The following is a 115,343-nucleotide window of genomic DNA, read 5'->3' on the forward strand; positions in this document are numbered from 1 at the left end:
TTGCTAGGTTTATAAGATAAGCTGCGACCACTGGTATCAAATTTGATCGTGTCTCTTTGACCTTCTAACACCTTAATACCTTCTAAGCCAAGATCATAACCAGGTCCAATCATGGCTACATCCGTTAGCTCTTTCTCATTACTTTTACTGTTGCCTTGTAAGTTAATTGTGAAGGGAACACCCACGGGAATATTGTAGAGCGGCTCTTCATCATCTTTCCAGAGATCACTGCTCCTGATCGGAATAAACGTTGCTCCAGAAAAGTTATTTACAAATTTCCCATTCTCATAGCCAATTTTTTGATTGCCATTGGTAATCAGGAGATCGGCATCACCTTCAAGAAAAATTTGATTGAATGCCTCTGTTGCGATCGCATTGCCCTTAGTGGCTGATGTCTTATCAGCAGCAGTTTCCTTGGATTGATCTTCTTGATCGCAGAAACTACAGGCTTGACGTTCGTAACGGGGTGGAGTGGGGGTTAAAGTGAGGGTTTTGGTCTCAGCGTCACCAATATAAGTTGATTCAGGCTCATCAGGATTAGTGGAAGCATTATATTTCCAAGTATTCGCATTGCGATCAATTTCGAGTTTTCTCTCTATTTTGGGATAGTTATTGTCATAGACCAGCACCGTATATTTGCCATCGCCTAAATCTTCCACTCCATACGGGGTAATTGCATGACCACCTTTAAAACCAGCTTGGTAAATCCCCATTGTATAGGTTTCATCAATACGAGCATTCAGTTTCATCGTAGATAAAAGGATATCTAGCAATTCTGAAGGGGTTTTGTCTTTGATTTCGCTTTTTGCCGTTGGTTGAGCATACTGAGTGGCAAACCAGTAGGCAATTTCGCGCTGTAACTTCTCATTCCCCTGTAAGGCTAGATCTGGGGTATTCCCAAATCCACTTACCTTGTCTTTATCAGCATAGAGAATCATACTGAGAGCCGCCATTCCTTCGCAATGTCCACCATTCATGGATTTATTGACTTCTTCCATCCATTGCTGGGCGGGAGGTGTCAGGATACAATTTTCCCCACTGGTAGCACAAACTTGATTCCCAAACATCCGTTGCATTTCTACAGGTGAGAGATTTTTAATGCTACTATCCTTGCCGTAATTCTCAAAACTGAACCCATTGGCGGCTGGACGGAAACCTAAATCTGCGGTAAGAGCGCTGGAGGTAGCTGATGTTGCTTTGGTCTTGTCTAAGGAGATTGCCCCCTTATTGCTGGAGGGAAGGGCAGAATTAGATTGACATCCTACCAAAATTATGATCAAGGAGATCGCGGAGACTAATAGAAACTTAAACCAACGATTAAATAATCTAACAATGCTGATCTTTTTGTGTTCACGCATTTGATTTCAAATATTTTGAGCAATCCTGATAGGTTAAGTTACTCAAACTGTTAAAATTTTTGTAAGGTTTAATAAAATTCTTTACAGTTTTAGTTATAAAACGCAGACAGGATCGCAAAACGTGAGAATTGCAGTAGATGCGATGGGTGGGGACTTTGCCCCACGCGAAGTGGTTGAAGGAGCAATATTAGCTCAGACTCAATTAGGTGTAGATATAGCGCTGGTTGGCGATCGCGATATTCTCGCGAACTACCTCAAGCAACATAACTATAAGGAAAGCGATCGCCTAGAGATCGTGCCATCGGAAGGCATTATCGAAATGGATGACGAACCCCTCGAAGGGCTACGCCGCAAGCCCAACTCCTCGATCGCCGTTGCCATGAATTTAGTCAAGCGCAAGCAAGCAGATGCTGTGGTTTCGGCTGGACATTCTGGTGCAGCAATGGCAGCCGCCCTGCTCCGATTGGGTCGTTTACCAGGTGTAGATCGACCTGCGATCGGCGCATTATTTCCCACACAGGTTCCCCATAAGCCTGTATTGCTACTTGATGTTGGGGCAAACGTTGATTGTCGCCCCAAATTTTTAGAACAATTTGCAATCATGGGTTCGCTTTACAGTAAATATGCGATCGGTATTCAAGAGCCTAAGGTCGGGTTGCTAAATATTGGTGAAGAAGCCTGTAAAGGTAATGAGCTAGCGATTCGCGTGCACCAGTCCTTGCAGGATAATCAGCAAATTTTATTTGCTGGCAATGCCGAAGGTCGGGACATTCTGAAAGGTCAGTTTGATGTCATTGTTTGTGATGGCTTTGCGGGTAATATCGTCCTCAAATTTGCTGAGGGTGTCGGTAATGCCGTCATGCAAATCCTCAAGGAAGAATTGCCCAAAGGCTGGCGCGGCAAACTTGGGGCATTACTCTTAAAACCTAATCTCAAGAAGGTCAAAGAACGCATTGATGCCGACGAGTATGGTGGTGCTTTATTGCTGGGTGTTGCAGGTGTCTGTGTAATTGGTCACGGTAGTTCTAACGCTGTTAGCATTCGCAATGCCATCCGTGTAGCTAAGGATGCAGTAGATAACGAAGTCCTAGAGCGCATCCGTGGTCAAATTAAGCCCAAAGTAGCGGTTCCTGCGGATGATACCCCCGACGATCCGCCCACTTAATACTCATATTGTTGTCGCGAGGCGGCAGCAATATAGCTTTTTATTTATCCAGATCAAATACAGCCCATGACTAATACTGAATCTTCTCTCCTTGGAGTACGTTTTATTGGTAGCGGTTCCGCCGTTCCCGATCGCGTATTGACCAATCAAGACCTTGCCCAGATGGTAGATACCAATGACGAGTGGATCTCCTCGCGCACAGGTATTAGAGAGCGTCATATTGCCGATGGTGAGAATGATTCAGTAGCTAACTTAGCGGCTAAAGCTGCCCAACAGGCGATCGCAACCGCAGGTTTGCAGCCCGAAGATATTGATCTGATTATTTTATCTACCTCTACCTCTGACGATCTATTTGGTACAGCAGGACGAGTACAAAAAATTCTAGGGGCAGAGAGGGCTGTGGCTTTCGATCTTGTGGCAGCCTGTTCAGGATTTGTGTTTGGCCTAGTTACTGCGTCCCAATATATTCGTACAGGTGTTTACAAAAACGTTTTGCTGATTGGGGCAGATGTCCTCTCGCGTTGGGTCGATTGGCAAGATCGGCGGACTTGTATTTTGTTTGGTGATGGGGCAGGAGCGCTAGTTTTGCAAGCTAGTAGCCCAGAGCATCCCCAGAACAATCTATTGGGCTTTGAGATGCGGAGCGATGGTAAAGGTAACGAGTTCTTAAATATCAATTATTTAGGACGCAATACCTTTCATCCGATTACGATGAATGGGCAAGAGGTTTATCGTTTTGCGGTGCGGCGCGTGCCAGAGGTAATCGAAAAGTCGTTGCACTATGCCAGCTTGGAAGTTAATGATCTTGACTGGTTGATTATGCACCAAGCTAATCAGCGCATTATCGATGCGGTCGTCAATCGTTTTGGGATTGATCCTGCTAAGGCGGTGAGCAATATGGGCAAATATGGCAATACCTCGGCGGCTTCAATTCCGATCGCGCTGGATGAATGGGTAAAAGCAGACAAAATTCAAAAAGATCATTTAATTGCGATCGCAGGTTTTGGAGCAGGCTTAAGTTGGGGTTCAGCAGTATTCCGTTGGGGTTAGACCTTCAAGCGGTTTTTAGGAATCCATTTACCCAGACCCTTTAAGTGATCGCGCCAAGTCACGCAATCCCTAACTTCTGCGGGTAATAGGCTTGCCATATATCGTAGTTGTGTTTGAGACAATGGCGATCGTCCGCAAAAAAATGGATGTCTGGGTTGGCGACTGCAATAACCAAAAAAGATCGCTGAGCGGTCAGCTTTAGTCGGTGGTTTACCCCGATGGTAATACTTAGCCGTATCTACAAAAATTACTGTTCCCGCTTTGCCAATACAGGTTTTACGCCAGTTATGCCGCATATGTTCGGGCAAGATTGCCTCAAGTTCATGCTGATAGGCGGTTTTGTACTTCTGGATTGATTGAGAGTTTAAAGCCCTATTGATGACTTCATTGGCGGCTGGCGTGACACACTCAAAAGGTCCTCCATCCTCATCAACATAGTTGATATAGATGCCAATTTTGATCATTTGCCAGTCTTCTTTGTCCCGATGCCATTTACGGGGGCCCGCTTCTCTACTATCAGCAGGACTGTAGTAGTAGGACAGTCCATCATAGGCAACGGGTAGCTTGAGATAGTTTTCAATTATGCGTAAAAGTTTGGCATCTGCGCCCCACAAAAACAATTCGGGATAACGCATGATCTGCTCTGCGCTTGCCGTCAGCGTATGTTTGCCCATGTAGAGGGGAAGCTTAGCATTGTCCCTTAGTTCTTGGGATATTTTTTTTGCCGCAAGCAAAAAGCGATCGCTCAGGGGAATTGCTAAATCATTGAGATGTGTAACTGCGACTCCATACTGCTCTAATTCTTGGACAATTTTGACTTCATCAGGAGTCAGACTACTGAGCAACACTTGATACTCTTGCTGAAATTGTTGATAGCGAGGATAAAGAAGCTTTTGCTCAATAATTTCTAAATTACTAATAAATAGTGCAATATCTGAGGGAATACTAAGTAATCTTTGCCATAGCTTATCAATAGTCTGAGATGTTTGAGATATGACGATTTGAATCATACAAATAAACCCTGAGCAGTATTTTTAGGTCTGTAGTCATGTCTCGGATTGTCTCAAAGACCTGTGATCCTCTAAAAAGTTGCCAGCATATATACTTAGCTATCTCTTCTCGGTGTATTCTTCCCCAGTATGCAACAAATATTTCTTGTTGGTGAATTTATTTAGCAATTTTTGTGCCGCCTGCGTAGTGGGCGACACAAAAATCTGGGTTTGAGCTACTTAGTTGCTCAAGCCAGCCAAGTTAAGATTTCATGGTTGACGCGCTCAGGCTTGTCATCATGGGCGCAATGTCCTGCATTTTCTAAATAAACTAGAGAGGCATTGGGAGCATATTGGACTAAGCGTTTACCTTCGGATGGAGGGATGAGGCGATCGCGACTTCCCCACAAAATCAATAATGGAACCTGTAACTGTGAAAGGGCTTGCGTCAGGCTTGGTGAATAATTGGGCTGATTGAGACTGCGATTGAGGCGCACAAAGGCTTCGGCAGCTTGGCGATCGCGTGCTGGTTTGGCAATAATTTCTACTAGCTGATCATCAACGCGATCGCGATCGCAATAGACAATTCCTTTTAACACGAAGCGAATCATACAAGGTTGACGGAATAGATAAAAGAGTGGTTTTACGAAAATGGCATTAACGATCGCTTTGACTGCACGTTCTAAGGGCTGTAGCCATTTCGGAACTAAGGCTTTAAAAGCTTCGATATCAGGCAGACTGATAGTGACGACTCCTGCGGCGATTTCGGGATGATGACTGGCGGCAATTGCGGCGACGAGAGCGCCAATTGAGTTACCAATAATGATCATGGGTACGCCTACAAATTTTTGCCAAAAGCTCAACACCTGCTCTACCCACAAATAGATAGAATAGTCAGTCGGTGGTTTCTCGGATGCGCCAAATCCCAATAGGTCAATGGCATAGACGGTATGCTCTGCCGCGAGAGCGGGAATGTTATCGCGCCATTGATCCATCGCTGCCCCAAATCCATGAATTAAGAGAATTGGGGGCTTGTTAGCATCGGCATTCTGCGATCGCCTTACGCCATAATGCGATCGCCATCCTCTAAATTCCCAATCGCCATATTCTAGACCTGTAGTTCTGTTCATTATTACCAATAATTCCTAATCAAATCCACAATAAAGGCTCGCTTAGCGAGCCTTTATTGTTTAAACATCCTTGGCGCGAACTAGGCGACCGTCACTGGTAACGTGCAATCCACATTCTTGATTGCTCATTTCCCACCACCAACGACCAGCACGTAGATCTTCACCTGCTTGAATGGCTCTGGTACAGGGCGCACAGCCAATACTTGGGAAGTTCTGATCGTGGAGGGCGTTGTAGGGAACATCATTGGCGCGAATGTAGTCCCAAACCTGTTCATTTGTCCAATCGATCAATGGATTGATTTTGGCAATATTGCGATCGCCATCTAGTTCAACGGTTTCCATTGTGGAACGGTTCGCAGTTTGGTCACGACGTAGCCCTGTAATCCAAGCATCTAGACCTTGGGTGGCACGACCAAGGGGTTCTACCTTGCGGATATAACAACATTGCTTGCGATTTTCCACACTGTCATAAAACAGATTAATGCCCTTAGCGCTTACCATTTGCTCCACTGCTTCCGCTTGAGGGAACATGATGCGAAGTTGCAATTGTGGATATTTTTGTTGGACTTTGGCGATTACGTCATAGGTTTCGCTATTGAGGCGACCTGTATCGAGGGTGAAGACATGGGCATCGGGCTTGATTTTGGCGATCATGTCAATCAAGGTGACATCTTCGGCTCCGAAGCTAGATGCGAGGGAGATATTTTTGTAGTTGCCGAGTGCCCATGTGAGGACTTCTTGAGGAGTTTTGCCCTTGAGCTGTGCGGCGGCGGTGTCAATGTCTGTTTGTAGGGTCATTGTTGGCTGAGTGAATCTTGTCTTCAAAATATAATGTTATTATGGCTTGTACTCAAGTTGGGAAATTACGACTATTACGGATAACTAAAGGGTTTTATGCTGAGTTGAAACCCAGAGAAATTTTTGAAGGCTCGGCAATACCGCGCTTTCAAAATTCAGGTAATTCTAAAGTTTGTGAATTCTAGGGCGTAATTGATGTAGTGCCTAGCAATACAGGTTTTAAAAATCAAGCAAACTAAATCTGGGTCGGTGCAGCTGGAGAATAGTTATGGAAGAGTTATTAGAACTGAGGGAATTGCTGGTAGGTGGCAACATCTCTGATGCGTTGCTGTTGGTGGAGGAGATGACGGAGATGAGCAAGGATGACAAGCTGAATAAGATTTATAGCTTTGCCAAAATCCTGCTGCTCCATTTGATTAAACAACGTGCCGAAAATCGCACCACGCGATCATGGGATCTTTCAATTAAAAACTCGGTGCGAGAAATTCAGCGTACTAATCAACGACGTAAGTCTAAAGAAAATTATTGTGAACCTTCAGAACTACGCGAGACCATAGAAGAAGCCTATGAGATTGCCCTAGATGCTGCTGCGGTTGAGGTTTTTGAGGGTAGATATGAGGCAGATGAGTTGGGCGCAATGGTCGATCGCGAAGCAATTATCAATCAAGCGATCGCTTTAGTTTCTAGTAGTAATGCGTAAGTGATCGCCCAATTCCTTAGATTTCCTATAGCTGAGATAAAATCAAAATATTGGTAAATGATTGGTGTAAATATGGAACCAGTTTCTCTGCTTGTGGGGTTGTTAGTAATTGTAGGAACAGGCTCATTAACTAAGGTTGGTGAAAATATTACCGATGAGACGGTGAAATTGGCGCGATCTCTTTGGTCAGTTCTCAGTCGTAAAGCTCCCAATACGCAGACAGTAAAAGCGATTAGTGCGGGGGAGAATTTTGATGCGGGACAAGCGGTAATCGATGTGGAGGCGATCGCGGATGATCCTGAAGTGACAAAGTTATTGGATCAGGTGCGATCGCTTTTATCCAGCAATCAAGAACTAGCGGCTAAGGTTGAGACTTTGCAAGCACAACTGAGTCAGTCAAAATCTCAGAATCCTAATAAGTTAGCCGAAAAAATTGGTATTGTGGTTCAGAGTGGCGGCAAGGCAGATATTACAACGTTCAATATGTAGGTGATCGCTATGCTCGAAGCTCAAGATTTACGACCTTTGCTCAAGGAGTTGCTGCGGGAAATGTTTACGCAGGAGCGCGATATGTTAGCTGAGTTGATTTATGCGGTAATGGAGGATGTGGCGATGGCTAGGGCAATCGCTGAAGGTAAGAACAGTGAAAATGTGGGACGGGATGAAATTTTTGCCTTACTAGAAGGCTAACTATGACCAATAAACAAACAGGGCTGGAGCATGTGAATGTTGGAGGAGACGCTGATATCAATGTTTCCCAAGAGATTCATCATGAGCCGAATAAGCTGGCGGAGAAAATTGGGATTGCGGTATCTGGTGGTGTTGTAAATGTCGAAAAGTTAATTATTGCCGATCGCCTAAATGATCTGCAATCGGAAAAATTCACCCATGACCAAGGCTTTTATAACAATCTGGACGATCGCGAGTTTTATGGCGAGAGCATTTTTGTGGGGCGTGAGGCGGATTTAGATAAGTTGCATAGGTTGTTGCAAGCGCAATCTCAGCAAGTGAAAGAATTGCCGATGGTGCTAATTACTGGCATGGCGGGGATGGGTAAAAGCGAACTGGCTTGGCAATATGCCAAATTGCATTTGGATGATTTTACTGGCGGCGTGGGGATTGTGGAGGCGGCACATTTTGGGGAAGAGATCAGGGATTTTATGCAGCCGAGGTTTTGTGAGGATCGGGATTTACGGTATGAGCGAACTTTAAAGGCGCAAGTGGCGGAAGGTTGGCAAGCATGGCAAAAATTTTGTGGTGCAGAGCGATTAGCTCTCATCGTGATTGATGATGTGACGGACTATCAAACTCAGGTTGCGCCCTATTTACCAAATTTACCAAAAAATTTAGGCGTTCGCTGTCCGTTTCGGTTTGTGCTGACTTCGCGCTCGCAGTTGCGTAATAACTTGACTGTACTAGAAATTGAGGAATTGACGACTGATGCGGCGGTGCAGGTGTTGAGACAATGGGCAGATCCCGATGAAGACGATGATGAAGATGACGATCAAGACTTGCAACCAGTGATTGACGATCCTGAGCTTGCGGCGAGTCTGTGCGATCGCTTGGGATGTTTACCCTTGGCGCTGATTTTGGTGGGGAGTTGGTTGAGTAGTCCCGATCGCACATTATCAAAGGCGATCGCGGCTTTGGAAGAGCATGGGTTAGCCAGTGATGCACTGAAACCCGATCGCCTTGATACTCGTCAGAAAGCCAAACTGGGCTTGCAGGCTTCCCTGTCGATGAGTTGGCAAAATTTGTCTCCCGATGCCCAGCAGCTTGGGCGGGTTTTAAGTTTGTTTGAGCCGATAACCTTGCCTTGGGAGTTGGTGGAGGCGGTGGTGGAAGCCTATCCGCAACAGTCCGTAGCGCCGCCCGTTCGCAAAGGTTGGTGGCAAAGGTTTTGCGATTCATTCGGTCAGTTGGTGGGATTACTATTTCCTTTTTGGAAAAAAGCGGCGATCGCTGCTCCCGTTACTTTTGCCCCAATTCGCAATCTCAGCGATGGCAGGATTGCGTTGCGAGTGAGGAGTTTGTTACAAGTTGTCGAACGCGGGAGGGTTTTCCGTTTGCATCGGTTGGTGCATGAGTTTTTGAGTGAGCAATGGCAAGATGGCGATCGCGATGGTTGGCAGGATGCATGGTTGCGGGGGCTGAGCGATCGCGCTGATGAGATTCCTGCTTTTGCGAGTTGGGAACTGGTGACAGAATGGCAATCCTTACGCCCACATTTTGCATCGGCTCAAAAATTTGTCGAAGATCAGCTCAAATCCGCTACGAATCTCGCTTTAGTCAGTATTTATAAACTCCAAAAAAATAATCTCATTGCTGGTAGTTGTCGGTTAAACCAAGCGCCAATTTTTGAGGCAACCTATCGCCAAGCGCAAAGTACTCACGATCAGGCTAAGGCGGCTTTGGCTAAGGGTGAAACTGCGGCGGCTCAAAGTTATTTTGGTGAGGCGCTTAAGGGGTATCAGAAGGCGATCGAGCAAGCGCGGGTAGCTCTGCCTGAGAACAGTATGATTTTGGCTAGTTATCTCCATACAATCTCCCAAGTATTTGATAAATTGAATAAATATCAAGATGGAATTATCACTGCCAAAGAAGCCGTTAAGATTGCTACGACTAAAGGTAGTTCTCTCACCCTGTCAGATTATTTACATTCATTAGCAAGACTATATCGACTACAAGGAATGTACGTTGAAGCAGAACAAATATTTCTTCGAGCGATCGCCATTAAAGAGGATCGACTTGGTAAAAACCATATTGATGTCGCAAATAGTGTGAATAGTTTAGCTGTGGTCTACCAATCGCAAGGGAAGTACAGCGAAGCTGAACCTCTCCATCTGCGATCACTCGAAATCAGGGAACGCCAACTAGGAAAAGAAAATCCTCATGTCGCCAACAGTATCAACGGTCTTGCACAACTTTATCGAGCGCAAGGGAAATATAGCGAAGCTGAACCTCTCTATCTGCGATCACTCGAAATTAGGGAACGCCAACTGGGATCAACCCATCCCGATGTCGCCAACAGTCTCAACAATCTTGCAGAACTTTATCAAGTGCAAGGGAAGTACAGCGAAGCCGAACCACTTTTAGTGCGATCACTCTCGATCAACGAGCGTCAACTAGGATCAGACCATCCCGATGTCGCCAACAGTCTAAACAATCTCGCACAACTTTATCGAGCGCAAGGGAGGTACAGCGAAGCCGAACCACTTTTAGTGCGATCACTCTCGATCAACGAGCGCCAACTAGGATCAGACCATCCTTCTGTTGCCAGCATTCTAAATAATCTCGCATTATTTTACGAATCGCAAGGGAAATATAGCGAAGTCGAACCTCTCTATTTGCGATCGCTCTCGATCAGAGAACGGCAACTAGGATCAGACCATCCCGATGTTGCTATCAGTCTAAACAATCTCGCAAATCTTTACGAATCGCAAGGGAAATATAGCGAAGCCAAACCTCTCTATTTGCGATCTCTAGAAATCGGGGAACAAAAACTAGGATCAGACCATCCCGATGTTGCCCAAAGCCTCAACAATCTGGCATCACTTTACAGAGTACAAGGGAAGTACAGCGAAGCTGAATCACTCTATGTGCGATCACTCTCGATATGGGAACGCCAACTAGGAGAAGACCATCCCTATGTTGCTGCTGGTCTCAACAATCTAGCATTACTTTACCAATTGCAAGGGAAGTACAGCGAAGCCGAACCGCTTTATAAGCGATCTCTAGAAATCGGGGAACGAAAACTAGGAGAAGACCATCCCGATGTCGCCACAAGTCTCAACAATCTAGCATTACTTTACCAATTGCAAGGGAAGTACAGCGAAGCCGAACCTCTTTATAAGCGATCTCTAGAAATTAGGGAACGTCAACTAAGAGCAGATCATCCCTCCGTTGCCACCAGCCTCCACAATCTAGCATTACTTTACCAATTGCAAGGGAAGTACAGCGAAGCCGAACCTCTTTATAAGCGATCACTCAAAATTGGGGAACTCCAACTAGGAGCAGACCACCCTTCTGTCGCCACCAGTTTATTCAACTTAGCGGCTCTCTATTACAATACTAAATGTCATCCCGAAGCCCTGCAATCTATCCAACGCGCTATCCACATTTACAAACAAAAACTTGGTACAGAGCATCCCTATACTCAAAATGCACTCAGATGGCTTCAGACAATCCGTGATGCCATGTAAAATAAAGAGATAAACAGATCACCTAAGAACAATGACTACCAAAGAAAAGCTAATTCAAGAAGTCGAAAACATTTCTGAATCACTATTAGCAGAAACCCTTGACTTTGTATTGTTTCTCAAATCACGCTATGCAGAAGAGGAAATAACTACAGAAGAAAAAGAAAACATTCTCGCTTCACAAACAGCCTATCTCTCAGGTGATTACTTAACCCTCGACCAGTACGAGGCAAGTCAAGCATGAGCTATCAGATCGTTATCCCTAAACCAGCCCAAAATCAGCTAGATAACATCACAAAAATTGAACGCGATCGCTTGATTGTAACATTACGCTCTCTAGCTGATGATCCTCGTCCTAACGGAGTCAAAAAGCTCAAAGGTTATGACAATACCTATCGTGTCAGAGTTGGAGACTATCGCATTATCTACGAAATTAAAGACAGAGAGTTAATAGTATTATTGCTAAGTGTCAGTCATCGTAAAGATGCCTACTAGCAAGAAAAAAGAAGGACTCTATTCTGAATCTGGGAATGGCAACTAGAAGTAGACCAGTCCTCTATCGCTACTAGTCATCGCATTATCTATATAAAAAAGCACCCAACCCGCAATCGAGTAAGGTGCTAATAACTTTTAGAGGAGAACAACTTAAAAACTGTTGGCAGCATTCGCTAGGACTAAAAATGCGATCGTGCTGATAAAAAACTTAGCTGAGAAAACTAGAACATCAAATATAGTCATTGCTCTGTAGGGATTAGAGGGTAGAAAGCGCATTTGCCAAAACTAAAACAGCGATCGAACCAGCGTAGAACTTGAGAATGAATCTACCAAAATGAAATACTGACATTGCCTTGCTCCTCACTTCTTTAACTCTTGATGTACTTAGTATCGGACTTTTCTTGAAGCTAGGACGTGATGCAAGCCTTAATTGTTGCGTAATTGTGATTACTAAATATGTGTGATCGCGATCACCGATATTCATTCCAGCAAAATGTTACATCGCAATACTTTGCTGGATGTAGTTAAAACGAGCTATATCTTTCTTCCGCAAAGGGTTCACCTCGATGGTGATAGCCGTTGCGTTCCCAGAAACCAAGCTGCATTTTATCGAGAAATTCTAGACCATTAATCCATTTGGCACTTTTCCAAGCATAAAGATGGGGAACAACTAGGCGCATTGGCCCCCCATTATCGATGGGCAATTGTTGATCGAAGAGCGTATGGGCAAAGAAATTCTCTTCTCTTACAAAGTCTTCCATCGCAATATTGGTAGTATATCCACCGTAGCAATGTTCCATGAGATGTACCGCTTGAGGAGCAACTTCAATATATTTCAAGAAGTCAGTGACTTTGACTCCTTTCCATTTTACATCTAGCTTTGACCATGTGGTGACACAATGGAAATCCGCTGTAAATTCAGTCTGCGGCATCGCCATAAAGTCATCCCATGTGAAGGTTTTCTCAGTGGCGAGTCCCCAGACCCGAAATTGCCAATCTTGACGTTTGATTTCTGGCGTATCTCCATAGGTCATGATCGGAAAGCCATTGGTTAGCCTCTGTCCTCTGGGTACACGATCGCTATTTGGCGATCGCGATTTAAATAAGCCTCCAAACATAGAAAATCCTCATATAATGTTCTGCCTAAATATTAGCGCTGTTTTCCAGCCACCAGACTGTTTTTGTTCCGCATCGCTATTTATAAAAGTGCTAATCTTAAGACTGGTGATGCTTATACCAATTCACAGAAGTGTTAGCACGATTTTGTGAGTTAAAACCCAAATCCAGTAAGGTTTTTAAAACTAAATATGGCTATGCCATTTTTAGTTTTAGTATTTAGTGATGCTTCATCTACAGCAAAAATTGTGTTTGGTTGCCGATCATGCCCCTAACAGGATTACCCAATATTTTGCATGACATTCAGTCGCGCACAAGTTGGCAGCAGCGCTGTCAATATTTGCTGATTGTTGAGAAATGGGCAGAAATCGTCGGCGAGTCAGTAGCCAAGCAAACCTGTCCGATTGGGGTCTATCAAAAGTCTTTGCAGGTAGCGGTATCTAGTCCTGTATGGTCGCAAGCGCTTACTTTTGAGCGAGTACGCCTTTTAGCGAAAATTAATGCTTTGTTAGGTAGTAGCAATAGTTTGGCGATCGCGGATATACATTTCTCGACGGCAAAATGGGCAACACAGCAGCAAACCTTGAAAGAGCAAAGGGTAGTAGCAGCAGATCATCCCAGTTATTTGCCTGCGATCGCGCCAGAACTAGTTACCAAAAAGCTAAAAGGTCAGAAGCTAGAAAACATCCCCAAACCTCCTGAAACTGCTAGTGAAGCTTTTCAGCGTTGGCAGGAAGTGATGAAACTGAGAACCAATCAGATGCCTAAATGTCCGCGATGCGATCGCCCTGCATTGACAGGTGAAATATCGCGTTGGCAAATGTGTCGCGTTTGTGCGATCGAATATTTGTTTAAGTAGATCGGTAACATCGAAGTTGATGCACTCACTTTGCGAGTGCATCAACTTCGATGTTACCGATGGCAGCCTGATACTTTAATTTTGTGTTACGAAAAACAAGATACTTAAATGCTTTAATGCTTTGTTTTCCACTATTATTTCTGCATCATGTCAAATCTCGAATCTCTGCCTGCTTGTAATCCTAGCTTTGCCCTCTTTTCCCAAGACGAGGTGTATTACGTGGATTTGGCGGAGGGACGGGGTGAAGATGTCGTGAAACGCTTGCGGCGAACGATTATCTTGTCGCCCAACAAACCTACCTTTCAGTTACTATCAGGACATGTTGGTAGTGGCAAAACTACAGAATTACTGCGCTTAAAAGCAGGATTAGAGCAGCAGGGCTTTGCCGTCATTTACTGTGCGGCGGATGAATATCTCCAAATTGATGATGTGGGGCTAACGGAAATTTGGCTATTTATATTGACTTTGATTTTGCAACAGTTGGAAAAAAAAGGGGATTCCCTATCGGTTGCCTATTTGCCCAATGCGATCGTTGAGATTGAACAATGGCTGAGAATGCCTGAACCCATTGGGATTTCTACCTATGCGCCACGCTTACAAAGAATTTTGCAAACCCTGCAAGATAATGATCAACATCGTCGTCAACTGCGACATCACTTAGAAGCAAGGCTAAAAAATTCACTTCTTGCCGCAGGAGAGGAGGTAACGGCGATAGAGATAGATCGCTTGAAGCAGCTTGGGAAAAAAGGACTGGTAATTTTGATTGATAATCTCGATCGCTTGACCCTTGAGCAGATTGAAATAATTTTTGGGGACGGTGGCAAATATTTACGGCAATTTCAATGTCATACCATTTACACCTTGCCGTTACTTGCAAATCCCCCCGAAGAGGATCAGTTACAACGCTTTCAGCAAAGACTGAAGGGTAATATGCCGATTGTTTTACCAAATTTAACGCTGTGCGATCGCCAAGGTGCGGTTAAACCTCAAAGTTTAAATCTGTTGCGCCAAGTTGTTTTAATAAGGATGTTCCCCCATCTTTCGCCTGAAAAAAGATTAGAGCAAGTGAACGAAATTTTTGAGAACATCGAAACCCTTGATCGCTTATGTATTGCTAGTTATGGTCATCTTCCCTACTTGTTCTCGCTGTTGTACGGCTGTTTACAATGGCAAGATCCACCCATACAAATGGAAACTCTCAATCATGTCTTACAAGTAGATCTCCAGATGCGTTTAGCAACTCTCCGCGATCGCGATCGACAAGCAATACAGAAATATCTCACTAGCCCCTATGTCCTTACCTCAGAAGCAATCAATTTATGTCGGCGACTTGTCCTATTTGAGCATCACGATGATCAAGGAAGTTGGTTTAGTAGCCCCTTTGTTAAGTAATAAAAAACAGACCCAAAAGCCTGTGGCGCACGCGCAGCGTGCGCCACAGGCTTTTGGGTTTTATATTCACCCACCTACTTAGCAAATTAGAGAGAACGCAAAGCGTCCTCTCTAATTTGCGAAATGCCGAATTTAGGCAGCAACGAGATGCTGTTCAGTTTGTTGGGTGAGACGTTCAAAGGTTGCTCGCATCTTCAAGCCGACGATGACCTGCAAGAGTCCAGTACCATTATTAGAACCGGGATAGTCAGGATGTTTGCGTAGAAGCTCTGTCAACTCACCGTAGTACTTGGTATCCAAGCTGCTGAGATGATTTTCGATATATACCACTTCCTCAAGGCGATCGAATTGTCCATCGATTTCCAAGACACTTGCGGGTTGACCGAGCCAACTATCGGGTCCCGAAAATAGCTTGATGCCGGGGTAGGAACAAGTCAGTTTTGTGCCGCAAGGAATCCAAGAAATGGTCGAGCCTTCATCAAATAAATAGGCTGGTTGCAAACCTTCCACATCGTTACGCTGGATCAGACGTACCCGCAACACTTTGCGATCGCTATCATTGGCAATCAGATTGGTAGGCAGTATCTGGATCACCACATCGGCATGAGCTTTTTGGGGATCGATATAGGCATCAAAATCTGGACGACGAGCTGCGATCGCCTGTGTCACATCGGCAAGGGTATGACCACGCTCCGCCATGTCCCGTTGAATTTTCCAAGCAACTTTGACTTCATCGCTGAGATCTAGATAGATACTGAAATCGATTAAATCGCGAACACGCTTGTCATAGAGCGGATGCAAACCTTCGATTACCACGACTTTGTTTGGTGCAATCAACTCAGGTGGATCGATTAGTCCTGTCTCATGGTTGTAAATGGGTTTCCATACCGATTTCCCCTCTTTGAGCGCTTTCACCTGTTCATACATCAAGTCAAAATTGTTAGCTCGCGGATCAAGGGCAGTAATCCCTGTTTCCTTGCGTTGTTTGCGATCGAGGCTGTGATAGTCATCTAGACAGATCACAGTCATAAATTCTTCGCCAAACAGATCCTTGAGTCTTCCTAAAAATGTGGATTTTCCACAACCAGAATCACCTGCAACTCCGATCACAACAACACGGCTGGGATTATTGCTCATAACTATGAACCGCTCCTATATGTAAATTATTTAAAGGGGTTTGCTATAAAAAATATAAAAATGTATTTATTAATACTTCTGTTGCAACATCAAATCTACCAAACATAGATGTCTGCAAAGGTTTAATTTTGATTTAACTTTAATAATTACTATTGTTTGTGAATTTAAGGTAAAAACAAAAGGTGTATTCTCACGTTTAGCTTCTTAAATATAAATCTCGCGATCGCCGTTATGAAAGTCATTCCATCAAAACTGAAATTGCCCTATTCTCAAAAACTGATCAATTTTGGGAAATACTTTCTGATTTCCTTGGTACTCCTGCTAGGTTTACATCTTGCAGCCAATGCCAATAACTCTGAAGTCATCATTCAGCCTGAATGGACTGCTAATAATTTACAAGCAAGTGCGAAACCCATTGCTACTGATAAGCAATTATTTATCATCAATCAACTGAAGTTCAATGAGCTGAAGATTGGTGAGGGGATTCCCTCAGAACTGGTTGCCCTTGATATTACTTCAGGAAAAATTCTATGGAAGCAAAAACTCCCCCCATCTCAGGCAATTGCTCGTCACCAGTTAATTCTAGACAATGGAACTATTTATGCTAGTCATGCTAATGGCATTGTAGGCTTTGATCTTGAGACTGGTTCTCCGAAAATATCGCTCAAGTATCCAGAAGATGATCGCGACGGTATCCGCGATCGCACGCTGGGAATATCACAAGATATCGCCGTATATGGTGATTCTATCCCAATTGATCGGAATAATTCTGGGCGCACCAGCTATCAAACAAAAATATTTGCTATCAATAAAGAGAAGCCGCTTTGGTCATATCAGCTTCCTAAGACTAACGGATTAATTGGCATTTCGGCAATTCAGCCAGTGATGCAGAATGGAACTTTATTTTTGCCTTCCTTTCATGACACGTCCAAAGGTCGTCTTGAACAATTTACAGTGATGGATGTGCGATCAGGGAAAGTTTTATGGGCTTGGGAAACTTCATCGCGAGATCCTAATGCCTTATGGGATGCCGATGTTTTGGGAGATACAATCTATACTTCGGTCTTCGGTTTTTCTAAGACGCAGCCATTAGGTCGTATCCGTGCGATCGATCTGCAAACTGGTAAAGAGAAATGGTCATACACCATCACTGGTAAAGTTAAAGCCGTTAGTGATCGCGAAGTATTGGTCTGGCAATCAAAAGGTAACTCTGGTGGTAATTTTGTGGTGTTAGACAAGGAAACGGGCAGATTCTTACGCAGATTTACAGTGACCCGTACCTATGAGAAAGAACCTCAACATTTAACTTGGGCAGATGGACGGGTTTATATAGATGATATGGAAATCAAAAATGTGACCTTGGGCTTTTATGGTTCTGCTGATAACAATAGTTGGATCAGTGCCTTTGACGATAAAACTGGCAAATTAGTCTGGCGAACTCCTACTTTGATGAATAGCCATATTTATTATCCACCCGTAGTGAGTGCTGTAGCCGATAACCCTGAGAAAAAGCGTTTGATTTTTGCTAGCAATTTCCTGAGAACAGAAGGCAGTAGTAAAGTTCAATCTTTTCTTATTCCCTAAAACAACAAAGACATTGACTTCTAAACTTTACTCTTGAAATTGCTTGAAAAATATAGCGATCGCCCTTATGAACTTAATACTCACAAAATCCAAACTAACTGATTTGCGAAAGTTAATCAACTTTGGGAAATACTTTCTAATTTCCTTATTACTGCTGCTAGGCTTGCATCTTGCCGCCCATGCAAATAATCCTGAAGTAATCATTCAGCCTGAATGGACGGCTGATTTAAAAGCGAGCACCCAACTGATTACGAATGGTGAGCAGGTATTTGTGATTGAGGATGTGAAGGATAGTGTAGAGCCAAAAGATCGTTCAGCAACTTTATTTGCAATTAATACTGCGTCAGGAAAAGTGCAATGGCAGCAGAAATTGCCATTTCGTCAGGATCTTGGTAGTCGCCAGTTAATTTTAGAGAATGAAACTATTTATGTCAGTCATGACGATGGCGTTACGGGATTTAATCTTAAAACTGGTTCTCTTAAAACGTCTTTTAATTATGCAAATATCAATAGTAGTGGTAGTCGCGATCGCTTGATGGGGCTACATCAGGATATCTTAGTATATGGTGATTCTATACCACTCGATAAAAGTGACCTTAGTCGCACAGAATATCAAACAAAAGTATTTGGCATCACTAAAGATAAAACTATTTGGTCATATCAACTTCCTAAAAATGGATTGATTGGTGGTATTTCATCAATCGAGCCAGTGGTACAGAATGGAATTCTTTTTTTACCTTCTCGTCACAAAACAAACACAGGCTTGATGGAACAATTTACAGGGATGGATGTTACATCAGGTAAAGTGATGTGGACTTGGGAAGCTCCGAGAAAATCTGATAGCTCAGACTTACGATCAGCCGATGTTTTAGGAGATACACTTTTCTACTATACCTCGGGTTTCGATCATAGCAAGATGCAATCTTCAGGAAGACTCCGTGCAATCGATCTCAAAACTGGCAAAGAAAAATGGTCGTATGTCATGACTGACGAAACTAATGGTCAAACTAAAGCTGTTAGCGATCGCGAAGTTTTGGTCTGGGAGTCAAAAAATAACGTTGGTGGTAATTTTTTGGTGTTAGACAAAGAAACTGGCAAATTCTTACGCAGATTTTCAGCACCACTTGGCTATTATGCGGCGTTTCAACCTTTAATTTGGGCAGATGGTCGGATTTATATAGAGGCGCTAGAACCCAAAGATGAGACGCTAGACTTTTCTGATTCTGCTAGAAATAGCTGGTTAGGAGCCTTTGACGATAAAACTGGCAAATTAGTATGGCGAACTCCCTCTTTGATAAATAGCAGTAATGACTATCCACCTGTTATTAGTGCTGTAGCCGATAAATCTGAAAAGAAACGTTTGATTTTTGCTAGCAATTTCTTTGGTATAGAAGGCGGTAGTAAAATTCAATCTTTTCTTATTCCCTAAACTAACAAAGGCATCGCTTCGCGATGCCTTTGTTATATTCTTAAACCTTACTGCGGAGAATATCTCGATTGAGCGCATTCTGGAAATCTTCTAAATGTGACTGATGCTGCGGTAGCCAAACATCTCCTGTAGCGATGTGCATTGGCGGCAAAACATCATAAATAGGCTCTTGCAAAAAGTAAGTGTCCTTTAGCTGTACTAACCATGCTTCCTGTCCTTGGTCTTGTACCCTTGATTGGATATCGATAAGACTTGTGGGGGCAATGTCCAGATGGCGATCGAGTTCAAAATCTACTGCCAAGTTATCGCGATCGCAGGGAAATATCGAATCGATTGTCGCTAGTCCTTGAATTGCACAAGCAGGGAAAGTATCAGTATCGAAGCCAAACTCATCCATCAGTTGCCGACAGGTATGGGCTGAGTCGGGATGGTCAGGAAATCCAAGGGAATGAATCAAGACTCTACTTTCCATAGAAGTTTTGAGAAATTCAGGCGGATTGAAAATAACTAAGGTAGTGTACACCCTTGCTAAATAACAAACTGCCTCTTCAGGGCATAGAGAAATGGCTACGGTTATCGTTGCTCGATCAAGCATGATGCAGAGATGCAAGTACTTTTGATGTTTAAGCTGACAGCATACAACGATTGTTGAGTTTGTGCTTTGCTGCAAATGACTTAATCTTGCACCAAAATCGTTAATTTAGGGCGAAGACTGGCTATTTTGCTTAGCATTAAACTTCAGCAAGAAAATCGTTGTACTGACTGACTAGTTCCTTGACGGAAAGTTCAAAAAGTTGTTGCCCATGTTCCACAGTAGCGAGGGCAGGATTTGAACCCATCCGTCCATCGGGATAACGTTTGCGAAATTCTTCGGGGCTATAGATGCGACTATCTTTATTGACTGATGCACTCAGTGGGGCTGTTTTAATCGCGTCGGGATAGAGATACATTGTCACTGCAATTTCACTAGGTGTAGCGTGGTAGCCTTCCTGATTGCCATAAAGCTCTTTGACGAGTTTATAAATTTCACCACTTGCCCACCAGTTGCCAAGGCGACAGCGCACATCAGGCAGTTCGTTATAAATCTCAGTGAAAGCAGTTTTAAGAATGGCGATATTGCCACCATGCCCATTGAGAAAGAAGAAGCGTTTGAATCCATGCTTGGCAAGCGATCGCACCACATCATGAATGACTAAGGTCAGCGTCGAAGGCTTAAGGCTAATCGTCCCTGCAAAACCTGTGTGATGCTCCGCCATGCCTAAAGTCAGGGTCGAAGTCACCAGAGCATCGGCTTTTTCACCAACGGCACGGGCGATCGCTTCGGCACAAATAAAATCCGTGCCAATTAATCCCGTGGGACCATGCTGCTCCGTGGAACCGATGGGAATAATTACCGCCTGCGATCGCTGCAAGTAGGCTTCAACTTCTTGCCATGTGGATAAATGTAGGAGCATAGAATTTACTTAGAAAACTGGTAGAAAACTGGGCAAGGCTTACTTTACGCTAACAGAGATTTAAAGCGATCGGGTTTGTATTAACTTTGACTTCTTGAGAAATGCTTTAGCAACATACTTATGAGTATCTGATGTTACGTGGAACCCTCATCCCCCAACCCCTTCTCCCGCAGGAGAAGAGGAGCAAAACCATAATTTTCTTGTTCCCCTCTCCTGCGGGAGAGGGGCTAGGGGTGAGGGCTGTAGAAACTTCTGCGTAGCACCAGTGAATACATAAAGCCAAGCGCCAAACCATCAGCAAATATTAAGTTTTTAGTCATGTTTTCAAGCGATCTTAAACCCACACAAATTCTCTCTCCTCAAGAATTAAGCGTTTTAAATGCCAAGTCAAATTTAAAAGGAACCTTGCAATTATTAGGACATTTAGCGGTGATGGCGATTAGCGGCTATCTCTGGGGTGCAAATATGGGAAATCTTAGCGATCGCTGGTACATTGCTTTACCTGCGTTAATTCTTTACGGATTTAGCTTTGCGATTATGTTTGCGCCATTGCATGAGGCTTCCCACCGTACCGTGTTTACAAATAATCAAGCCAATGATGTTCTTTGTTGGTTTGCAGGACTTCTCTCTTTTTATAACAGTACCTTCTATCGGCTCTATCACAAGTGGCATCATCGCTATACCCAAATCTTGGATAAAGATCCTGAATTAAGTGATCGCAAACCGACCAATCTCAAAGAATACATCATCGAAATTAGCGGGATTACTTGGTGGATTGGTAAGTTTAAGAGACATTTCCTAACAGCGATCGGAAACTTAGAGAACTGTCCATTTATCCCTGAAAGCTCCCACGCCGAAGTGATTCGCTCTAACCGTTTACAGCTATTGGTTTATGCGGTGGCGATCGCTATTTCTGTATATTTCCAACAGCCTTGGTTTATCACCTATTGGCTGCTACCCCTCGCAGTCGGTCAGCCAATTTTGCGATTTTTGCTACTAGCGGAGCATACCGATCGCCCCAATACCGACAATATGCTTGCTAATACCCGCACCACCCTTACCCTTGCACCCTTACGCTTCATAATTTGGAATATCTCCTACCATGCCGAGCATCATCTCTATGCTTCCATTCCCTTCCATCAATTAGGCGCAGCCCATGCAAAACTAAGTTCTCATTTTGAATGTGTCGAAAATGGCTACATCAACGTCCATCGCCAAATCATCGCTAATTTTGACGCGAAGCCTGAGAATTCAGTAGCATGAATACTTTTACGATTAAGAACTTTCAGCTTCAGTGTGGTGCAACTTTGCCACAAGCGCAACTGGTTTACCAGACCTACGGCGAACTAAATGGCGATCTCTCGAATGTGATTCTCTATCCCACCTCCTACGGAGCGCAACATCCTGATATTGAATGGTTAGTGAAACCTGATGGCATTCTCGATCCGACAAAATGGTTCGTAATTATCATCAATATGTTTGGGAATGGGCTATCGAGTTCGCCGAGCAATTGTGCAGAATGTGGATTAGCTGAACAGGGTTTCTGGTTTACACATCTAGATAATGTCACGGCTCAAGAGCTATTACTACGTGAAGTCTTTGGGATTGAACGCTTAGCCCTAGTTTACGGCTGGTCGATGGGCGCTCAGCAAGCCTATCATTGGGGTGCATTGTGTAGCGATCGCGTGGAACGTATCGCCGCAATTTGCGGCACTGCGAAAACCACCGATCACAATCGCATTTTCTTAGAGAGTTTGCGCTACTCTCTCACTGGTGATCCAACTTGGAATGGAACTAGTTTTGATGGTATTCCCGATCGCGGATTTCGCACCTTTGCCAGAATTTACGCTAGTTGGGCAGCATCCCAAGCCTTTTATCGTGAAGGTTTGTATTATCAATTCGGTTATGAATCTCTCGAAGATTATCTCTTGCGTGGTTGGGAAGCGGGCTATCGTAAGCGCGATCCGCGAAATTTGATGGCGATGCTTGATACTTGGCTCAGGTGCGATGTCAGCAATAATCCTGTTTATCAAAATGATTATGAACTTGCCATGCGATCGATTCAAGCGAAAACTCTAGTCATGCCCAGCACTACGGATTTGTATTTTACCCCCGAAGATTGCGATCGCGAGGCGGCTCTAATCAGCCATAGTTCATACCTTCCCATCCCTTCAATTTGGGGACATCGTGCTGGCAATCCCTATCAAAATCCTGAAGATGAAAAGTTTATTCGTCAAGCAGTTGGGGAATTGCTAAGTCGCTAAGAATCTATTTGGATAAGTTCTCTTGCATCCATAACCGAAAAGCCTTCATCGCTTTACTGCGTCCTTGGCTAAGACTCATCTCTAAAAACTGTAGTATGACATCGCGGATCGGAATATCTCCAAAAATAGGGCTTAATTCCGATTCGACATATTCACCATCTCGCAAAATATAAATTTTCAAGCTCTGATCGTATAGCCAGAGTTCAGGTACGCCAAGGATGCGGTAAACATCAAACTTAGTTTTGGAAGTTACATCCACCTCGATCGCTAGATCGGGTGGCGGATCGATGGTCATGTCTAGTTTGCGAATACCACGCATAGCAACATTGTTTTGAATGTAGAAACAGTCATCTGGTTCTAGTCCTGCAAGTTTGTCAACACGCTTGAAGGTCGTGGAGCCAAACCCTTCAAAATCGATTTCCATTTCGTCCATCAGGACTTGTACAAAATCTCTAATCAAAACTTTAATTCTTTCGCTTTCAGGTAGTGGCAAAGCAATTTCTAATACACCGTTTAAATAAGCAATTCTGGATCTGCGCTTGTTACCGAGTTCTTGGAGAATAGATTCAAATTGTTGCCAACCGATTTCATTGAGGACTGTGCTTTGTCGCGCTAAGGTTTCAATCTGTGAGATTCGTAATAGGTTGGTCATCTGCATATCTCCTAGCTTTACTCATCCAGCGATCGCTATTTACAGTTTACGCTATTAGAAAAGATGAGTGGCAGCACTGCTCATCTTTTGAGTTTTGGAAGAGTTTATAATCATTATTAACATCTAATGTGATCGCTAAAAACTATGTCTCAACGCCCTGTAACTATAAATGATATTTTCGAGTTATTTCGTGAAAGTGAGCGCCAACGTAAAGAACAGCAACAAGCTTTACAAGAATCTTTACAAGAATACAGACAAACTTCTGCTCAAGAAATGGCTGAACTCAAAAAAATTGTCGCGCAGACAAATAAGCAAGTCGGTGGGATTACGAGTCGCTGGGGTGAGTTTGTCGAAAATTTAGTTAGACCTGCGGCAGTGCGGATGTTTCGCGAGAAGGGGATTGAAGTGCATTTTACAGCCTTGCGAGTGGAAGCTCAGGATGAAAATGGTTCTATCGAAATTGATGTTCTCGCCGAAAATACGAATGAAGTGGTAGCGATTGAGGTCAAGTCTCATTTAGAAGTTCGTGATGTGAAGCGATTTTTAATCACTTTAGATCGTTTTAAACAGGCTCTGCCTAAGTATCAAAGTTATAAACTCTATGGCGCGATCGCTGGTATTAAGGTGGATGAGAGAGCCGATGAATATGCTACACAGGAAGGTCTATTTCTGATTAAACCTTCAGGAGATACGGTAGCGATCGTCAACGATCAGAGTTTTGTGGCAAAGACTTGGTAAATAAAGGTTTGGTAAATATTGACAAGATTGATACGAGACTGCATTTTAATTTGCGCGATAATCCCGTTTGCTGAGAGATAAACATTGTGATTACGGGATTATGACTAAGGCTCTATCGGAAATTGCTCAAGAAAAAGGGATTCGCTACTTTCTCATTTCCTTCACTGACCTCTTTGGCGTGCAACGGGCTAAATTAGTGCCAACCGCAGCGATCGACTCGATGGAAGCCAATGGCGCAGGATTTGCAGGATTCGCCACATGGCTCGACATGACACCCGCCGATCCTGACCTCTTCGCTATTCCCGATCGCCATAGTCTTTTTCCTTTACCTTGGCAACCCGAAATTGGCTGGATGCCCGCCGACCTCTACATGAATGGTGAACCCGTCAAACAAGCCCCACGTTATGTTCTCAAGCAAGCCCTGAGACAAGCTGAATCCCTCGGCTATCGCGTCAAAACTGGTGTGGAATGCGAATATTTTCTGCTCTCTGCGGATGGTACGGATATTTCTGATTTAAGCGATCGCGCTAGCAAGCCCTGCTACGACCAACAAGCCCTGATGCGCCGCTTCGATATCATTGCGGAAATCTGCGATGCGATGTTAGCGATGGGATGGGGAGCCTATCAGAACGATCATGAAGATGCAAATGGTCAATTCGAGATGAACTGGACTTATGCCGATGCTCTGGTCACAGCCGATCGCCATGCCTTTTTTAAATATATGGTCAAAGCGATCGCCGAAAAGCACGGCTTCCGCGCCACCTTTATGCCCAAACCATTCCCTCACCTAACAGGCAACGGCTGTCATACCCATCTCTCCATTTGGGATTTAGAAGGAAATACAAATCTCTTTGATGACGCAAAAGGAGAACTCGGTCTATCGAGCTTAGCCTATCAATTTATCGGTGGCGTATTGCATTCCGCAGAAGCAGTTTGTGCTTTGACTAACCCCACCGTCAATTCCTACAAGCGGATTAATGCGCCCGTTACTAATTCTGGCGCAACATGGTCGCCCAATACGATCAGCTACACAGGTAACAATCGCACCCACATGATCCGCATTCCCGAAGCAGGTCGCTTTGAGTTCCGCCTCGCCGATGGAGCCGCTAATCCCTATCTCCTCCCTGCGGCAATTATCGCCAGTGGTCTCGATGGTATCAAACACCAACGCGAAGCAGGTCAACGCTATGACAATAATTCCTACACCGATCCACTTCCCTTTGGCACAGTGAAACAGTTGCCAGCAAATCTTTTAGATGCGCTGCGATGTTTGCAAGCAAATACGATTTTGCCCGATGCGTTAGGCTCAGAATTCGTGCAATCCTATATCAAGTTAAAGCAACGCGAATGGAATGATTACAGCACTCGCATTAGTTCTTGGGAATTAGAACATACTTTAGATTGTTAAAACCCAAAAAGCTGTAGCGCACGCATCGCGTGCGCTACAGCTTTTTGGGTTTTAATATGCTCATCTACTTATTTCTAATGTTCCTTGAAGGTGAGTTAGATGGAGGAAAGCAGGACATAACTTTCTTGCTGCTAGCACAGCAGGACAACAACGGGATTACCCTTATCTCAAAATTTAAAGGTTACTGTAGAGGCTGCTCCCTATTGCTAGCCTCAAACATAGGCCATGGCAATAAATCCTTCCACGTAACATCAGATCCTAATTCGGGAAAAGGAGTATATGGATAAATTTGCTACGATATAAGTCTGAAGTTGTAAGTATTTCGTCCTTGTTGCTTGGATTGATAAAGAAGCTCATCTGCAATTTGTAATGACATTTCTGGTGAATTACTTGAATTAGGAATTACCGTAACGGTTCCCATGCTCATAGTGACGAAGCTCATTATTTCAGAAGAAGCATGGGGGATTTGCAGACTTTGAACTTGTGTAAGAATATTTTTAGATACCCTTTCAGCCCCGTCACTATCGGTATTGGGTAGAACCACAGCAAACTCTTCGCCGCCATAACGAGCTACTAAATCTGAAGTTTGTCTAGTTGCGGCTCTAATAGCCTTCGCAATTTTGATTAAGCATTCATCTCCAGCCACATGACCATATGTATCGTTGTAGCGCTTAAAATAATCCACATCGCACAAAATTAGAGATAAGGGTTTGACGAGATATGAGAGACGTTGCCATTCATGGGCAAGAAATTCATTAAATCGGCGACGGTTATCAATTTGCGTAAGTTCATCTATCGTTGACAACTTTTCCAGTTCGCCATTTACAATTTTTAATCTCTGATTGAGTTGATGTAATTCCTTCGTCTGTTGCTCGATGATCTCCTGCATTTGCACCATAACATGATACATTTCGGTCGGATCAAGTATTTTTAGCATTTGAGTTTGAGTCACAATTCCAGCTAATTCACCAGTTGATTGCTGAATGACTAATCTACGGACATTTAAAGCCTGCATTCGTTGATGAACGCTCCAAAGGGAGTCTTCTGGACACATGGTCGACAAAGGTGTACTCATCACTTCTTGAGCAGAAACTTGAGTAAAATCTAAGTTCATGTGATGAAACTTGACAACATCTCTCTCAGTGAGAATACCTATGGGGTATAAGGTTTGAGGATCGACAATGACAATACAACTGACTCGATGGATTGCCATTTGTTGAGCAATAATAAGGATAGAGTCGGAGGGCAATCCATGGATTACCTGTTTGCTCATTACTTCCATTACGCGAACATAACGCAGTAAATATTCTGGCTTGAGGATATTGCGGACGCTGTGCGGAGTAACAACTCCCACAACCTGATTTTGCTCATCTATAACAGGAAGATGCCGAATTCTATTTTTGCTAAAGAGTCGTGATAGCGAAAAGATATCGCTGGCTTCAGAAATTTTCAATGTGACAACATCTTTGGTCATTAACTCAGATAACGCCAGAGTGTCAACGAAAGTAGAATTTGTAGTGATTCGGACAACATCTCGTTCAGTAAAAATACCCAATAGCTTTTGTTCCTCAATGACGATTGCACAGCTTGCTTGCGCTTCTGCCATCATCTTGATCGCTGTCTTAACCGATGTAGAGGGTGGTAAGGAAAGAAAGTTAGTTTGAATCGGGATATCAGGGGTTTTTTGTAATATCATTATTTTAAATTCACCATGCTGCTTTTTATATTAATCCACGAAAGTGTAGTAACATTTTTATGAGTAAAACCTAAGTACAGGACAAAAATTTAATTGAGTTAAAGAAGGCAACAGAATTGAGATGAAGGTCAAAGATGATATGACGAAGGAAATCAAAGCCAAGCCGAAAAATACTCTTAGGCAAGCGACCATGCTTTTTAGGTTTGAGAGAATTGAGTAAGAATTGCCATAACCCCGAAGAAAAACACCAACACAAAGCCAGAGTAAGCAAGGCAATGAGCTTAGAAAGCCTTTCTGAGTCCTGAAGATGAGAGGATTCTAAACAAAAGCCACGGGATTTAAAACAACCAAACAAAGTCTCAATAGCCCAACGCTTAGCATAGTCAGTAATAGCAGTATAAGGAGCATGATCAGTTGCCAAGAGCAACAAATCACCATCCTCTAGACGCATGGCTGCAATATAAAGCCAATGTCCCCAAATTTGCCTACGTTTGCCCAACACCCTAAATTCACCAATCTGGAGGTCTTGAAAACAAACTTCAGCACGCAGTTGCTTCTGCCCATCGTCAAGCAAGGTGTTTTTACGAATGCGGATTCTAAATGGGGTGCGTGGCTCACACAGCAAATAGTCAAACCACTCTTCCCCCACAAACTCTCGGTCTGCGGTCAAAAAGGCGATTTTGCGACTGCCAAATATTTCTAAAAATCGATTCCACAATTCACATCGTTCACGGGTTTTAGAGTTGCCTTTTTTATCCAGCATTATCCATACTAACGGGAAAGCAATTCCATGATGCACTACTCCTAGAGTCAGCACATTGAAAACTGTCTTGCCAAACTGCCAATCGGTGCGGTCGATTGAGATTACCCATGGTTCGGGTATCTGCATTACTTTGACGACGGTTACGGCAATGCTTTCATAGTCTACTTCAAAGTCTCGGAAGAATCTTTGTAGTCTTTTGTAATGTGATGCAACTTTGGCTTTGCCGCTAAATCCTGTCGCGATTTCGGCTAGGTTTACTGTCCTTACTCGTATTAGTGCGATCAGGAATGTGCACACAAATGCGAGTCTTGCTGCATTCCATTGCAGATGCTGCTGCAACATTTCTCGGAATAGGTTAATCTCTTTGATAGGGGTTTTATGGTTGATGTGGTTATCTTTTATAAAACCCCTTTCTCCTTACTTTGGCAACTTTTTGTCCTGTACTTAGGAGTAAAAAACAAACTCAGTAATGGTTTTAAAAATACAAAATAGCGTAGAAATTTTGTGTTTTGGTATTATTCCAAATGAATAGCATATTTTTCTAAATTATATAGGACTTACGCAATACTAAAGAATTTACGTTTTTTGAGTGGATGTAGCGTGGGCTTTGCCCGTAAGTAGGTAGACAAAGAAAAGTTAAGATACAAAAGTTAAGTTAAGCACAAAAAGATACCAGTCTCTCTCACAGTAAAACTGAGTATAGAAGAAGACAAAAGACTGCTCGAAATCAGCCAAATAATAGACGGACAACAATCTTGTAATCAGTGTTTTCAGCATTTCATGCTCTGGCGAAAGCGTCACGATTTCTACTGCGCCTTTGAGATAGGTGAGATGGAAGTTTTGATGTCCAGAAAATAGCTCAATGAAAGCTCAATGAAAGTTTGATATTGCTGCCAAGTTATGTCATGGAGAGCAATACGTGGTTCAGCGATCGCGTTTAAACTATTCCCATTCATAAAAACTATCTATTCTAATCCACCAACAAGAGAGCTTTTGGAGACCGCATAGCTAACTAGTCTACTAGGATTTTAGGAGATCACAAGAATCGCAAGAAACGGTTAGCTTAAATATCAAATCATTGCTAAATTGAGTGTAAATCCTCGTATTGCTGAGCATGAACTCCCCGATGGACAAATTTCTAGATGAGAATATGGGCGATCGCGCAACCTATGAACTGATGGCAAAAGCGATCGCCTTTATTCGGCAGAACCATCGACAACAGCCAGACCTCGCGGCGATCGCGCAGCAGGTACATTTGAGCGAATATCACTTTCAGCGCTTGTTTACCAAATGGGCGGGAATTAGTCCCAAGCGATTTTTGCAATACCTGACGGTGGAATATGCTAAGTCCAAAATTGCGGAAACAAAGAACTTATTGGAACTGACAGGAGATATCGGTTTATCTAGTTCAGGACGCTTGCACGACCTATTTGTGAACCTCGAAGCAATGTCACCACAAGAGTTTAAGACTGGCGGTGCGGGTTTACAGATTTGCTATGGCATCCATGAAACGATGTTTGGTGATTGCCTGATTGCTACGACAGAGCGAGGTATTTGTAATTTGTACTTTCTCGATGGAATGGACGATCAAGCTGTCGCATTAATGTTGCGAGAGGAATGGGCAAACGCCGAGATTATTGGCGATCGCCAAATTACTCAACCAATTAGCGATTGCCTATTTAGCCATCTTCCTAATTTGAATACCACCAAGCAACCACCCCTCACACTCTATGTCAAAGGTACTAACTTCCAAATTCAAGTATGGCGAGCGCTTCTGCGAATACCCTTTGGCGGAATTACCACTTATCAGGGCTTAGGGCGATCACTTGGTCGTCCCAATGCTGCTAGAGCGATCGGTAATGCTGTTGGCAGCAATCCCGTTAGTTTTCTGATTCCCTGTCATCGTGTGATTAGAGAATCAGGTGAATTAGGTGGCTATCGCTGGGGATTAGAACGTAAGACAGCTATATTGGGCTGGGAAGCTAGTCATCACTAGCGCTGCAACATTGCCCAAACAAAACCTGCACCTTTACCTTGAACTCTTGCCATCTGAATCCATAGCAAAGTCATATGTTCTAAATGTAAGCTCATGGATAATTTACCTGTATCTACTGGTTCCCATCCTAATTGGGAACAGAGAGAACTTACTGTCTCTTTAGCTGATTGATCGTTACCAGCAATCAACATTGCAGGTTTGAGATCACCATAGCCAGCATAGGTACTATCTTCAAAGTTCTCAAAACCATAAATAGTAAATGCTTTCACCACATGGGCATTAGGGATAAATTCTTGAACAGTTTCACTGCCAGAGGTTTGACTTTGCAAACCATGCGATAAATTTGCACCAACGGGATTAGTGCAATCCACTAAAATCTTGCCATCCAGCAATGATTTCACAGGAGCAAGTGCCGTCTCGATCGCATTAAAAGGAGTTGCTAAAAATACAATTTCTGCTTCTTGGACAGCTTCTAACGGAGATTTGACGATCAGTTCAGAATTACGGTTAGTAGCTTCTAAAACTGACTTAGATTGTGGATCACGGGCAGCGATAAAGACTTGATGACCGAGTTTTTGTAAGCGATCGGCTAGGGGTGCGCCGACATTGCCAGTGCCAATAAACGCAATTTTCATACGGTTACTCCTAATATCTACTTACATCAAGTGTGGATCGAGTATCATTCATTTGTCCAATGGATAATTTGTATAAAAATCATTCATGGTATGAATTTTAATTTGAGTCAGATTGACCTCAATCTATTGGTAGTGTTTGATGCGCTGATGCGCGATCGCCATGTCACCCGTGCGGGAGAACGAATTGGCTTGAGCCAACCAGCGATGAGTAACGCTCTAGCTCGATTGCGGCATTTGACCAAGGATAGATTGTTTATCAGGGCAAAATCAGGACTACAACCCACACCTGTCGCGATCACCTTAGCAAACCAAATTCAACCTGCTTTGCAACAGATTCAGATAGCGCTGTCATCGGAAGCAGGATTTGAGCCAATGACTAGCAATCGCGTATTTGCGATCGGCATGACTGACTATGTGGAATTTGTGCTATTACCGTCACTGTTAGAGCAATTAGAACAGGTTGCTCCCAATCTTAAAATTCAAGTGCGAACAGGCGATCGGCAGCAGCTTTTTGATTTGTTAGATAATGGCAAAGTCGATCTGATCTGTGGTGTATTTCCTGAACAGATCCCTTGGCATCAAGAACAGTTACTTTTTCAAGAGCGATTTGTTTGTGTCTGTCGTCAAGACCATTTCTTAATTCAAGATTCTCTATCGTTAGAAGAATATCTCACAACTTCCCATCTCCTCATTTCGATTAAAGAAGATATGGTTGGGAGAGTTGATGATACCCTTGCCATCCAAGGACTCAGCCGTAATATCAGACTTTCTATTCCTCATTTTCTGGTTGCACCCTCTATCATTGCGCGTACAGACTTGATTACTACGCTCGCAGAACGAGTTGCGATCGCTTTTGCTAAGGACTTGAACTTAAAGGTTTTTCCTTGCCCCTTAGAAATTGATGGCTTTTCCGTAGTCATGCGCTGGCATCAAAGCACAACCAATCAAAGCACCCATAAATGGCTACGCCAGATTTTTAGCGAAATTGCTGTTCTGACAAATACAATTAGTGAAAACCTATAGCTGCAAGAATGCGTGATGTAAGTAGGCGATCGCTACTTGCAAATTTTGAAGCGATCGCACCGAATTAATTTGATGGCAATCGCAAAGATCTTACTGCTTCATTAAAAATAGGCAAATAGAAATCTTGATCCTCAGTCTTCATGATTGCAACTATTCCACATACAGAAGATGGTAATTGTATAGTTACTTGATATTGAGTTACTGGCATTTTGGTTTCTTCATCAATCATCTTAAAAATATCAATTCGAGTAGGATGATCATCAATATTTTCTATTAGTTGCTCTAATATCTCTAGGGTTTGTGAAAAACTAGACTGTGCCTGTTCTGCCAACAGAATCTCCGATAGTTCTTGATAATTATTCTGATGGTATTCAGCTTCAGGAATTTCAATGATTTTAACGGTTACGCAAGGTGAGTAGGGCTCTGCAAGAGATTGATAATATATATCCGTAGCATAATTTGGATCTTCGCTACTTTCTTGATGCCATCCAATCGGCAAAGTGATGGAAACACCTGTTCTTTTGCCAGAAAATCGTAATTTAGGTTTGGCATTGTTCGCAATATTTATAGGCATAAATGTTTTTAATAACTTGGTTTTCTATTAAATTTTATCTTTACTTTCTTTTGCCGCGTTTCCACAAAGCTTTAGGTATTCCTGTAATCGCTCCACCAACACTTCCTAAAGCCCCACCAGCTAGACCGCCGACACCAGCAGTCACACCACCTGCTAATGCACCTAAACCACCTCCGATCATTTTGCCAACGCCTTTAGTTTTATTCCAAACTCCTCCCTGTTTCCAATTTTCCATTCCTTCCTCTGCTAGATCAGACCCGCCACTCATTAAGGCACGACCTGCGGAGCTGCCCATCTTTGCACCTGTGGACAAACCTTCTATTGCACCTTTACCCGTTTCGTATGCACCTACTGCGATCGCTCCGCCTAATGCTCCAGCCACACCGCCAGCGACAGCACCTACACCGCCAGCAACAGCACCTATGCCACCTGCAACTGTACCTAAACCGCCACCAATCATTTTGCCAACACCTTTAGTTCTATTCCACGCTCCTCCCTGCCTCCAATTGCCAAGTCCTTCTTTAGCAAGTCCCATTCCTCCTTGCGCCACTTCTTTACCCCCAAGTAGTAATGCCGATCCTGGTGCAGCCATTTCTCTACCACGTTCAAAAATGAATTGATTGCCTGCAAAAGGATTATCATCATACTGTCCAACTTTTTGATTTACACCAATCTGGCTATCCCTTAAACCAACTTGCTCACGGGCTTCATCGTCGATGCCTGCCTGCTCTTGTTGTTCTTTGAATGCTTCATCTTGGAGTAAGAATTTAGTGTGATTATTTGGACCACCACTCTCTAAGTTATGTAAAAAGAATTCAGCATTTCCTTTCCCTGCATATAAACCCGATCCGCCAATATGTTTACCACCTGCAAGATCCACGATGTCACCTGTAGCAAGATGATGAACAACTTCTGGTCTTTCATCTTCTTCCATATCATTAACATTGTTATTAAATTGTCGAACTTGTTCTTGACTAATTCCAGGAGCTTGAAAGGTAACTACTTTACTGATGTTACCCGTAAAAGCCGAGGCGGCATGTTGGGCTAATGCACCTCCTAAACTATGCCCAGTCACTACCACCTTTCCCCCAGCTTGACTAATTAATCCTTGGATTTGATCTTGTTTTAACTTAAATGCTGTAAACCCAACTGCAACTGGATCGGCATCAGCTAGTGCATCACCTGTTTTACCGAAGTCAGTTCCTTTAAATGCTAAAACAGGCTGTTTATCAGAGCCCTCTTTGGGCATGATTAATCCACAAAATAAACCCGAACCTTGGACTGTGCCGAGCCAATTCCTTTGATAGCCTTGATTATCCAGCCACTGTCCCATGTCTTCTGGTATTCCATCGATACCTTTGTAGGCAAGCTTATGAGCGATCAATTCATACACAACATCTAAGCTGTCAACTTTGCTTGCAGCATTTTCATCGACTAACTCTCTCTGAATATGGGAAATACCACTGTAACGCTCATTCTGAACTGATGGTTCCAAATTTGAGAGTTCTATATCTTTCTCCCTTCCTTCTTCAATCTTTTCTTCTTTTACATCCTCTGGAAGTTGAACTGGGTGATTGTGAGTCAGTTTTGCTTGAACGATCATTTTCGACCCGAACCGATTCTCTCGTCTTCTTTGAACTGGTATAGCCGATTCGGACTTGGGCGTATTAATTAGCTTCTCTAATATATTCTCAGAAGATTTTAATTTCTCTGATAATGATTTATCCTGCACTTGAGAAACAGATTCTTCCTCTTGTGTTGCTAGTGGAGCAAATGGTCTAGTTTGGAGATTAAGGGATGTAGGCTTTACTGAAGTTACTATCTGCGATAATTTATTATTTATATTCCCCATATCTAGTTGACTCCTAAGGGGTTTGCTCCAAATTTACTACCAAATTTATCAAAGCAAGATTCGCTAAGTAGTATATAACGCCTATCATAGTTTTTCTCTAATCAAGAAGCAAAAAGTAATAATCTCGTTGTGTTCAGATAGATTAAATTCAGAAATTGTTACATAAATCGCTCGACACAACGAGCAAATATTTCCACACCAGTAGCTAAAGCGATTTCATCAAAGTTAAACCGAGGATGATGGTGCGGATAGGCTAAGCCCTTATCTGAATTGGCAGAACCAAGGAAGAAATAGCAACCGGGGACAGCTTCTAAAAAGAAGGATACATCTTCTCCCCCCATTGTTTGACATTCGGGAACGATACCTTCGGGGGTTTCAATTACCGTTTCAGCAACAGAGCGAACTAATTCTGCGATCGCATAATCATTAATTACCGCAGGATAGAGCTTGTGATATTGCAGCTCATATTTTGCTCCGTGAGCTGCACATATCCCCGCGATTACCTCCTCCAATCGAACGGCTAAATTTGCACCCACTTCAGGATTGAAATAGCGCACTGTGCCACTGATTCTGGCAGAATCAGCAATTACATTTACCGCCGAACCAGCATGAAACTCACCAATACTAATTACCGCCGATTCAAGGGGACTGACATTGCGGGAAACAATACTATGCAGGCTATTGACGACTTGAGCGGCAACTAAAATAGAATCAATTGTTTGTTGGGGAAGTGCACCATGTCCGCCACGTCCAATAATTTTACAATGGAAATATTCGGTAGCTGCCATCAATGCGCCACTCCGCACACCAACCGTCCCAAGAGGCAGATTATTCCACAGATGTAAACCAATCAAGGCATCAACCTTGGGATTCTCTAATACTCCTGCCTCAATCATCGGTTTTGCGCCCCCAGGACCCTCCTCGGCGGGTTGGAAAATAACTTTTACCGTACCGCTAAAATCGGCACGATGTTCCCAGAGATATTTGGCAATTCCCAAAGCGATCGCTGTATGTCCATCATGACCACAGGCGTGCATCATATTATCGATTTGAGAGCGGTAACTGATGATATTTTCTTCCTGAATTGGCAAAGCATCCATATCAGCGCGGATGGCGAGGACTTTGCCATTTCCCTTTTTTTTGCCCGTAATCGTAGCAACGATCCCTGTTTGGGCGATGCCTGTTTGATGAGGTATGCCCCATGCCGTTAATTTTTCGGTGATCGCAGTTGATGTGCGTCGTTCTTGAAAGCCTAATTCGGGGAACCGATGAAAGTCTCTACGCCATTGGACGAGGCTGGGCTGCATTTCGAGGATATCTTTCCGAATCTGGAAATTGGTATGGGTAGGTGAGGTAGTAGTAGCAAAGGTCATGGGTTTATGCGGCTTAATGGCAATAGAGAGTTTACTATCTCCAATATAACAAGCTCTGCTTTATCAGGAGTTCAGCATAGTTAAAACCCAAAACCAGATCTTGCGCCGCCCGCGTTGCAGGTGGCACAAGATTCTAGGCTTAGCTACTTATCAACTTGGCTAGGACGGGCTTAGTTTTTGTTATAGTCATCTTGAAATTGCGATATGTATCAGGCGAGACATGGATCAGCACGAACAAACAAAACTAATGGCGATCGCCCAAAAATTCTCGCCACAGCAACAGATCTCGAGGGTCAGCCCTTTTGGTAGCGGTAATATTAATGATACTTTTCTAGTGACATTAGCCTTGAATGAGCAAGGGATAGAAACTCAGTCTTTTATTTTGCAGCGCGTAAATACCAATGTATTTCGGGAGCCACAACTGGTGATGCAGAATATGCGGATTTACTACGAACATGTACGCGATCGCCTCAAAGATGTCCCCCTAGATCGCCGATGGATTGTTCCGCAAATATTATCCACACATCAAGGTGAAGACTATCATCGAACTGAGAGTGGTGAATTCTGGCGATCGCTGAGTTTTATCGCGGATTCACAATCCTTTGATGTGATGGAAAATCGGGAACAGGCGCAAGAAGTTGGCTATGCGTTAGGGACATTTCATCATTTGACTAGTGATTTATTGCCAGAGAAATTAGCCGATACTTTAGAAGGTTTTCATATTACACCACGTTATCTTTTACAGTACGAGGAAGTACTTGCAAAGAGTAATATTTCTAAGTCTCCTGAAGTTGATTATTGTTTAAAAATTGTGAGTGATCGCAAGGGTTTAGCCTATATTTTAGAAGATGCTAAAGCTTTAGGGAAACTACCATTGCGAACAATGCACGGTGATCCGAAAGTAAATAATATTCTCTTTGATAAGCAAACTAATTTAGCAGTGAGTGTGGTCGATCTTGACACGATTAAATCAGGATTAGTCCATTATGACCTTGGCGATTGTCTACGCTCTGGCTGTAATCCTGCGGGGGAAGAGATTGAGAACTGGGAAGGTATAGAGTTTAATACAGAACTTTGTGAAGCAATTTTGCAGGGCTATCTCTCAACAGCACGATCATTTCTGACGGAATATGATTATGACTATATTTACGATGCTATTCGGGTAATTACCTTTGAGTTGGGATTGCGATTTTTTACAGATTATTTAGCAGGAAATGTCTATTTTCATGTCAAGTATCCTGAACATAATTTGTTGCGATCGCTAGTACAGTTTCGCTTATTGGAGAGTATCGAGGCTCAAGAGACAGTGATAAAACAAATAATTATTGAGGCAAGCAAGTAGAATTAGATTTACCACTTCTACTAAGTAGCTAGGTATAAGTAAACTAAAACTCTAGGTTCTGCCCGCATAGCGGGCAGAACCTAGGATTTAATTCTGAGCTACTTATCTTGCTGTTGTAGTAAGATGTAATCAGCGAATGGAATTATATTCATGGTTCAAGCTGCTCAGCCACAAGTTAAGTATCTCTCCTTCGAGGATTACTATGCCTATGATGATGGCACTAAAAATCGTTATGAACTAGTGGATGGAGAATTAGTTTTAATGCCGCCAGAATCAATCTTTAACTCTGATGTATCGATGCGGCTATTATTTGAATTGGGTAAATTTATTCCATTTCATTTGCTAAAATACAAAGAAATTATGATCGAAGTAAATGGACGGAGAGCTAAGGTAAGAATTCCTGATTTGTTGATTTTGGGAGAAGAATGTCGGGCGGCGCTAGAAACCACTACAAGAGGAACAATTGTTTTCGATATGCCACCACCACTGGTGGCGATTGAGGTAGTATCGGCGGGGAGTGAAAATGAATCGCGAGACTATCGCTTCAAACGTTCTGAGTATGCAGCAAGGGGAATTGCAGAATATTGGATTGTCGATCCGATACGGAGCAAAATCACGGTGTTATCTTTGGTGGAAGGATTTTATGAAGAAGCGATCTATACAGGCGATGATTTGATTAAGAGTGAAGTAGTTCCAGAAATAAAAATTAAAGTAAGCGATATTCTTTCCTAAAAACGATGGAATCACCAAAGCAAATTCTCGAATTTCTTGATCGCCGCTTTAATGCGATTGAAATGCCTTGCTTAGGAAATATGAATATTGATTATGTTTCCTCAAGGTTGTTAGCATTTCGTGATGATTCGCGTTGGTTGATTTTGTTTAACTCGATTACTTGGTGTCCTGCGGGACAGGGTTTAACGACTATCGTGGAATGTGTGGGTAATTGCGTTCAGGGTAGACAAGGATTTGATAGCGATCGCACTTTTATTACTGGCAAAATTCAATATGATGAATTGCTAGAGCTTTACAATGTGCAGGTTCGCGATCAACTTATTGCCATCAATGATCTAGATATTATTGCTCATCCTGATCTGTATGTAGATCGCGAGTTGGATATTGCGATCGCCTTATTAGAAAAATACCGTGAAGACTTACTGGCTTGTAGGGATGAATATGGAAAATTTATTCCTGAAGGAATGACTGAAGTTTTGTGTTTAGATGAGTGGCAGCATCCGAATTGGGACTGTCTACCAAGTCAAACTGAAAGTTTTCCAATGATTGCAGAAGTTCTATTTACAGGCAATTCTAATTTGTATAAGAAGCCACAAAACCCTAATACCGATTGGGCTTTATGGTTCCCTAAGTAATTTATAGTCAATTTAAATAGGGAGCAAAGGGAAAGGGAAGAAAATGCCATACAGTATAGAATTACGTCCCTTAATATGAAGTGCTAGCCGTGATTAACGTGAGTTCGATAACGCCATTTGCGCGGCGCTTTGCGCCGCGCAAATGGCGGAAAATGGTAAAAATCGCTTAGCGATTTTTACCATTTTCCGCCTTCGTCGAACTGACGTGAGATTAAGTTCGATAGGTCATACTGACATTGTTAATAGAGTTTCTTTAATGAGATTAGTTGATGATCTTGCCGAGAATAATTAAACTTTGTTCTCTACCATCTAATTCAGCAATTTGTGGTAAAAAGCCCCATTCCTCAAATCCAAAGCTCGTAAACAATTGCAAACTAGCGGGATTATGGGCAAAGATAAAGCCTACGAGTTTAGAGATATTTAGCTTGGGGCAGTTGGCGATCGCATGATCTAGCAATTTTTTGCCAATTCCTTTGCCTTGATAGTTAGGAGCTATATAAATACTGACTTCGGCGGTTTTGTGATAAGCAGGACGACCATAAAACATTTGCAAGCTGAGCCAGCCAATGATTTGTTCATTTTGATCGCTTTGAATATCGTGGCTACCAATAGTCATTACCCAGACGGGATAGCGATCGCCATGCGATCGAAACCAAGATCGGCGACTCTCAACGGAAATTGGTTCAAGGTCGGCAGTCGCAAGACGAGTGGGAATCGCCGCATTATAAATCTCAATAATTGCTGGTAAATCCGTCTCCACTGCCAACCGAATTTGCATATTCACTACTCCTGAATTGGGTGTTTTTTAACTTTTTAACTGATGTTACGTGGAAGATGGTAAAGCCCTCACCCCTAGTCCCTCTCCCGCAGGAGAGGGGAATAAGAAAATATGGGCTTTGCTCTGCGGGAGAAGGGGTTGGGGGATGAGGGCTTTACGTAACGTCTCTGTGCTACGAAAACTTTAAAAACTTTATTTTACTGCGAGTCCCTTACAGCACTTTACTATTTACCAAAACACTACGCCCCTTGCAACTTGCGATATGATTACAGAGATACTCATCGGCATATTATGGAATTATTTGCTGGTTTACTCACAACAGTTCTAGGTATTGCAGGCGCTCCTGGCATTGCGATCGATCGTGTTGCAACGGATTTTTTGCGGAGTCAAATTGTACGGGCAGATGTTTTAGAAGTACGTGTTGACAATGCTCCTAACTATCAGGTCTTATTGGGTAATGTCGATCGCGTTCGGGTAGCTGGTCGGGGAGTATACATTCTAGAATTCCTCCGCATTGATCAGATCGATCTAGAAACCGATCCGATTAGCATTGACCCTAACAGTGTGCAATCAGGGAAGGTTGTTTTACGTCGTCCCTTACAAGCGGCTGTGCGCGTAGTGATGCGTTCTGAAGATATCAATACCGCCCTGCGATCGCCTAAAGTCCAATCTTCCTTTAAAAGTCTTAGTATCGATATCACAGGTACAAACAAAAATCCTGAAATTTTGGACTTGTTAAATCCTGAAGTAACTTTTTTGGAGGGCGATCGCGTTCGTTTAGCAGCAACTCTACAGGCCCAACCGACAGCCGCTAAACCGAAGCCCTCAGCACTCAATGTATCCATCAATGCTGAACTCAAAACCATTGGCGGTACTAGATTGCAAATCGTTAATCCTAAAATCGAACTAGAGGGAACTCCCGTACCTGAAAAGATTGCTCATGCCTTTGCAAAGGGCTTGAATAGCGTCCTCGATCTGCGTCAGTTGGAAAGTAAGGGTATCACGGCAAGAGTTCTCAAATTGGAAGTTACAGAGGGGAAAATGCAGGTGATTGGCTTTGCCAAAATGGATACGATTCCAAATCAATAGATCCAATCCTAAAAATGGCTATGCCATTTTTTTTGATATATCTGTCTAGACATATTTATGAGCCAATGCCTCAACCCTAATTGCAATTACCAAAATTCAGAGCAATCGCCAAGATTGAACTTCTGTCAACAATGTGGCTCTAATCTCAAAATAGGCGATCGCTATCGGGCGTTGCGAATCCTCGGACAAGGTGGATTTGGTAGAACCTTTATTGGTATTGATGAGGCACTCCCTTCCTGTCCTACTTGCGTAATTAAGCAGTTTTTTCCTGCGGATCTTGATAGTGCGGTTAAGGCAGCAGAACTGTTTCATCAAGAGGCAATTCGTTTAGATGATCTGGGTAAGCATCCGCAAATACCAACACTGTTTGCCCATTTGGAGAATGACGGTAGGCAATATTTAATTCAAGAATTTATCGATGGACAGGATTTATTAAAGGAGTTACAGGATCAGGGAGCTTTTAGTGAAGCCAAAATTCGGATGTTGCTGACGGATTTATTGCCAATTCTGCAATTTATTCATGAGCGCAATGTGATCCATCGTGACATCAAACCCGAAAATATTATCCGTCGCCGATTTCCTAGTAACTCTGGCTCGGTAGCGGCAGGAAGTCACGTATTAGTTGATTTTGGTGCAGCCAAGTATGTTTCCTCGGCTGCCATGATGCAAACAGGTACAAGAATTGGTAGCGCCGTTTATGTTTCTCCAGAGCAAGTGCGCGGGAAGGCGATCTTTGCTAGTGATATCTATAGTCTGGGTGTGACCTGTATTCATCTGCTGACCAATGTTTCGCCCTTTGATTTGATGGATATGGATGGGAATTGGATCTGGCGTGATTTTTTAGGAGAAAATTCCGTGAACCCCGTTTTAGGGGAAATTCTCGATCGCATGATTTTATCGGCTCCTAGTCAACGCTATCAGACGGCTCAAGCGGTTTTAAATGATCTAAAAAATGTGAACTCGCCTAGCCACCAAGCCTATGTGCCGCGATTTGCGAGACAGAATAATCAAAGAGCGATCGCGAAAACTAAGATCACACCAGTTACTGCACCGAAGCCCCTCATTCCTGCGATCGCCCCACAGCTATCACAATTTTCCTTTGAGACCGCAACAGTGATGGTCAATCCTACTAAGAACCAAGTTGGTAATCTGGTTAAGCATCTTGGTATGGCGAAACTTTATTCAGCACAATTGCAGATTATTACCAAACAAAAAATTGGATATTCCTATTTTGAAACCTTAGGAAATATCCAAGGTAAACCAATTGGTTTAGAAATGGTATTGATTCCCGCAGGCAAATTTCAAATTGGTTCACCAGCTAGTGAGGCTGAACATACCGCAGAAGAAAGCCCAAGACATGTGATTAATATTCCATCTTTCTTTATGTCGCGCTTTCAAATTACGCAAAGGCAATGGAAAGTATTAATGGATAATAATCCTGCGATTTTTATTGGGAATGTTGATCGTCCTGTAGAAAGTGTGTCATGGGATGACGTGCAGAGCTTTTGCCAAAAACTAGTTGAGCATACAGGTAAACCCTATCGTCTGCCTAGTGAATCGGAATGGGAATATGCCTGTCGTGCAGGAACAATTACCCCTTTTTGTTTTGGTGAGACGATCACAGCCAATCTCGCTACTTACAATGGCGCTATTCCCTACCAATATGCTCCTCAAGGAATTACTAATTCCACGACTACGGAAGTCGGTAGCTATCCTGCAAATGCCTTCGGGCTTCATGATATGCACGGCAATGTTTGGGAATGGTGTGAGGATACTTGGCACGATGACTATGATCTGCTGCCCAAGGATGGTACGGCATGGACACAGGGCGGCGATCGCAGTTGTCGGGTAGTACGTGGTGGTTCATGGCGCGATCCTGCCTATTATTGTCGCTCTGCTAAACGTTATCGCAATGTCGCAAATCAAGGCGATCGCACTACAGGTTTTCGGCTTGCAGTTACGCTCAAGCCCTAATGTTGTAACGCCCGCGTAGCGGGCGTTACAACATTAGGATTCGGGATGTTCTGTTAAGTCTAGTTCAAAGCTAAAAGTACTACCCTCACCGAGCTTACTCTGAACTGTAATTTCACCACCCATTTTTTTGACAAGATTTTGGCTAATCGCTAAACCTAAACCTGTACCTTGGTTTTTCATCACTTCTTCACCCGCCTGCTCAAATGACCAAAATATTCTACTAATATCAGAATCTGCGATCCCGATTCCCGTATCTGTAATCGCAAATCTAATCAACTCACGGAGGTTTCCTGATTGATGATCCTGTGATTGCGCCTTGCTCACTGCAATGGTGATTCCTCCAGTAGAGGTAAACTTGATGGCATTGCTCAATAAATTCAATAGGACTTGTCTTAAACGGTGTGCATCAGCATAGATATTTTCAGGAAGATCGGGGGCAAACTGAGTTGTCAAGGTCAGATTTTTATCAATAGCTTTGCGAGAGACCATATCCACTGTTATTTGCAGAAAATCCTCGAAAGATATTGTACTTGGCTGGATCTCCATTTTATCAGCTTCAATTTTGGCAATATCAAGCAAATCTTGAATTAAGAACAGCAGATGCTGACTAGATTGATAAATCATCGTTGTAAATTCCTGTGTGTCCTTATCTAGTTCCTCATTAAGTTGCAGAAGTTGTGTAAAACCCATGATCGCATTGAGCGGCGTGCGTAACTTGTTGCCCATGCTGCTAAGAAACTTACTCTTCGCTCGACTAGCTGCCTCAGAAGCGATTATTGCCTCAGATAATTCTTGATTTTTGGCAATCATTTGTTGCTTTTGGAGTTTCCGTTCAGTAATATCTTCGATCACAATCAAAATCATTTTGCCAATATCACTCTGCTCAATTTGACAGGCATTGAGTAACATTGTGCGCGTTCCTAATTGCGAAAAATTTTGGGTGATTTCATAGTCATGTACTGAAATATCCATCAACAATGTCTCATTAAGGAGCGATCGCATTTTAGGAATATCCCAATCTCTTCGTCCCAGATCGAAAATTGATTGTCTCTCAATCTGAGCAGCAGTCATTTGAAAAGTTTCATAAAAGGCACAGTTTGCCGTAATTACTTGTAGTTCAAAGTTAAGGACGATCAGGGGCTGTCGCAAAGTCTCTACGATCGCATTGGCATAGTTGCGGGCGGATTCTAAGGCGATCGCATTCCGTTTGAGCAAATTAATATCAATCAAACTGATCACAACACCATCAATGCGATAGTCTGTAGTGCGATAGGGGCGAATCCGCAGACTATGCCAATGTCCTGTGCGATCTTGGACATCCTGCTCATAGGGAACCAAAGTATCAATTACCGATGTCACTAGCTCGATTAGATGTGGAACATCAATATTGGTTTGAATATCGCTAAAAGGTCGTCCTACATCACTGGCAATCAAGTTAAATAGTTGCTCTGCCATCGGGGTAAACCGTCTAATTCGCAAATCGCCTGACAACATCAAAATCGGAATATTCACACTACTGAGCAGATTTTGCAAATCGTTATTGACTGCATGTAATTGCATGTTGCGATTGCGTAACTCATCATTGATTGTACTCAGTTCCTCATTTGTGGCTTGAATTTCTTCCTTCGCTGTTTCTAGCTCTTCATTGGCACTTTGTAACTCCTCATTACTAGATAAAAACTCTTCGCTAGCTACCTTGAGATCTTGATTAGTTGCCTCTTGAGACTCAATGATCGATCGCAAATATTCTTTAGTATTTTCTAACTCATAGGTGAGGCGAATGACTTCGCGTTCTGCTTCTGTTTGCCGTACTTTACGAGATTTTGATAGAGTCCTAATTTCTATGTTAGTGGATACAGATGGATTCGGACGACTCTCGAATAGCACTAAAAAAAAGCGATCGCTATTAATGCGAAGGGGGATCACATCGATCTTCACCAGTAGATTTTGCTGTATCTCAATGCCATCTTTACAAACGGGAATATTTTGGTATTTGGCACTATGAATCAGTGATCGTAACTCTAGCCTTAATTCTGAACGAGCCATTTTTAATAAATTCAAACTAGCTTTACCGGGGGCAGGCTCGAGAAAAGGGCTAGTCTGTCCTCGAAATTTTAAGATTTCCAAATTGGAGTCAACCGTCACACCAACAGGAGCATAGCGATTTAAAACTACTTGATCTGCAATCTGTTCCAAATTGATATCATCAACTAATTCGGTTCCCTTCTCCAGATTTTTTGCTTCGGGGACATAAGTGCTTTTACCAAAGTTAAAATTCATCCGAGGCGGCGTGAGTTTACGCTGATAAATGCGATATTTTTTGTCAGTAATTTCAAACAAATCGGTGGCATTACCAATCCCCTCAGAACTCCCCAAGATCAAAAAACTATCAGGATTGAGCGCATAGTGAAATATCGGCATGATCTTCTTTTGCAAGGATGGTTCTAAATAAATCAGCATATTCCGACAACTGATCAAGTCCAACCGCGAAAAGGGTGGATCGCTAGTTAAGTTCTGCCGAGCAAATACGCATAGTTCCCTGACGGATTTACCAATTTGATAGCCTCCCTGTACGGGCGTAAAAAAGCGTCTTAGTCGCTCTGGAGAGACATCAATTAGTAGATTTTGACTATAAATTCCCTGACGAGCCTTTTCGATCGCTATTTCGCTAATATCCGTCGCAAAAATTTGAATTGGATACCTCACAAGGTGTTCATCAAAAAATTCAAGTAAACAGATAGCAATGGAATAGGCTTCTTCCCCCGTTGAACAACCTACTACCCAAATGCGAATTGGCAGATTAGAGGGTTTATTTTGACAAATTGTAGGAAATACTAATTTTTGGAGAGCGCTAAAGGATTCTGGATCCCGAAAAAAGCTGGTCACATTAATTAGAATATCGTGGTACAGTTGCTCAACTTCATGAGGATATGCTTGCAAATATTGGGCATAGTCATTAAGTTTTTGGATATTCACCAGACCCATACGTCGTGAAATCCTCCGTTTGACTGTGCCTTGTTTGTACTGGCTAAAGTCTACGCCCATCTCATCATGCAATAGCGAAAATATTTGGGTGAGCGCTTCTTGACTCTTCGCAAAAGTTGATGCAACTTCATCATCACATTCATCATAAGGATTCTCATCATCGATCGCCATATTTGTAGTTTCACTTTTAATTTGGCTGATATTGACTAGTTCAGTCACGATCTCCGCAGGTGATAGGACAAAATCCACATAACCTGAAGTGATGGCAATCATGGGCATTGTTGGAAATTCCGCAGAGACAAGATCTTGCGCAAAGGTAACTCCCCCTACGGATTTGATTACTCCTAAACCTGCTGTGCCATCTTCGTTACTACCTGATAGTACAACTGCGATCGCGAGATTGCCACAATCTGCCGCCAAAGAACTAAAAAAGGCATCGATTGCCATATATTTGCCCCGCACGCGCTGCCGAGGTTCCAACTTTAATACTCCCTGCACCAAAGTCATCAAAGTATTAGGAGGAATCACATATACTGAGTTCGGCTCAATCCGCATTCCTTCACTAGCCTCATGCACAGGCATCTCTGTGGTACGTTGCAAAATCTCGCTTAATTGGCTGTCATGCTGTGGTGCTAAGTGTTGAATTAGTACAAATCCCATGCCCGTATCAGTTGGCAGATTTTGCAGTATTTTGGTAAATGCGTCTAATCCTCCTGCCGATGCGCCAATCCCCACAATCATGAAAGATTCTTGTCGATCTTGTTCAGGAGCTAATGATAAATCAGAGAAATCAGTTTCATTGGAATTCGAGTCTGGCTCGGAGATCATTACTTTTGTTGATTATGATATCTTGAGCCTAACATCTAAATCTCAGAATTTGTCCTAAAAGTTCGTTACAGTCTTAAATCTCTTCCTTGAGATTGTCTAAGTGTCTAAAAGCGTGTTTGAGAAGTATCCTACTTAACGTCAGTTCGGGTTAAGCTAGCAAATTTTAAAAGCTCAAAAGTAAAAGCCTTGCTAAGCAAGGCTTTTACTTTTGAGCTTTGAGAGAGGGTTTGCGTAGCAAACCCTCTCTCAAAGCTCGTTTCAAATTATCCAGAACTCGCGTTACCTATCATAAATCTCTGCTTTTATACCTCCGCCCTAAGTACAGGACAAAAAGATTGAAACTCGCTCCCAGCAAGGATTTAATTCAATAGGCTCAAAAGCTTTATCTAGTAACGGTTTCAGGGTGTTTTGGCGTTCTATTTTTGATTTTTTATCCTGTACTTAGACCTCCTACATAAGGAGGGAAACTCACATCTTCTTTGAGAGCAGCAAAGTCATGCTCAATCTTGCGAAAGTCAGGAGAATCAGGAGAATATTGAAAGCATTAAGTGAAGTGTGTAAATGAATGTCATGGGATGGGAAGTCTAGTACAGGGAGATTTAAGAGACAAGGGGCTTAAGCCCCTTGTCTCTTGTTATTTAGCTGCCACCGATACGGGCAACATCACGGGAGTTGGCTTCAAAGGCGGCATTGAGGGCATCGTCACCACTCAAACCATCTTCCAAGGCTTCCTTAATTGCTTGCAATACCCGCTTGTAATCCTTCGGCATTACCTTCACGAATTTAGGAACACTCGCATTCCAATCAGCGAGAACCTTCGCACCCTTAGCGCTCTCCGTATAGTCAACATGCTGCTGAATCAACTGCTTGAGATCCTTGATTTCTTCGGGATCTTCGAGTTTCTCTAAGCCGACCATTGAGGTATTGCAACGGGTTGCGAAGTCACCTGACTCATCGAGAATGTAAGCAACACCGCCACTCATACCAGCCGCGAAGTTCCGTCCTGTTAAACCGAGAACGACAACTTTTCCGCCAGTCATATATTCGCAACCATGATCGCCGATGCCTTCAACTACAGCATTTACGCCAGAGTTCCGCACACAGAAGCGTTCGCCAGCAATACCGCGAATGTAAGCTTCGCCACTAGTTGCACCATAGAAGGCAACATTACCTGCAATGATGTTCTCTTCGGCGACAAAGGTAGAAGCTTTGTGGGGATAGAGAATGATCTTACCGCCGCTTAGACCTTTGCCGAGGTAGTCGTTGGTGTCGCCTTCTAGTTCCATGGTTACACCAGAGGGAACGAATGCACCAAAGCTTTGACCAGCCGTACCTTGGAAATGCAGATGTACGGTGTCATCGGGCAATCCTTCCCAATGGCGCTTGGTAATTTCGTTACCGAGGATGGTTCCGACCGCACGATTGATATTCTTGATGGGAACTGTGGCATGGACAGGTTCTCCATCAACGATCGCTGCTTGGCATAAATCTAACAACACAGTCATATCAAGGGATTTATCCAAACCGTGATCCTGTGGGATTTGGGCATAGCGACCAACATCTTCACCGACTTCGGGCTGATAGAGAATCTTGGAGAAGTCTAAGCCTTTGGCTTTCCAATGCTCGACGGCTTGCTTGGCTTCGAGGACATCGGTACGACCGACCATTTCATCAAGGGTACGGAAGCCTAACTGTGCCATTAGTTCGCGCACTTCTTGAGCGATGAAGGTCATGAAATTGACGGTGTGGGCGGGATCGCCTGTGAACTTCTCGCGCAACTGAGGATCTTGGGTGGCAACTCCGACGGGGCAGGTGTTGAGATGGCAGACGCGCATCATGATACAGCCTAAAGTAACAAGGGGAGCGGTGGCAAAGCCGAACTCTTCAGCACCAAGTAAAGCGGCGATGACGACATCACGACCTGTTTTCATTTGTCCATCGGTTTCCACAACGATGCGGCTACGGAGGTTATTGAGAACGAGGGTTTGGTGGGTTTCTGCGAGTCCGAGTTCCCAAGGTAAGCCTGCGTGCTTGATCGAGGTTTGGGGAGATGCGCCAGTGCCACCGTCATAGCCAGAGATCAGCACCACATCGGCATGGGCTTTGGAAACCCCTGCGGCGATCGTGCCAACACCAACTTCCGAAACTAGCTTAACGCTGATACGGGCAGCGCGATTGGCATTTTTGAGATCGTGAATCAACTCGGCGAGGTCTTCGATGGAGTAGATGTCATGGTGAGGAGGTGGCGAAATTAAACCAACCCCTGGGGTGGAGTGACGGACTTTGGCGATCCAAGGATAGACTTTCTTGCCAGGAAGTTGTCCGCCTTCCCCTGGTTTTGCTCCTTGAGCCATTTTGATTTGAATCTCTTTGGCTTGGGAGAGATAGAGGCTAGTTACACCGAAACGTCCAGAGGCTACCTGTTTGATGGCGCTATTTTTGGAATCACCTTGCTCGTTTGTCCATGTGTAACGTTCAGGATCTTCGCCGCCTTCACCTGTGTTGGATTTGCCACCAATGCGATTCATAGCGATCGCTAAAGCTTCGTGGGCTTCCTTAGAAATGGAACCGTAACTCATCGCGCCAGTTTTGAAGCGACGGAGAATGCTTTCAATAGGTTCTACTTCCTCAAGAGGAATTGATTCACGGGATTTGAAATCAAGCAAGCCACGAAGGGTGAAATGCTGCTGATTCTGCTCATTGACCAGAGAGGAGTATTTCTTGAACTGCTCGTAATTACCTTCACGGACAGCCTTTTGCAGAGCATGGATAGTTTCAGGACTGAACAAGTGGGCTTCGCCTTCCTTGCGCCATTGGTATTCGCCGCCAACATCGAGAGTATTACCACTAGCGGGACGGTCGGGGAAAGCATGGGTATGACGAGCGATCGCTTCTTTAGCGATTACTTCCAAATTAGCCCCTTCAATGCGGGAGGCTGTCCAAGTGAAGTATTGCTTGATTACTTCTTGATTCAAGCCAACGGCTTCAAAGATTTGAGCGCCGCGATAGCTTTGGATCGTGGAAATACCAATTTTAGAAGCAACTTTAGTTACGCCCTTAGTAGCTGACTTGATGTAGTTCTTAACCGCAGTTTTATAATCGACATTTACCAGCAAGCCTTGCTTGATCATGTCACTGATGCTTTCAAAGGCAAGGTAAGGATTGATCGCGCCGCAACCATAGCCAATCAAGAGAGCAAAGTGATGGACTTCTCTAGGTTCGCCAGATTCGAGGACGAGTCCGACTCTAGTACGGGTTCCTGTGCGGATGAGATGGTGATGTAAGCCTGAGACTGCTAGCAATGCAGGAATCGGTGCATTGTCAGGATTCACGCCACGATCGCTTAAAATCAAAATATTCACGCCATCAGCGATCGCTTGATCTGCCTTTGCACAAATCTCGGCGATCGCTGATTCTAATCCCGATACACCCGATTTAGGATCGAACAAAGTCGAAAGAGTGACGGATTTAAAACCACCTTCGTTAATATGCTTCAACTTGGCAAATTCTGCATCGCTGAGAATGGGAGTCTTTAGCTCGATCAGGTGACAGCTTTCTGGTTCAGGTTTGAGCAAATTCCGTTCTGCGCCAATGGTCGTCTCTGCGGAAGTAATAATCTCTTCACGAATAGAATCGATAGGGGGATTTGTAACCTGTGCAAATAGCTGTTGGAAATAATCGTAGAGAAGTTTGGGACGATTAGAAAGAACGGCAAGAGGAGCATCATTTCCCATTGCGCCTACAGCTTCCACGCCATCCCGCGCCATTGGTGTTAACAGCAAGCGCAAATCTTCAAAGGAATAACCGAAAGCCATTTGACGCTGTGTGAGGGGAATTGCTTCTGGTGCGGAGACTTCCGCATCCTTGAGACTAGCGATTTCGACCATATGCTGATTAATCCACTCACGGTAGGGATGCTCGGTCGCGATTTGATGCTTGATCTCTTCATCGGCAACAATCCGACCTTCCTGCATATTCACCAGAAACATGCGTCCTGGTTGCAAGCGCCCCTTGGATTCGATGCGTTCAGGTTCAATTTGTAATACCCCTGCTTCCGAAGCGAAGATTACCAAATCATCCTTGGTGACATAGTAGCGCGAAGGACGTAAACCATTGCGATCCAAGACTGCGCCGATCATTGTGCCATCGGTGAAGGCGATCGAAGCAGGACCATCCCAAGGTTCCATTAAACAGGAATGATATTCATAAAATGCTTTCTTCTCGTCACTCATGGACTCATGGGCAGTCCAAGGTTCAGGAATCATCATCATCATCGCGTGAGGCAGCGATCGCCCTGCCAGCACCAACAATTCTAAAGCGTTATCAAAAATCGTGGAGTCGCTACCTTCGATGTTAATCACAGGCTTGATTTTGGAAATGTCATCACCAAACAAATCCGACTCAAACATGGACTGACGGGCAATCATCCAGTTAGTATTGCCGCGCAAAGTATTGATCTCACCATTGTGAGCAATGTAGCGGTAAGGGTGCGATCGCTCCCAGCTAGGGAAAGTATTGGTACTAAAGCGGGAGTGAACCAGAGCCAGAGCGCTCTCCATATCGGGATCACGCAAATCATGGGCGTAGTACATTCCCACTTGTGCCGTCATCAACATCCCTTTATAAACGATGGTGCGACAGGAAAGGCTAGAAGGATACCAGTAAGGATCAACGTTCGCGGCGCGAATGGCGGTATGGGCAAGCTTACGCAGTACAAATAATTTGCGATCAAAGGCGAGGTCATCAACAAGATCAGGCGATCGCTGGATAAATACCTGTTGCATAAAAGGCTCACTGGACTGAGCTGTTGCTCCCAAAGAGGAATTATCGGTGGGGACATCGCGCCAACCGAGAACCTTCAAACCTTCTGCTTCTACTAACTTCTCAAAGATCTGTCTTCCCTTTTTACGCGCCTCAGCGTCGGGAGAAGCGTAAACCATGCCAACCCCATAATGCCCTGCTTCAGGTAAAGTAATATTCTCTGCGGCTGCTACTTTTACCAAAAACTTATGGGGAATCTGCATCAAAATCCCAGCACCGTCACCTGTATTTGTCTCACAGCCACAAGCGCCACGGTGCTCCAAGTTTTCTAGGATCGTCAGCCCCTGCTCGACGATCGCATGGGATTTTTGCCCTGACTTATGGACAATAAAGCCGACTCCACAAGCATCATGTTCAAACTGTGGATCGTACAAACCTTGTTTTACTGGGAGTGCGTTGCTATTCATCATGGACTGCAAAGGTGTGGTATCTAAAGGATTATGTGAGCTGGGACGTAATTGAAAGGTTACGAGGGCTACATTAGGATTGTACTAATAAATCTATGTCTTAGGTAAGATGTCTTAAAAAAATGTTCATATCTAGGGGTTGTCAGTTCAGTGTTTTGCCGCCTTTATGTAGTTTTGATTACGCATTTGTTTGGGTGAGCCAATAGTCGCAGATTCGTAACTTTAAGCGAAGATCGCTCTATCATGGGCAATATCCAGATTTTTTGTGCAGCTTTTGTATGCCTGCTCATTTACGCCATGTTTATAAATCTCCACGCGATCGCCACCAGCTTTCTCTAAAGATATTGCTGATCGTTCCATTTGTGACACAGGTAATTGCGGCGGTGGGGATCACGGGCTGGTTATCAGTCCAAAATGGGCGGGAGGCAACACAGGAGCTAGCTCCCCAAATTGGGAAAGAAGTAACAAATACGATTGAAACCCATGTGCAGGGATATTTTGCTGCACCATTAGAAATCTTGCAAGCCTATGGGTCAACGGCGCAGTCGGGAAATCTAGCTTTAGAAAATTTAGAAAATTTAGATAAATTATTTTGGCAGCAGATGCGCCAAGCTTCTAACTTATCTTTTTTCTATGCTGCCAATCCGCAGGGACAATTTCTTGGCGTGGAGCGTAGGGGCGAAAAGGATCTGGTGTTACATCGCTCTCTTTTTTCCGCGTCAGCATTAGCACGAAAAGCAGTTTATCGCTTAGATCCTAATGGCAAAGTCCTCGATCAGATTCAAGCGGATATTTACGATCCACGAGATCGCCCTTGGTACAAAGAATCGGTGAAGGCAGGTCAAGCAGTTTGGAGTCCGATTTATCTATTTGTATCTCGCCCGATTTTAGGAATTACGGCTTCTGTTCCAGTCTATGGTGATTCTGGGAATTTACGGGGAGTTTTAGCGATCGACTTAACACTTTCGCAAATTGGTGATTTTCTGCGTCAGCTAAAAATATCAAAAACGGGACAAGCATTTATTCTGGAACCATCGGGGGAAATTGTTGCCACATCAACCTCAGAATCTCCCTTTATTTCCACACCCCAAGGGCAAAAACGTATTCATGCCCTCCAAAGTCAAAATCCTCTATTGCAATTAATAGTTCAAAATTTGCAACAACGTTATCGCAGTCTTACGGATATTCAGAATCATCAACAAATTCAAATTCAATGGGAGGGGGCAACGCAGTATGTGCAGATTACCAGATTCCGCAATGCTCAAGGACTAGACTGGTTGCTAATTGTGACGGTGTCTGAGCAAGATTTTCGCGATCGCATTAATATTAATACCCGTAACACCATTGTTCTATGCGCCTTAGCTCTAGTCTTTGCTAGCTTGACAGGCTTTTATACTTCCAAATGGATTGCTAAACCTGTAGAGAAACTAATCGAAGCATCCCATTTATTAGCGACTCTATCTGCCTCCGCCGACCTTGCGAGTGGGCAGCCTTATCATCCCATTGAAACTGCCAATGTGCGTGAACTATCCATTTTGGCAGAATCCTTCAATCAAATGGCGAAGCAATTGCAAGCTTCATTTACAGCACTTGCTCAAAGTAAAGATGAATTAGAAGATCGGGTTGAACAACGTACTGCTGATTTAGAAGAATTATTGAGTTTGCAAAGAGCGACCCTTGAATCAATTGCCGATGGGATCTTAGCGGTAGATCAGTTAGGACGTATCACCAGCTATAACCAGCAATTTGTGGATATGTTTGCTTTGTCTGAAGATATCTTATCGATTCCCAATTATTCCCTGAGATTAGAATTTCTCGCGGAACAAATGCTCGACTCCCAAGACTTTATGCAGCGATCGCAAACTTTTTATAGCCATCCTGAATCAGAAAGTTACGATTTGCTGTCACTCATTGATGGCAGAGTCTTAGAGCGCTATTCCCGTCCTCAAAAGCTAGGGGCTCAGATTATCGGTCGTGTGTGGAGCTTTCAGGATATTACGGCTCGGGTCAAGGCTGAACAAGCTCTCGAAGAGCAGAAGACCTATTTACGATTGATTATTGATAGTATTCCCCAACAAATCTTTTGGAAAGATACCAATCTCGTCTTTCGTGGATGTAATCGCAACTGGGCAATGTATGCCCAAATCGATAATCCTGAAAGCGTAGTTGGTAAAACCGATTATGACCTAGTTCCTAATCCTCAACTTGCTAATACTTTCCGAATGCACGATCAAAAAATTATGGAATCGAATATTCCTGAAATGCACGTAATTCAGAAAAAAATTAATCCTGATAAGCAAGGTCAATCAATTTGGCTAGATATTAGTAAGCTCCCAATTATTGATGCTGAGGGTAAAACTATTGGCATCCTAGGGGTATTGGATGACATTACGCAGCGTAAGCTTGCCGAAGAAGCTTTATATGCTGAGCAAGAGAAGTCAGAGCGATTATTATTAAATATCCTGCCTAAATTAATCGCCGATCGCCTAAAGCAATCACATGGGGTAATAGCTGATAGTTTTGAATCCGTTACGGTTCTCTTTGCCGATCTCGTTAGTTTTACCAGAATGTCTTCGGAACTCTCTCCTCAAGATTTGGTTGATCTCCTAAATTTAATTTTTTCTAATTTCGATACGCTCTGTGAAATCTATGGCTTAGAGAAAATCAAAACTATTGGTGATGCTTATATGGTGGCAGGGGGGATTCCGCTCCCTAGAGCAAACCATGCGGAGGCGATCGCGGCGATGGCGTTGGATATGGTTAATAAAGTAGATGAACTCCGTATCTCGACAGGTAAACCCTTACAAATCCGCGTTGGCATTCATACGGGGGCAGTAATTGCTGGTGTGATTGGGACGCAAAAGTTTATTTATGATCTTTGGGGCGATACCGTAAATGTGGCGAGTCGAATGGAATCCCATAGTGAAGTTGGTAAAATTCAAGTTACTGCGGAGACCTATCAACTTCTCAAACATAAGTTTGATTTAGTTGAGCGGGGTGCTATTGAAGTTAAGGGTAAAGGTAAAATGCAGACCTATTGGCTCACTGGCAAAAAATCTATAACACCAAATTAATCTGACTTAAACTTATTCCGCAATTGACTGCTTAACGCATCAATACTAGTTACAACTACTAACAAAACCAGCATCATTGTCGTTGCTTTGTTATATTCAAAACCACGAATATAACTTACCAATTCAAAGCCAATCCCACCTGCACCGACTACACCTAAAACGGAGGCGGCACGAATATTGTATTCAAACATATAGAGCGTATAGCCAAGACAGAGTGGTAAAACTTGAGGCATCACCCCATATTGAGCAATTTGCCACCATGAGGCACGGCTCACTTGCAAAGCCTCTAGCGATCGCCGATCAACCGACTCGATCGCTTCTTGATAAAATTTTGCCAAATAGCCAATTGTATAAATTCCTAATGCTAAGGTTCCTGCGGGCGCACCTAAGCCCGTTGCGGCGACAAAGAATAGTCCTAAAATAATTGATGGAACAGAACGGACAGCATTTTGGAGAAGATTAGCGAGCCAACGTAGCCATAATGGAGAAAGGTTGCGTGCGGATATGAGGGCAAGGGGAATCGAAAGAATTGCGCCAATCGTCGTTCCCCACAGAGACATTTGCACAGTCTCAATTAACGCCTTAATTGCTACATCTAAAATGCTCAGATCGGGCGGTAACAGGCGTGACAGAAAATCTGTCATGTAGGGCAGACTAGTTTTGATTAATTCGGGATTAACCTTTAACCCATTTAATGACCAGATATAAGCCCAAACTAGACCAATAGTTACTAAGACTCTGATGCCCCAGATGTTGTAGCGGCTAGAAGTAATTTTAGAAATATAGGGGCGAATCTGATCAGTAAATTTCATTAGGCAGCGTTAGCAGGCTGAAATTGAGACAGGCTTTGCAACCTAGCAAACTGTCTTTCAATATTTTGACAGTCCCCATCATACCAGACCTTCCCTTCATCAAGAATGATCGCTCTCTGGGCATACTGGGCAGCTAGTGCGAGGTCATGCAGCACAACTACAACGGTCAACCCTTTGCTGTGCATTTCCGCTAGAGACTCCATCACTTGATTAATTCCCGATACATCTAAGCCCGTTGTTGGTTCATCAGCGAGCAAAATATGGGGGGACTGGATTAAGGTGCGGGCGATCGCCACCCTCTGACGTTGACCACCGCTTAGTTGTCTTGCCTTTTGATAGATCTGCTCCTGTAATCCCAGATTCTGCAATAGTTGCATGGCAACACGGCGATCGCGTTGGGGAAAGCCCCAGAGACTTTGCCATGTGGTCAGTTCACCGAGACATCCGCATAGGACGTTATCAAGGCAAGAAAGCTGATCGACTAAGCCGCCACCTTGGAATAGGAATCCAATATTTTTACGGACTGATCCAATATGTCTCTGCTCAACGGGTATACCACATATTTGAATTTCCCCTTGGGTAATTGGCACTAAGCCAACTAGAGATCGCAGAAGTGTGGATTTGCCCGCGCCATTCATCCCCAATAAGGCGACAAATTCTCCATGATTGATCTGTAGATCAATCCCATTCAAAATTGGGCGATGCAATGTTGATTGATATTCTGTCCGCACATTGTGGCAAGCGATCGCAGGTAAATTATTTGCTAATACAGGTTCCATGATTTTAAGTTCTAATATTCTGAAGACAAATAACCTTATTGCCTAGCTAAGCTAGACAATAAGGCAATCAGGTTTTAGGGTTTTAGTCCCGCCCGTTGAATTGCGGTACGCATACTCGCTAAATGCGCCTCATGATCGACCTTGACTAGCTGTGTGGAATTATAGAGACTACGGAATAATTCATTATTTGCAGGCTCATTTAGTTTCAGCAAAGCATTAATCAACTTTTCACGGATATCCGCAGGTACGCCGTCGTCAATGACAATTCCGTGAGCAGGTACATTAGGCACAGGATGAAGTACCCGTAATTTTTTCCCCTCTTCGGCGGTAATCCAAGGTGGAAGCAAAGCATATTCGGAAACTACGGCAACATCAGCTTGTTCTCGCAATACTGCTTGCAATGCACTGCTATAGCCATCCCCATAGGTAACTTTTCCGAAAAACTGCTCTAAGCGATCGGGCCCATCTACAAACTTGAGTCCTACCAATTCACTCACAGGAAAGATAAAACCTGAACCAGAAGAACGAGAGGTAAATGCCATCCGTTTACCACGTAACTGTTCTAAGGTTTTTTGAGGATCGGACAAGGTTTTTAAAGGGCTTTCATCAGGAACGACAAATACGGCATTGTAAGATTTACCGCCCGAATAGTCAGCACGGACTTCCGCCAAGTACATTTTTGCGCCCGATAGCTGTTCTGCCTTAAGTGCAGCCCGACCACTTAGGAAGGCGACGCTGGCACGGTTAGCTCTGAGTGCTTCTACGGATGCAGTTTCGTCACCAATTACCCCCTTTACAGGAATTCCAATTTCTTTGGAGAGGATCGTAGAAACTTGGTCAACTTTAGTTTGTAAATCTTTGGTATCGCGACGAGTTGCAAAGGCGATCGTAATTTCTGAAATTGGTGCTTGGGCTGATGGGGTTGCCGCAGGCTTATTGTCTTTAGCAGGTTCCTTATCAGTAGTTTTTGTTGCTGTCTGGGTAGATTGTGCTGTAGGTGTTTGATTATTTTCACTACAGGCAGTCAAGCCTACTAATGTCACTAATCCTAGAGCTAGAGCGGTATTAATAGGTGAAAACAAATTTTTTTTCATTGATATCTAGAAAGGCGATCGACTGGTTAAAAAGAATTACTTGCAATAACTATTGAATTTAGCTTAAACCTATTTGAGAATTAAAGTCAATAATTTACATTTTTTTGTTATATAGCTACAGTCACTTGTCTTAGGACAAATCAAAACCCAAGAATTGATTGGCGGCGCGGAGCGCCGCCAATCAATTCTTGGGTTTTATGTCTTAGTACACTTGGCGATAGCTATAGATCAAGGCTTACGCAATTACCTCATAATTCAAAGCTGCCTTTTTGAATTTTGGGAAATTTTTGAGTTCTGATGGTTTGATATAACGCTTTTCAAGCAAGCGAGATACAGAGGATTGTGTCCTCACCGAAGGCGGGGACACAATCCTGTACTTCACTAGATTGGTATACGCTATATAAAATGAAAATCACCGCTAAAGACCACAGCCGATAAAATTGCCATGACTGAAAACCAAATTCCCGAAGGTGCAGAGCGTGAAGTTAAAACGATGGGAGGTGCGGCGATCGATGGTACGCCGATCGCCTACATTATTGTCCTTGCTGCCGTTGTCACCGTTTTAGCCTTTGTACCTTTTTCGATTGTGCTTGGCTCAGGCAAAGGAATTCCCCTCAGCCAAAGTATTTACCCTTTGCTAGGTTGGTTGCTTGGACCTTTGGCTGGAGCCTTGGCAAGCGGCATTGGTACTTTGATTGGTGTGTTTTTAGCACCCTATACGGCAGGGGTTCCCGCGATCGCGATTTGGGGCGCAGTGATTGCTAGTTTTGCGGCGGGAGTAATGGGTGCTAGTCGCAAGCGACGATTTTGGTACTTAGGGTTAACGGTTCTCTTTGGGTTGGAACTAGCAGCCTATGCGTATTTAGCGATCGTTCGCAATGGCATCCCCGTAAATACCTTTATTTTCGGAGCCTTTATCGACTGGTCAGCATTAGTATTATTCCTACTGCCCACACGCACATTATTCGCTCAGTGGATTAGCAGTACCAGTTTTGTCAAAGTAGCGATCGGCATATTTGGCGGTACTTGGACAATTTGTGGATTGATGCATCTCAGTCAAGTTCCATTTACCTACTATCTATTTAACTGGCCAGAACCAATTTGGAATACCTTAATTCCCATTATTCCTGTAGAAAATGCGATGCGTGGTTTGTCAGGAGCAGTGATTGGTACGGGGGTGATTTCAGGATTAAGAGCAATTAATTTAGTCAAGCCCAAGGAAGCGCTTTACTAACTCTCATCCCAATTTCAATCTTGATTTTCCCTACACTAGAATAGGTCAAAAAATGATATGGCAAATAGCTCAAGCGATCGCAAACAGCGTAGTTCTAGACCGAAAAAAGTTTCTAAGCTTAAGCGCTTTTTTAAATGGTTAGAGTGGCGATTTGCGACACCAGAATTTATTGGGGGAATATATACATTCTTTACGCTGTTCTTCTTTATGGCGGCGACTAATACCCTTGCGGGTTGGTTGTATGTCATTAGTGGCGTGAGCTTTGCGCTATTAATTGTGGGGGCAGTGATGCCAAAACGCTTACTGGCGGAAATCTCAGTGGTGCGATCGCCAATTGATCCTGTGAGTGTCGGTGATGATCTGTGGGTGGACTTGAGAATTCAAAATCTAGGTCGCACGGAAAAACGCCTACTAGAAGTTCGGGATGTTTTGCCAGAGTATCTCTCAAATATTTTGCAGCAGGAAGTAGTCATTGAGATGATTGCGCCACTTCAAGAATATCGATGGCGCTACGAAGCGAAAACTACTAAGCGTGGTGTGTTTTTATTTAGATCCACAGAAATTGCCACTTCCAGTCCATTGGGACTCTTTCGCAGTCGTCGGGCTTGCCCATCGGGACAGAAAGTGATTGTTTATCCAACGGTACTTCCATTGGAGCGTTGTCCTTTAGTTGATCAATTAGGAAATGATACCAATCCGCGCCAATATAGTGATGATCACAACTATAGTAATGCGACAGAAGGTCTAACTAAAACCTTGCGCCCTTACCGTTGGGGTGATCCGACGCGGCTAATCCATTGGCGCACTAGTGCCAAATTTGGGGAATTACGGGTGCGGGAATTGGAAGTAACAATTGGTGGTCAAGAAGTGGCGATCGCCCTTGACACTTCCGCTGGATGGCAGCCTCAAGCTTTTGAAGAGGCAGTAGTTGCCGCAGCTTCGCTCTATTTCTATGCCCAGAAATCCAAACTAAGCGTGAGGTTATGGACAGCAGAGACAGGTATAGTCCAAAGCGATCGCGCAGTTTTAGAAACCCTAGCCGCCGCTAATGTTTCCGATGTCGCGACCCAAGTAGACATTCTCAAAGATATCCCTGATTTACCTGTGGTCTGGCTATCCCATCGTAATGATAGCGTTGCCTATTTGCCCTTGGGTAGTCGTTGGGTACTCTGGCAAAATTCTGCAAAAGTAACTGTTCCTAATCAGCGATCGCTAGGTTTAACGATTGAAACGATATCTGATCCTGATGACGCAAGTTATAGATCTTTGCGATCGCAACTTCAGGAATATCTAACGCCATAGTAAAAAGGGACGCTTCGCGCCCCTTTTTACTTTTACAAATTTTTGTATAGGTCAGCAATGATGATGTTGGAAAATAGCCAACCATCGGGAGGAACTAACATGATCCGAGTATCCTGTGATTGTTCTACCAAATTTACCCAGTTCTGAGATTGATAGGGATGGAGAATTTGCAAAGCGCGATCGCAAAGTTCTGTTCCATAATTTAATTGCAAAGCCTTTAAACTCAAGCCTTCCGCCAAGCGTAACCCCTGCATTAGCGTATCCATTAACTCCTCTCTATCGTCAATTACAGGAGCCGTAAAGCCAATTCCCGATGATTGCCATTGCGCGATCGCATCGAGATATTCCCGCATTCTGCGTGGGCGATCAATTCTTTGGCGATTAATATAACTGGTCGCTCCCATACCCATGCCATAAAAGGGTTGGTTATGCCAATAGGTCAAATTATGTTGTGCTTGATAACCAGATTGAGCGTAATTCGAGATTTCATAATGCTCATAACCTGCGGCAGGTAGCAACTCATGGGCGGCGATATACATCGCAACCGTATGATCTTCCGTTGGCAAGGGTTGATCACCTGCTTGATAGCGCTTACCAAAGGCAGTTCCCTCCTCGATGGTTAAGTCATAAACAGATAGATGGGTAGGTTGCAAAGCGATCGCTTTTTCGAGGGAGTCCTGCCAATCGGTCATTGTTTGATGGGGTAGCCCTGAGATTAAATCTAAACTGAAGTTCTCAAATCCCGATTTTTGAATCGCATCTACTGCTTCATAAATTTCGGCAACACTATGACCACGACCACATACATCTAATAATTCCTGCTGAAAAGCCTGTGCGCCTAAACTAATGCGATTGATGCCCAAACTGCGATAACCTTGCAAAGTCTCAAGACTAACTGTTCCTGCATTAGCTTCAAGGGAAATTTCGGCGTTAGAGGCGATCGCAAAATACTTGGTAATTGTTTCGAGAATCTGCTCAAGCTGTTTTACCGATAGCAAAGATGGCGTTCCCCCACCGAAAAAGATAGTTTGCAATGGTTCAATAGGTGGAATCTCGGCAACAGTCAAAGCTATTTCTTGGCACAGCACATCCACATATTGCTGCTTGAGATTTTCGCCACCTGTCGTAATTGCGAAGTCACAATAAAAACAACGTCGCTTACAAAAGGGAATATGTAGGTATAGAGATTTAGGAAAGATTTGGCTCAAGGTAGCAATGCGGTATTTAATTGAATGTTGGCACAAAGTTCCAGCCTTCAATCATTGGATAAAGAAATTATATAATTAGATTTAGAGACATGGGCGATCGCTAAATTTATGGCTAAGCTTCGTGAAATGGGCATTGCTCTAGAAAGCCTATATTTCTTAGAAAAGGAGCTATGCCACAAAGTGAAGCTTTTCCTTTTGGTTGGTTTGAGTAATTCTACTTATTGAAAAAATCTAGTAAAAAATCAGCCAAAATAACTGAAAAGAGGTGTCTTGAATCGGCTTTAATTAAAAGAGCAATCGTCACAACGCAAAGGAATTCACGGCATATATATGGGGATTGCAAGGCGAAAATTCTTGCAGGCGGGTCTGACTAGCCTGATCGGATGGCAATTTCTCACCCGCGATCGCGTGGCATTTGCCGCAGAGCAATTTGTCCGTCAAACTTCTGTCTCAGCACAACGGAAACGAGCGCTACTGATCGGGATTAATCAATATGAGGCAAAGGATGATTCGCAAAACACTCCAAATTTTTCACAAAATACTACATCAAGTGGTTGGTTGCCCCTGCATGGCTGCGTCAATGATGTCGAGTTGCAGAGGGAATTATTAATTCATCGTTTTGGGTTTGCCCCTCAAGATATTGTCACCCTCACCGATCGCGAAGCAACGCGGGCAAATATCAATGATGCGATTACAGAACATTTGGTAGCCCAGACACTCCCCGATGATCTGGTAATGATTCACTTTAGTGGACATGGCTCGCGCTTGGGAAACTACAATACACTGGTTCCCGTTGATAGTGGATTGCCTCAAAATCTCGAAAATTTGCGGGATATTACCCTACAGGAATGGCGCAGTTGGCTCCAGCAAATCTCAACAGATCGGCTGTTGTGTGTGATTGATGCAGGATTTTACTACCCGAATATCTCAACACTTGGTAATTTTCGCCTGCGATCGCGGGTTGGGCGTAATGACTGGCAAGCACCAACGGAAGTAGCCCAACTAGAGAAACAAGCGATCGGCACAATTTTACGGGCTGCATCGGGAGATATGCTCTGTGCCGATGCCCAATGGTCAGGATTTAGTAGTGGCGCATTTACCTATGCTTTAGTACAGCAGCTTTGGCAAATCACCCCTGCAACTACGATTAATGTGGTGATGAGTGATTTAGCAACCACCTTAGATCGGCGGGCGCTGCATAATGACAATCTCTCCATTGACAAACAAATTGCGGCAATGGTGGAACTTGATCCTACAAAACAAAAAGCGATCGCTACTAGTACCTTTAACTCATTGTTAACAACTCCTGATTTTGGCTCCGATGGCGTAATTCTTAACAGCACTGATCGGCGTACGGCTGATATTAGCTTGGCAGGTTTCCCGATCACGGTTTTAAGTAATTACATGGCAGGTTCCATTTTGCAGGTCATGGCAACCCAAGTTGCGGCGGCAACTCCTACAATCGCTAAGGAATCTGAAGCAACTCCCAGTCCATCTTCTCAACCAGTTGTAGCAGTTCCCCAAGCCACAGTCCAAGTTAAATCACGGACTGGGTTTAATGCCAAAGTTGAAATTTTAAATGATTATAGTAGTTTGCAAAAACTAGAAACAGGGCAGCTACTCCAAGAAGTTATGCGGGCTGTTTCGCACAATATCAAATTAGCGATCGCCCTCGATGGCGGCTTGAGCAAAATCGAGCGTGTTGATGCCACTAGCGCCTTCTCGACTTTACCGAATATGTTTGGAGTCAATGCCAACGAGCAATGCGCCGACTGTCTCTTTGGCGTGCAATCGGCAAGCTATGGATTATTTACGGTCGGACATACCCCCATCCTTGGCTCCTTTGGCTCCGTTGGTGAGTCCGTTGGTGTGGCTATCAAGCGATTACAACCCTTTCTCGAAAGCCTCCTTGCCGCAAAACTAATTCGTGCTACCGAAAATCAAGCAACATCGCATCTCAATGTCAAGGTGACGCTTAAGGCAATGATTGGTATGGATGAGCGCTCCGTGACAATTGCCAGCAAAGCTTCTGCCCGTGCAGGTCTAATCCCATCTAATACCGTCAATAATATTGCTCGGACAAAGCCCATCAATATAGGCGATCGCCTTGAATGCCAAATTGAAAACTTCAGCGATCAGCCCCTCTATGTGCGAATTTTTTGCCTCGATCCGAGGAGCAAAGTCCTCACCCCCAACTTTATCGCCACTCCCTATGCCAACGATGGGGTAATTCCTCCTGCGGCAACCCTGACAATTCCCTATCCCAAAGCGCCTATGAATTGGGCAGTTTCCGCGCCGCAGGGAATGGTTGATGTCCAAGTGGTAATTAGCCGATCGCCACTTTTGCAAGTAGCTAAGACTTTAGAAGCATCTCAACGCCAAGCTTCATCGCTCAATGGACTGATTGCCATTCCCAACCCACTCCAAGTTGCCCAAGCCCTCCTCGAAGATCTTGACCGTGCAGGCAAGCCCTCTGAGTTTGGCAATCTTGCGAATATCAGCGACGTATGGATGTTAGATGTCCAGCAATGGGCAACCTTCAATTTCAATTATCAAGTCGCATGAAATATAGCTGCAAAAAAAGAATTGTGGTGTAAAGCGCTGCAATTCTTTTTAACCTACAGCAAACTCGGTGTCAGCAAGAACTCTAAGAGGTTGAAATTCTAATACAATATCTTCCCTTGGTACGCCTAGCTTCAATAGTTCATAGGCAATACTACCCTCAGTTCCATCATATTGAATCCAAATCTTTTCATCCTTGATATCTAGATGTAACAAACATCCATAATCTCTTATATCATTACGGCTCCAACCTACATAAACTAACTGATAGTGATCGCGCTCCACATCAAAAATAGTCTGAGCCTCAACATCCTTTGAAGATTGCATAGAAAGATTCGCTCTTGCCTGCATTAGCTATTGAATATATTGTCTATAAATTACTTTATCCATTGATCAATAATCTCCTGTTCTAAGTCATAAACCAAAAGCTTAAGTTGACTGTGCTGCACAACTATATATTTCCACCTATCTTTTTCGAGAGTATGTTTCATGTTATTTCGACGGGACTCCCCAAATCTGAAGTTGATCTGCAAATCCGTGAACTAAGTAAGCGCCATCAAGCGTCATCGCACTTGCGATACTAGCCTTACTAGATGAATCAAATGTATGTTGTGGTTGCGAGTGATGCCAATCCCACAAATTGACACAACCATCGACACTGCTGCTCATCAGAGTCTTTCCATCACCTGTTAAAGATAGAGTATGTACAGCAGTTGTATGACCAATGAGCGATCGCACCAAATTCCCAGTCTGTAAATCCCAGACATTGATAGAACCATCGTCACTAGCACTGATCAGATGTTGTTGATTGGGTGTGATGACAAGCGATCGTATCGCTGTGTTATTGACTTGAATCTGACGAATGCGTTCTCCTGTCTTATAATTCCAAACAAGAATTTGTCCATCTTGAGTGCCAATGATCATGGTTTGCAAATCGGGGCAAGGAAGGATTACCATAATACAAGTTGGTGGCCCATAAATAGTAAGAAGTCTCTCCCCTGAAATGCTAATGACTTCAATCCTCTGGAAATTAGCATAAAAGAAAATTTGTTCATCATGACTCATCGCTAATTTGGCATCAGTATGAATAGGGATTTCACAGGTTTTAATTACCTTTTTGGTCGCAAGACTCCAAATCTGGATATAAGAGATGGAACTTGCAGTCGATTCACTTCTATCTGGATTCTCTTGAATACTACAAATTAACTTTTCTCGATTAGGACTTAGGGCAATATCTCGGATCTTCATTTTATGTGGGGTCAAATCTTGGATAAATAAATGCCCACGCCATAGGCGAATGATTCCTTGGTTAGCTATAATTATCGTTTGATTGTCGGCAGCAAAGCCTAAAAAAAAGTAGCCCTGCACATTTAAATAGCGACCATCTAAATAACTATGAATAGCCTGTAAACATTGCCCCGTAAAGAGATTCCACAATCGAATACTACGATCTCCACTGTATGTAGCCGCTAATGTACCATCGATATTGGTGGCAATATCGGTGATTGGAGATTGATGATTGATGCGAATCACACCCCGTTCTGCACCCGTCAACAAATCGAAAGACTTGATCAAAAAGTCCTGACTATCGGTATGGACCGAACTTACTAATATCTGTCCATCTTGGCTGATATCTACACATGCAATTCGTCGATGCTGAACTGAGTGCCATCGCTTTTGATAATGCTTGTGTTTTTTGTAATACCAAACTCTAAATTCTGCGTCTGATCGGTGTGTACCAATTAAACAGTCACCATTAGAACCAAATCTTAACGGACCGAAGAGAGTTTCTTTTTCTTCTAGACTACTCTGATAAACAACAACTTCTTCATCACGATCAAGAAAATACAGTTTGACCCATTTCCCATAGCTCACAGCGATCGCGCTTCCATCTGGTAGAATCTCCATGTAAGTATAGGGAATGCAATAGCGAATCTCTTCACAGAAAATACTGTAATCAGATGCTGGTGCTTGATTGGGGCGATCTGTCAAAGTGATGGTGTGTACTAATTCCCCCGTCTGTGTTTGCCAAACCTTTACCATGTCATCTTTCCGCCCTGCTAGCCATTGACCATCTGGAGTCACAACCCAATCTGCAAAAACAAAGTCTTCGCTATGCACAGTCCCAATGATGCGATCACTCTCCAAATCCTGCAAGACAACAGTGCCATCTTCTCTGAAACTGATCACAATTTGACCATTTTTCGTGACTCTGATCCACTTGACCGATTCCCATTCAGTCAAAGTTCTGATCACAGCACCCGTTTGAGCATCCCAAACCGTTAACTTTTTCTGATTACGGCTTTGCCCCACAATTTTCTGTCCGTCTGGGGTCAATGACACCGAAGAGATATCCAGTGTTTCTATCTTACTCAAACACTGGAAAGATTTATAGTCAGGTTGTTTTGGCAAGATACTAGACATTATTGTTTACAGGGAACAAATCAACAGCACGAATTATAAAGCGCAAAGGACTGTAAGCAATCGTAGGTAGGTGTTCTCGAAGATTGAAAAAACAAAAGTAATACTCAATTCGTTGTCCTTTGGTCTGCTTCTAGCAATTGGTAGAGATTCAGAGATGACACTAAAATATCAAGTGGACTGTACTGCACAAACGTTTTTTGGTTTTTATCTTCCTATTTGCACAGGCGGCTATCCCTACGTTAGGGATCTAGCAACCTTAGACCAACATTTCTATAATGACTTTAGTAACAGATTGTAAAGTTTAAAAAATAAAAAAATGGCTGTAAAAAAAGAAGACCCCAAGCGATCGCGTGCTCGTCTGATTGGCAATGTCCTATTGCTGATCGGCTCAGGATTGCTCATAATAAACATCTTTCTCCCAAATCTGTTTGCTCCCGCCTTGCCTCGCGTTCCCTATAGCCTCTTCGTCCATGAGGTCGAAGAGGGGCATGTCGCAAGGGTATATATAGGACAAGACCAAATCACCTATCAATTAAAAGGTGTCAGCCCCGAAGTTGCTGGAGATGTGATCTCCACTACACCTATTTTTGATTTGAACTTACCCGAACGTCTCGAAAAGAGTAACGTCGAATTTGCGGCAGCTCCTGTCAAAAAGGATAGCTGGTTTGGTACATTACTAAGTTGGGTCATTCCTCCCTTAATTTTTGTCGGTATTTTCCAACTCTTTAGCCGTAACGGTGGCGGCGGCGCTCCTGGTGGCTTGCAAATCGGTAAGAGCAAGGCAAAGGTTTATGTTGAAGGTGAATCGACAAAGACTTTATTTGGTGATGTTGCAGGTGTTGATGAAGCTAAGCAAGAACTCCAAGAAATTGTCCAGTTCCTCAAGACTCCTGAGAAATACACCAAAATCGGCGCGAAGATTCCCAAAGGTGTATTGCTAGTGGGCCCCCCCGGAACAGGTAAAACCCTCCTCGCTAAGGCTGTGGCTGGTGAAGCAGGCGTTCCCTTCTTCAGCATCTCTGGTTCTGAATTTGTCGAACTCTTTGTTGGTGTCGGTTCTTCGCGAGTCCGTGACCTGTTTGAACAAGCCAAAAAACAATCTCCTTGTATCATCTTTATCGATGAACTTGATGCGATCGGTAAGGCGCGTTCTAGCGGTGGTATGTACGGCGGTAACGACGAACGCGAACAAACTCTCAACCAATTGCTTACGGAAATGGATGGTTTCGGTGTAGATGGAACAACCGTAATCGTACTTGCGGCAACCAACCGTCCTGAAACCCTTGACCAAGCATTGTTACGTCCCGGTCGTTTCGATCGCCAAGTATTAGTTGATCGCCCCGACAAGAGTGGACGCTTAGCAATTCTCAAAATCCATGCAGCGAAAGTAACTCTCGACCAAAGTGTTGACCTCGAAACGATCGCTACCCGTACGTCAGGATTTGCAGGTGCAGACCTTGCCAACCTCGTTAATGAAGCAGCGCTACTTGCGGCTCGTGCTGGACGTGAAACTGTCTTGCTCGAAGACTTTGCTGAAGCTGTCGAACGTGTAGTTGCTGGTCTGGAAAAGAAGAGTCGTGTTCTCAATGAGAATGAGAAACGGATTGTTGCCTATCACGAAGTTGGTCACGCTCTAGTTGGTGCATTAAACCCCGGAAGCGGCAAGGTTGAGAAAATCTCCATCGTGCCTCGCGGCATGGCGGCTCTTGGCTATACCTTGCAACTACCCACAGAAGATCGCTTCCTATTAAGCAAAGAAGAAATCGAAGCCCAAATTGCAACTCTCCTCGGTGGGCGATCGGCAGAAGAAATTATCTTCGGTAGCATTACTACTGGTGCATCCAATGACCTGCAACGTGCTACGGAACTCGCCGATAAGATGGTAACTAGCTACGGTATGAGCGAAGTCTTGGGACCTCTTGCTTACCAAAAGCAACAAAATCAATTCCTCGGTGGTATGGAGATGGCACGTAATGTCAGCCCTGCAACTTCGGAAGCGATCGACAAGGAAATCAAAACCATCGTCGAAAATGCCCATGCCAAGGCGCTAGCGATTCTCAATGCTAATCGTGATTTGCTAGAGTCAATCTCTGAGAAGCTTTTGGAAACAGAAGTAATCGAGGGTGAATTCCTAACTGGTTTGCTAGCTCAAGTTAAACCTGCTGAAGTTAATGTCTAGAAATATCAATAAGTGCGTCGATGCAGTGGCAATCCATAAATTGCTGTTTGTAAAGTCCTCATAAACAAAAAACGAATCGCATTGCGATTCGTTTTTTGTTTATGGTTAATTTTCTTTAGAAGTTTTAGCGATCGCATTATGTCAACAATCACTTCAAAAGGTAGAGATAAATTTACGGTTACTTAGTTTGTCGGCATAGTAGGAACTTTTTACGCTTGACAGGTTATTGCATATTGAATTTTGGTAGCCAACCAGCCTCACGCAATCGTTCCCACGCTACATGAATATGACGAGATTCAAACATACGTTTTCTAGTATTCCAATCATAGATTTTGGCGACAGCTAATTCTGCGGTTGTTGCTTCTTCTCTCGTGGCAACCCAATGTACCGTTGATAGCAATTCCATTCCAAAAGTTGTTTCAAATCCTTTAATCAGAACGGCAACACGATCAAACCTTAGCCTTGTAGACTCATGCTCTGCAAGAAATGATTCAGCTTGCTCAAAAGCATTAGGAATCAATTCTAGTGGCTTGTCTGGTCGATCTTCAGCATCGCCATAGCCACTGATAAAATGCCCTTCAATATAACTGAGAACATGGCGTAGATTTTCAGCATAAGGACCATAGGGAGCCTTTTGATAATTTAGCCGCAGAGGTTCGCCAGCCTCCTGCATAAAGTACATGAGCTTATGCACTTCTAACAGGGTAACGCTAGGATCCATAACAGCAGATAAATAGCGGCGCATCAGTCCTAATAGAGCGGCTCGTCCCACAGTCATATTTGGAACTTTACTCTCTTTGACCATCACACTAGCTTGAGGCGCACCTACAGGCTCAAATAGCAAAACAGCTACTTCTGGTAGGGACTGAAAAGCTTCAATAATTAGTGGACGTACATCTTCCCAGTTTAGACCACCTAAACCACAACCTAATGGAGGAATTGCGATCGAGCGAATCTGATGTTGCTGTACCACATTTATTAAATCTTCTAGCCCAGCCTTAATGTCTTCGATGTGGCTTTTGCTTTTCCAGTGGCGCTTAGTTGGAAAGTTGATAATGAAGCGAGGCGCATACAAACGATTCAGGTCATACACAAACATTTTGCCTGCTTGCACTTCGTTAGCTTTGCAAGCGGCTTCATAAACCTTGAAATTTTCTGGAAATGCTTTGCGGAATTGTAGTGCAATGCCACGACCCATAACGCCAACACAATTGACGGTGTTAACCAACGCTTCAGCGTCAGCTTTGAGGATATCGCCTTGAGTTAGCTCAATCATGGGTTTAGCGTCTGCTATCAAAGTACCAATTAGGTTCTACGGCTATAACTGGTTTGTGGGCGACATTTGCTAAAGTCGTCTTAACCTTTGTTGCCATCGTACTATTGATTATCCCAATTTTCTCAATCAATGTCCACGGAAAGACATCAAACATCAAAAACTCCGCTTGTTTCCCTTCCTTGATTTTAGCATCACGAAAATCTGAAGAAAAAACAGCACCCCAGTCAATCTCGTTAAGTTTAGAGGGGTGATTGTAAAAGTTAGTCAAGTAAGCACCTGCATTACCATTACTGAATGCCCAATTTACGCTGTTTGAGTTTGCCCAATTAATGACTTTATGGAAGTCGGCTTGCAAATGAACTATCGGTTGTTGACCTCCTTTCTAGCTAATATCAGGATGGTTTCCCATGTGTAGCATAAAAAGCATTATTGAACGTGGACAGAAGTAAAAAGGTACATACTGTCCAACCATTGTTTTTGGATGACATGGGACTTCTATCTCTTTGAGTCTTCTTTCCTTAATAGTGGACATTCCCACTAATGAACAAGAAAGACCTCTTGCTACGCGGGTTGCATCTGAAACTAATCCCATATTGGCGGCAATATTTGGCAGGTTGTCGATATGGGTAATGTGATAAATCTTGGGACTGGGAGGGACTGATGCCATTTAATTATACATATCCTTATATCACATCATTTCGATTAATGATTAAAAAGTAGAGATAGCTTTTTGCAGATGCCAAAAACTATATTCACACTTTATACTCTCGAATATGGAACTCTATATTCAGAAGAAACACCATCTAATTGAAACTCTGCGTAGAGTGTTGCGTCGCCCTGCCAAGTTACTTTCCGAGTACTAGGAAACTCTAAAATCAATTCGGAGCCATGATCACTACAATAGTAAACAACATCAGGTGTTGCTTTAGAAAACTCATCTTTAAAGAAAAGTGATGGCAGACGGCTGATCTGCTTTGAAATTTTCTCTAGCTCTTGCCAATTAGAAGTAGACTCAATTACAACTACTGAAGGATGTAGATCTATTCTATGAGTATGTCGAACAGCCCTAATGATCGCTTTCTTTAGATAGCGACCAATACAATAGAGATTTGCAAAATGAAACCGCAAATCACGATTAAGAGAGATTGCAGTATCTCCCTTATGATGAACGGCAAAATCAGCTCCAATAACTCCATCTGGCTGCATACCTTCCAGAAAATAACCAACTATACGAGCATTCGGGTAAGGGAATTGGATACCGCTTTTTAGATCTTGAACAACAATATCACGACCTCGTGAGTAAACCATTATTGAACGAAGTTGACCACCGTTGTGTTTGATTTTATTTACAATAATAGCCAATGGATTTTTATAATCCTTGATATTTCTTTCAAAATCTTTGTAGGTAGGATGCTTAGCTTTCTCAAGCCAACGCTCCACAAAAAGTGTATTGTTAGCTCTTAAATCAGGTGGGTGAAGTGTTTTAAGAATGCGATAACAATCATCAATATGAGACTGCATAGCGCTAAGTAACTCCTTCTGAAGATCTGGCAACTTATCTAATCTATAAGTCGGATTCCCATTAGCATCAAACAAGGCGTTAGATATTTGATCTAACTCGCTCAAAACAGATATGAAAGCTTTTACTATTCTATCTATTGAACGATTATAAATTGAAAATGGATGATACTCTGTATGGTCAGGATGAAAAAGAATGCTATCAGGCAGATTCTTTAAATAGTTGAATACTTCAGGGTAGAGATTACCGTCTTTATAAGTTTTACGCTCAATTTTCATGATTAACTTGCCACGCAATTGAATCTGAACACTTGTTTCACAACAGCTACAGTCCATTGAGGGATTAAGTAGTACAGTAACAACACTTAGTAAACCAATTTTTGAAGAAATCTTTTTCTAACAAGTAAGGGAAAACGTTGATTAAATGCTGAAGTAGTTTTTGAGAATGAGGTCTAAGCAATCTAATAAAATATTTGAGAACCGACCACATCATCTCAATTGGATTAAAATCAGGAGAATAGGTGGGTAAGTACAAAATCTTAGCACCTGTCGCTGTAATTGCTTTTGCGACCCCCTCAACTTTATGGCAGTTGAGGTTATCCATGATGATCCTATGCTCAGGACGTAATTTAGGTACTAGGTCATCTTGGACAAAGGTGAGAAAATCTGCTCCTTTCATAGAACCCTGAATCGTTTTCAGGCAAACAATCCCATCAACTGAAATAGCGCCAATTATTGTGTATTTCTGACCTTTGTAAAAGGGACGAAGACTGAATACTCTTTTGCCACATTCACTTCTTGCCACAGAGCGTTCCATCCCCTGCCATACTCCCGTTTCATCAATACAAATCAGATCTTCAGCTTTCACTTCATTCAATGCTTCCCAAAATTCACATCTTTGCTGTTGTACTGCCTCACTTTTTACCTTTTCATGGCGATAGGTCTTTTTTTTAGAGTGATGTTATGCCTCTGGAAAAATCGGCACATGCTGCCTGTGGTCACTGATACTCCTGTTTGTTCTGCTACTTCTTCACAGTACTGCCATAGTGTCCAATCTGGATGCTCTGAGACAATTTCGAGGATTTTCTCCTGATGCGCTTCGAGGGGACTTTTGATTGGACTACCTAATGGTTTGTGGTTTAGTTCTCCTGTCTCTCGGTATTGATTCAGTAGTTTTTGCACTGTTTTCGTCGCGACTTGAAATTGCTTCGCTACTTCCCGAATCGATGTATTTCCTGCTTCGTAGTTTGCTACGATCTTTTCTCTGAGATCTAGTGAGTAAGGTGCCATTTTTTACTCTCTTTTGGGTTTTGCTATCCTAGCTTATCTTGTACTACTCTTTCCCTCAATAGGCTGTATAACTGCTCAGTTAGATAGAGAGCATCTATAGACTTAGCGATTTAAGATTGCTTGATTTTTCTTTGGTAAACATAGTCTTTGTCTATCTCCGTTTCATTAGCGAACAATCGTAACTTGAAATCAACTGAGCTACAGCCTCTTGTATGGTTGCACAGTTGTGAGATTTGGAATCACTGCATAGTGCTTGACATTAAACGTATGTAACGGCACACCTAAAGAAATAGAAGTTTGACCAATCAAAGCATCAATCAAACCAAGACCATGACTGAGGTTATACTCTGCAAACACTTCTAAAGCTTGATTACAAGTTTCGGCTGTCGCCCAGACAACCTCAAAATTAGCAATCAATTTTCGGACTTGCTGCAATTCAATCTTGTTATTACATCCCTGCATTAGTTCCATTGCCACATATCCAGATAAAGCAATCTTCTCATCCTCTAGAGATTCTAACCAACTAATCGCAGGAGGATATCTTCGCAGGAAATCGATGATAATGTCACTATCCAAAAAGATCATAACGTTTCGCTTGAGATTGTTCGCGCAACTGCCGAGCGTAGGTCAGACTATCCTTAATATCAGTACGATTTTCCCACACACCAATTAACCCAGAATTTAGTAATTGACGAGCAGTAAAAGTTTTTTTAGGCTCAGGCAAAGGAGAAAGCGAAACTACTACATCAACCTGTTGCCCTTGAAAAACAGGCAGATTGCTTAGATGAATTTCACCGTCTTTTTCTATAGTTTGTTGTAACCGAATTGCTTGCATAGCTTTATATTTCCTGCTTGTGCATACATTCTTAAAGCATATTTTAGATTATAGCCGAATTCAAACTCTTAGTAATTTAGGTGATTAGCAAGAAAATTTCTATCTAATCACCTAAATCATTATGTTGAAACGAGCTTATGGCTTCTGTTCAGGGAACATACACTTATCAGAATCGCAACCCGCAGGGCCAGCATCCATCAACTCACCCGAATCATAACGCAACAAACTTGCGTAAAAATCATCAGACTTGCGACGTACTAGCACCTCAGCACTGAGCTTCTCATAAGTTGCCTTATCGATTGGTTCAAAGGGCAAACGGGGGAAAGTTTGCAGATCATCAAAACGCGCTAATAGCGCCGCCGAGATATAACCCTCATCATCACGAATCGCTTCGTAAATCTTCTTCCCTAAAGGCTCGATTTCATGCTCGCGCAATTCCAAAGTTGCGGAAGTATTATGGCGAGTGTAATGCTTCTGCACCTGCATATAGAAATCAAACTGCGCCATCACATCGAACTTACTGATTTCCACCTGATCAGCACCGTCAAGGTCAGCCCAAGAAACACTCACAGGAATCTCCACCAACCATTCCGTACATCTCGGATCGAAAGGATCGTTTAGCAATTGTCCATTCTCATCCTTATCCGATTGCGAAGGAATGATGCTATAGCCATAGTCCATGCAAGCCCGTGCCACAGGATCTTCCTTACGGAAAGTGATCCGACGGATAAAGCGCTGCGCCTTCGGCGGATGCCATCCAGGGGAAGCACCAGTCAGTAAGGATTTTGTGCCTGCTGGTTGAGTTGTCGTGCAACGATTCGGGCGGCGTAAACCATGCGCGTCGCAATATTCCCAAACCGTCTGATGCACAATCTCACGCCAGCGATTTAGATAATCAGCTTCCTTCTCTTTGAAGTCTAGCCCCTGCACCGTGTCAGGACGACCTGCTTCCCACCAACGCAACCATTCCACACCAAAGGCATGAACGAAGAAATCAAATAGTCCTGTGAAGGATACACCCACAATTGGGTCAACTTCACGGCTAAATTGATAGCGTTCTTCATTGAAGAGATGATTGAGCAAAGCCGCGACAGATAAAGCACCTGCCTTAAAGGCTTCTTCCTGTTCTTTCTCATTGCGAGGATTGAGTTGATTGAGATGCACCTCAGACAAATTGCAATGGAAGTCAGCCCCAGTTATTTCACCACAAGGATTGAGAGCATAACGCTGTAATCTGTGTTCTAACTCACGTTCAGTGACTTCGGTCTGCTGCGATCGCAACCATTCTTTTCCTTCGCCTTTCACATAAGCCGCTAAGAAATCACGCTTTAGTTCGGGAGTTGTAATCAAGTCTGCGTTAGAACGGGCGATCGCTTCACCCGCCCATTGAATTGCTCCTTCACCTGAATAATATTGCTTACGAACAGCATCAATACATTCTTGTTCAGTGGGTTTACGATGGAATACTCTTGTGTGGTTCGCCATTCTCAAAGCATCGCGCTCAGGATCGATGCGCCAGTTACCTGCTTCATCCTGCTGCCAGAGATTATCCTTTGCGACAGAACCGAGCGCATCTTCAGAAGAGAATTGCCTCATACCTGCACTGTTTGAAACAAGAATACCTTCACAAACAAACTCATGAATGGAAGCAACTTCAATGTCATAAGTCGGCGCAACTCTGACATCAAACTCAACTGATTTTACCTTTACAGGAATTAAATCTGTGCATTCAGGAATATATTTCTTCACTGTGAGTGCAGGCATTTGTTTGTGAACTGCCCCCCAATGATACTGATAGGTATTTACAATCGGTCTGACCATTGATTTTGGAAATCCATGATCATTAAATGACTTAGGACGAACTTTTTGGATTTGAGCAAAACGTAATGAATAAGTGGAAAACAAGTTAGCTGTTTTATCAAAGGCTGTTTCACCAACAGTGACTAGTTCACCTTCCCATTTACCTGTGCGCTTGCGTGTAGAATGACACAACCTAGCTGTGATCCCTAATGAAGCATAGACCGATTGAACTTGACGCAAGAAATCAGAATGCACTGATGCAACTAACACGCCTTGACTAAAACAACCATCAGCATCTGCCAACCCAGCTAGGTATGCTTCACGGATATTAGCAGTTGCCAACAATATGCAGTCAGGGATGTTAATCGAAGTAAAGGCTTGTTTGAATTGAGATAGATACTGATTGAGCGCACTAGAGTTGAATTGAAGTTCAAAAGCCTTCGCTTTAGATTGTTCTGGTGTTCTCAGCGTATAAGTATCTAATCCAAATAGTTCTCCAACAGCGATGAGTTTATCAATGATCTGTTGTTGGTCTTCAGAAATTCGGAACCGCACGCGCCAACCATCACTTCCAACCGAGCCATCACCGTGCAAATAGCCAATGAAGTAGGCGACATCTGCGGTAAGTGCAGGAATAGTGATTCGTTTAGCATTCGGAGCTAACGTTCCTTTGAATTCTGGCAATTCAGTCGCAGTACCAGTAATGGCTTTTGGTACAAATATCAATCGGTCATCTGCCTTGAGATCTTTAGCTTTAACCATCCGATATGCGCCATATACATCTTCCAAGACTGCAACTTTATGGTCAGGTGTGCATTCAAAATAGCCGTCTTCGGTTTTGATTCGGCAAAGTGATTGTCTACCTTGATCAAAGAAGTTAGTAACAGGATAGAATCCCTTACTGGTTAGCACCCGATCTCCGATCCGAATTTTTTCAATTGGTACTAATCCAGATTCACTATGAACCAATGCCCCAGCAGGGAGACAACGACGAATATTACCAGCTACGATACAAACGGCGGCTTCATCGATGAGGATGCAGCACTCAACTGAGGTGAGTTGACGACCGATCGCTTTATTTAAAATGCTGGCGCAGCGATCATAAAGCGTAGGCAACTTGACAGGATTTGCCATGCCGCCGAAGCCTTTGAGGGGTTCACCACTGGGGCGGACATCGCTGATGTCAACGGTGATTTGAACGGGCTTGGATGCGTCAAACTTTTCATCGCTAGATAGCTCTAGGAGAGACTGGTAGGACTTGACCCAACCTTGACGACTATCGCCAACATGGAACTTAACTGCATTATTGGCATAGTCAAACTCGACTTCGGTATTGTGGCGACGCTTTTCGACGGGGGTTGCCCCGATCGCACCGATGACATTGACTTGTAACTGGTTACGAATTACTGGCAATTGGCTGATGTACTGCGGCTCTAATACGCCACCCGTGCCAGAGCCTTGCATGGCGAGATCCATCATCAAGCCAAAGGAGCGCCAGTCGATGACATTGGTGCTGGTGCAGTTGTAGGAGCCTGAGAAATTTTCAGGTCGATCAACCCAATCTGTACCACCGACCCACAACCAACGCCCAGAGGTGAGGGATTTAAGCTGCTTTTGCATCTTGTCGATCAGGTCAGCTTGTTCTTGGGTCAGCTTGCCTAGTGTTTTTAAACCTGTAAGTGTGCGATCGCATACCTCCGCCCAGCTTTCCCGCTTATTATTATATTTGCGGCTATAAGTCCTGAAAAATACGGGGTAAGCGGCAGGAGCGCTGTCGGGGAATCTAACCTCTTGGGAGAGGCGAATAAATTCTTGCACCATAAAAATGCTTCTATTTTAACGTTGAGTCAGATAATACCTTAACTCACATTTAGCGGCGAAATTCAATCAAAATTTATTTGTCACACTATTAGTGGATTTTTCTTTAGAAAACCTATAGCAATAAAAGGGTTGCTTAGGACATAAAACCCAAAAGTAGCAACCGCTACTTTTGGGTTTTGAAAAGCAAAAGATGAGAGATAGCTCAAAACGATATCTCTCATCTTTTATTTTTATTTGTCTTTTACTATGCTTGATGAAATAAATTTCCCCCACAAAATATAAGACTCGCAATGCGAGTCTTATGTAACCTTAATGGCGATGGTTGCGACGTGAGTTATTTCTTACTGGTATCGGAATCAACTCAGGTTGGGGATGGTTTTGTCCCAAAAGGGATTCCAAAACACGATTTAGAATTTCGCCGATCTCTTTCAGTGCTTTCTTGATCGCTTTCACTATGCTTGGCTCCCTATCATCATCTAGGTTTATTTACCCAATCATAACAAATCTTTTTCTAAACAAATCTAAAGCTGAGCTTACAGTTGCCATTCTGATCCAATTTCTACCTCTAGAGGGACTAAACCGCAACTCGATCGCCTCGACTTTGCCCTGAGGATCAGCGATCCCGACATAAACTAGCCCCACAGGTTTAGTCTCTGTGCCACCCGTTGGACCTGCGATCCCCGTAATGCTAATGCCCCAATCAGATTTAAGTTTTGACTTCACCCCGATCGCCATTTGTTCGGCAACGATCGCACTAACAGCACCATATTGATCGAGAGTTTGGTGATCGACATTTAACAAATCAGCCTTGACTTCATTGCTATAGCTAATCACACCACCGAGGAAATAGCTGGAGCTACCTGATACCTCTGTTATTGTTTGCCCTAACCATCCACCTGTGCAGGACTCGGCAACGGCGAGGGTTTGTCCGCGTTCTTGTAAGAGTTTACCTGCCACACTTGCTAAGGTTTCCTCATCAGTACCATAGCAAAACTCGCCTGTGAGTTCGCGGATTTCCGCTTCGACGGGGGCAATTAAGGCGATCGCCTCTTCTTGAGTATTGGCTCTTGCCGTAATCCTGAGTCTGGCTTGTCCATAGTTGGCATAGGGTGCAACTGTGGGATTTTTAAGATCGAATAAGTGATTGACTTTAGTTGCTAATGCTGATTCAGCGATCCCCCAGTACAGCAACACTTTGGAGTGAAATATGCCTTGTCCATAATTTCTGGCTTGCAACAAAGGGGCAGCCGTTTGCTCCCACATCGGATATAGCTCACTCGGTACACCGGGGAAGGTGAGAATTAATAAATTGGGTTGGGGTTCCCAGATCATGCCGGGGGCAGTACCAACGGGATTATGTAAAATTTCAGATCCCTTGGGTAGCAAGGCTTGTTTGCGATTGTTGGCAGTAAGTTGGCGACCAGTTTGCGCTGCCATTTGCTGAATGCGTTCCCAAATTTCGGGACGCTCTTCAAGGGGGGTATCAAAGAAATTAGCGATCGCCTCGGTGGTGAGATCGTCAGGTGTGGGTCCCAAGCCACCAGTAGTAATGATTAAGCTAGAGCGACTAGCGGCAATTTCTAGGGCTTGATGAATGCGATCGGGGTTATCTCCAACAACGGTTTGATAAAAATGTGGGACTCCCAATAACGCCAACTGTTGAGCTAGATATTGAGCATTACTATTCAGAATTTCGCCCAGTAATAACTCTGTCCCAATGCAAAGAATTTCCGCACCTGCATTCATATACTGTATTTCACTAAAAAATAAAGGGGTCGCTTAGCGACCCCTTTATTTTAGTTAATGATTTCACGTCGCTTCGGTTTTTCAACATTGATCCGAGGACGCTCGACCTGTACTTGTTGGCGTTCTCGACGCTCTGAGTTACTGTCTTGAGAGTCATCGGAGGTTGCGTTGGGGGTTGGGTCAAAAACTTCAAATCTGGCGCTATGACCAACTTCTTGGGCTGCGGTCATGACAACTGTCCGCACCGCTTGGATTGTTCGTCCCCCTTTGCCAAAAACTCGCCCTCGATCTTCTGGATCGAATGCAACTCTGATCCAGACGCGATCGCTTTTGCTATTTGACTCAAAATCTACCCGCAAGGCATCTGGATGAGCTAGTAATGGCTTTAGCAAAAAACTAATTAAGGAGTTATAGTCGGGCATTTTTTAGTTAGGCATTGCTGTTAGGCAAAAACTTATAATTATTTTATTTTAATTATTTTATTAATTATGTTTTAAGCGCTAACGAGATCGAATACCTTAGCTTTTTCGAGGATGCGACGTACTGTATCAGTGGGTTGAGCACCTTTTTTGATGCGATCGACGATCGCAGGTACATCAAGTTGGGTTTCTTTGGTACGTGGGTTGTAGAAACCAAGCTCGGCAAGGGGACGACCATCGCGGCGGCTGGTGCTATTGACAACTACAATGCGATAGCTGGCTTCAAACTTCTTGCCAAATCGCTTTAATCTCAACTTAATCATGGGTTTATGGCTCTAAAATTCTGCGTGATTCGGTTCAATATTTTAGCAGAATTATTACTATAGCATGATCATAATTTGTTTTCTGCTTCAATTAATCTAAATAACATAGATCCTAAAGCAATGTCTCATAGTCCTATTCTAAGCATTTGTATTCCAGCTTATAACCGCCCACTGTGGTTTCACCGAGCTTTAGAATCGATTGTGATAGGAAATAAGGAATTTGAGTCATCCGTGGAAATTGTTATTACGGATGACTCAAGCACTCAAGAATGTGAAGAAATTATGAGGCAAGTTTGCTGTCAATGGTCTGGTCAATGTATCTATGAACATCATCCAGTTCGTTTAGGCATGGTGGAAAATTGGAATCGCGCAATTAGCCTCACCACAGGACAGTATATAGTCGTTCTTCATGATGATGACTTTTTATTAAAGGATGCTATTACTAACATCCTTGCAACAATCAAAGCCGTAAATCATCCTGTTCTTTTATTTGGGGTTGAGGTAGTGGATGAGCAAGAAAGAGTCATGAAGCGGCAGATTTTTAAAGAAAATCAGTGGTTATCGCCACGAGATGCGTTGATAAGCCTATTGTCAAACTCGTCTTTTGTAAGATTTCCTGCGATCGTGGTCGCCCGTTCTGCTTTTGCAGAAATGGGAATGTTTCGGACTGAGTGGAGAGAGCCTTGCGATCTGGATATGTGGATTAGGCTATTTAGTCGATATGGTGTGTATTGTCTACAAGATGTCACAACAGCCTATCGAGTTCATGATCAAGCTTTGACAATGGGCGTATTCAATGAACAAACAATTAACCTATTATTAGGTTTGTTTGCGGAAGTGAAACAATTAAATATTTTAAGTTCAGAGGAAATTGTAAGTTGTAAAGCATTGTTTCTGTATCAGTTTATTTTAGCGGGAGCATGGCGACAGTTAAAACGAGGAAGGTTACAAGAATTTCGGAGAGTAATGGAATTAATGGATATTTCCGAGGTTAAAAATTTACCCTGTCCTAAAAAATGGTGGATGCTAAATTCTATCTTTAGAGTTTTGTCTAACGGACTACGCATCTGAACTGTCGGTAATTAGTTATTCAAGTTAATTCTATAGTCAAGGTGATTGCGCGAAAGATGAGGACTATAGCAAGGGTCATAATCTATATACTTCTTCCATTTTGTCTGCATATATTTAATTTCAGCATTAAATCTTTTCAGCTTTTCTGGTGTATCATCGTGACCTCTGCTTTTAGATTCATGATGATAAAGTTTAACGTGAGGTAAGTAGATATTTCTATATCCTTTTTCAATTATTTTTAGACAAAAGTCTATATCATTAAAAGCAACAGATAACTCTTCTTCAAAACCATTTACTTCATAAAAAATTTCTTTCCTGCACATTAAACAAGCACCAGTTACAGCTAGATAATTGTTAATTGTTTGTATCTGTCCGAAATAATTAATAGAATCTTGTTTGAAATGTTTATGACAGTGATCTGCAAGTCCTCCCATCCCTAAAATAACTCCTGCATGTTGCACAGTATTATCAGGATATAAAAGTAGCGAACCAACTGCGCCTATTGTATGACGCTGAGACTGCTCAACCATTGCATTCATCCAATCTGCATTTATGATTTCAGTATCATTGTTTAGAAACAATAAATACTTACCTTCGGCAAATTGAACTGCATAGTTGTTAATCTTAGAATAATTAAAAGGAATATCATATTTATAAACTTTAATCCTAAATGGTTCTTTAACTTGCCATTCTTTAATAGCTCTAATAGCATGGTTTTCTGTACTTCCGTTATCAACTAAGATTACTTGATAGTTGGGATAATTAGTTTTAGAAAAGATAGAGTTAAGACATCTATCTAAGACTTTCCCTAAATTCTTAGTTGGAATGATAATACTAACTAGATCGCATTCTTTTATTTGGTAACGGGGAATATAGTAACCGTTTTGAATTGATACTGATTCACATGCTGTATCTCTTCTATCAATTGCCTCGAAAATTGCTCTACAAGCTAAATTTGATATAGAATTTGATTTAGATCTTAAACGTTCATGATAAAGAATCTTAGAAACATGGTAAATTGCAGATGTTTGTTCTGTAAAGCGTAGCAATAAATCATAAACTTTTCCTTCATTAAACTCTTCCCTAAATCCCCCTATTTGAAGAATCAATTGTTTTCTATAGATACCTAAAGAGCCAGTATACATTCTAGATAAAAAACTATCAGGACACCAATCTGGCTTAAAAAATGGGTTTTTTAAATATCCTTGATCGTCTATTTTATCTTCATCTGAATAAATCATATCAGCATTAGGATATTTGTTTAGCTCTAATACCATTTGATAAATTGCATCATGGGTCAATAAGTCGCCATTCTCTATTAGAGATATAAATTCTCCATTTGCAATTTCTATAGCATTATTAAAATTGTCAGAATCATTATTAGTTTGATTGTCAAAAACTTTAATTTGCTCATATTTTGCAATATAATTTCCCAAAATATGATTGATTTCAGAATCTACTGATATATTCTTTATTACACATAATTCCCAATATGGATAAATTTGATTAGTAATAGATTCAAGAGTATCTTTAAGATACAAAAAATTGTTCTGGTCAATGGGAAGTATGATACTTATAACTGGCAGATAACTAAATTGATATAGAGTTTTTCGTAGATGTTTAATATCTGAGTTTCTAGGGAAATTCCTTATCAACCATAAGTAATACATATGATTTTGGGAAAAAGGGATTTCAGGTATGATTTTTAGCTTATATACAAAGCGCCAAATGATCGACAGAATAATTCTTGAAAACTTGTTTCTAAGTTTAAAAACAAATCTAACTATAGGATATAAAAAATTAGTTTTTACAAGTATAGACTTGATTCTATTTTTTAGAATAATTGAAATATTGATAATACTCATCATAAATCTTTTATTTATTTTTTGTTCGCATTCACATCAATTGAGGATTTTAGTCTAGATTTGAGTAGCTTTTTTAATGAAAACCAAATATTTCGCAGTTTCCAAAACTTACTCCTTGTGATGCCATTTAATTCGGCTTTTGCTTGGACTAATTCATTTTTTATCTGGGTTAGTTCATTCTGCAATTTTGTAATGCTATACAAATCAATTGTGCCAGTTAACTTTACAAAATCTTTATAGCTTAGAATATTTTGTATGTCTTTAGAATTTAACTTGTCAAAAATCACGCTTAATGCAAAATACTTAACTGCAAAAATTTCAATATTTAGCATTAATTTAGCAATTAAATATTGACGTATATTATTGTTGATATTTTTTTGATCATTAAATACTTCCATTTGATTGATTTCAGGAAATATCGTGTCTAAGTGATTAGTGACTTCTAGAGAGAGAAAATTATTATAAATCTGAGAAAGTTCTGCTGTTGATCTGATGTGGTTCTCTAATCTATTTCCACTAGCATTAGCTTCATTGTCACGGACTCGAAAACAAATTAATTCTTCTGGAATAATATGTATTTCGTATTTTTGGCATAGTCTAATCCAAAAATCAAAATCTGGTAATTGGGCAAAACGAGGATCGTATAAACCTACATTTTCATAACATTCTCTGCGAATAAGAATACTTGGATGGCAAAGACAATTACCATTATAGAAAAAATAATTTAGCCATTCAAATCTATTGCGATTTGGCTGTATAAAAATATTTTTATAAAAATGTTCTCCTTCAAAATCATCACTATTATCATTGATAATCTTTGCATAGCTAAATACTGCACCGATTTCAGGATGACTATTTAGAAAATTTAGTTGTATTTCGAGTTTATTAGGTAAAAAGACATCATCAGAGTTTAAGAGTGCAATAAATTTACCAGTTGAATTTTCTATGCAATTATTTACTGTAAGACAAGCACCCTTGTTCTCTGAAAAGACAAACAACTTAATTCGAGGGTCTGTGAATTCTTTGATTAAGTTAACTGATTTATCACTAGAGCCGTCATCAGTAATAACAATTTCAAAATCTTTATAGGTTTGATCTAAGACACTTTGAAGAGCTTCAGATATGTATTTCTCGTGATTATAAGACGGTATAACAACTGATATTGTAGGCATATTCTTATATCATTTCTAACTTATTTTGATGTAAGTGTTTTTGAATAGAATCACTGTTGGCAATACTAAAGCGAATAATATTAACTACCTTAGCGATATCTTCTGTATTGATAGATGTTCCTGTGGGTAACAACATTACACGTTGAGTTAATTTTTCTGTTTCAGGAAGTAGTAATCCTGCATGGGGAAAATAAGATCTGTAAGGTTCCATTCTATGGCAACTAGGATAAAAGTAACGTCGAGCCATTACATTTTCTGCCTCAAGTATTTTTACCAGAAGATCACGATTTACGTTAGCTATAGTTTCGTCAACTTCTAGGACAATATATTGATAATTACAGCGTTCTCCGTTTTGATAGGGGAATATAGATATCCCTTTTATATCAGAGAGTTCTTGCTTGTAGCATTGATAGTTACGATGATTAATCTCAATAAATTCTTCTATGCTTTCTAGAGATGTTAGCCCCATTGCCGCAGAAGCTTCGCTCATCTTGCCATTTGTGCCAATATAAATCACATTGTCTAAACCAGCAAAACCAAAATTATTCATTAGACGGAGCTTTTGGGCTAGTTCGTCATTATTAGTTACAATTGCCCCACCCTCAAAAGCATTAATAAACTTTGTAGCGTGAAAACTAAAAACTTCGGCTTCTCCAAAATTTCCAATCATCTGCCCTTTATACGAACAACCAAACGCATGGGCAGCATCAAACATCAGTTTTAAGTTATGCTTTTCTGCAATTTCGCTCAATGTTTCAACATTACAGGGATTTCCCCACACATGAACCCCGATGATGCCTGAAGTACGCGGGGTAATCATTGCCTCTAGTCGATAGGGATCAATGGTATGTGTTTTTGGATCAATGTCACAAAATACAGGTGTAATTTCTTGCCATTGGAGTGCGTGAGCAGTAGCAATAAAAGTAAAGGAAGGTACTAGGACTTCGCCTGTTAAGCCTAATGCGCGAATAGCTAACTCTAGAGCAACTGTACCGTTACAGTTAGCAATGCAATGTTTGACTCCAATATAGTCAGCAATTCTTTGCTCAAACTCTTGAACAAATTTGCCATTATTGGTCAACCATTTGCGATCGAGCATATCGTTCATGCGATCTAGTAAGCTTTGTCTATTGCCAATATTCGGACGACCAACATGAAGCCTTTCCGTAAAAGTTGGTATTCCTCCTAAAAATGCTAAATCTTTAATCTCACATTTAAGTTTAAGATGATTTATAACAAAATTCATTATTTCTGGCTAAAGAATTACGATAATAAAAAAAACTGTCTTATAGGAGTCTCAAACTTATTTCAAATCGCTTCTGACCCACTAATATTTCTAATCCACTATATCCATCAAACGTCAAACACCGAATTAATTTAATTAATTCTTTCCCTTCCATTGTTTGCCAGTGATCAGTTGTCTTTAATCTTAAAAAGTCTTGCTTACTATGGTATGTTCCTATCCCTCTTTGTGGTAGTGCTGGCAAGTGTATCCCATCAGCAATTTTATCAAAATATTCTAGGAATAGCTGTTTCTCAGCTTGCCTAATACGAGCAAATAATAAGTCACCTGTATCACTTTCGCTATATTCTACTTGGATTTGAGAAACAATATCGCCTTCATCAATACCTTCATTGATTTCATGTAAAGTTGCTCCTGCTGGTGTATCTTCCCATAAAGCCCAAAAAATTGGATAGTAACCTCTTCCCCAAGGTAAATAGGAAGGATGTAAATTGTATATCTTTTTGTATTTGGAAATCACAAAAGGTTTAAATATTTTAGGGTAATGAATAGAAATTGCATTAGTAGAGTTTATAAATTCAACTAAATTTGGATTCTGATTGGAAACATTAATATTTAAGCTTTGAGCTTTTTCAAAGATTGATTTATCAAAAGTAAAAACCTGATTAGTTCTATTTGATGGAACCTGTTCTAAAGCCCACAAACCGATATCACCACCAAGGTATAGATCAATCATTATTTCTAATCCTTTATAGCTTCACAAATTAATTTTGAATCTTTTCGAGTCTCTAAATTATTTAATTCTGTGACTTCACTGACACCCCACTCTACATCCTTAATGATCCTAAAACCTGCCTCTTTTATTCTTCGATGCAGTTCTTCTCGATCATACATCCATTGATGTCCCCACCATCGGAAAGAAATGTTAATCATTTCAGCACGGGTTTTAATAAATTCATGACCTTCCCATTTTAACCAGTCTTGATCTCGCCAATTTTCTGATTGATATTTATCCACGGTATATTCTAATGACGGCATTGCTATCCGTAAAACCCCATTAGATTTTAAAATACGGTGACATTCTTTTAAAAAGAAAATAGCTTGCTCAATAGATAAGTGTTCTAAGAAATGTTCGTTATAGATTAATGAACAAGAATTACTTTCAAGGAATGGTAAACCATAAGAAGTATCCCAAATAATATCAACTACTTGGCTTTGCTCTTTGTCTATATTAATCCAGTCATCCAATCTAATAGAACCACAACCAATGTGTAATTTATAAGGAGATTTATGATTAGATAGTGTTTTGTTGATTGATCTAATTTTTGTTTTTCTATTTACTTTGCTTAGCAAGCTACTTAGATTTTTGATAATACTCATCGACTCACCTTAAATTAATGATTTACAGTTTTAATTAAGTCATCATTATTAACTTCTAATGACCAATCTAGTTTTGGTCTTACAATACCAATCCATTCTCCATACCAGTTTCCTTCTCTCTCAATATCGTGAACCTCAAAAAAAACAACATCATCTATATCAAGAAGTGGAATTGAAGTGTCTTTAACTATTAAAACTCTAAGTCTATAAGTGTCATTGTTAAAAAAGTTAGGAGGAATATGGCAGCTAGTTTTAATTAGTCCTATTGGAACTTGCTGAGGCTCTGAAAAAGAATTAAAAACACAAATATTATCATTTGTATAAATAACGTAACTAATATTTAATAATGTATTTGGAATGTAGTTCCAATATTCAAACTCTATGGTAAGTGAAGTGAGAACGGTTATTTCTTTAGTCTCATGCGGTTGGGAAGGTAAAATCGCAACCCTATGTAATTTCGCTTGTTCATTTCCAGGGGCAGTATCTGGACTGTGCCAAATCCTTTCAAGCTGATATTTTTGAGCAATATACAAATACTTAGAAGCTACTTTATTGATAGTGTCAGTGTAGGATATAGAGCCATTTTCCAGCCAGATTCCTTTTTGACATAGACTTTTTACAGCAGTCATATTGTGGCTGACAAATAGAACTGTCTTACCTTCATTTTTACTTACTTCCCCCATCTTCCCCAAACACTTTTTCTGAAATGATGCATCCCCAACAGCTAACACCTCATCCACAATCAAAATCTCAGGCTCTAGGTGTGCGGCTACTGCAAACGCCAACCTCACATACATCCCCGATGAATAGAACTTAACAGGTGTATCTAAAAACTTCTCCACCTCCGCAAACGCCACAATCTCATCAAACTTGCGGCTGATTTCAGCACGCTTCATCCCCAAGACCGCACCATTCATAAAAATATTTTCGCGTCCCGTTAACTCAGGATGAAACCCCGTCCCCACTTCTAATAGTGACCCTACACGCCCCCTAATAATTACCTCCCCCGAAGTTGGACGCACAATCCGCGACAGAATTTTTAATAAAGTGCTTTTCCCCGCGCCATTGCGACCAATAATCCCCACTACTTCACCCTGATTAACATCAAAGCTGACGTCCTTTAAAGCCCAAAAATCTTCAGACTGAGACTGTCCCCACTCACCCCGCAGTAACCCCTTAAACCCATCCACCAAATCTTCCCGCAAGCTATGGTAAGGCTTCGGCGTAGTTGACCGAATCTGGTAACACTTACTTAAATTGCTGACCTGAATTACTGGTTGCGTCATATTTTTTTAATAACAGCTAAGTCAAATTAATATCGCGTTCCAATACATCTCCAATAGTATAGGTGCAATCAGTTGGCATATCTAAGCCAGTTTCCCCGATCGCATCCAATCGACCAGTTTCATAAACTTGATGTAAATATTCATCCGTTAAATAGAGTTTGAGACTTGGTCTATCCCGCAAATATTTCTTATATTGAGTCGTTCCCGTTGGATTGTGGTTTGCCAAATCCTTGAACGGAACTGTGGTTGATAGTCCCACTTTAGTAAATGATGCACAATCAAACTCATACTATACCCAATCTTGAGCCGTATTGAGACTAATCTAACTTGTGATAAAGGCTTGTTTGTACAGCATATTATCTATTGTGTGTCTCCAAAACTGGGGATGATAGTTTTTCATGTGCAATGTAGAACATTATTAATTGTTAAATATAGTCTGCAAAACCACTTTCTACAGACCGAAATATCCATGCACCTAAAGTAAAGGTAGCGATCGCGCACAAAGATGACCAACCAAACCCAAGCCAACTAAACGTGGTCTGTCCAGTCACAGCAAATCGAAACACATCTAAAAATCCTGCCATTGGATTGAGATAGTACCAAAACAAAAACTGTTTAGGCACAATCTGTACAGAATACACAACAGGCGAAGTATATAGCCAAACCTGAATTAAAAATGGGATGAGGTATTGAAAGTCTCGATAACGCACGTTGAGCGCAGCTAAGATCATTCCTACTCCTGTGGCTAATACCATCGTCATAACCATCACAGGTGGGACTAATAATAAGCCCCATTCTGGACGCATTCCATAGATAAAAGTAAGAGGTAATAGCAAAAATAAAGAAACCACAAAGTCAATCCATGCTGAACCCACTGCTGCTAAAGGAATAATTAGTCTTGGAAAGTAAACTTTGGTGATTAACTGCGCCTCCGTCAGTAAACTTGAACCAGAACGACTAACTCCTTCTGAGAACAATCCCCACAAGACTAAAGCTGAATAACAAAAAATAGGATAGGGAACTCCATCGGAAGGAATTTTAATTAGATTGCCGAAAATAATATTAAAAATTGTCATGGAGACCAAAGGCTGAATCAGCACCCAAGCAATCCCAATTACGGTCTGCTTGTAGCGTACGGTAATTCTTCGCAGCATCAGCATATATAACAATTCACGATATTCCCAAAACTCATGAATTCCTTCACCTAAAGATGTATTTTTTGAGCGGATAATAGTTACTCTAGAATTCATACCGTTAGTTAACCTATTGGATCTGGAAATTTTTGAAGATGGAGAAATCTGAACTCATAAGTAGAAGATGACTCTCTCAGTATTTTGGAATGATGTAGGATTCGATCGCTCTTAATAACTGTTCCTGTGTCCAATTTTGATAGAGATTGGCGGCGATCGCTGCACCACCAGCACCAACTCCTTCCTTAACAAAGCCTTGTTCATAGGCACGTAACTGTGGAAAATTAGCTTTAGCAAAGCTCAGTTTGGTTGCAAGTAATGGTACATCTTGTACAGCTAAGGCTAGATCTATTGTATTGCCTGTGGGATCTTCGGCAACCCATCGGGTTGTGCCGATCGCGATTGCTTCAGGATGCCATGTGAGATTTTGATATTGTGCGATCGCTCTTGCTAGAGCATATACCGCTAGCATTTGTGTGCCGCCTGCGAGCAAGACTCCTGCATGACGACTAGCGGTGATCGCCATGCCTGCGACTACAATTTGCATGGGATCGCCCAAGGTTGCCACGATTTCAAAGGGTGTTGCCTCTGCAGAGAGATGTTCCAATCCTGACTGTACGATATTCCATTTTTGAGCATGGTTACAGGTGGGATGGGAGCTATTGATTTTATCCTTAGCATCTATTCCTAAAGCAGTGAGTACAGCCAGAGCTGTTGTTGTCCCACCAACCACACATTCACTGAGAATTACATAATCTCCTGATTGTGCTAACTTCTCGCCCCATACTAAGCCCTGTACAAATAATTGCAGTACGGTTTCTATGGGTAGAGCCTTGCCTGTACTCACGCACTGAGCAGGTAGACCATTAAGGGCAATCGCCTTAGTTGCATCTGTCGGAGCGATCGCTAAACCTGCATCAAAAATAAATAGGGGTAATGACTGTGCGGCAACAACCGCACGGGAAATTAAGACGGGTGATGCGCCTGCCACTAGAGGTGGTAAAGGGAAGTTGATATTTTTACCTGTGGCAAGAAATTCGGCATCAGCGATCGCTGTATATTTACGGTCTTCAGGTGTGGCTCCTGCGGCGGAGATATTGGGAATGAGTCCTGTTTCAGTAAAACCCAACACACAGGCAAATACTGGGCGTTTACCTCGATAGGTCTTAAGCCAAGCTTTGGCTTTTTTACGTTGTGTGTAGATTTTGATCATTAGTCTTTTATAGCAAAAGGATTGCTTGGCAAACCTTAACTATTGCTTTTTTGTTTGCGACAGCGATCGCTACAATATTTCACCTCATCCCAACATTTTTCCCATTTCTTGCGCCATGTAAAGGGCTTGCCGCAAACTATACAATCTTTGCTTGGTAAAAAGGATTTATTGCCTTTGTGAGTCATGTTATATTTTTAACTTATTATTTGGAATATGGCTATTTGAGTGAAATTGAAAGTAGTAATTAAGTGGCACTGGTCAGTTAATTAGTGTGGCAATAAAATCCCCTTGAGGATAGTAATTCCAGCATAGAAACGGGACGATGAAAAAGTCCGATTGTCATAGTAGGAGTCTTGTTCTTGCGCAAGCCGACATGAGAGCGTACCCAATTGGGAACTAAGCATTGTGCTCTGATATTTGCAGGTGGGATAGATACAGAGACTTTTCTTTTTTTTCGTTCGCGCAATTCTTTTTCCTGATCTATGGAAAGGTGCGGTTGTCATTATGGATAATCTCAATGTTCATACTAATCTATTAGTTATAGAGGCGATTGAGTCTGTTGGTGCGAAGGTCTTGTTTCTGCCTACCTATTCTCCTGAGTAAAATCCTATTGAAATGTTTTGTTCAAAACTAAAGGCTTTTTTACGCAAACTTAAGCCTAGAAATAGAGCGGATTTAAATACTGCTGTTTCTAGTTTCATTGCTTCTCTTCAGCAAAAATACCTTCTTGGTTATTTTATTGAGACTGAAGCTCGTACCGTACTTATCTGAAAACTGCAATACTAGCTCTAAATGAATTAACCCCTCCATCAGTTATTCGGATTCGGATTGAAGGTTTAAAAGCGGAGACACGGAAAAAGTTTTTGTTAGCCGTAATAATTGAATGTATGGAAGACTTGCAAAATGGATTAGCTATCACCATTGATCCTAATCGCGTTCGTATCCGTAAACTACAACTAATTCCTAATTGAGTACTCCTAAACCTATGACCCAGACTATTGAGAAAAAATCTACGCTCTGCGATCGCAATTTCAATTTGTGGTTAGAAGAGGCGATCGCAAAGTTAAAAGCTGGTGATTTTCAGAATCTCGATGTAGAGAGGCGTTAGAAGGTGTATTTCTAGAAGACAAGCATAGGATTCAAAATTCCTATTTCAATTATTTCAACTTATCTAATGCTGATTTTGCAACTTTTTGGGCTGCTTTCTGAATGCGGCTGACGGTTTTAGAAACCTGTTTTTCTAAATTTTTTTCCACATTCTCTAGAGCTTCATTGACTGACTCTACTGCCCAACTGTCAAATTCTTCGAGACGATCGCGAACCACATCAACCTGCTTATCAACAGTCTTGTGAGCTTTTTTAATATTTTTTTGGTACTGCTCTTGTGCAACATCAGCGACAGTATGTAGGGTTTTCTCGATCTGATGTTTGATATCTTTAGACTTTTTGGGCATAGCGACAACTCCTGAGTGGTTCACTGCAAAAGTATAGTTTTAACTATAATACTAGTGCGATTGCCACTCTTACAGATGAATAAATCAAAGCTGTAAGACACTGATGTAATGATTCGCAACAAAGATAAAAGACCAAAGCCCATGACTCTAGTTAATTCTTTCCCTAATCCAGATTTCTATCAACAGGGTTTGGCAAAAGCGAAGTCGGGCGATCGCTATGGCGCAATTCAAGCTTTTAGCAATGCGATCGCGGCTAATCCTAAAAGTGTAGAAGCATATTATCAGCGTGGATTGATTCTCTTTGACTTAGGCGATCATCAAGGGGCGATCGCTGACTATAATCAAGCCCTGAGCCTCAAACCCGATGCAATTGATGTTTATATTGCACGAAGTATAACGCAGCTAGCACAGGCTAATCTCATCGCTGCCCAAGCTGATATTGCCCAAGCCCTCGAAATTAACTCCAAGTCACCCATAGCCCATCAATTATTAGGCTTGATCTATAAGCAGCAAAACCAAATCGAAAAGGCGATCGCAACCTATAAAAAAGCTGCTAGCCTATTTTTAGAACTTCGTGATGAGGAGAATTGTCGTCGTTGCATTGAGAGCTATAAACCTCTAGAAGGGCTGTTACCGCCTTCAACGGAGGATATCTTTGCGAATGTCCAGCAAAAAATTGATAAGAGTGATTATACAAATGCCTTAATCGATCTCAATTGGCTGCTACAAATCGAACCGAAAAATGTTAAAGCTTTCTGTCTGCGTGGTTTAGTCTTGGGTAAATTAGGAGACCCACAGAGTGCGCTCAAAGATCTCAATCAAGCGCTATTTTTAGAACCGCACAATCCTGAAGTCCGTGTTGGTCGCGGCAAAATTCGGGCAGAAATTGGTGATGCTCAGGGGGCGATCGCTGATTTTAATGAGTTACTACGCGAATATCCTAGCAATAGTGAAATTTATACAAATCGTGCTAAAGCCTATCTAAAGCTTAAGGACTATCGCACAGCAATTGAAGATTTTTCAAGATCGCTGGCTCTCAATAATCAAAGTCCGCAGCTATATTGCGATCGCGCTGAAGCAAGATATGACTTTGGTGATCTCAAAGGGGCGATCGCTGATTATCAACAAGCCGCCAATATTTGGTTTAACCAATCGATCATGGATCGTTATCGCTATGCTTTAGATCGCATTAATCTTTGGCAATCGGAACTTGATAAACAAGATAAGGACGCTAAGCGTCAACAGGATAAAGCGGCGGCAACAGTTGATTTAATGCAGATGCCTAGTTTGGAATTGCAACAGCGTTTACTTAGTCTAGTAGGTGGCAATATGGCGATCGCGCAACGTCTGATCGATATTGCTAAACAAGAAAACCCAAACATGCCTGAGGTTTGGTATTGGCAAAAAGTAGTTTTCGACCTAGAAAGCGATCAAAAGTAAAAAAGCGTTTCTAGGCAACGCCTTTTTACTTTTAGTGTTTAAGCCCTCAACGGGATTTGAACCCGTGACCTTTCCCTTACCAAGGGAATGCTCTACCCCTGAGCCATGAGGGCGTTTTTTTGACGCTTTGTAATTATGACACAATAGTGTGCATTTATTGCAAGATTAGAAAAAATATTTTTATAGCGATCGCAAAGCCCAAGAAGAGAATAGCGCCGCTATTCTCTTCTTGGGCTTTGATTTTGTCTTAACACAATCAATGACAATTATAGCCTTACAACTCTCGACCCAAAATTTGGAGATTTTCATTAAAAAACAGTCGTAGAAATATTTCTACGACTGTAAAAAGGAGTGCAAATGAAAAAGATGGCTCTAAAACTTACTGAGACTTACGTTGATTGCTATCCAACACCTTTTGAACTTCTGGTCCAGGTTGGTAGGTATAACCCCAGTTTGCATTTTGACTATCATCAATAATGCGTGGCGTTACGATAATAATCACTTCATTGCGGATACTCTGATTTTGTTCTTGGCGGAACAAAGCACCAATAATCGGCAAATCACCTAAGAATGGAACTTTAGTTAAAATTTGGCGATCTGTATCCCGAATAATACCAGAGAGAACAAGAGTTTGACCATCCCTGATCCGAATTTGTCCAGAATTAAGAGTGCGCTTAGAGATTAAACCTTGTGAGGTCTGAACACCTAATACAACACCTAGTTGCTGAGTCGTAACTAGAGCACTAATACTCGGCGATACTGAGAAGTTAATAAATCCATTGTCATCAACACGTGAAACATTAATATTTAATGTCAAACCTACTGGAGACGTAGTTACGGTTTGCGTTGGGAAATTCTGCGTTGTAGTACCACTTGTAACGGAAGTGATAGTAACTGTATTCGCAGTCACTACATCTTCTGTGAGCGCAACTGTTGCTGACTCACCTTCTTGGACTGTTAATGTAGGGTCGGTAATTACTTTAGCATTCCCACTCACTACGCGAGCGCTGAGTGAGCCGAATAGTCTTTGAGGTGAAGTAAGAATTGATGGAATAGTAGTCGCATCATTAAAATTCAATGACAATACACCAGATGTCGATGAAATTGCTGTGCCAGTTCCACTTCCATCAGTGTTGCTTGCATTAAATGAAAGAGATGAGCCAATTGTCTGGTTCTTGTCTAGATTTACCTCGACAACTTTCACGTTAACAGCCACTTGCCGCTTACGCAAATCAAGTCGAGCGAGTTGAGCCTCGGCAAATTCAACTTGTTTCGGACTACCAATCAACGTTAGTGAATTCCCTCTTTCTTCAGCGATTACTTGTAAGCCTTTCAAAAGTGGAGTCGCACCAGATTCAGCAGTAATAGCAACTGTTTCTAGAGTTGGAACCGCTTCTGTTGGAATATTAACGACTACTTGGGATGCTGTTCCAATTTGTGCTGTTTGGGTTCCAGGAATCGGACGCTGGCGATTCACAACACGGGATGCACCTAATCCAATAAGATAGGCTGATGCCTCACCAACTGTAATTTGGTTAAGGCGATAGCTTTTAGTGACTAAGTTTTTGAGGGTGACAGGTAGCTTCGTTGCAACAAAAATTGTTTGCCCAATACGATTTGCTTCTAACCCAGAGATTCTTAATACGTTATTGAAAACATCTTGAGCAGTTTCGTTCTCAATTGAGAGACTCACTGGTTGCTTTAATCCTGTAGTAGTAGTAGATCCTGCTGTGGGGGCTGCACCAGCTGCCGCAGGAGCTTCTGCGGAAACAACACTCAACCCAGCAACACGCCCAATTAATGTTAAAACTTCGATCGCTGGGGCATCACGCAAGGTAATTCTTGGTACACGCTCTGCTGTACCAAGATCGACAATATCGGGACGGAGCTTAGCAGTGCTGGTTGCAATGTCGCCAACAGGAGGAGTCCTTAATTGGCGAAACGGTGGCACAACTCCAGGGACACGTCCTGGTAATTGTGGAGTGACTGGATTAGCGACAGGCGGTGGAACAGTGTTATTGTCACTGGTCTGCGCAACACGAGTCTTGCCATCGGCAGACGTAATAGTAATCTTTGGCTCAAATAATGGTTTACCAAAGGAAGATGGGGCAGCCGTAGCTTGAGCTGTTAGGACTTTATTAGTTTCTGATGGATTTTGTTGACTGTTAACGACTCCAGATTCGGGGGCATTTGCAGATGATATAGAACTACTTTGGATGGCTGAAGGCTGTGTCTCTAGACTTAAAACTAAGCTATCACCAGTATCTTGACGCTTGATTAGCTCTTTGAGTACTTCTGGATCAACAGTATTTACACGAATCCGTACCTTATTTGCTGCGTACTGAGTTGCCTCAATGGAAGTAATACCAGGCATTGGATTTGACTGAGTATAGCTCGCATTACCATTACCGAGTTGCAACTGTGCGCCATTGAGGACAGCCACCCATGATTTGCCTTGGCGGGTATAGGTGACTTGTGGGCGATCGCTGCTAGCAAAGTTCAAAGTGAGATTCAGGCGATCGCCTGTCACACTAGTATTAATATCGGTAATGCGACTGGCAACAGCAACAACATCGCTTTGGTTGGCTGAGACTTGAGTTTGAGCTTGACTAGGGGCGATCGCTAATGCTTGTGGGCAACTAGCCGCAATTAGAAACCAGCAAGCCAGAGACTTTCCACTCAATTTTTTATCCAACCTATCATTCAACTTGGCATTCATAATTACACTCCTCTTGCTCCTTGCGGAACTCAATACGCTTAAATCTTTGTAGTAAATCTGTAAAAACTGGAACATGTCCTAACGAAAGGAACGACACAACCAAGACAGAATTGACGCGATTATGGGTCGAGATTATACCATACTTTGTCAATTTCAAATCAAAAAAATAATAAGCCCTACCTATAACTCAAGGACTACCTCTTTGTCATTTAGGTAGGCATACTTGTTATTTTTTATTTATTGCTATTTTTTGGCTGGTTGCGCTGCAGCCGCAGCTGCCTTAAGTTCCGCTTCACTTAGTGGCACAAAAGCCTCTAAAGTAAAATCAGCACCAATCAACGGTGGTAAGACATCAAGAATCTCTTTCTCCTTACCAGGGGCAATTGGACGAGAGAATTTAAATTTCTCGGTGGGAAGAGCTTTCTTGGATAATTTTAAGTTTTTGACCACCAGCAAGGGCTTCAAACGTTCAATTTTTTGAATTGTGTTTAATACATCTTCAAACTTGCCATCAAACCCAATCGTGAACGAGTAGGTATTGTACTGTGGTCCCTTAACCGGTTCTGCGGGCTGAAAAACTCGCATTGTGCCTGCTAATTCATAGGCAAAATCTGGGGGTAACGCGATCGTAATAGTTTTGGGGATCTGCTCTTGGATATCTCTCATCAGCGTATCAACGTTATCTACACTGGGTAAAAGAGATAGAACAAATAGATTTTGTTTATTGGCATCCTCAATCTTTTGAGCAATATTGCCCTTACTAGCGACCTTCTGCTCTAAGGCTACAAGACCAGATTTTTTAGTTGCAATATTTGTTTGTCCAGATTGCACTTGATCCCAGAGAGGTTGTACATAAGATGTGCCAACATAGGCAGCAAGTCCGATGCCACCAATTCCTATGAGAATTCCTAAAATTTTGGAAGTTAAGGTGATCCCAAATAAAGTAATACCACCTGCACCCTCATCAATCCCTGAAACTGCTCCAGCGTTTGTCATTTTATTTGATTACTCCTTGTTGTTTTAATAGATTGACTCTTGCAACTAGCCCATCGGCTCCCAATTTTTGTAGTTGAGGTAATAGTTCGGCAGGGCTTTTGGAAGTAACAGTTGTTTGAATTTGAAAGTTAACCAATGTGAAGTTTTTCTCTACTGTTGCGGGTTGCAAAGTTGATGAAACCAGCTTTGTTTTTTCTCCATCTAACAGAGGTGATGCCTTTAGCAATAACAGATAGTCGTTTAACTCGTTATAGTTAGTAGCTGTCCCATCTAAACTCAATGTTGATAGTGACTGACTAGGATTTTGTGGGGTTGCAGGTATGGATGTTTGAGCAATCGACCTAATCTGAACCGTGATAGGTGTACGCTTTCTAATATCGTCAGAGATGGCACTCACAGGGAGATTGCCCACAAATAGACTTAAAAGTTGTTCAGTTCTGGCTTGTATTGCTTGGAGTTTCTTTTCTTGCTCCTCTAGCCCTTTGAGCTTGCCATTAAACTCTGTCTCTTTAGCGGTTAAAGTTGCTAATTCTTGCTGTATTCCCTCATTAGCAGAGTTGAGAAAGAAAAATGCACCGCCAACTAAAGCTAGTGCTACTACAGCTACCGCACCTCCATAGATTAAAAACTGGGAGTCAGCGATCGGTTGTCGCTCCACTGCCTGCGCTTCAGCAGCAGCTCGATCATTTAAAAAATTAATATCAAGTGTATACATAGATTTTCAAACCTCCCTCAAACCTAAACCTAGAGACACAGACATCGCCATACGATCTTGGATGGGAATATCACCATCAACGGATACACCTATAGCAGTAAGTGGATCGATCGCACTTGCAGCAATACCGAGGCGTTGGCTAAAGAATTCGTTCAACTGACCAATACAAGAGCCAGGGCCTGCAATCAATAGCTGAACTACATCTGAACCAGGAGATTGACTAGTATAGAAATCAATAGAACGGCGCAATTCATCGGAAAGGTCACCAACAACCCTCATGATTGCTGCATCACCAGGAGTATTGCCTCCACCTGCTAAGCTCGCAGTGTCCATAGATTGCACAGGTACAACCGTTGAACTCAGCATTTCCATATCCGTTGTCCGCCGTGGTGGCAGATTAATTGCCCGTAACTGAGCATTTTGAATTTGCGCTGTGCCAATTGGGAAGGTTCTAGAAAATTGCGGTACGCCATCAACAGTTACAGTAATTTCTGTTGCTTCATACTCAATATCAACGATCGCCACAGCTTCCGCGAGAGTACTAAATCTTGATAGCTCATTGTGCATTGCTCGAATCAGTGCAAAGCTACTGACTTCCACAACGTCAACCTGTAGCTGCGCTATTTCTAGAGCTTGCATATAGCTGTCGGTTACTTCCTTAGGCGTTGCCACCATCAGGATTTCAATGCGCTCGATACCGTCATCATCCAATGATGTACCTAGCTTTTGATAGTCCACGTCAGCATCTTCACGGGGAAATGGTAAGTATAGGCTAGCTTCTTGATTGAGTACCATTTCGCGTAATTCCAAATCAGGAATCTCCGCAGGTAAGCGAATCAAGCGACTAACCGTCTCACGACCAGGTAGAGCTGTCGCAACTTTCTTGGCCTTTACTTTTTTCTCTGCAAGCAAACTGCGAATACTTTCTCCCAGCGCTACAGGATCGAGAATGCGCCCTTCTTCAACAATTCCTTCAGGAAGCTCAACGCTACCATGCGCCACTAACTTATAGGAAGATTGCCCCTTACGGCGCAATTGAACAAGATTAACTTTCTCGGAAGTAATTTCGATTCCGATGCCTTTTTTAGACTTTCCGCCAAACTTTAAGCCGAACATAAGCGTGTCTTTACGAGTTTTGTAGCTTTTGTAGCACTGGGCATACTAAACAATGGAGGGATTATAGACTGTAAGTGTCTATTGTCAATAGGACAAGAAAAAATAATCATGTCCAATGTCGTAGATGTCTGATTTTGCCTTGTTTCTTATAGACGATTTTGGTCGTTTTAGCAAACAAAATAAAAAAGATTCGGACAATGCCCGAATCTTTTTTATTTTGTTTGCTATGACTAGTTAGTTTAGGACAAGCACAAAAGCGCGATCGCTGTAGAGTTTTTGCAATCCAACTGGACTTTTGTGAGACAGGGGAGTAATCCAACTGTTTTGAAATATTTTTTTAAAGTAACGTGAGTTCGATAATGCCATTTGCGCGGCGCGAAGCACCGCGCAAATGGCGGAAAATGGTAAAAATCGCTTAGCGATTTTTACCATTTTCCGTCTTCGTCGAACTGACGTTCAAATACTAGAAATATTTTTATTTGCTCTTTCGTAGTTCCATTTGCTTGGCTTGGATTAAACCTCGTAAATAGGGGTTCTGTCTTTGCTCACGGGTAATCTGGTTAAACTCTTTGTTGGTAAATCCCCGTTGATGAATTTCTTTTTCGGTAAAGCTCCGCAACTGACTACAGAGATCCTGTAAAAATTCGGGTGGTTGGGCAAGATCGCAAACCTTGGTTTGTTGAGATTCGGCAAGATTAGCAACGGTTGTCCAATTAGAGTTATTTTTAGCAGCACGAAAAATTTCTAGCCGTTTATTTTCGATCGCATTTACGGCCGAAGCATAGCGAGTTAACTGATCATCACCAAAGACAGCTTGAGCCAGAATATTATTTAATTGCGTTATTGATTGATCTGTTTGGGCAAAGGTTAGGGAACGATCGCGATTGATTACAGGTTCGGCGATCGCGGATATTGCTAAACATAAACCCAGTAAACTAGCCTGACCTATACCTTTTTTAAGATAGGCTAAATACTTTTTTAGATAAACTGAATGCCTCTGATACTGCATATTCATAACTAAGCGCCATTAATTGCCAAAAATACTAAGGACGTATGGGCAGAATTTGTAAATTTGCGATCGGCAACTTAAAAACTCTGTCTACAAAAATATTGACTTAAATAATCTGATTTTGTTGCCGCAAATATGACTGAATGAAGGGTTCAAGATCTCCATCCATCACATTTTGAATATTCGTAGTTTCTTCACCTGTACGTAGATCTTTCACTAGTTGATAGGGATGAAATACATAATTGCGGATTTGATTGCCCCATGCGGCTTCAACCATGTCACCACGAATATCAGCAATTTTTTGAGCGCGTTGCTCTTGGGCAATAATTAGCAACTTGGCTTTGAGCAACCGCATCGCATTTTCTTTGTTTTGTAATTGCGATCGCTCTTGGGTACATCGCACTGAGATGCCCGTTGGCAAATGGGTAATGCGTACCGCCGTTTCTACCTTGTTGACATTTTGACCACCTTTACCACCTGCCCGCGTAGTGGTAATTTCGAGTTCCTTGGGATCAATTTCCAGATCGACATCTTCCTCTAGCAATGGCATCACTTCTACACCAGCAAAACTAGTTTGGCGCTTGTCATTGGCATTGAATGGGGAAATCCTGACAAGGCGATGGGTTCCTTTTTCAGGAGCAAGATAGCCATAGGCATAGCGTCCATGCACCAATAGGGTAACCGACTTAATCCCTGCTTCTTCACCTTCAGATATTTCTGAAATTTCGACCTTGTAACCTTGGGACTCACAAAAGCGGGTATACATCCGCAGTAACATTTCCGTCCAATCTTGGGAGTCTGTACCGCCTGCCCCTGCATTAATCGTCAGGACTGCATCATATTTGTCGTATGTACCTGACAACAACTGCTCCAAATCCCAGCGATCTAGTTCTTGCAAAAGCTGACTAAGGCTTTGTTTTGCTTCGTTAGCTAGGGAAGGGTCATCTTCGAGGGCGAGTAATTCCGCGATCGCCTCTAGATTTTCGATAGTTTTACGCCATCGCTCAAATTGTTCAAGATGGGATTTTAGTGCATCTAGTTCACGCATTGTTTTTTGCGCTTTGTCACTATTTTCCCAAAATTCTGGTTGGGCAGCCGTTTGTTCAAGATCACTGATTTTCGCTGCGATCGCAGGTACGTCAAAGATAGTCCTGAGCAATGCTCAGGCGCTGAGATAAAATCTGAGTTTGGCGTGCGATCTCCGTAACGTCCACTGACAATATTTCTCCGAATACAACTGTTTCCAATTGATTATTGTATCGCAATCATCATAGGACTATGGCAAGATATCAACACCTAATCCGCCCATTGCATAGCTTAGGTGTTGGGATTTTGTATTTAATTGAGCTTATTAAATAATTTCCAAAACAATCCCTACAATGTAGCCTTAAAGATGATTTCCTTCGTTGCCAACTATAGGCTAGTTTAAGTTATGAATATATTCATGTATGAGCTTCTACCTGATTAACTATAACGAATATTTCTTCTCATAAATATTGCTATAGCGTGTATTAATCTAGTGAAGTAAAGGGTTATGTCTCCGCCTTCGGCGGGGACATAACCCTTTACCTCGCTTGTTTGAAAAGCGCTATATATTTTCGGGATAAATATTTTTGACTAAAAGCATCGGCTAAAAGTATCGGCTAAAAAGTAAAGTATGGGTATGTCTGACAGAGCTTTGCGATCGCAATGAGTAAGTTAGGACACAAAAATCAGTCTCAGTAAGGTTTTTGAGTTTTTATTTTGCCCCAAGCAAAATAAAAACCGCAATAAAACACTACCGAAATATGGAGAACCAACACACAATATGCCAGACCGAATCTATGATGAAACTGAACTTAGCGTTAATCTCACTTCTGATCACACATTAGTGATTACTGACAATAATGGAACCCGTAAAATGCAGTTGACCGCTGACAAATATACAATTGGGCGAGAGTCTGATAACACAGTGAGGTTACACTCAGATTTTGTCTCCCGCTACCATGCCATCTTGCTCAAAGTCCATTATTCTAACCGTCCTGACACCTATCGCATTATCGATGGCAGTACTTCAGGAAAAATCAGCAAAAATGGGATTGTCCTCAATGCCTTGCGCAAAGTTTCTTCCTACGAGCTTCAAGATGGTGATATCGTCACCTTTGCCCCTGAAGTGCATATTCTCTACCTCGCACCAAAACTAACGTGAAGTTTAAGTTTTAATGCAAGAAAATTTAAGGAACAATTACTGCCTAAAATTTAACGTATAGGTTTTCAGGTATAAGATGAGTTACATGGCTAATTATTGCTAAAAAATCTATAATTCAATCCATTTGTAGAGTAAAGTAGAGCGAGATTAACCCAAATGCTTACTAGTAGCCTATACTTTTCGCTGGTAAGCGACATCTACTTCTTTTTTTGGTGAGCTAATGAGCGAAATACACGTTAGTCACACGCTATTAATCACAGATGCGAGAGGTAGTAGAAAACTCGCACTTGATGGATTAAAGTACACAATTGGGCGGGATGTGAATAATAATATTCAACTTTATTCACGATTTGTTTCCCGCCAACATGCTGTGTTGCTTAGAGTTCCGGGGGAAGGTGGCAAATATTTATATCGAATTATTGATGGGGATTTGTCTGGGAAGCCTAGTGTCAATGGTGTAATTATTAATCATCATATGAAGGTCGCTTCTTCCTATGATTTGCGAAACGGCGATGTGATTACGCTTGCCCCCAATGTGGAATTAACCTATCTCAGTACGCCAGTTTAATTCTCGTTATGTCTCTCTATTGCAAGCGAAAAGCGGTGCAAAGCACCGCTTTTCTTGTTTTGAGTTTCATGTTTTTGCCGACATTTTTACTGATGATTTCTAGTCTGTATGATCTGGGGCTAGATGAAACAATGGGAGCTAGTAAATTCGCAATTTGGCTTAATTGCAGCATATATGGCAATTGTTTTATCCGATCAAGAAAACATAGACTTGCTGCTTTTGTTAGTCAAAGTAGCGATCGCTTTTGGGGGAATGGCGATCGTGCTATGGTTCTTGTTTTGGTTAAGACTCAAGAATCTGGAAAAGCGTCTCTATGTGGGGCGTAAGCAATTACATTCTCAATTTTCGGTAAGAACTCCTCAAAAAAACTATATTCAAAGACCACAAAAGACTCTAGTAGCCACGAAAGTAGCCCATCGCCCTAGTACAAATATCAGGACTAATGTTCCGACAAGTCGTAAATTTGCACCTGTCCCGCAGGTCTATCGCCCCCCCACCTATGTAAAAACTCTAAAAAAATCGCCTAAGCGTACAACCAAATCCAGTTGGCGTTGGGTTCTGGCTATATCCCTCGCTAGCATTACGGGAACGGCGATCGCCTTATTACAACTGGGCAATACTTGGATCAGTCCCGAATTTACAACCCTACTTTGGTTTGGTATTGGTGTAATGATCATTTTGAGCGCCACTTTAGTAGAAATCACATAAATTTACGTGAGTTCGACAACGCTATTTGCGCGGCGCGAAGCGCCGCGCAAATAGCGTTAACTGATGTTAAATTACATAGCCAGATTTGCTAAAAAATGAAGGCGGCGCTTTGCGCCGCCTTCATTTTTTAGCAAATTAAATCTTAGAGTTCGCTGATTAACCTCATTCGCCCCTATACAATATTGATGCTGTAGCCTTTGTTCAGCAAGGTTTCAGGCAAACAAACAGGCGAAAATTAGGCGAATTAATATGCGGCGTGCGGTTTTATGTGGATATTACGGAATGGGTAATGGTGGTGATGAAGCTTTACTTGCCACTTTGCTACAAATGTTACCCAAGGATATCCAACCGCTAGTTTTATCGGCTAGTCCTAGAGCGACCGAAAATTTACATCAAGTCAAAGCTAGCGATCGCTATTCGGTATTTGGCTTAATCAATGAATTTAAGCGATCGGACTTATTTATTTGGGGTGGCGGTAGCTTGATGCAGGATGCGACCAGTGCCAGAAACCCGATTTATTACGGTGGTTTAATGGGCTTGGCACAGGGAATGGGCTTGCAAACATTTGCATGGGCGCAAGGTGTTGGGCCCCTCAAACGCAAATTAAGTCAATGGATCGCCAAACGTGCTTTTCAAGGATGTAATGCGGTATCCGTCCGCGATCGCCATTCCGCCGAGTTGTTAGCAAATTGGCAAGTCAAAAGTATAGTTGCTCCCGATCCTGTTTGGGCATTAGAGTCCTCACCAATGGATCTTTATGGTGATATTCCCTCACCCCGCGTGGCTGTAGTTTTGCGATCGCACCCTGCTTTAACTTCCTGTCGGTTGGCGACGATTACGGAGGCTTTGCAAAATTTGCAGGCACAAACCGAGGCACATGTTTTACTAGTTCCTTTTCAGCCCTCCCAAGATCAGGCGATCGCCCAAGCAATTTGTGCTTCGCTTAATGACAAATTGCCTAAACACAGTCAAATCATCATTCAAAAAGATCCTCGCAAACTGAAAGGAATTTTTCGAGGTGTGGATTTAGCGATCGCCATGCGGTTACATGGGTTAATTATGGCGGCGGCTGAGGGTTGTCAATGTTCAGCAATTAGCTACGATCCCAAGGTGTCCTATTTAATGGAAGACTTAGCAATTTCGGGTTGGGAATTAGAGCATTTACCCGATGATGCTCAAGTACTTACGGAGACTTGGGTTAAAGATTTAGAAAATAGCAATCAAGCGATCGCTCCCCGCATTCACCAACTAAAAAAACAAGCATTAATTCACCAAAAGATACTTCTTTGACGTGAGTTCGATAACGCCATTTGCGCGGCGCGAAGCGCCGCGCAAATGGCGGAAAATGGTAAAAATCGCTTAGCGATTTTTACCATTTTCCGCCTTCGTCGAACTGACGTTAATATACTTGACGCACCAAATCTCTAAAACCCCCTCTAACTCCCCCTTGAAAGGGGGAGAACTTAGACTTCCCCCCTTTCAAGGGGGGACTGAGGGGGGTAAAAATCTGCGCAGTGTGTCAAGTATATTAACGCCTTTTTAAGGGGGATTGAGGGAGACCATTAGCAACTAAAGATATAGCTGATAACTTGTGTAACCGTAGCTTTGTAAGGGGGAGAAAGCAGAAATTTATGCTAAGTAGGTACTTCTCAAACACGCTCTTACTTTTGGGCTTTTAAAATTTGCCAGCTTAAGCCGAACTCACGTTTAGTTATGCAAAAGCGCAACCCTGATCGCATTTGTAACATTGATACGTGGTAAGCGATGCTTAAAGCCGCAGAGAATCTCCCATGAAATCGTGCCTAATAAATTTGCCCAGTCATCGGCAGTATTTTCAGAATCACCGCCCAGAAATGTCACCACATCACCTACATGCACATTCGGCACATGGGTAACATCGATCGCACATTGATCCATCGTAATTGTGCCGATCTGAGCAACTTTTTGCCCATTTACTGCCACACGAATGCGATTGGATAAACCTCTGGGAATGCCATCAGCATAACCGATCGCTACGGTTGCGATTGTCATATCCTGTGGGGCAATAAATGAACGCCCATAGCTCACGCTTGTACCTGCGGTGATAGTTTTAACTTGGGTAATGCGAGCTTTGACAGTAAGGGCAGGCTGTAAATCAACAAGATTTTGAAGATGGGGGGCAGGATAGAGTCCATAAATACCTAAACCTGTTCGCACGATGTCGTAATGAATGTGGCGATCGCATAACATGGCGGCGGTATTGCAAATGTGAATGAGGGTTGGATAAATCCCTTCAGCCTTGAGAGATGCTATTACTTGCTGAAATCTTTGGCTTTGCAACTGCATAAAGCTGCGATCGCTGTCATCGGCAGTGGCAAAGTGCGAATATACACTCATGATTTCTAAATTTGGCAAGTGCTGTACTAACTTCACAAAGGCGATCGCCTCTTGCCAATTTACGCCTAGTCGTGACATACCTGTATCAATTTTTAGATGTACAGGAATCTGCTCGCCAGTTTGCGACAACACATCGTGATAAATCAACGCCTGCTTAGAATTAGAAATTGTCGGTTGTAATCGGTATTCTGCGATCGCTTTAATCTCATCAACACCATTGGTTGCCCCCAGCACCACAATCGGAACTGTGATACCTGCACAACGTAACTGAATACCTTCAGGAATCGTAGCAACACCTAGCCAAGTCGCCCCCGCCTCGATCGCTGCTTGACTGACATCGACCGCCCCATGTCCATAGGCATCTGCCTTGACGATCGCCATTAATTCCGTTGGTGGAGTCAACAGCGATTTTAATTGCTGCACATTATGTTTAATTGCTGATAAATCGACTTCTACCCATGCCCGATGATTTTGCTTGAGCATTACAGCGCACTCCTGATGCGATAAGCGAAAAACAAGAATACAAAGATTGTTCGGCAAAAAGACGCTTGCTGTTATACCAAGTTCCGTAACAAACTCAAAATACAGAGTTTTGGAGATGTGTTTGGTACACATTTGCCAGACAAAAAGAATCAATCATAGTAAAGGTTTGGTAGTTTTTATTTTGACGTAGGCAAAATAAAAACCGCTATACAATGAGGATTGCGACTAGTATTTATACTTAGCTTAATTATTCATATTTATGCAACTAATGCAACTCATGAAACTAATGCAACGAGGTTTCATGTTCTCAAATTGGCAAAAATATTTTGTTGGCAACAGTTTCTGCCAAAGGCAGCGATCGCGCAAACGTTTTTTGTCACTACTTTTTGCAATTACCTTTACCGTCACATTAGTTATTCATAATTTAGTTCCTGATTTCATACCTAGATGGAATGATCATCAGGCGATCGCCCAGTCGCAAACTAAACCCAATGCCAAGCCTAATCAGCAAAAGCAACTCAATCTCCCCGTTACACCACCCACTAGCCCAACTGTAATCCCCCGACAAGAAATTCGTGGAGTCTGGCTAACCAGTAATGACTTTACGATGTTTAGCGATCGCAAACAGCTTGGGCAAGCGCTACAACAACTCAAGCAACTCAACTTCAACACGATTTACCCCGTAGTGTGGAACTCTGGTTATGTGATGTACCCCAGTACAGTTGCTCAAAGTGCCGATATTCAACCCTTTGTCTATCGTGGTGCAGAAGGTCAGGATATCGTTGCCGACATCATCGCACAAGCTCACCAGCATAATTTATTAGTGATGCCTTGGTTTGAGTTTGGTTTCATGGCTCCCCCCACTTCAGAACTTGCCACTAATCATCCCGATTGGCTCACTCAAGAAATTGATGGTGATAATACTTCCATTACTGCCGCAGGTGAAGTAGCTTGGCTCAATCCATTTCATCCTGAAGTCCAAAAATTTCTCACGGAATTAGTATTAGAAGCCGTTTCTAATTACGATCTCGATGGCATTCAGTTTGACGATCATACCAGCCTCCCTAAAACCTTTGGTTATGATCGCTATACTCTCAATCTCTATCGCCAAGAAACAAAACAAAATGCGCCTGCCGATCCCAATGCTCCTGAATGGGTGCGTTGGCGAGCTAATAAAATTAGCGCATTCATGGCAAATCTAAATAAGGCTGTCAAACAAAGAAAGCCCAATCTTATTTTTTCCGTTTCGCCCAACTATTACGAGTTTGCCTATAAACAACAGCTTCAAGATTGGCTAGGCTGGGTGCGTCAAGGTATCGTTGATGAGTTGATTGTGCAGGTTTATCGCAGTGATCTTGATGATTTCCGCGCTCAAATTAGCCGACCTGAAATTGCTGAAGTCCAAAATAAAATTTCTACAGGTATCGCAATTCTATCGGGACTACGGAATAGTAATGTCCCAATGTCAAGAATTTATTCTCAAGCGATCGCTACCCAAGAGCGTGGTTTAGGAATTGCCTTCTTTTATTACAAGAGTCTCTGGGGCTATGGACCTGAATCAGTTAGCGATCGGCAAAAGGATTTTCAATATCTTTTCCGCAGCCCTGCACCAAGATTTGCAATTAGAAATTAACAAGAAAGGGGACGCATTGCGTCCCCTTTCTTATTAACGTTATAGCATTTACAAATGAGTGCATACTCAGCAGTTTTCATTTTGCCGTAGGCAAAATGAAAACTGCTATAGGTAGGGTTTAACTATTCTGAATTGTATTCACCACACGACGACGGGTTTCTAGGATTTGGCTGATTTCACGGGCAAAGTTGGGCTGGCGATCGATCATTTGATTGACCGCTTCCGCCGAAATCATCATTACTTCCAAATCCTCAACCGCAGTTACCGAAATCGGACTTGTCTCGCCCGAAAATAGCGTCATCTCACCAAAAAACTCACCATTTTTGACCATCAACATTTCGTGACTATTGCCAGTGGCATCCCGCACCATCATCATTGCACTACCTGCAACCACGATATAGAGAGAGTTATTTTCAGCGCCTTGCTTAATCACCGTTTCTCCTGAACCGAAATGCTGCAAGGCAATTCCCGAAGTCGATGTATTGGGGTGAGTAGACTTATCTAAAGGCACAAAGGCAGGGAGAGATTGCAGACTTTCGGTAAACTTTTTTGAGGTTCCTTTTGCCTCGGATGTAGGACCATGAAAATGATAGAGAGTCCTGATGGGAAAGGGAATCGTCAAGCTATTGCGCTGAGCGGCATACCAGAGACGACTCATAAAGCGATCGCGTATTTCCTCTAATTCGCCATAATCCGCAATAAAAAATTTCACCTCATAGGTAATTGCTGAATCATCATAAGAAACTGTAAAGATCTGGGGATCGGGATTTTTGAGAATGCCTTGAGTTTCTAGCGCCGTATTGTGGAGAACATGCTTGGCAAGATTCGGAGGATCTTTGTAAGAGAAGCCCACACGAATGCGTTCAGCATGGAGAGCTAGCGGACGACTAAAGTTGCGAATGATTTCATTGCCCATCAACTTGTGAGGAATGATCACCATCTCGCGCTCGAAGGTAATCAAACGCACAGCTCGCCAATTGATATCGATGACCTGACCTTGAATTTCACCAACCTTTAGCCAATCACCTACGGAAAAAGGTCGCTCAAACAAGAGGGCAATCCCTGACATGACACTGCCGAGGGTATCCTGAAGCGCTAAACCAATGACAATCGAACTCACACCTAGAGCGGTCACTAATCCCGCTAAGTCTGCATTCCATACTGTGGCAAGGACGATCGCTGTACCGAGCAGTACTAAAAATAGGCGAAATAAATCGATTAATAATTTGGGAACTCGCGCCCGCCAAGTGTCAGCTTTGGCTTGCTCAAAAATCACAGCATTAAGTAACGAGAGAGCCGCATGGAGTACACAAATCCAAAAGAGAGTTTGCACGCTCTTAACGATGTCGTCACTGGCAGGACGTTGTAGCACGTACTGCACAAACAACATAAAGGCAAACATCGGCAGGACTAAGTTCCGCACTACTTGTAATGTAGCGGCAAGGGGGCGGCGGCGATGTTGCAAGCGATAGATAATCTCGCCAAGGATAATCACAGATAGGGCAAGCCCGACGATTAAAGCGATCGCCCAAATAAATAAATGATTAGAACTAGTTTGGAGCATAGGGCAATTTCACGAAGTTAAACATAGATCCAAATAATTATGCGTGTGCGGCTTTGCCGCACACGCATAATTATTTGGGCTTTATTTGCCATGCTTTCAAAATACTTTTACCATTTTCTGCCTTAACAGCAATGGGAGCAAACTCATAGAGATCGCTCAAACGGTTATAAATTTCATTAGAGACTAAGATTGCACCTTCAGAGCAGGCTGATTTTAAGGCACTAGCAATATTAATCGTGTCACCCCAGACATCATAAATAAATTTATTGCGTCCAACGATTCCCGCCACGATATCCCCTGAATGGATGCCTAAACTGATATTTAATTGGAAGTTTCGCTCTTGACTGAACCGCCGCACGATCGCCTGCATTTCTAAGCCAAAGTCGATCGCTCTTTTATCATGGTCGAGATAGGGAACTGACAAGCCACAGACTGCCATATAGCTATCACCAATGGTTTTGATTTTTTCCATGCCATAGCGCTCGGCAGTTTCATCAAAAATGGAGACAATATCATTGAGGATACTAACTATTTCATATGCCGTGAGGGAATCCGATAATTTAGAAAAGCCTGTTAAATCGGAAAATAGTACCGTCACATTAGAAACACTTTCGGCAATATTCTTTTCGCCTTGCTTGAGACGTTTAGCGATCGCCGCAGGAAAAATGCTTAGCAATAATTGCTCGTTCTCACGATTTTTTTCCTCGACTAAATTGGTTTGATCGCGCAGACTCAGTACCATTGCGTTAAATGACTGCGCCAATTCGCCAAATTCATCTTGGGTTTCTAAAGTGGCGATCGCATCTAATTGACCAGAGGCAACCTTACGCGCACTCTCGATCAGTTGATTAATCGGCTTCACAAATACCGAAGCCATCGCCATCGCCAAGAGAATTACTAATAGCATTAACAAAGTCGCCGAAATGAGTAACTGGCGCTCAAAATCATAGATGGGTGCATAGGCTTCCGCTAAATCAATTTCTGAAAGAATCGCCCAATTCAAGCCTTCTATTTGCAAAGGCGCATAGGAACTTAAGACAGGAATATCACGATAATCACGGATAGTTTTAATTCCCTGCTTACCTGTAATAGCTTCTTCTGCCGCCTGTGTGCGTACTTTCTGTTCTAAAATCGAGGTTTTATATTGACGAATTCTATTTAATGTTTCCTTATTAACTCCCAATGTCGCGAGAGTCTGTAAATATTCTTCAGGAGTTTCTACTAAAAAGCGCGAAACTGATCGCATTAAATAATCTTGACCCACCAAATAAGTCTCACCACTTTTACCGAGTCCATCACTTTCCCATTTACGATTTCCTGTCATCACATTATTAATCTCGTCCACGGGTACTTGAATTGCCAGAACGCCCACAAACTTAGACTGATTAAAGATGGGTGCAGCGATAAAGGCAGCAGGCGCACCATAGGAAGGAGCATAGGATTCAAAATCAATAATGCTGGCATAGTCCTTTTGTTTGGAACGGCGCACTGCGGCTACTAACCGTGCCAAATTACTATCGTTATAGGCTCCAGTGGTGTAGTTAGTCGTAAAATCGGTCTCTTTATAAACTGTATAAACGACGGTTCCCTGTGGATCGATCAAGAACATATCGTAGTAGCCAAACTTCTCAATGATATTGCGGAAGATAGGATGATAACGCTCATGAATGCGACTATATTCGCTGCCATCATTGGCTTTATCTAGTAAATGTTTTTTGCCAATGGGATTAGGATTTGTCGCAATGTAATGATATTGCAGATAATTACTTGCCGTTGATTCGGGCAAAAAAGAATTAAGAACTGGCGAACCCTGCTCAGTTTTCGCTAATTTAGGGAGAAATTCGTTTTGATAATAGGCAGTAATTTTTTGTGAATTATCGGCTGGCAAAGTAACACTCTCAAGCTGGCGATAGGCATTGGTAAATTCAATAATTGCCGTACCCACAGAAATGTCATTGCTAAGCGTCTGAATATGATTGCGAATTGTTTTGAAATAGGACTCAATTTGATAAGCCTTAGAAGCCCTCACACTGGTCAACTGATTAAAAGCGCGATCAGTGAGATTAGACTTACCGCTTTGATAGCCCAGATATGCTGTCACCACAATCGAGCTACTGCTAACCGTCAGCAACATGACAATCAGTTTTGATTTGATACTTAACCAGTTGAATTTAAACCACTGCATATTAAAATCTTTTGACAAACCGAGAAAGAAAAGTATTAAATAATCTAAGTTGTACTGCTAATTCCTATTAATATGTGGAACCAAATATACTGAATACTTATTAAATGTATATCTTGCTCTAGCTTTACTAGACTGATATTTGCTATGTTTGTATAACTTAATAATATATGCTCAAATTCAGCTATGCATGAAAACTATGCTAGGGAAAATTCTTGTAAGTCGTTATAAAATTTGCGAAGAGTTAGGGCGTGGGGGATTTGGGCAAACCTTTATTGCTGAAGATATACATTTGCCTGGACATCCGAAATGCGTGATCAAGCAACTAAAACCTAAGGATACTCGTTCGTTTGTTTTAGAATCTGCCAGAAAGTTATTTGATCGCGAAGCTCAAACTCTTTACAAACTAGGGAAATATAGTCAAATTCCTGCACTCTTAGCTCACTTTGAGGAAGAAAATGAATTTTATTTAGCACAAGAAATGATTGAAGGAGTTGTACTCAGTCAAGAAATAGTCCCTGGTAAACAGTTGAGCGAATCCTTCACTTTTTGGCTATTAGAAGAAGTATTACAAACTTTAGAGTTTGTACATCAACAAAATGTAATCCATCGTGATATTAAGCCTTCTAATCTGATTAAACGTGCTTCCGACGGGAAGATTGTCCTGATTGACTTTGGGGCAGTCAAGGAAACTAGTATCCACACAATTAGTAATCAAGGATATACAAGCTTTACACTCACAATTGGTTCTCCTGGATATATGCCTGATGAGCAAGCTAATGGGAGACCAAAGTTTGCTAGTGATATCTATGCAACGGGAATGATGTGTATTCACGCTCTCACTGGTGTAACACCTAGCCAAATGCCCGAAGATCAGAAAACTGGAGAGATTATCTGGCGCGATCTTGTTCCTAACATTAATTCTGAGCTTGCTGACTTTTTGGATAAGATGACTCGTCCTCATTTTTCTCAGCGCTTTCAAAATGGAACTGAGGCTTTAGCGGCTTTACAAAATTTGCAAAGACCAAGTGCTTTTGACTCAACCATTGTTCCAATTCAATCACCTGAAGAAGCGATCACCTCTATCGATGAACCAACCTCAACTATAGTTAGCGCAGATCTAGATACTATCTCTCCGTCAGCATCTGTATCTCCTATATCTATAGAGCCACCTTCGACAGTTGTATTGCCAACAGAAAAGGAAGAAGACGTTTCTGCAACAAATCTAGTAGAACCAATTAATTTATCGCCCCAACGAAAAAAGTATCCTTATGTTGCAATTGGGTTGGCTGTCATAACGGCGATCGCTGCAATCTTAAGTTACTCATTTTGGCAACAGTCTGAAGCTAAGCGCCTTGCAGCTATAGAAAAAATTCGGAGTTTAAAGGCAGAAGGTAAATATCAAGAATGTCTCGATCGCGCTAAGGCGATCGCTCCCAGCACGAATAATTCTGTAACAATACAAGGAATCCAACAAGAATGCTTCAATGGATTAATTGAGATTCAAGGAAAATCTCAATTACTACAAGCGCAAAATTTGGCAAAAGACAGCAAGTTCAAAGAAGCTCTGGCAATCGCGACCAAAATCAACCCCAGTAGTTCTGTGTATCCAGAGTCTCAGAAATTAATTGAGCAATGGTCTAATGAAATATTCAAGATTGCCGAGAAAAAATATAAAGAGAAGGGTGAACTAGAAGATGCAATCAAACTGCTACAGGAAATTCCTAGCAATACTCAAACAGGTAGAAAAATCTCTGCAACTATAACTGAATGGACAATGCAGTCTGAAAAAGAGCGTAAGGCTTTAGAATTAGCAAAAACAGCTTTATCTCAAGGGCGATGGGAAGAAGCGATTGCAGAATCCCAAAAAGTGACACTACCTTTTTTAAGAAAAGAGGTTACAAGTATTTTAGAAAAAGGAACTTGGGCTGTAATTACAGAGATACCTACACAAGCTACACAAGCAACTTCAACTCCAGCTATCAAAACAGATCCACCTGTCAAAACAGATCCACCTGTCAAAACAGATCCACCTATCAAAACAGATCCACCTATCAAAACAGATCCACCTATCAAAACAGATCCACCTATCAAAACAGATCCACCTATCAAAACAGAAACAAAGCCAACTAAAACTTATGGTGATGGTCAAACTACAGGCGACAAATAAGCCTTTACAGAAAAATTATTACTTTTTCTTACCACTCAACAAATCATTTCGGAGTTCGATCGCTTCAGTGTAGTCTGGCTGCAATTCAATTGCCTTATTCAAAGCGTTAAGAGCTTCTTTATCTCTACCTAGATTCGCCAATGCAAGACCTTTACTAAACCAAGAGTTCTGAATATCTAAATCTGTGTCGATCTTAACCCAATCAAATTCAACCCTAGTTACTAAAGAATAAGCATTGAGTTTTATTGCTTGGTTAAGTGCCTCTAACGCTTCTGAGTATTGCCTAACTCTATTAAGAGATACACCTTTAAGATGCCAAACTCTAGAAATTCTAACAGTTGAAATATCTGCTGCACTTAAGTCAAAAGGACTAACTCTTAGCTGGATATCTCCAGAAACTAGTTTTAGAGATTTGTCAAGGATTAACAAAACCTCGTCATATCTTTTAAGATCCATTAGAATTCTTGCCTTCTGATAGAAGCGCAAGGAATTCGGTTTATTAAGAAGAATAGCCTTGTCAAGAGAACTAAGAGCCTGTGTATAAAGCTTTTCAGCATCCTCTTTTTGTCCTAGCCTATCAAGCACTAGCCCTTGCTGCCGCAGAGCCAAACTACGGTTGTATAAATATTCAGAATTCCCAAACTGTCGAGGCAATTTAATCGCTTTGCTATAGGAAGAAACAGCATCTTGATATAGTTTTAATGCTTCTTGATTGCGTCCTAAATCCTTCTGATAATTTCCTACTTCTCGCAAAGAATTACCAAGCCAATTCAAAGCATCAGCATCATCAGGATTCAGATCAACTGCTTTTTTATAAGCCTCAACTGCATCTTGATAATATCCACGCCTATAGAGTGCAAGACCTAAATTTTGCCAAATGATCGGATCGTTAGGCTTAAGTTGAGTAGCTTTATCATAAGAATTAGCAGCCTCTAAATATCGCCCTAGATTACGGAGAGCATCCCCACGTTTTTTCCAAACAACTGGATCATTAGGCTTAATTCGAGATGCTTTGTCATACTCTTCAAAAGCTTGTCGATATTGCTCAAACTTAAAGCTTTCACTGTCATTTTTATTCCAAACAGAAGTATCATTGACTGCCTGAGATAACAAAGTAGCTTTTGTCTGAGAAGAGGTTTGGGCTTGAGCTGATTGCAAAAATTGAGGATAGTTAAGAATAACAGTGGCTAATACTAATTCCAAAAGAAAAGGACAAGATAATTGAACTAGTGAATTAGGCTTTTGGGGCTTAAATTTTTGCATAGCCTATAACCTGATTAATCGCTAAATCTCATAAATTTATAACAATTAGAACATACACACGAAAAATCTAGCAACAAATATTAAATTTGCTTTGCTTTTATGAGTAGGAATCAATCAAACCATGTTGCAGGGCATAGCGGACTAATTCAGTGCGGCTACTTGTACCTGTTTTGCTAAATAAACGGCTGACATATTTCTCAACATTACGAATAGTCGTACCAAGACGTTTAGCAATTTCTTTATTCATTAAACCTTCAACCACCAGCTCTAATACACTTTGTTCGCGGGGCGTAAATTCAATTTTGATCGGTGGCGGCGTGACATTAATAGCAGGCTTTTGTTTGAGAAGAGCCTTGATTTCCGCCAGTTGTCCAGCAAGATCTGTGATTTCTGAGGTGTTGCTATTTGCGGTAACAGCTTGCATAGCACGACGGGCAATTAAATTTTCAGCGATCGCTACTAGCTCATCGGGATCAAAGGGTTTCGATAGGTAAGCATCACAACCAGCGTTATAGCCTTCGATGCGATCTTTTGTCATGCCCTTAGCGGTCAAAAATACGACGGGCAGGTTTAAGAACCTAACATCCTCACGCATTTGCTTCAGAAACTCATACCCACTTACCTGCGGCATCATGATGTCCGAAATCACCAGATCTGGTGTAGTTTGCTCTAGCAGTTGCCACGCATCCCTTGCGTTGTTAGCAACCTGCACCGCAAAGCCACTGTCTTCGAGATAGGCTTGCACAGCTTCTCTGAGACCTGGTTCATCATCCACAAGTAGGATATGTCCTGACATAGTTATCCTTAATTTTCCTTTAATTCGGCGATTGATTCGGCGATCGCTATATTTACCACTATATATCAATAAGAAGGTGGCAGTCAGCAGAGGCGATCGCAAAGGGTTGCCCTAGTTAAACACTCACATTATTTTCTGATTTCTCTGGTTGAGAGATCGCCTATCACTACGTTTAGTGTGAGATCGCACAATAGATATTACACATACTCAGAAAAATCATATCTTTGCTTACTTTTTGGCTAAATCAAAAAAACACATACCAAGCATCAAGATCGAAAACCTTCTTACCGAAATCTATGACCACATTTGTATCAAAACAGATCATTAAACCGCTATGCGGTTTAATGATCTGTTTTGATACAATTTTCTATCCTCCAAATCCTCCAAGAGAATTAAAATTAGCAGCACTCTGACTTGCTCGCATTGC

98 protein-coding genes, 1 tRNA gene and 2 pseudogenes (2 of these 101 cut by a window edge) are annotated in these 115,343 nt (G+C 42.3%); 38 read left to right on the plus strand and 63 right to left on the minus strand.

The genetic code is table 11. From position 1 onward, the window contains the following. A protein-coding gene (locus NMG48_RS10780; protein WP_271255222.1) for a hypothetical protein crosses the window boundary here: on the minus strand, window positions 1–1,358 show its 5' portion. The gene continues 367 nt to the left of window position 1, outside the view; 1,358 of the gene's 1,725 nt are visible here — the first part of the coding sequence; its start codon is at window positions 1,356–1,358; its stop codon lies beyond the left edge, outside the window. Between the two features lie 121 nt (window positions 1,359–1,479). On the opposite strand from NMG48_RS10780, the gene plsX reads away from it, so the two are divergent. Then, the gene (plsX, locus tag NMG48_RS10785) at window positions 1,480–2,523 is read left to right on the plus strand and encodes a phosphate acyltransferase PlsX (RefSeq protein WP_126384908.1); all 1,044 of its coding nucleotides are present in this window, start codon (window positions 1,480–1,482) and stop codon (window positions 2,521–2,523) included. A gap of 66 nt (window positions 2,524–2,589) precedes the next feature. Continuing rightward, window positions 2,590–3,573 (plus strand): beta-ketoacyl-ACP synthase III, encoded by a 984-nt coding sequence (locus NMG48_RS10790; protein WP_271255223.1) that lies wholly within the window; start codon window positions 2,590–2,592, stop codon window positions 3,571–3,573. Here NMG48_RS10790 and NMG48_RS10795 read toward each other — a convergent pair. The 3 genes from NMG48_RS10795 to NMG48_RS10805 form a co-directional block, all read right to left on the minus strand. Beyond that, window positions 3,570–4,583: a hypothetical protein gene (locus NMG48_RS10795; protein ID WP_271251574.1), complete on the minus strand. Its 1,014-nt coding sequence runs from the start codon at window positions 4,581–4,583 to the stop codon at window positions 3,570–3,572. The genes NMG48_RS10790 and NMG48_RS10795 overlap by 4 nt on opposite strands. A gap of 227 nt (window positions 4,584–4,810) precedes the next feature. After that, window positions 4,811–5,692: an alpha/beta fold hydrolase gene (locus NMG48_RS10800; protein ID WP_271251575.1), complete on the minus strand. Its 882-nt coding sequence runs from the start codon at window positions 5,690–5,692 to the stop codon at window positions 4,811–4,813. 60 nt (window positions 5,693–5,752) lie between these two features. Then, the gene (locus NMG48_RS10805; protein ID WP_271251576.1) at window positions 5,753–6,490 is read right to left on the minus strand and encodes a phosphoadenylyl-sulfate reductase; all 738 of its coding nucleotides are present in this window, start codon (window positions 6,488–6,490) and stop codon (window positions 5,753–5,755) included. 268 nt (window positions 6,491–6,758) lie between these two features. Here NMG48_RS10805 and NMG48_RS10810 point away from each other — a divergent pair, with 268 nt between their 5' ends. The 6 genes from NMG48_RS10810 to NMG48_RS10835 all read left to right on the plus strand — a co-directional run bounded on the left by NMG48_RS10810 (window position 6,759) and on the right by NMG48_RS10835 (window position 11,884). Continuing rightward, the gene (locus NMG48_RS10810; RefSeq protein WP_271251577.1) at window positions 6,759–7,190 is read left to right on the plus strand and encodes a DUF29 family protein; all 432 of its coding nucleotides are present in this window, start codon (window positions 6,759–6,761) and stop codon (window positions 7,188–7,190) included. A 72-nt stretch (window positions 7,191–7,262) separates the two neighbouring features. Then, window positions 7,263–7,679, plus strand: coding sequence for a hypothetical protein (locus tag NMG48_RS10815; RefSeq protein ID WP_271251578.1), 417 nt, complete (start codon window positions 7,263–7,265; stop codon window positions 7,677–7,679). Between the two features lie 9 nt (window positions 7,680–7,688). Beyond that, window positions 7,689–7,880, plus strand: coding sequence for a hypothetical protein (locus NMG48_RS10820; protein ID WP_271251579.1), 192 nt, complete (start codon window positions 7,689–7,691; stop codon window positions 7,878–7,880). A 2-nt stretch (window positions 7,881–7,882) separates the two neighbouring features. After that, window positions 7,883–11,392: a tetratricopeptide repeat protein gene (locus NMG48_RS10825; protein ID WP_271251580.1), complete on the plus strand. Its 3,510-nt coding sequence runs from the start codon at window positions 7,883–7,885 to the stop codon at window positions 11,390–11,392. A 31-nt stretch (window positions 11,393–11,423) separates the two neighbouring features. After that, the gene (locus tag NMG48_RS10830) at window positions 11,424–11,633 is read left to right on the plus strand and encodes a hypothetical protein (protein ID WP_271251581.1); all 210 of its coding nucleotides are present in this window, start codon (window positions 11,424–11,426) and stop codon (window positions 11,631–11,633) included. Next, complete coding sequence (locus NMG48_RS10835) at window positions 11,630–11,884, plus strand: type II toxin-antitoxin system RelE family toxin (protein WP_271251582.1); 255 nt, start codon at window positions 11,630–11,632, stop codon at window positions 11,882–11,884. Before NMG48_RS10830 ends, NMG48_RS10835 begins: the two co-directional genes overlap by 4 nt. A gap of 256 nt (window positions 11,885–12,140) precedes the next feature. Here NMG48_RS10835 and NMG48_RS10840 read toward each other — a convergent pair whose 3' ends face one another. Further along, window positions 12,141–12,368, minus strand: coding sequence for a hypothetical protein (locus tag NMG48_RS10840; protein WP_271251583.1), 228 nt, complete (start codon window positions 12,366–12,368; stop codon window positions 12,141–12,143). Between the two features lie 40 nt (window positions 12,369–12,408). Further along, the gene (locus NMG48_RS10845; protein ID WP_271251584.1) at window positions 12,409–13,002 is read right to left on the minus strand and encodes a sulfite oxidase-like oxidoreductase; all 594 of its coding nucleotides are present in this window, start codon (window positions 13,000–13,002) and stop codon (window positions 12,409–12,411) included. Window positions 13,003–13,265: 263 nt separating this feature from the next. Between NMG48_RS10845 and NMG48_RS10850 the strand changes: the two genes are divergently transcribed. Together NMG48_RS10850 and NMG48_RS10855 are read left to right on the plus strand one after the other, a co-directional pair. Then, window positions 13,266–13,859, plus strand: coding sequence for a DUF721 domain-containing protein (locus NMG48_RS10850; RefSeq protein ID WP_271251585.1), 594 nt, complete (start codon window positions 13,266–13,268; stop codon window positions 13,857–13,859). 147 nt (window positions 13,860–14,006) lie between these two features. Further along, window positions 14,007–15,251, plus strand: coding sequence for an AAA family ATPase (locus tag NMG48_RS10855; RefSeq protein ID WP_271251586.1), 1,245 nt, complete (start codon window positions 14,007–14,009; stop codon window positions 15,249–15,251). A gap of 132 nt (window positions 15,252–15,383) precedes the next feature. Here the strand turns inward: NMG48_RS10855 and NMG48_RS10860 are convergent, their stop codons facing one another. Next, the gene (locus NMG48_RS10860) at window positions 15,384–16,388 is read right to left on the minus strand and encodes a phosphoribulokinase (protein ID WP_271251587.1); all 1,005 of its coding nucleotides are present in this window, start codon (window positions 16,386–16,388) and stop codon (window positions 15,384–15,386) included. Between the two features lie 231 nt (window positions 16,389–16,619). Here NMG48_RS10860 and NMG48_RS10865 point away from each other — a divergent pair, with 231 nt between their 5' ends. Continuing rightward, window positions 16,620–17,972: an outer membrane protein assembly factor BamB family protein gene (locus NMG48_RS10865; RefSeq protein ID WP_271251588.1), complete on the plus strand. Its 1,353-nt coding sequence runs from the start codon at window positions 16,620–16,622 to the stop codon at window positions 17,970–17,972. 67 nt (window positions 17,973–18,039) lie between these two features. Further along, complete coding sequence (locus NMG48_RS10870; protein WP_271251589.1) at window positions 18,040–19,401, plus strand: outer membrane protein assembly factor BamB family protein; 1,362 nt, start codon at window positions 18,040–18,042, stop codon at window positions 19,399–19,401. 40 nt (window positions 19,402–19,441) lie between these two features. On the opposite strand, the gene NMG48_RS10875 is transcribed toward NMG48_RS10870, so the two are convergent. Both NMG48_RS10875 and NMG48_RS10880 read right to left on the minus strand, forming a co-directional pair. Beyond that, complete coding sequence (locus NMG48_RS10875; protein ID WP_271251590.1) at window positions 19,442–19,996, minus strand: hypothetical protein; 555 nt, start codon at window positions 19,994–19,996, stop codon at window positions 19,442–19,444. A 136-nt stretch (window positions 19,997–20,132) separates the two neighbouring features. Beyond that, window positions 20,133–20,855, minus strand: a complete 723-nt coding sequence (locus NMG48_RS10880) for a creatininase family protein (RefSeq protein WP_271251591.1) — start codon at window positions 20,853–20,855, stop codon at window positions 20,133–20,135. A 318-nt stretch (window positions 20,856–21,173) separates the two neighbouring features. Here NMG48_RS10880 and NMG48_RS10885 point away from each other — a divergent pair, with 318 nt between their 5' ends. Together NMG48_RS10885 and NMG48_RS10890 are read left to right on the plus strand one after the other, a co-directional pair. Next, window positions 21,174–22,118 (plus strand): fatty acid desaturase family protein, encoded by a 945-nt coding sequence (locus NMG48_RS10885; RefSeq protein WP_271251592.1) that lies wholly within the window; start codon window positions 21,174–21,176, stop codon window positions 22,116–22,118. Continuing rightward, window positions 22,115–23,119 (plus strand): alpha/beta fold hydrolase, encoded by a 1,005-nt coding sequence (locus tag NMG48_RS10890; RefSeq protein ID WP_271251593.1) that lies wholly within the window; start codon window positions 22,115–22,117, stop codon window positions 23,117–23,119. The genes NMG48_RS10885 and NMG48_RS10890 overlap by 4 nt, the downstream gene beginning before the upstream one ends. A gap of 4 nt (window positions 23,120–23,123) precedes the next feature. Here the strand turns inward: NMG48_RS10890 and NMG48_RS10895 are convergent, their stop codons facing one another. Next, the gene (locus tag NMG48_RS10895; RefSeq protein WP_271251594.1) at window positions 23,124–23,771 is read right to left on the minus strand and encodes a Uma2 family endonuclease; all 648 of its coding nucleotides are present in this window, start codon (window positions 23,769–23,771) and stop codon (window positions 23,124–23,126) included. A gap of 144 nt (window positions 23,772–23,915) precedes the next feature. On the opposite strand from NMG48_RS10895, the gene NMG48_RS10900 reads away from it, so the two are divergent. Continuing rightward, entirely contained in the window at window positions 23,916–24,509 is a 594-nt protein-coding gene (locus NMG48_RS10900; RefSeq protein ID WP_271251595.1) for a DUF3782 domain-containing protein, read from the plus strand. 100 nt (window positions 24,510–24,609) lie between these two features. Continuing rightward, complete coding sequence (glnT, locus tag NMG48_RS10905) at window positions 24,610–25,917, plus strand: type III glutamate--ammonia ligase (protein ID WP_271251596.1); 1,308 nt, start codon at window positions 24,610–24,612, stop codon at window positions 25,915–25,917. A 292-nt stretch (window positions 25,918–26,209) separates the two neighbouring features. Here glnT and NMG48_RS10910 read toward each other — a convergent pair whose 3' ends face one another. The 3 genes from NMG48_RS10910 to NMG48_RS10920 all read right to left on the minus strand — a co-directional run bounded on the left by NMG48_RS10910 (window position 26,210) and on the right by NMG48_RS10920 (window position 29,332). Next, window positions 26,210–27,613, minus strand: a complete 1,404-nt coding sequence (locus NMG48_RS10910; RefSeq protein WP_271251597.1) for a diguanylate cyclase domain-containing protein — start codon at window positions 27,611–27,613, stop codon at window positions 26,210–26,212. 70 nt (window positions 27,614–27,683) lie between these two features. Continuing rightward, on the minus strand, window positions 27,684–28,745 hold the full coding sequence (locus NMG48_RS10915; RefSeq protein ID WP_271255266.1) for an IS4 family transposase: 1,062 nt from the start codon (window positions 28,743–28,745) through the stop codon (window positions 27,684–27,686). A 437-nt stretch (window positions 28,746–29,182) separates the two neighbouring features. Then, window positions 29,183–29,332, minus strand: coding sequence for a hypothetical protein (locus tag NMG48_RS10920; protein WP_271251598.1), 150 nt, complete (start codon window positions 29,330–29,332; stop codon window positions 29,183–29,185). Between the two features lie 170 nt (window positions 29,333–29,502). On the opposite strand from NMG48_RS10920, the gene NMG48_RS10925 reads away from it, so the two are divergent. Beyond that, window positions 29,503–30,372: a methylated-DNA--[protein]-cysteine S-methyltransferase gene (locus NMG48_RS10925; protein ID WP_271251599.1), complete on the plus strand. Its 870-nt coding sequence runs from the start codon at window positions 29,503–29,505 to the stop codon at window positions 30,370–30,372. Here the strand turns inward: NMG48_RS10925 and NMG48_RS10930 are convergent. Continuing rightward, the gene (locus NMG48_RS10930; RefSeq protein ID WP_271251600.1) at window positions 30,369–31,007 is read right to left on the minus strand and encodes an NADPH-dependent F420 reductase; all 639 of its coding nucleotides are present in this window, start codon (window positions 31,005–31,007) and stop codon (window positions 30,369–30,371) included. The genes NMG48_RS10925 and NMG48_RS10930 overlap by 4 nt on opposite strands. A 90-nt stretch (window positions 31,008–31,097) precedes the next feature. Between NMG48_RS10930 and NMG48_RS10935 the strand changes: the two genes are divergently transcribed. Beyond that, the gene (locus tag NMG48_RS10935) at window positions 31,098–32,030 is read left to right on the plus strand and encodes a LysR family transcriptional regulator (RefSeq protein WP_271251601.1); all 933 of its coding nucleotides are present in this window, start codon (window positions 31,098–31,100) and stop codon (window positions 32,028–32,030) included. Between the two features lie 64 nt (window positions 32,031–32,094). Here NMG48_RS10935 and NMG48_RS10940 read toward each other — a convergent pair whose 3' ends face one another. The 3 genes from NMG48_RS10940 to NMG48_RS10950 all read right to left on the minus strand — a co-directional run bounded on the left by NMG48_RS10940 (window position 32,095) and on the right by NMG48_RS10950 (window position 35,829). Continuing rightward, entirely contained in the window at window positions 32,095–32,604 is a 510-nt protein-coding gene (locus NMG48_RS10940; RefSeq protein ID WP_271251602.1) for a hypothetical protein, read from the minus strand. Between the two features lie 40 nt (window positions 32,605–32,644). Beyond that, complete coding sequence (locus NMG48_RS10945; protein WP_271251603.1) at window positions 32,645–34,456, minus strand: lipase family protein; 1,812 nt, start codon at window positions 34,454–34,456, stop codon at window positions 32,645–32,647. A 158-nt stretch (window positions 34,457–34,614) separates the two neighbouring features. Then, window positions 34,615–35,829 carry a M20 metallopeptidase family protein gene (locus tag NMG48_RS10950; protein WP_271251604.1) on the minus strand — a complete coding sequence of 405 codons (1,215 nt, stop codon included), beginning with the start codon at window positions 35,827–35,829 and terminating at the stop codon, window positions 34,615–34,617. Between the two features lie 220 nt (window positions 35,830–36,049). On the opposite strand from NMG48_RS10950, the gene NMG48_RS10955 reads away from it, so the two are divergent. From NMG48_RS10955 to NMG48_RS10965, 3 genes are all read left to right on the plus strand, one after another. Then, entirely contained in the window at window positions 36,050–37,171 is a 1,122-nt protein-coding gene (locus tag NMG48_RS10955; RefSeq protein ID WP_271251605.1) for a phosphotransferase enzyme family protein, read from the plus strand. Between the two features lie 150 nt (window positions 37,172–37,321). Continuing rightward, window positions 37,322–37,903 (plus strand): Uma2 family endonuclease, encoded by a 582-nt coding sequence (locus NMG48_RS10960; RefSeq protein WP_271251606.1) that lies wholly within the window; start codon window positions 37,322–37,324, stop codon window positions 37,901–37,903. 5 nt (window positions 37,904–37,908) lie between these two features. Further along, a complete protein-coding gene (locus NMG48_RS10965; RefSeq protein ID WP_271251607.1) occupies window positions 37,909–38,538 on the plus strand; it encodes a DUF7003 family protein in 630 nt (209 codons plus the stop codon). 262 nt (window positions 38,539–38,800) lie between these two features. Here NMG48_RS10965 and NMG48_RS10970 read toward each other — a convergent pair whose 3' ends face one another. Further along, window positions 38,801–39,316, minus strand: a complete 516-nt coding sequence (locus NMG48_RS10970; protein ID WP_271251608.1) for a GNAT family N-acetyltransferase — start codon at window positions 39,314–39,316, stop codon at window positions 38,801–38,803. A 291-nt stretch (window positions 39,317–39,607) separates the two neighbouring features. On the opposite strand from NMG48_RS10970, the gene NMG48_RS10975 reads away from it, so the two are divergent. Further along, window positions 39,608–40,405, plus strand: a complete 798-nt coding sequence (locus NMG48_RS10975) for an LmeA family phospholipid-binding protein (RefSeq protein WP_271251609.1) — start codon at window positions 39,608–39,610, stop codon at window positions 40,403–40,405. A 57-nt stretch (window positions 40,406–40,462) separates the two neighbouring features. Next, a complete protein-coding gene (locus NMG48_RS10980) occupies window positions 40,463–42,379 on the plus strand; it encodes a bifunctional serine/threonine-protein kinase/formylglycine-generating enzyme family protein (protein WP_271251610.1) in 1,917 nt (638 codons plus the stop codon). Between the two features lie 33 nt (window positions 42,380–42,412). On the opposite strand, the gene NMG48_RS10985 is transcribed toward NMG48_RS10980, so the two are convergent. Continuing rightward, a complete protein-coding gene (locus NMG48_RS10985) occupies window positions 42,413–46,192 on the minus strand; it encodes a CheR family methyltransferase (RefSeq protein WP_271251611.1) in 3,780 nt (1,259 codons plus the stop codon). Between the two features lie 638 nt (window positions 46,193–46,830). Then, window positions 46,831–51,420, minus strand: a complete 4,590-nt coding sequence (gene gltB, locus NMG48_RS10990) for a glutamate synthase large subunit (protein ID WP_271255267.1) — start codon at window positions 51,418–51,420, stop codon at window positions 46,831–46,833. A 278-nt stretch (window positions 51,421–51,698) separates the two neighbouring features. Between gltB and NMG48_RS10995 the strand changes: the two genes are divergently transcribed. Continuing rightward, window positions 51,699–54,494 carry an adenylate/guanylate cyclase domain-containing protein gene (locus NMG48_RS10995; protein ID WP_271251612.1) on the plus strand — a complete coding sequence of 932 codons (2,796 nt, stop codon included), beginning with the start codon at window positions 51,699–51,701 and terminating at the stop codon, window positions 54,492–54,494. Here NMG48_RS10995 and phnE read toward each other — a convergent pair. The 3 genes from phnE to NMG48_RS11010 form a co-directional block, all read right to left on the minus strand. Then, window positions 54,491–55,306 carry a phosphonate ABC transporter, permease protein PhnE gene (gene phnE / locus NMG48_RS11000; RefSeq protein ID WP_126384817.1) on the minus strand — a complete coding sequence of 272 codons (816 nt, stop codon included), beginning with the start codon at window positions 55,304–55,306 and terminating at the stop codon, window positions 54,491–54,493. The genes NMG48_RS10995 and phnE overlap by 4 nt on opposite strands. After that, window positions 55,306–56,085 (minus strand): phosphonate ABC transporter ATP-binding protein, encoded by a 780-nt coding sequence (locus tag NMG48_RS11005; RefSeq protein ID WP_271251613.1) that lies wholly within the window; start codon window positions 56,083–56,085, stop codon window positions 55,306–55,308. Before NMG48_RS11005 ends, phnE begins: the two co-directional genes overlap by 1 nt. 74 nt (window positions 56,086–56,159) lie before the next feature. Continuing rightward, window positions 56,160–57,179, minus strand: coding sequence for a phosphate/phosphite/phosphonate ABC transporter substrate-binding protein (locus NMG48_RS11010; RefSeq protein ID WP_126384813.1), 1,020 nt, complete (start codon window positions 57,177–57,179; stop codon window positions 56,160–56,162). Between the two features lie 445 nt (window positions 57,180–57,624). On the opposite strand from NMG48_RS11010, the gene NMG48_RS11015 reads away from it, so the two are divergent. Next, on the plus strand, window positions 57,625–58,413 hold the full coding sequence (locus tag NMG48_RS11015; RefSeq protein ID WP_271251614.1) for a hypothetical protein: 789 nt from the start codon (window positions 57,625–57,627) through the stop codon (window positions 58,411–58,413). 57 nt (window positions 58,414–58,470) lie between these two features. Continuing rightward, on the plus strand, window positions 58,471–59,715 hold the full coding sequence (locus NMG48_RS11020) for a DUF58 domain-containing protein (RefSeq protein ID WP_271251615.1): 1,245 nt from the start codon (window positions 58,471–58,473) through the stop codon (window positions 59,713–59,715). Window positions 59,716–59,747: 32 nt separating this feature from the next. On the opposite strand, the gene hemW is transcribed toward NMG48_RS11020, so the two are convergent. Continuing rightward, window positions 59,748–60,959, minus strand: coding sequence for a radical SAM family heme chaperone HemW (gene hemW / locus NMG48_RS11025; RefSeq protein ID WP_271251616.1), 1,212 nt, complete (start codon window positions 60,957–60,959; stop codon window positions 59,748–59,750). Window positions 60,960–61,277: 318 nt separating this feature from the next. Here hemW and NMG48_RS11030 point away from each other — a divergent pair, with 318 nt between their 5' ends. After that, window positions 61,278–63,488 (plus strand): caspase family protein, encoded by a 2,211-nt coding sequence (locus tag NMG48_RS11030; protein WP_271251617.1) that lies wholly within the window; start codon window positions 61,278–61,280, stop codon window positions 63,486–63,488. A 48-nt stretch (window positions 63,489–63,536) separates the two neighbouring features. Here NMG48_RS11030 and NMG48_RS11035 read toward each other — a convergent pair whose 3' ends face one another. Then, entirely contained in the window at window positions 63,537–63,812 is a 276-nt protein-coding gene (locus NMG48_RS11035) for a XisI protein (protein WP_345961213.1), read from the minus strand. 165 nt (window positions 63,813–63,977) lie between these two features. Continuing rightward, window positions 63,978–65,909, minus strand: coding sequence for a WD40 repeat domain-containing protein (locus NMG48_RS11040; RefSeq protein ID WP_271251619.1), 1,932 nt, complete (start codon window positions 65,907–65,909; stop codon window positions 63,978–63,980). 316 nt (window positions 65,910–66,225) lie between these two features. Here NMG48_RS11040 and ftsH point away from each other — a divergent pair, with 316 nt between their 5' ends. Next, on the plus strand, window positions 66,226–68,088 hold the full coding sequence (gene ftsH, locus NMG48_RS11045) for an ATP-dependent zinc metalloprotease FtsH (RefSeq protein ID WP_271251620.1): 1,863 nt from the start codon (window positions 66,226–66,228) through the stop codon (window positions 68,086–68,088). Between the two features lie 223 nt (window positions 68,089–68,311). Here the strand turns inward: ftsH and darG are convergent, their stop codons facing one another. The 12 genes and pseudogenes from darG to rpsP form a co-directional block, all read right to left on the minus strand. Continuing rightward, the gene (darG, locus tag NMG48_RS11050; RefSeq protein ID WP_271251621.1) at window positions 68,312–69,364 is read right to left on the minus strand and encodes a type II toxin-antitoxin system antitoxin DNA ADP-ribosyl glycohydrolase DarG; all 1,053 of its coding nucleotides are present in this window, start codon (window positions 69,362–69,364) and stop codon (window positions 68,312–68,314) included. A gap of 4 nt (window positions 69,365–69,368) precedes the next feature. After that, window positions 69,369–70,031 (minus strand): annotated as a pseudogene (gene darT, locus NMG48_RS11055) (type II toxin-antitoxin system toxin DNA ADP-ribosyl transferase DarT). A 92-nt stretch (window positions 70,032–70,123) separates the two neighbouring features. Next, the gene (locus tag NMG48_RS11060; protein WP_271251622.1) at window positions 70,124–71,161 is read right to left on the minus strand and encodes a hypothetical protein; all 1,038 of its coding nucleotides are present in this window, start codon (window positions 71,159–71,161) and stop codon (window positions 70,124–70,126) included. Window positions 71,162–71,225: 64 nt separating this feature from the next. After that, window positions 71,226–71,774, minus strand: a pseudogene (locus tag NMG48_RS11065) (transposase); the annotation flags it as partial. A 29-nt stretch (window positions 71,775–71,803) separates the two neighbouring features. Next, window positions 71,804–72,172, minus strand: a complete 369-nt coding sequence (locus tag NMG48_RS11070) for a helix-turn-helix domain-containing protein (RefSeq protein WP_271251623.1) — start codon at window positions 72,170–72,172, stop codon at window positions 71,804–71,806. A 198-nt stretch (window positions 72,173–72,370) separates the two neighbouring features. Beyond that, on the minus strand, window positions 72,371–72,757 hold the full coding sequence (locus NMG48_RS11075; RefSeq protein ID WP_271251624.1) for a type II toxin-antitoxin system VapC family toxin: 387 nt from the start codon (window positions 72,755–72,757) through the stop codon (window positions 72,371–72,373). Continuing rightward, the gene (locus tag NMG48_RS11080; RefSeq protein ID WP_271251625.1) at window positions 72,741–73,007 is read right to left on the minus strand and encodes a hypothetical protein; all 267 of its coding nucleotides are present in this window, start codon (window positions 73,005–73,007) and stop codon (window positions 72,741–72,743) included. The genes NMG48_RS11075 and NMG48_RS11080 overlap by 17 nt, the downstream gene beginning before the upstream one ends. A gap of 135 nt (window positions 73,008–73,142) precedes the next feature. After that, on the minus strand, window positions 73,143–76,628 hold the full coding sequence (gene nrdJ, locus NMG48_RS11085; RefSeq protein ID WP_271251626.1) for a ribonucleoside-triphosphate reductase, adenosylcobalamin-dependent: 3,486 nt from the start codon (window positions 76,626–76,628) through the stop codon (window positions 73,143–73,145). 309 nt (window positions 76,629–76,937) lie between these two features. Then, the gene (locus NMG48_RS11090) at window positions 76,938–77,081 is read right to left on the minus strand and encodes a hypothetical protein (protein WP_271251627.1); all 144 of its coding nucleotides are present in this window, start codon (window positions 77,079–77,081) and stop codon (window positions 76,938–76,940) included. Between the two features lie 33 nt (window positions 77,082–77,114). Next, entirely contained in the window at window positions 77,115–78,374 is a 1,260-nt protein-coding gene (locus NMG48_RS11095) for a competence/damage-inducible protein A (RefSeq protein WP_271251628.1), read from the minus strand. Window positions 78,375–78,424: 50 nt separating this feature from the next. Further along, complete coding sequence (locus tag NMG48_RS11100) at window positions 78,425–78,796, minus strand: KH domain-containing protein (protein WP_271251629.1); 372 nt, start codon at window positions 78,794–78,796, stop codon at window positions 78,425–78,427. Window positions 78,797–78,867: 71 nt separating this feature from the next. Continuing rightward, entirely contained in the window at window positions 78,868–79,116 is a 249-nt protein-coding gene (rpsP, locus tag NMG48_RS11105) for a 30S ribosomal protein S16 (RefSeq protein ID WP_126385114.1), read from the minus strand. A 120-nt stretch (window positions 79,117–79,236) separates the two neighbouring features. Between rpsP and NMG48_RS11110 the strand changes: the two genes are divergently transcribed. Continuing rightward, window positions 79,237–80,187, plus strand: coding sequence for a glycosyltransferase family 2 protein (locus tag NMG48_RS11110; RefSeq protein ID WP_271251630.1), 951 nt, complete (start codon window positions 79,237–79,239; stop codon window positions 80,185–80,187). Between the two features lie 11 nt (window positions 80,188–80,198). Here NMG48_RS11110 and NMG48_RS11115 read toward each other — a convergent pair whose 3' ends face one another. From NMG48_RS11115 to NMG48_RS11160, 11 genes are all read right to left on the minus strand, one after another. Continuing rightward, window positions 80,199–81,728, minus strand: a complete 1,530-nt coding sequence (locus NMG48_RS11115) for a glycosyltransferase family 2 protein (RefSeq protein WP_271251631.1) — start codon at window positions 81,726–81,728, stop codon at window positions 80,199–80,201. Window positions 81,729–82,066: 338 nt separating this feature from the next. Then, window positions 82,067–83,224: a glycosyltransferase gene (locus tag NMG48_RS11120; protein ID WP_271251632.1), complete on the minus strand. Its 1,158-nt coding sequence runs from the start codon at window positions 83,222–83,224 to the stop codon at window positions 82,067–82,069. Window positions 83,225–83,228: 4 nt separating this feature from the next. After that, the gene (locus NMG48_RS11125) at window positions 83,229–84,470 is read right to left on the minus strand and encodes a DegT/DnrJ/EryC1/StrS family aminotransferase (RefSeq protein WP_271251633.1); all 1,242 of its coding nucleotides are present in this window, start codon (window positions 84,468–84,470) and stop codon (window positions 83,229–83,231) included. Between the two features lie 40 nt (window positions 84,471–84,510). Then, window positions 84,511–85,203 (minus strand): formyltransferase family protein, encoded by a 693-nt coding sequence (locus NMG48_RS11130; protein WP_271251634.1) that lies wholly within the window; start codon window positions 85,201–85,203, stop codon window positions 84,511–84,513. Between the two features lie 5 nt (window positions 85,204–85,208). Beyond that, window positions 85,209–85,847 (minus strand): class I SAM-dependent methyltransferase, encoded by a 639-nt coding sequence (locus tag NMG48_RS11135; RefSeq protein ID WP_271251635.1) that lies wholly within the window; start codon window positions 85,845–85,847, stop codon window positions 85,209–85,211. A 14-nt stretch (window positions 85,848–85,861) separates the two neighbouring features. Further along, complete coding sequence (locus NMG48_RS11140) at window positions 85,862–87,133, minus strand: ABC transporter ATP-binding protein (protein ID WP_271251636.1); 1,272 nt, start codon at window positions 87,131–87,133, stop codon at window positions 85,862–85,864. A 16-nt stretch (window positions 87,134–87,149) separates the two neighbouring features. Next, window positions 87,150–87,314: a DUF29 family protein gene (locus tag NMG48_RS11145; protein WP_441339165.1), complete on the minus strand. Its 165-nt coding sequence runs from the start codon at window positions 87,312–87,314 to the stop codon at window positions 87,150–87,152. Beyond that, the gene (locus NMG48_RS21810) at window positions 87,281–87,421 is read right to left on the minus strand and encodes a DUF29 family protein (protein WP_441339166.1); all 141 of its coding nucleotides are present in this window, start codon (window positions 87,419–87,421) and stop codon (window positions 87,281–87,283) included. Before NMG48_RS21810 ends, NMG48_RS11145 begins: the two co-directional genes overlap by 34 nt. A 137-nt stretch (window positions 87,422–87,558) precedes the next feature. Further along, window positions 87,559–88,383 (minus strand): ABC transporter permease, encoded by an 825-nt coding sequence (locus NMG48_RS11150; protein WP_271251638.1) that lies wholly within the window; start codon window positions 88,381–88,383, stop codon window positions 87,559–87,561. A 76-nt stretch (window positions 88,384–88,459) separates the two neighbouring features. Then, complete coding sequence (gene cobT / locus NMG48_RS11155; RefSeq protein WP_271251639.1) at window positions 88,460–89,536, minus strand: nicotinate mononucleotide-dependent phosphoribosyltransferase CobT; 1,077 nt, start codon at window positions 89,534–89,536, stop codon at window positions 88,460–88,462. Window positions 89,537–89,571: 35 nt separating this feature from the next. Continuing rightward, window positions 89,572–89,721, minus strand: coding sequence for a DUF2256 domain-containing protein (locus NMG48_RS11160; RefSeq protein ID WP_126385148.1), 150 nt, complete (start codon window positions 89,719–89,721; stop codon window positions 89,572–89,574). A gap of 319 nt (window positions 89,722–90,040) precedes the next feature. On the opposite strand from NMG48_RS11160, the gene NMG48_RS11165 reads away from it, so the two are divergent. Further along, a complete protein-coding gene (locus NMG48_RS11165) occupies window positions 90,041–90,139 on the plus strand; it encodes a transposase (RefSeq protein ID WP_271251640.1) in 99 nt (32 codons plus the stop codon). A gap of 382 nt (window positions 90,140–90,521) precedes the next feature. Continuing rightward, entirely contained in the window at window positions 90,522–90,644 is a 123-nt protein-coding gene (locus tag NMG48_RS11170; RefSeq protein WP_271251641.1) for a hypothetical protein, read from the plus strand. 49 nt (window positions 90,645–90,693) lie between these two features. On the opposite strand, the gene NMG48_RS11175 is transcribed toward NMG48_RS11170, so the two are convergent. Further along, window positions 90,694–90,990: a hypothetical protein gene (locus NMG48_RS11175; protein ID WP_126385298.1), complete on the minus strand. Its 297-nt coding sequence runs from the start codon at window positions 90,988–90,990 to the stop codon at window positions 90,694–90,696. 141 nt (window positions 90,991–91,131) lie between these two features. On the opposite strand from NMG48_RS11175, the gene NMG48_RS11180 reads away from it, so the two are divergent. Continuing rightward, a complete protein-coding gene (locus tag NMG48_RS11180; protein ID WP_271251642.1) occupies window positions 91,132–92,430 on the plus strand; it encodes a tetratricopeptide repeat protein in 1,299 nt (432 codons plus the stop codon). Window positions 92,431–92,471: 41 nt separating this feature from the next. Here NMG48_RS11180 and NMG48_RS11185 read toward each other — a convergent pair. From NMG48_RS11185 to prfB, 7 genes are all read right to left on the minus strand, one after another. After that, a tRNA-Thr gene (locus NMG48_RS11185) sits at window positions 92,472–92,543 on the minus strand. A 266-nt stretch (window positions 92,544–92,809) separates the two neighbouring features. After that, window positions 92,810–95,149 carry a secretin N-terminal domain-containing protein gene (locus NMG48_RS11190; RefSeq protein WP_271251643.1) on the minus strand — a complete coding sequence of 780 codons (2,340 nt, stop codon included), beginning with the start codon at window positions 95,147–95,149 and terminating at the stop codon, window positions 92,810–92,812. A 243-nt stretch (window positions 95,150–95,392) separates the two neighbouring features. After that, window positions 95,393–96,145, minus strand: coding sequence for a hypothetical protein (locus NMG48_RS11195; RefSeq protein WP_271251644.1), 753 nt, complete (start codon window positions 96,143–96,145; stop codon window positions 95,393–95,395). Between the two features lies 1 nt (window position 96,146). Beyond that, window positions 96,147–96,860: a PilN domain-containing protein gene (locus NMG48_RS11200; protein WP_271251645.1), complete on the minus strand. Its 714-nt coding sequence runs from the start codon at window positions 96,858–96,860 to the stop codon at window positions 96,147–96,149. Window positions 96,861–96,866: 6 nt separating this feature from the next. Continuing rightward, on the minus strand, window positions 96,867–97,976 hold the full coding sequence (gene pilM / locus NMG48_RS11205; RefSeq protein WP_271251646.1) for a type IV pilus assembly protein PilM: 1,110 nt from the start codon (window positions 97,974–97,976) through the stop codon (window positions 96,867–96,869). Between the two features lie 475 nt (window positions 97,977–98,451). Beyond that, complete coding sequence (locus tag NMG48_RS11210) at window positions 98,452–98,991, minus strand: DUF4168 domain-containing protein (protein ID WP_271251647.1); 540 nt, start codon at window positions 98,989–98,991, stop codon at window positions 98,452–98,454. A gap of 100 nt (window positions 98,992–99,091) precedes the next feature. Beyond that, window positions 99,092–100,199, minus strand: a protein-coding gene (gene prfB, locus NMG48_RS11215; RefSeq protein ID WP_271255268.1) for a peptide chain release factor 2 whose coding sequence is annotated in 2 segments (ribosomal slippage) — window positions 99,092–100,126 and window positions 100,128–100,199 — 1,107 coding nt in all. Because the reading frame shifts where the segments join, the coding sequence is not laid out codon by codon here. Window positions 100,200–100,792: 593 nt separating this feature from the next. Between prfB and NMG48_RS11220 the strand changes: the two genes are divergently transcribed. The 4 genes from NMG48_RS11220 (at window position 100,793) to csaB (ending at window position 103,739) form a co-directional block, all read left to right on the plus strand. Then, window positions 100,793–101,173, plus strand: a complete 381-nt coding sequence (locus NMG48_RS11220) for an FHA domain-containing protein (protein WP_271251648.1) — start codon at window positions 100,793–100,795, stop codon at window positions 101,171–101,173. A gap of 220 nt (window positions 101,174–101,393) precedes the next feature. Then, entirely contained in the window at window positions 101,394–101,741 is a 348-nt protein-coding gene (locus tag NMG48_RS11225) for an FHA domain-containing protein (protein WP_126385280.1), read from the plus strand. A 174-nt stretch (window positions 101,742–101,915) separates the two neighbouring features. Then, window positions 101,916–102,449 (plus strand): hypothetical protein, encoded by a 534-nt coding sequence (locus NMG48_RS11230; RefSeq protein WP_271251649.1) that lies wholly within the window; start codon window positions 101,916–101,918, stop codon window positions 102,447–102,449. Window positions 102,450–102,698: 249 nt separating this feature from the next. Beyond that, entirely contained in the window at window positions 102,699–103,739 is a 1,041-nt protein-coding gene (gene csaB / locus NMG48_RS11235; RefSeq protein WP_271251650.1) for a polysaccharide pyruvyl transferase CsaB, read from the plus strand. A gap of 417 nt (window positions 103,740–104,156) precedes the next feature. Here the strand turns inward: csaB and alr are convergent, their stop codons facing one another. Further along, on the minus strand, window positions 104,157–105,308 hold the full coding sequence (gene alr, locus NMG48_RS11240; protein WP_271251651.1) for an alanine racemase: 1,152 nt from the start codon (window positions 105,306–105,308) through the stop codon (window positions 104,157–104,159). A 277-nt stretch (window positions 105,309–105,585) separates the two neighbouring features. Here alr and NMG48_RS11245 point away from each other — a divergent pair, with 277 nt between their 5' ends. Then, window positions 105,586–106,941 (plus strand): glycoside hydrolase family 10 protein, encoded by a 1,356-nt coding sequence (locus tag NMG48_RS11245; RefSeq protein WP_271251652.1) that lies wholly within the window; start codon window positions 105,586–105,588, stop codon window positions 106,939–106,941. A gap of 118 nt (window positions 106,942–107,059) precedes the next feature. Here NMG48_RS11245 and NMG48_RS11250 read toward each other — a convergent pair whose 3' ends face one another. Both NMG48_RS11250 and NMG48_RS11255 read right to left on the minus strand, forming a co-directional pair. Beyond that, window positions 107,060–108,505: a mechanosensitive ion channel domain-containing protein gene (locus tag NMG48_RS11250; RefSeq protein WP_271251653.1), complete on the minus strand. Its 1,446-nt coding sequence runs from the start codon at window positions 108,503–108,505 to the stop codon at window positions 107,060–107,062. A gap of 70 nt (window positions 108,506–108,575) precedes the next feature. Further along, window positions 108,576–110,690 (minus strand): adenylate/guanylate cyclase domain-containing protein, encoded by a 2,115-nt coding sequence (locus tag NMG48_RS11255; RefSeq protein WP_271251654.1) that lies wholly within the window; start codon window positions 110,688–110,690, stop codon window positions 108,576–108,578. A gap of 196 nt (window positions 110,691–110,886) precedes the next feature. On the opposite strand from NMG48_RS11255, the gene NMG48_RS11260 reads away from it, so the two are divergent. Then, window positions 110,887–112,857: a protein kinase domain-containing protein gene (locus NMG48_RS11260; protein WP_271251655.1), complete on the plus strand. Its 1,971-nt coding sequence runs from the start codon at window positions 110,887–110,889 to the stop codon at window positions 112,855–112,857. A gap of 18 nt (window positions 112,858–112,875) precedes the next feature. Here NMG48_RS11260 and NMG48_RS11265 read toward each other — a convergent pair whose 3' ends face one another. The 3 genes from NMG48_RS11265 to NMG48_RS11275 all read right to left on the minus strand — a co-directional run. Next, complete coding sequence (locus NMG48_RS11265; RefSeq protein WP_271251656.1) at window positions 112,876–114,120, minus strand: tetratricopeptide repeat protein; 1,245 nt, start codon at window positions 114,118–114,120, stop codon at window positions 112,876–112,878. A gap of 97 nt (window positions 114,121–114,217) precedes the next feature. Further along, window positions 114,218–114,916: a response regulator transcription factor gene (locus NMG48_RS11270; RefSeq protein ID WP_126385262.1), complete on the minus strand. Its 699-nt coding sequence runs from the start codon at window positions 114,914–114,916 to the stop codon at window positions 114,218–114,220. Window positions 114,917–115,283: 367 nt separating this feature from the next. After that, window positions 115,284–115,343 carry the 3' end of a hypothetical protein gene (locus NMG48_RS11275; protein ID WP_271251657.1) on the minus strand. It continues 714 nt past the right edge of the window, so 60 of the gene's 774 nt are visible here — the last part of the coding sequence; its start codon lies beyond the right edge, outside the window; its stop codon occupies window positions 115,284–115,286.

Origin of the sequence: Pseudanabaena sp. Chao 1811 (genome assembly GCF_027942295.1) — a bacterium.
Classification (GTDB): domain Bacteria; phylum Cyanobacteriota; class Cyanobacteriia; order Pseudanabaenales; family Pseudanabaenaceae; genus Pseudanabaena.

What these genes read in the sequence shown, in the direction of transcription:
- pilM (WP_271251646.1), bottom strand. Translation starts at nt 97,976, where the DNA reads ATGTTCGGCTTAAAGTTTGGCGGAAAGTCTAAAAAAGGCATCGGAATC.
- NMG48_RS11040 (WP_271251619.1), bottom strand. Translation starts at nt 65,909, where the DNA reads ATGTCTAGTATCTTGCCAAAACAACCTGACTATAAATCTTTCCAGTGT.
- NMG48_RS10840 (WP_271251583.1), bottom strand. Translation starts at nt 12,368, where the DNA reads ATGAATATCGGTGATCGCGATCACACATATTTAGTAATCACAATTACG.
- NMG48_RS10890 (WP_271251593.1), top strand. Translation starts at nt 22,115, where the DNA reads ATGAATACTTTTACGATTAAGAACTTTCAGCTTCAGTGTGGTGCAACT.
- cobT (WP_271251639.1), bottom strand. Translation starts at nt 89,536, where the DNA reads ATGATCAAAATCTACACACAACGTAAAAAAGCCAAAGCTTGGCTTAAG.
- glnT (WP_271251596.1), top strand. Translation starts at nt 24,610, where the DNA reads ATGACTAAGGCTCTATCGGAAATTGCTCAAGAAAAAGGGATTCGCTAC.
- NMG48_RS10965 (WP_271251607.1), top strand. Translation starts at nt 37,909, where the DNA reads ATGGAATCACCAAAGCAAATTCTCGAATTTCTTGATCGCCGCTTTAAT.
- NMG48_RS10975 (WP_271251609.1), top strand. Translation starts at nt 39,608, where the DNA reads ATGGAATTATTTGCTGGTTTACTCACAACAGTTCTAGGTATTGCAGGC.
- NMG48_RS11015 (WP_271251614.1), top strand. Translation starts at nt 57,625, where the DNA reads ATGACTGAAAACCAAATTCCCGAAGGTGCAGAGCGTGAAGTTAAAACG.
- NMG48_RS11150 (WP_271251638.1), bottom strand. Translation starts at nt 88,383, where the DNA reads ATGAATTCTAGAGTAACTATTATCCGCTCAAAAAATACATCTTTAGGT.
- NMG48_RS11110 (WP_271251630.1), top strand. Translation starts at nt 79,237, where the DNA reads ATGTCTCATAGTCCTATTCTAAGCATTTGTATTCCAGCTTATAACCGC.
- NMG48_RS10970 (WP_271251608.1), bottom strand. Translation starts at nt 39,316, where the DNA reads ATGCAAATTCGGTTGGCAGTGGAGACGGATTTACCAGCAATTATTGAG.
- NMG48_RS11270 (WP_126385262.1), bottom strand. Translation starts at nt 114,916, where the DNA reads ATGTCAGGACATATCCTACTTGTGGATGATGAACCAGGTCTCAGAGAA.
- NMG48_RS11010 (WP_126384813.1), bottom strand. Translation starts at nt 57,179, where the DNA reads ATGAAAAAAAATTTGTTTTCACCTATTAATACCGCTCTAGCTCTAGGA.
- NMG48_RS11220 (WP_271251648.1), top strand. Translation starts at nt 100,793, where the DNA reads ATGCCAGACCGAATCTATGATGAAACTGAACTTAGCGTTAATCTCACT.
- NMG48_RS10895 (WP_271251594.1), bottom strand. Translation starts at nt 23,771, where the DNA reads ATGACCAACCTATTACGAATCTCACAGATTGAAACCTTAGCGCGACAA.
- NMG48_RS10985 (WP_271251611.1), bottom strand. Translation starts at nt 46,192, where the DNA reads ATGATCTCCGAGCCAGACTCGAATTCCAATGAAACTGATTTCTCTGAT.
- NMG48_RS10875 (WP_271251590.1), bottom strand. Translation starts at nt 19,996, where the DNA reads ATGCTTGATCGAGCAACGATAACCGTAGCCATTTCTCTATGCCCTGAA.
- NMG48_RS11245 (WP_271251652.1), top strand. Translation starts at nt 105,586, where the DNA reads ATGAAACTAATGCAACGAGGTTTCATGTTCTCAAATTGGCAAAAATAT.
- phnE (WP_126384817.1), bottom strand. Translation starts at nt 55,306, where the DNA reads ATGAAATTTACTGATCAGATTCGCCCCTATATTTCTAAAATTACTTCT.
- NMG48_RS10880 (WP_271251591.1), bottom strand. Translation starts at nt 20,855, where the DNA reads ATGCTCCTACATTTATCCACATGGCAAGAAGTTGAAGCCTACTTGCAG.
- NMG48_RS11175 (WP_126385298.1), bottom strand. Translation starts at nt 90,990, where the DNA reads ATGCCCAAAAAGTCTAAAGATATCAAACATCAGATCGAGAAAACCCTA.
- rpsP (WP_126385114.1), bottom strand. Translation starts at nt 79,116, where the DNA reads ATGATTAAGTTGAGATTAAAGCGATTTGGCAAGAAGTTTGAAGCCAGC.
- NMG48_RS10935 (WP_271251601.1), top strand. Translation starts at nt 31,098, where the DNA reads ATGAATTTTAATTTGAGTCAGATTGACCTCAATCTATTGGTAGTGTTT.
- ftsH (WP_271251620.1), top strand. Translation starts at nt 66,226, where the DNA reads ATGGCTGTAAAAAAAGAAGACCCCAAGCGATCGCGTGCTCGTCTGATT.
- NMG48_RS11130 (WP_271251634.1), bottom strand. Translation starts at nt 85,203, where the DNA reads ATGATTGATCTATACCTTGGTGGTGATATCGGTTTGTGGGCTTTAGAA.
- NMG48_RS10930 (WP_271251600.1), bottom strand. Translation starts at nt 31,007, where the DNA reads ATGAAAATTGCGTTTATTGGCACTGGCAATGTCGGCGCACCCCTAGCC.
- NMG48_RS10800 (WP_271251575.1), bottom strand. Translation starts at nt 5,692, where the DNA reads ATGAACAGAACTACAGGTCTAGAATATGGCGATTGGGAATTTAGAGGA.
- NMG48_RS11200 (WP_271251645.1), bottom strand. Translation starts at nt 96,860, where the DNA reads ATGTATACACTTGATATTAATTTTTTAAATGATCGAGCTGCTGCTGAA.
- NMG48_RS10815 (WP_271251578.1), top strand. Translation starts at nt 7,263, where the DNA reads ATGGAACCAGTTTCTCTGCTTGTGGGGTTGTTAGTAATTGTAGGAACA.
- NMG48_RS10945 (WP_271251603.1), bottom strand. Translation starts at nt 34,456, where the DNA reads ATGGGGAATATAAATAATAAATTATCGCAGATAGTAACTTCAGTAAAG.
- NMG48_RS10810 (WP_271251577.1), top strand. Translation starts at nt 6,759, where the DNA reads ATGGAAGAGTTATTAGAACTGAGGGAATTGCTGGTAGGTGGCAACATC.
- NMG48_RS10980 (WP_271251610.1), top strand. Translation starts at nt 40,463, where the DNA reads ATGAGCCAATGCCTCAACCCTAATTGCAATTACCAAAATTCAGAGCAA.
- NMG48_RS11100 (WP_271251629.1), bottom strand. Translation starts at nt 78,796, where the DNA reads ATGCCCGACTATAACTCCTTAATTAGTTTTTTGCTAAAGCCATTACTA.
- alr (WP_271251651.1), bottom strand. Translation starts at nt 105,308, where the DNA reads ATGCTCAAGCAAAATCATCGGGCATGGGTAGAAGTCGATTTATCAGCA.
- NMG48_RS11225 (WP_126385280.1), top strand. Translation starts at nt 101,394, where the DNA reads ATGAGCGAAATACACGTTAGTCACACGCTATTAATCACAGATGCGAGA.
- NMG48_RS11035 (WP_345961213.1), bottom strand. Translation starts at nt 63,812, where the DNA reads ATGCAATCTTCAAAGGATGTTGAGGCTCAGACTATTTTTGATGTGGAG.
- csaB (WP_271251650.1), top strand. Translation starts at nt 102,699, where the DNA reads ATGCGGCGTGCGGTTTTATGTGGATATTACGGAATGGGTAATGGTGGT.
- NMG48_RS11005 (WP_271251613.1), bottom strand. Translation starts at nt 56,085, where the DNA reads ATGGAACCTGTATTAGCAAATAATTTACCTGCGATCGCTTGCCACAAT.
- NMG48_RS11265 (WP_271251656.1), bottom strand. Translation starts at nt 114,120, where the DNA reads ATGCAAAAATTTAAGCCCCAAAAGCCTAATTCACTAGTTCAATTATCT.
- NMG48_RS11020 (WP_271251615.1), top strand. Translation starts at nt 58,471, where the DNA reads ATGGCAAATAGCTCAAGCGATCGCAAACAGCGTAGTTCTAGACCGAAA.
- gltB (WP_271255267.1), bottom strand. Translation starts at nt 51,420, where the DNA reads ATGAATAGCAACGCACTCCCAGTAAAACAAGGTTTGTACGATCCACAG.
- NMG48_RS11180 (WP_271251642.1), top strand. Translation starts at nt 91,132, where the DNA reads ATGACTCTAGTTAATTCTTTCCCTAATCCAGATTTCTATCAACAGGGT.
- NMG48_RS11195 (WP_271251644.1), bottom strand. Translation starts at nt 96,145, where the DNA reads ATGACAAACGCTGGAGCAGTTTCAGGGATTGATGAGGGTGCAGGTGGT.
- NMG48_RS10830 (WP_271251581.1), top strand. Translation starts at nt 11,424, where the DNA reads ATGACTACCAAAGAAAAGCTAATTCAAGAAGTCGAAAACATTTCTGAA.
- NMG48_RS10865 (WP_271251588.1), top strand. Translation starts at nt 16,620, where the DNA reads ATGAAAGTCATTCCATCAAAACTGAAATTGCCCTATTCTCAAAAACTG.
- NMG48_RS11070 (WP_271251623.1), bottom strand. Translation starts at nt 72,172, where the DNA reads ATGGCACCTTACTCACTAGATCTCAGAGAAAAGATCGTAGCAAACTAC.
- NMG48_RS11160 (WP_126385148.1), bottom strand. Translation starts at nt 89,721, where the DNA reads ATGACTCACAAAGGCAATAAATCCTTTTTACCAAGCAAAGATTGTATA.
- NMG48_RS10995 (WP_271251612.1), top strand. Translation starts at nt 51,699, where the DNA reads ATGCCTGCTCATTTACGCCATGTTTATAAATCTCCACGCGATCGCCAC.
- NMG48_RS11075 (WP_271251624.1), bottom strand. Translation starts at nt 72,757, where the DNA reads ATGATCTTTTTGGATAGTGACATTATCATCGATTTCCTGCGAAGATAT.
- NMG48_RS11095 (WP_271251628.1), bottom strand. Translation starts at nt 78,374, where the DNA reads ATGAATGCAGGTGCGGAAATTCTTTGCATTGGGACAGAGTTATTACTG.
- NMG48_RS10900 (WP_271251595.1), top strand. Translation starts at nt 23,916, where the DNA reads ATGTCTCAACGCCCTGTAACTATAAATGATATTTTCGAGTTATTTCGT.
- NMG48_RS11060 (WP_271251622.1), bottom strand. Translation starts at nt 71,161, where the DNA reads ATGAAAATTGAGCGTAAAACTTATAAAGACGGTAATCTCTACCCTGAA.
- NMG48_RS10870 (WP_271251589.1), top strand. Translation starts at nt 18,040, where the DNA reads ATGAACTTAATACTCACAAAATCCAAACTAACTGATTTGCGAAAGTTA.
- nrdJ (WP_271251626.1), bottom strand. Translation starts at nt 76,628, where the DNA reads ATGGTGCAAGAATTTATTCGCCTCTCCCAAGAGGTTAGATTCCCCGAC.
- NMG48_RS11125 (WP_271251633.1), bottom strand. Translation starts at nt 84,470, where the DNA reads ATGAATTTTGTTATAAATCATCTTAAACTTAAATGTGAGATTAAAGAT.
- NMG48_RS11190 (WP_271251643.1), bottom strand. Translation starts at nt 95,149, where the DNA reads ATGAATGCCAAGTTGAATGATAGGTTGGATAAAAAATTGAGTGGAAAG.
- NMG48_RS10950 (WP_271251604.1), bottom strand. Translation starts at nt 35,829, where the DNA reads ATGACCTTTGCTACTACTACCTCACCTACCCATACCAATTTCCAGATT.
- NMG48_RS11080 (WP_271251625.1), bottom strand. Translation starts at nt 73,007, where the DNA reads ATGCAAGCAATTCGGTTACAACAAACTATAGAAAAAGACGGTGAAATT.
- NMG48_RS11230 (WP_271251649.1), top strand. Translation starts at nt 101,916, where the DNA reads ATGGCAATTGTTTTATCCGATCAAGAAAACATAGACTTGCTGCTTTTG.
- NMG48_RS11135 (WP_271251635.1), bottom strand. Translation starts at nt 85,847, where the DNA reads ATGAGTATTATCAAAAATCTAAGTAGCTTGCTAAGCAAAGTAAATAGA.
- NMG48_RS10790 (WP_271255223.1), top strand. Translation starts at nt 2,590, where the DNA reads ATGACTAATACTGAATCTTCTCTCCTTGGAGTACGTTTTATTGGTAGC.
- NMG48_RS10860 (WP_271251587.1), bottom strand. Translation starts at nt 16,388, where the DNA reads ATGAGCAATAATCCCAGCCGTGTTGTTGTGATCGGAGTTGCAGGTGAT.
- NMG48_RS11210 (WP_271251647.1), bottom strand. Translation starts at nt 98,991, where the DNA reads ATGAATATGCAGTATCAGAGGCATTCAGTTTATCTAAAAAAGTATTTA.
- NMG48_RS10940 (WP_271251602.1), bottom strand. Translation starts at nt 32,604, where the DNA reads ATGCCTATAAATATTGCGAACAATGCCAAACCTAAATTACGATTTTCT.
- NMG48_RS10850 (WP_271251585.1), top strand. Translation starts at nt 13,266, where the DNA reads ATGCCCCTAACAGGATTACCCAATATTTTGCATGACATTCAGTCGCGC.
- NMG48_RS10845 (WP_271251584.1), bottom strand. Translation starts at nt 13,002, where the DNA reads ATGTTTGGAGGCTTATTTAAATCGCGATCGCCAAATAGCGATCGTGTA.
- NMG48_RS10835 (WP_271251582.1), top strand. Translation starts at nt 11,630, where the DNA reads ATGAGCTATCAGATCGTTATCCCTAAACCAGCCCAAAATCAGCTAGAT.
- NMG48_RS10960 (WP_271251606.1), top strand. Translation starts at nt 37,322, where the DNA reads ATGGTTCAAGCTGCTCAGCCACAAGTTAAGTATCTCTCCTTCGAGGAT.
- NMG48_RS11260 (WP_271251655.1), top strand. Translation starts at nt 110,887, where the DNA reads ATGCTAGGGAAAATTCTTGTAAGTCGTTATAAAATTTGCGAAGAGTTA.
- darG (WP_271251621.1), bottom strand. Translation starts at nt 69,364, where the DNA reads ATGATTGAGCTAACTCAAGGCGATATCCTCAAAGCTGACGCTGAAGCG.
- NMG48_RS11165 (WP_271251640.1), top strand. Translation starts at nt 90,041, where the DNA reads ATGGATAATCTCAATGTTCATACTAATCTATTAGTTATAGAGGCGATT.
- NMG48_RS10925 (WP_271251599.1), top strand. Translation starts at nt 29,503, where the DNA reads ATGGACAAATTTCTAGATGAGAATATGGGCGATCGCGCAACCTATGAA.
- NMG48_RS11140 (WP_271251636.1), bottom strand. Translation starts at nt 87,133, where the DNA reads ATGACGCAACCAGTAATTCAGGTCAGCAATTTAAGTAAGTGTTACCAG.
- NMG48_RS10855 (WP_271251586.1), top strand. Translation starts at nt 14,007, where the DNA reads ATGTCAAATCTCGAATCTCTGCCTGCTTGTAATCCTAGCTTTGCCCTC.
- NMG48_RS10820 (WP_271251579.1), top strand. Translation starts at nt 7,689, where the DNA reads ATGCTCGAAGCTCAAGATTTACGACCTTTGCTCAAGGAGTTGCTGCGG.
- NMG48_RS11255 (WP_271251654.1), bottom strand. Translation starts at nt 110,690, where the DNA reads ATGCAGTGGTTTAAATTCAACTGGTTAAGTATCAAATCAAAACTGATT.
- NMG48_RS11250 (WP_271251653.1), bottom strand. Translation starts at nt 108,505, where the DNA reads ATGCTCCAAACTAGTTCTAATCATTTATTTATTTGGGCGATCGCTTTA.
- NMG48_RS10795 (WP_271251574.1), bottom strand. Translation starts at nt 4,583, where the DNA reads ATGATTCAAATCGTCATATCTCAAACATCTCAGACTATTGATAAGCTA.
- NMG48_RS10825 (WP_271251580.1), top strand. Translation starts at nt 7,883, where the DNA reads ATGACCAATAAACAAACAGGGCTGGAGCATGTGAATGTTGGAGGAGAC.
- NMG48_RS10955 (WP_271251605.1), top strand. Translation starts at nt 36,050, where the DNA reads ATGGATCAGCACGAACAAACAAAACTAATGGCGATCGCCCAAAAATTC.
- NMG48_RS10885 (WP_271251592.1), top strand. Translation starts at nt 21,174, where the DNA reads ATGTTTTCAAGCGATCTTAAACCCACACAAATTCTCTCTCCTCAAGAA.
- NMG48_RS11120 (WP_271251632.1), bottom strand. Translation starts at nt 83,224, where the DNA reads ATGCCTACAATATCAGTTGTTATACCGTCTTATAATCACGAGAAATAC.
- NMG48_RS10805 (WP_271251576.1), bottom strand. Translation starts at nt 6,490, where the DNA reads ATGACCCTACAAACAGACATTGACACCGCCGCCGCACAGCTCAAGGGC.
- NMG48_RS10910 (WP_271251597.1), bottom strand. Translation starts at nt 27,613, where the DNA reads ATGATATTACAAAAAACCCCTGATATCCCGATTCAAACTAACTTTCTT.
- NMG48_RS10920 (WP_271251598.1), bottom strand. Translation starts at nt 29,332, where the DNA reads ATGAATGGGAATAGTTTAAACGCGATCGCTGAACCACGTATTGCTCTC.
- NMG48_RS11170 (WP_271251641.1), top strand. Translation starts at nt 90,522, where the DNA reads ATGACCCAGACTATTGAGAAAAAATCTACGCTCTGCGATCGCAATTTC.
- NMG48_RS21810 (WP_441339166.1), bottom strand. Translation starts at nt 87,421, where the DNA reads ATGAGTTTGATTGTGCATCATTTACTAAAGTGGGACTATCAACCACAG.